Raw genomic sequence first — 113,955 nt, 5'->3', positions numbered from 1 at the left:
CTATTATGTCACCGGCGCGCTGACGGCTTCGGGGGGCTCGTGGAACGCGGCCATCGTTGCCGAATATGTCAAATGGGGCAAAGAAACCGTGACGGCGCACGGCATCGGCGCTTATATCGCCAAGGCAACGGAAGCCGGCGATTATCCGCGCATCGTGCTCGGCGTCGCCATGATGTCGATTTTCGTCATTTGTCTGAATCGCTTTTTCTGGCGTCCGCTCTCGCGCTTTGCCGAGCGGCGCCTGCAGCTTTCGTGAGGCCTCTTATGCTTGACGCGCGAAGCAAGCCCATCCTTGAAGTCAAGAACGTTAGCCAAAGCTATCGCACCGGCGCGGGCGAGGCCGGTGCGCAGGTTCTCGATAATGTCTCGATGAACCTGACCGAGGGCGAGATCGTCGGCCTGCTGGGACGTTCGGGTTCGGGAAAGTCGTCGCTTTTGCGCATCATTTCCGGACTTGCGCGCCCGACAGATGGCGAGGTCTTTTTCCGCGAGAAGCCCGTAACGGGGCCTTACGATTCCGTTTCGATGGTGTTCCAGAGCGCGGCATTGTTTCCGTGGCTCTCGATCCTCGCCAATGTGGAACTCGGTCTGCGCGCCAAGAAAGTACCGGAAGCCGAAGCACGGCCGCGCGCGTTGAAGGCGATCGACGTCATCGGCCTCGACGGCTTCGAATCCGCCTTTCCGAAAGAACTCTCCGGCGGTATGCGCCAGCGCGTCGGCTTCGCCCGCGCGCTCGTCGTCAACCCGACAATCCTCTTGATGGATGAGCCGTTCTCGGCGCTCGATGTCTTGACCGCCGAGACTTTGCGCACCGACTTGCTCGATCTCTGGGTCGAAGGTCGCATCCCCATCAAATCGATTTTGATGGTGACGCATAACATCGAGGAGGCGGTGCTGATGTGCAATCGCATCCTCGTGTTGTCGTCCAACCCCGGCCGCATCGCCGAAGAGATTCATGTCCATCTGCCCTACCCCCGCAATCGCCTTGCGCCGGAATTCCGCCAATTGGTCGATCGGATTTACGCGCTCATGACGCGGCGCCAGACAGCGGAGCCAACGACGCTCGGCCGCGACGGCACGTTCCCCGGCCTCGGTCTCGGCATGGCGCTGCCGGAAGTTTCGACCAACACCATGGCCGGTCTGATGGAGACGCTGGCCGCGCCGCCCTATAGCGGCCACGCCGACCTGCCGCCCCTCGCCGATTCTTTGCAGATGGCGATCGATGATCTCTTTCCCGTCGGCGAAACCTTGCAGCTCCTGCGCTTCGCCGAATTCGCCGAAGGCGACATCAAGCTGACGCCAGCGGGGGTGCGCTTCGCCGACTTGGATGTCGATGCGCGCAAGAAGCTCTTCGGCGATCATCTGCTCGCCTATGTGCCGCTGGCGACGCGCATCCGCAATGTGCTCGACGAGCGCCCGACACATTGGGCGCGGGCGGCGCGCTTTCTCGAAGAACTCGAAGATTACATGTCCGAGGAATATGCCGAGCGGACGTTGAAGAGCATCATCACCTGGGGCCGTTACGGCGAAATTTTCGCTTACGACGAGACCTCGGAAACCTTCTCGCTCGAAAACCCTGGCGAAACTACTTAAGCCCGAACCACAGCGTGGCAAACGTCAGGAACGAGCCGTAACCGACGCAATCGGTCACCGTCGTCACGAAGGCGCCGGACGATACGGCGGGATCGATCTTGAATCTGTGCAACGCCAGCGGGATCAGGATTCCGCCGAGCGCGCCGGCCAGCAGATTGGTCACCATCGCGAACGCGATGACGATGCCAAGTCCGGTGAGACCAAACCAGAATAAAGCGCCGATCCCCGTGATGATTCCAAACATCGCGCCGTTTAATCCGCCGACGATGACCTCGCGGACGATGACGCGCCAGGTGTTGAGTTTGGTCAGTTGCCGCGTCGCCAGCGCCCGCACGACGACGGTCATGGTCTGCGTCGCCGCATTGCCGCCCTGGCTTGCGACGATCGGCGCAAGAACCGCGAGCGCCACCATCTTTTGCAATTGATTTTGGAAGATGCCGAGCACCGACGAGGCGATGAAGGCGGTGATAAGATTGACGAAGAGCCAGAGGAATCGGCTTCTCGCCGTCCACCAGATCGAGTCCGATAATTCTTCCGATGCCGAAACGCCGCCGAGCGCCTTGATCTCTTCGTCGGCTTCTTCGCGGATGACGTCGACAATATCATCGATGGTGATGACGCCGACGAGCCTGTCGGCCTCATCAACAACGGCGGCGGATACAAGATTGTAGCGCTGAAACAGCCGCGCAACTTCTTCACGATCTTCATCGACGTTCACGCGCCGCCGATCCTGATCAAGGACATCACTTAGTTGCGCACGCGCGTTGACGCGCAATAATTGGTCGAGAAAAACGTTTCCGATCAGGTGATGACCTGGATCGACGACGAAGATTTCAAAGAATGCTTCAGGCAGATCTTCTTCGGGCGCATCACGCAGAAAATCGATCATCTGCCCCGCCGTCCAGAAGGGCGGCGCCGTCACCAGCGTCGTTTGCATCAGGCGACCGGCTGAATCTTCCGGATATTCGAGACTGCGTTGTAGTGCGACGCGCTCGACCGCCGGCATCGCTTGCAGGATTTCGCTCTGCTCCTGCGGCTCGAAATCTTCGAGCAGCACAAGCGCGTCGTCTGCCTCAAGTTCCGACATGCCTTCGGCGACGGTTTCTGTCGGCAGTTCTTCGAAAATCTGATCGCGGATGTTGGAGTCAAGTTCGGTCAGCGCCGCGAAATCGAAATCGCTGCCCATAAGCTCGATCAGCTTCGGCCGCGCCTCGCTGGGCAGATTTTCGATGAGCGTCGCGAGATCTGCCTCGTGCAACTCGCCTGCGAGACGGCGGACTTCGACCGGGTCTTCCGCCGCGACCGCATCGGCGACATCGGCAACGAATTCCGGCCGGATGACACCCTCGTCATTCTCGTCCGGCGCGATCTCCGCGAGATCGCCTCTTCCAGGCTCGTGATCGAAGTCGGTCATCTGCCAATCCTGACTCGCGCTCTATCGCCTGGCGGTTCATAAGGAGCCCGTTTCAGGAAGGCAAACCATGCTTTGCAAATTGGCGCGGCAATCCGGCGCCGCGGCCTTGATATTCGCTCTTGCCACCGTGAGCGCCACGGCGGCCGGCTGTGGACCCGACAAGCTTGGGACCGAGCGCACGCTGACGCTTTCGACCAATGGCGGCTTTGCGATCGGATTGCAGACCTATCCACGAACGCTCGCACTTGCCGATCACGAGGTCGTGCTGACATTCGACGATGGCCCCAGGCCGACGACAACGCCCCGCGTGCTCGATGCTTTGGCCAAGGAATGCGTCGAGGCAACGTTCTTCCTCATCGGCCGCAACGCGCAGGCCTATCCGGCGCTGGCGCGGCGCGAGGTCGCTGACGGCCATTCGATTGGCAATCATACGTTTTCGCATCCCGGCGGAACGCTGCGCTTGATGCGCGATGCCGCCGCCCGCGCCGATATCGACCACGGCTTCGCCGCCGATGAGCAGGCCGCATATGGCAGCGTCGGGGGTCAGATCAAATTCTTTCGCTTTCCGGGCTTTGCCGATACGCCAGCGCTCGTGAGCTGGCTTGAGAGCCGAAACATCGGCGTCTTCGGCTCCGATTTCTGGGCTTCGGACTGGCTTTTATTGACGCCGCAGGCCGAACTTGATCTTGTGCTGAAGCGGCTCGACCGCGCCAGGCGCGGCATTTTGCTGATGCACGATTCCCGCGCTTCGACGGCGGAAATGCTGCCGCAGCTTTTGCGCGCCTTGAAGCAGCGCGGCTACAAGATCGTGCATATCGCGCCCGGCCCCGACACGCCGGCGTTTCGCGCGGCGCCGCCCAGTTGGCGATCGGAGACCGAAGAGATTTTGGCGAAGATCATTCCAAGACTGGCCGGGCATAAAGTGCCCGGCACACACGAAGCGCAGACGCACACAACGCGCCTGCCGGAGCCTTAAAAGTCTAACGCCAAGCGGGATTGGCGTTGCCGCTGAACCGATGCAGGCGGCCGACAGAATCCCGCTCGGTCAAGGCGCCAAACACGAAGCCCAATGTCGCCCACATGATCGCCTGCATGGCAAGTGAATCGATGCGGAAGTGCCAGAGCACGACGGCCGGGAAATCGCTGGGGACTTCGTTGATCGGTGGCAAGAGCGCAGCGACGACAATCACGGCGACAATGTAGACGCCTGATGCGATCAACGCGGCCGTCCACGCCCCGTGTTTGGGTGCGAGGCGCTTGCGCAGGATCGCCGCGCCGACCATGGCCGCCACCGACAGGGCCATCATCGCAAAATAAAGCCCCGTGCGAATCCCGATCGTATCCGGGTGACCCACCGACGGCGGATTGGACGGGTATTTGAGATTCGGCACGATGTAGAGGCTGACAATGCCCGTCAGCCCCAGCAACGCCGCGACGGCGCGCGGACCGAGACCGCTGACGCGGCCGTAAGCAAACGCGAACACCAATGCGAACAGACCGCCGAACGCCGTGCAATAGGTCATGACGCCGGTGAGCAGGCCCCAACTCGCCTGCATCGGACGGCTGACAAGCTCCGGCTCTTCCATATCGTGAATGCCCTTGGCGAGATCGGCCTTCATCTTCGCCTCGTCCATCGCGCTTTCAAACGCGATGGCACGATCGACCTGTGGCTCGCCGAAAACCTTGGCGAACGTGAATACAAGAAGTCCCGCGAGGAAGCCGACAAGCATTCCCCGCACGAGAAGTGCGCTGACCATTGGAGACCCCTCTTAGTGGCAGGGGAAACCGAGAAGATGGCGGCTGTCGTGCACCCATTCGTGCACATACATGCCCTTGAAGATGGAGGTCGCCCCCTCTTCAGCGCCAACAAAATAGATGGCGAGCAGCATGAGTGCGCCGAAGATAAGCCACGGCAAAATCTCGCGAACCGGGATGGGCGCAGTCGTTGAACCGATTGTAATATCTGACATGATCACTCCCTGGGGATCCAGCGCCCCGATGAATGGATTGCTACGGCGAGGGTCTGACTTTCGATCACGGAAAATTCCGCTTTCGATTACAGTGGCGCGACCGTGCTGGACTTTCACCAGCTTCCACGTCCGTAGTCGCGCGGACGATAATGCGCTGAAGCCCGCTCTGTCAAACGGACAAGGGAAATGAGCTTGCGTCTCACATTCATTGCGCATGGCGCGACAAAGGCGACCCGTGCAGCGCTTTTTCCGTGCGATGAACCATTGGAGGCCGCAAGCGCAACAAAGGCGGCCGCACTCGCACCGCGCATAGGGCGCTCGGATGCTGCCTGGACAAGCCCCGCCCTGCGGGCCGTCCAGACAGCGGAGGCTTTAGGCCTCGCCGCCGAAGTCGATCCGTTGCTCGCGGATATCGATCTTGGAGATTGGGCTGGCAAATCCCTTGAGGAATTGGAAGCTGCCGATGCGGCTGGTCTCGCGCAATGGATAGAAGACCCGTCCGCCGCGCCACACGGCGGCGAATCTGTCACGCACTTGCTGACGAGAATTGCAAACTGGTTGGATAAAATCGGCGAAGGCGATGATCGAATCATCGCCGTGACCCACGCTTCTGTCATTCGCGCCGCCGCAATCGTCGCGCTCGACGCCAATCCAAAATCCTTTTGGCGAATCGATATCGCACCGCTCAGCTTTTCGCGTTTCCAGGCGCGTGGCGGCCGCTGGACAGTGCATAGCCTGAACGCCAGCGTTGACTGACTCTGATCAGCCTGACGCATCGCAGTATCGACATCCGCTTTGTGTGGCGGGGCACGCGCCGTCGGCCCTTCGCCTTGACCGCTACGACGATTGCTTCTCAAATCCCGCCGCCGGCAAGAACCGGAAAAAAGGGGAGAATGAAATGTCTGCTTTAGGACTCGTCGTTGAACTTGTCGCCGGCGCGATCGGCGGCAATGGTGTTGCCTCAGTCGCCAAGAACCTCAACTTGGGAACGCTGGGCAATTCGCTTGTCGGCGCCATCGGCGGCGCGGCCGGCACGTCCTTCCTCGGGATCATCATCCCGGCGCTGGAGAACGTCGGTCATGCGGATATCGGGACATTGGCGAGCCAAGCGGTCGGCGGCGGCGTCCTCGGCGCCGTGCTGACGGCGATCGTCGCGGCCATCCGCAACGCCAGTTCCGGTGCGCCCGCAGCCTAACCCTGCTTCAATCGATTTTTGTCTGAAAAATCAGGCCGAAAGCTAGTCGCCCATGCGGCCAAGAGGACGACGCAAAGTCCCGTGCAAGGTCCGATAGCGTTCTCGGGGTGTGCCAACTGCCTGTTGCACAGCCCGAGCGAAGCCTTATCCTGCTGCCCAGCGACCCGGCTCCTCGGCAAATTGCGGTCGAGAGTCTCTAATCGGCGACTCTTTGAGCCGTGATAATTTTGCGGCACCTATGGCCCAGCATCGCCCCACTCTGGGTTTTTGGCTGTTCACGGGTATCGCCGCGACAGCAGGCGTCGCATGCCTCTTGTTCGCGATAGACTCTTCAAGAGGCGACAAAGAAGCGGTCACGCAGAGCGATCCAGAGACACTTTGCGCTGAGAATTGGAAAATGTGTCGAGATAACGCCGATCTCGTCAACTATAGTTCAAAGGCTGACGATGCGAGGCATGCCTGCATTGCTGCCGTGAATGAGACCGGAAAATATGCCCACCCGAAATGGTGCAGTGGTTGGTTGTGCGAGGATTTCGCCAACTATGAAACAGGTACGAATGCACCGGATGACGGGTTGATCACTTTGATAGACGATCATGTCCAAATGCAAAATGGATTCGGTGCATGGGTCCGCTCTACCGCCTATTGCACGTACAACATCAGAACAGAGAAGATCGTCACCCTGAACATCGGCACAAATTAGCCGGTTTCAGGCTGGTCTCCCGCATTGCTTGGCGCAGGTTGAAGGAACGCGAGCGCCGCGCGTTTAGCGGAACTCGGCTGCTCCAAAGGGGAGATCGCAGCCATCACCGGCCATCCGGCCCCCAACCAGAATCAAAATTTACGCCCGCGGTGCGTGACGCAGGCTTATGGCAGCAAGTGCCATGGCCAAGCTCGCAGACACACTAAGCTCAATGAAAGAACCACGAACAAAAGTGTGCCGCGTAGCTTTTAGCTAAGACGAAGATGAAATAAATCGCTCTAAAATCAACGAGACTAAAATGAAATGGTGCGGCCAAGAGGACTCGAACCTCCACGGGTCTCCCCACTAGCACCTCAAGCTAGCGCGTCTACCAATTCCGCCATGGCCGCGGAAGGCCGGTGATCTAACAAACCCCCCCTGCTCTGACAAGGCTGGCGGGGACTTTTCCTGCCCTAGGGCGCTTGATTTTGCGTCGCCACGGCTCAAATTGCGCGAAAGACTTGTTTTATCTCCGTCGCGTGCGGAATTCGCGGCGCTTTCGAGCGACAAAGCATGAGCAGACCGCTTCCCCGTCAGGACATCGTCCGGAGTTTACGGAATCCCGTAAGCGGCCGGGTCGAATGGCGCGTGCTTGACGGGCTCACCAGCTACGACGATGCGCTGGCGATAATGGAAGGGCGTGTCGCGGCAATTGCGGCGGGAGAAGCCGCGGAGCAAGTGCTACTGCTCCAACATCCGCCGCTTTACACCGCGGGAACGTCGGCCGTCTCGTCAGCGGACGACCTGCTCCGCTTTCCGCTTCATAAAACCGGCCGTGGCGGCCAGATCACCTATCATGGGCCCGGTCAGCGGGTCGTCTATGTGATGCTCGATCTCGGCCGGCGCGGGCCGGATGTTCGTGCCTTCGTCGCCGCGCTGGAAGACTGGATCATCGCGGCGCTGGCGCATTTTGGCGTGCATGGGGCGCGGCGGGAGGATCGCGTTGGCGTCTGGGTTGCGCGCCCGGATAAGCCGCCCGGCGTAAATGGCGAACCCGCCGAAGACAAGATCGCCGCGATCGGCATCCGCGTGCGCCGCTGGGTGACCTTTCACGGCATCTCGTTGAATATCGCGCCGGAGCTTTCCCATTATGCCGCCATCACGCCCTGCGGCATTGCCGCCTCGCACCTCGGCCTCACCAGCCTGCGCGACCTCGGCGTGCCAGCGACACTGGCGGAGGTCGATGAAACTCTCCGCCGGACATTTGAAGCAACCTTCGGCGCCGCCCGCTGAATTTAGGCTGCTTTCAGCACTGAGGTTTCCTGCAACGCCTTGTCGAGCGCCGCCTGGCGCGCGTCGGGGCCGAGCTGGACGCCTTCGGCGACGATGAATTGCAGATTGGTGATGCCAACAAAAGAGAAGACCGAGCGCAGATAAGTCTCCACATGTTCAAGCGCGGCTGTCGGCTGGTCCGAACCGTAAAGATTGCCACGCGAAATAGCGATGATCACCCGCTTGCCGGGGATAAGGCCCTTCACGCCCTCGGGACCATAGCTGAAGGTCTTGCCCGGAACGATGACTCGGTCGATCCAAGCCTTGAGCTGGCTAGGGACGCCAAAATTATACATCGGCGCGCCGATCACGACGATATCGGCAGCCAGGAATTCGTCGAGAATAGCGTCGCTCGTCGCGCGGCCGGCGGCAAATTCCGGTGCGTCGCCGGCCAGGGCCGAAATCGGATGCGACGAGGGGAAATTGACTGGCGTGATATGATCCAGCGCGGCGCCGATGATATCGCGCTCGATGACCTGCAGGCCCGGATGCGTCTGGCGCAGGCGCTCGACGACAGCAGCAGTGATCACCCGGCTCACGGAATTCGGAGCGGTGATGCTCGAATCAATTTGTAGCAGTTTCATAGTCCACCTCGGTATTTGTTTGTAACCTGGACTAATTACGGTACTGCTGCTAAACCCCGCAAGGAGGCACATTTTTGGGTGTTGCAGACATGGACGTGACTATCGAACCGCCCGCCGTAGATCATTCCGACTGTCGCCGGGTGAGCCAGCTTCTCGCCCGCGTCGGCGATAAGTGGAGTGTGCTTATCATCATGACGCTTGCCGCGGGGCCGAAGCGCTTCAGCGAGATCAAGCGCAACGTCGATGCGATTTCTCAACGCATGCTGACACTGACCTTGCGCGGGCTCGAACGCGATGGCCTGGTAACCCGCAAGGTCTTTCCGACAATTCCGCCGAAAGTCGAATACAGGCTGAGTGAACTTGGCTGCTCGTTGTGCGAACCGGTGATGGCACTCGGCCAATGGGCGTTGGCGCATGTCGTGGAGATCGATGCGGCGCGCGAAAAATTCGACCGCGAGAGTGGCGCGATTTAAGGCCTATCTTGTCGGCAGCAGACGAAAGCCGCTGGGCGGCTCGCCCGAAGGCTCGTCTGGGTTTGGCTCATACACGCTGAGATCGGTCACGCGGGCATGATCCGGCCCGCGTCGACACGCGGCGACGAGAGAATCGACCGCGGACGTCGGGCCGGCAAAGAGCGCTTCGACATCGCCGTTCAGCCGATTACGAACCCAGCCTCTGACATCGAGACGTTTGGCTTCATGTTGAACAAAGGCGCGAAATCCGACGCCCTGCACGCGGCCTTGGACGCGAACGGCGACGATTTTTTCGATGCCGGTCATCTTTCGCAACTCATGAGTCAAAATGAGACAGAACACTTAACGCGCCACGCGTCTCATCGCATCCATTGTGCAATTTTACGGGCGTACTTGTGGATGCCGCCTCGTATCAACACACAATCTAGCCCGGAACAAACCGCCAATTCTTGATGATCAGTGATTCGTCGCTGGTATGTTCGTGCTTTCGCCAAGACTTTAACGGAAAGAGATGCGAGCGACCTGCGGTTCGAGTCGTCAGTATCAAACGTAAAGGCGAATATTTAGATGCGCGGATAAAATCTGCCGTGGTCTTCATGATTCAAAACGGGACAAAACACTTAACGCACCTGATATGCGATTGCATCCACAGCGCGATTTTACGAGCGGGCTTGTAGGCATCGCCTCGCTCCAGCACACGATCTAGTCCGGAACAAACCGCCAATTTTTGACAATCAATGATTCGTCGCTGATATGTTCGTGCTTTCGTCGAGATATTAACGGGAAAAGGGACATGTCTCGCTTTGTCGATCGCTTGGATGCTCTCGATCAGAGTCGCCAGCGTCGAAGGTAAATGCAGATTCATAGCTGCGCGGATCAAGTCCGCCTTCGCCCCTTATGATTCAAAACGGGACAGAACATTTAACGCACCGAGTTTTTGATCGCATACACAGTGCGATTTTACGAGCGGGCTTGTAGGCATCGCCTCGCTCCAGCACACGATCTAGTCTGGAACAAACCGCTAATTCCCGACGATCAGTGATTCGTCGCTTGTATGTTCGTGCTTTCGCCAAGACATTAACGTGGACGACGCTCGAATGAACTCGATACCGACTCTGAAACGCAAAACACCACCCAGCGGATAGCTGGATGGCGAACTCGCAACCCGAAGAATTGTTGTCGCGCGTCTAATCGCGTTGGCGCTTCTTGTAATCGGCGATGTAAAGCGCGGCGATCTGTTTGTCCGTGTCGTCTGCCGCGGCATTGGCCTTTTGATAAAGGTCGAAGATCCACTGATCTTTCTTGTCAGGCGTTGCCGATTGCTGCGCCAATGTCAGCCACATCAGGCCGAGACCGCGTTGCCGCGCGACGCCCTCGCGTCCCGTGAACAGCAATTGCCCGAGAAGCGCCTGCGCTTCGATATGGTTTTTCTCGGCTGCAAGATGCAGCCAACGCGCCGCCTGCCCGGCATCGCGCGTGACACCAACGCCATCGAGATACATGCGCGCGAGATTATATTGTGCATCGGCATTGCCGAAATTGGTCGCCGCATACTGGAACATCTCGAGCGCGCGCATCGGATCGGACATCACATGCGTGTTCGGAATTCCGTTCAGGCTATAGGCGCCGACGGCCACAAACGCGCTCGACACCACCGCGCGCTCGCGCAGCGAGGAATCGTCTTCGTCGTAATTTTCGACAATCTGCTCGAAATAATCGTAGGCCTTCTCGTCGTCCTGCGGGACGCCGTCGCCGTTGGCGTACATTTTCGCGAGCTTCCAGCGGGCAAGCGACTCGCCCCCGGCCGCGGCATATTTCAATGCTTCGAGTCCCGAGCGGGAATCGCCGGTTTTGAAATCCTCAAGCCCGGCTCGCAACGCAGCCTCGGGATCCTTGAAAATCTGCAGCGGCATCTTGTCGACGCTCGTCGAGGATTGCGGCGTGCCATCGAAAGCAACGGTCACCCGCGGCGCGGCGACCAACGTCGCGAAAAACGCCACAGCCGAGAGGGCGATGAGGCTCGGTCTAGCTATCTGCATAGCATTCAACCTCGCCCGCGCCGCCCGGCTGAGTCACGGCGCCATAACGCGCCGAACCGACCTGCTGCGCATATTTCCAAATCGCGCCGGAACCGTAGTTGGTTGACCGCGGCGTCCAGGATTTCTTGCGTTCCGCGAGTTCCTCGTCGGACAGTTTGACCTCGATCGTGTGATTGATTGCGTCGATGCGGATGATATCGCCATCGCGCAGAAGCGCGATCGGACCGCCGATGGCGGCTTCCGGCCCAACATGACCGATGCAGAATCCGCGCGTCGCGCCAGAGAAACGTCCGTCGGTGATCAGCGCGACTTTGTTGCCCATACCCTGCCCGTAGAGCGCGGCGGTCGTCGACAACATCTCACGCATACCCGGGCCGCCGCGTGGGCCTTCGTAGCGGATCACGAGCACGCAGCCCGGTTCGTAGCGGCGATTCTCGACCGCGTCGAAACATGCCTCTTCGCTGTCGAAGCAGAGAGCCGGACCTTCGAAAACGAGGTGGTCCTTCTCCATACCCGCGACCTTCACGATGGCGCCTTCCGGGGCCAGATTACCCTTCAGGCCAACGACACCGCCGGTCGGGCTCAACGGCTTATCGGCGGGATAGACGACGACCTGATCCGGATTCCATTTCACACTGGCGAGATTTTCCGCGATCGTGCGCCCGGTGACCGTCAGGCAGTCGCCGTGCATGTAGCCATGATCGAGCAAGGTCTTCATCAAAAGCGGAATGCCGCCGACCTCGAACATGTCCTTGGCGACATATTTGCCGCCCGGCTTCAGGTCGGCGATGTAAGGCGTGCGCTGGAAGACGTCCGCTACGTCGAACAGATCAAAATCGATACCGCACTCATGCGCGATCGCCGGAAGATGCAGCGCAGCATTGGTCGAACCGCCCGAGGCGGCGACGACGGCAGCGGCATTTTCCAACGCCTTGCGGGTGACGATGTCGCGCGGACGGATATTGCGGGCGACCAGATCCATCACCATTTCGCCGGCCATTGTGCAGAACCGGTCGCGGATTTCATAAGGCGCCGGCGCCCCCGCCGAATAAGGCAGCGCGAGGCCGATCGCCTCCGAGACGGTCGCCATCGTATTGGCGGTGAATTGCGCGCCGCACGCACCGGCGGATGGGCACGCAACCATCTCGAGTTCGTCGAGATCGGCACCCGATATCGCGCCGACGGAATATTTGCCGACGGCTTCGAAGAGATCCTGGACCGTTACCTGTTGACCGCGGAAATTGCCCGGCAGGATCGAGCCGCCGTAGATGAAAATCGACGGCACGTTGAGGCGCAGCATCGCCATCATCATGCCCGGCAAGGACTTGTCGCAACCGGCAAGGCCGACCAACGCATCGTAGCAATGCCCGCGCATGGTGAGTTCGACTGAATCGGCGATGACTTCGCGCGAAACGAGCGAAGCCTTCATGCCCTGATGGCCCATGGCGATGCCATCGGTGACGGTGATGGTGCAGAACTCGCGCGGCGTTCCGTTCGCGGCGGCAACGCCCTTCTTCACCGCCTGCGCCTGCCGCATCAGCGAAATGTTGCAAGGCGCGGCTTCATTCCAGCAGGAGGCGACGCCAACGAGCGGTTGATGAATTTGTTCGCGCGTCAGTCCCATGGCATAGAGGTAGGATCGGTGCGGTGCGCGCTCCGGCCCTTCCGTCACATGGCGGCTGGGAAGTTTCTGCTTATTGATAGCGCGCGCTTCCAACTCAGAATCCCGATAATTCGACTTGTGAACGACAGCCTTTCGACGACAGATTGATCGATGCCGTCTGGCGCCACGCGGAGCGCGCGGGCGATGACTCCCGGTTACGAACTTCGCTTAAAAACAAGTTCTGCAGATGTAATTCCGCACCCAACTTCGCGTCCTTCGAATGATTTCAACTAGCCGCCGGTTTATGGCTGAAAAGCGGCTATATTCTCCCTTGCATCGCATCTGAAGAAGATGCTTCCGAGCTGTTGCCCTAATGCAACGACTCTTGAAACGCAGCTAAGGGCCAACGCGCAAAACTGCGCGGGCCCCCAAATTCACGACTTATGGTAACCGAATGCCGGTTAGTCCGGCTTGCCCCGCCGGCCGCTCATCTCGCTGCCGTCCAGGAAACGGGCGAAGGCTGCGAGCGCAGTATCGGAGACATGGTGCTCAATACCCTCGGCATCAAGCTCCGCGCAGTGCTCTGGCACACCAACGGCGATGAGAAGATCGACAACGAGACGGTGGCGGTCCCGGACCTTCACGGCGAGTGCCAAACCTTCCGGCGTCAGGAACACGCCGCGGTAGAGTTTGGAGGTCGCAAGGCCTTCGCGTTTCAGCCTGGCGATGCTCTTGATGGCTGTGGCGTGCGACACGCCAAGGCGGCGGGCTATGTCCGTCGGACGTGCCTCGCCTTCGGACTTCAGAAGGTCGTCGATCAGCTCGACATAATCTTCGAGGATCGCCGTCGCCTGGGCGGAACGTGCCTTGCCGAACCGTTCCGCCTGATCGGCCTCCGACGGCAGGCGAATGCGCTCCTTCGATGCGGGAACTGACTTTTCAACCATCTCGAACCTTCATCGGCGACCGCCGGCGACTCTGCACTTTCCAGCCGCGTGGTTCAACGCGATTGCGATCTGAAGCTGGGGGTGTCTTTTGTCGTCGGGGCTATGCGGCAGTGGCAAGAAGACGGCCCTCGCTAACCGCCACCCGGATCAGTTTGGCGAATTATCCGCATGGCAGAGCTTCGGCATTGTCGGCGCATTGAACTTGTCGAGCTGGCCGCACGACGTGCAGCCGCTGACAAAGAGCGACAAAGCAACAATTGCGGCGAGCGCGAGAATGCGAATTGGCACCGTTATCCCCCCTAAATCACACGCCAAACTAGCATAAGCCCGATTTTTTTGCACCTGCGCGAGCATTGACCGATTTTGTAGAGTTAAATTGCATTTCCGAGACTGAATTGAACAAGTATTAACCCAGCTCGGATAGATTAAATTCAAATTGGTCTAGAGTTTTTGAAATGCACCGGAGTCTGCAATGCAGGAGCATAGAACTACCGAACGCGTCAGGAGCTTTCTGCGAGCCCAAATCGTTTTCAATAATCGCATGACGACGATCGAGTGCATTATCAAGAATTATTCGGCGGCGGGCGCAAAAATCGCGCTCAACGACACGCTCACCGTGCCGACCGAATTCGATGTCTATATCCCTGCCAAGCACCGCAATCATCATGCGCGACTCGTATGGCGCGATAAGGATTCAATTGGCGTGAACTTCGTCGAAGCTGGGGCCGCAGTCGCGACGAAGACGCCAGCGGACCGCCTGCGCGAGCTTGAATTGCAAAACGCCGAACTCAAGAGTCGCGTGCGTGAACTATCCAAGAGACTGGAAGACCTTGGCCAGGATCCGAATATCGCGGCCTGAGCTCCGTACGTTCATTCCATTTCCCGCACGCGCCCATCGTCCAGCGTAACTCTGCGCGTCATCTGCGCCGCCAGTGCCTGGCTGTGCGTTGCAACCAGCGTCGCCAAGCCGGTCGCCTGAACCAGCGTTTCGAGCGACGCGAAGACATGATCCGCCGTATGCGGGTCGAGGTTGCCCGTCGGCTCATCCGCGAGAAGGAGGCCCGGCGCGTTGGCGACGGCGCGCGCAATCGCGACCCGCTGCTGTTCACCACCCGATAATTCGGCCGGCCGGTGCTTCGCGCGCGCCGCGAGTCCAAGATAATCGAGAAGTTCGAGCGCGCGCACCTCCGCCTTACGCCGCGAGAGGCCGGCGATCATTTGCGGCAGCATGATATTCTCGATGGCCGAGAATTCCGGCAGGAGATGATGAAACTGGTAGACGAAGCCGATGGCGTTGCGGCGCAGCGCCGTGCGCGAATCGTCGGAAAGGCGGGTCGTCGCCACGCCGTTAATGAAGACTTCGCCACCGTCCGGGCGTTCGAGCAGACCAGCGATATGCAGAAGCGTGGATTTGCCGGTGCCGGACGGCGCGACCAGGGCCACGGACTGCCCGGGAAAGAGCGCAAAATCCGCGTCGGCCAGCACGGAAAGCGCCTCTTCGCCTTGCTTGTAGACGCGGGTGATGCCCTTGAGCTGAAGAACGGGTTCGCTCATGTCACTCGTAACGTAGGGCTTCGACAGGATCGAGCTTGGCCGCCCGCCAGGACGGGTAAAGCGTCGCCAAAATCGACAGGGCCAGCGTCATGCAGACCACGGTTGCGACATCGCGCGGATCGACCACCGAGGGCAGCCGCGACAGGAAATAAAGTTCCGCCGGGAAGAGATTGGCGTGAAGCACGTGGTTGAGAAATTGCCGGATCGGTTCGACGTTTTCGGCGACGAGGAGGCCGAGCAGAAATCCGGCAAGCGTCCCCACAATGCCGATCGACGCACCGGTGATCAGGAAGATGCGCATGATCGCGCCGCGCGTCGCGCCCATTGTGCGCAGGATCGCGACATCATGGCTTTTGTCCTTCACCAGCATGATGAGGCCGGAGATGATGTTGAGCGACGCAACAAGCACGATCAGGGTGAGGATGATGAACATCACGTTGCGCTCGACATTGAGCGCATCGAAAAAGGTCTTATTGCGCTCGCGCCAATCGGTTATGATGATTGGTCGCGTCACCGTCGTTTCAATCTTATCGCGGATCGCATCGATGTTCTCGGGATCGCGCAGGAAGAGTTCGACAACGCTGACCTGTTTGTCGAGATTGAAAAAGGCCTGCGCTTCCGGCAACGGCATATAGACGAAAATGCCGTCGAATTCGGCCATGCCGATCTCGAAGATCGCGACGATCTTATAGGCTTTGACGCGCGGCGCGACACCGAAGGGCGTTCGCGCGCCATTGGCCGTCATGATCTTGATCTTGTCGCCGACGCGAACATTGAGGCTTTCGGCAAGGCGCTGGCCGATGGCGACGCCATCGTTCGCATCGAATCCGTCTAATGTGCCGGCACGGATATTTCCCGAGACACCAGGCAGATGCTTGATGTCGGCTTCCTGAATGCCGCGAACCAGAATACCGCTGCCGTTTTGCGCGAAGTCGGACGCGCCGAAGGCGGCGCCCTCGACCATCGGAATTGCGAGATCGACGCCCGGCACTTTCTCAACCTGCTTGGCGACCTGATTGTAATCGGTCAGCGGCGCGTCCGCCGCCTGCAAGAAGATATGGCCGTTGATACCAACAATCTTGTTCAGCAGATCGCGATGAAAGCCGTTCATTACCGACATCACGACGATCAGGGTCGCAACGCCAAGCATGATGCCGAGAAAGGAAAATCCGGCGATGACGGATACGAAGCCGCTGGAGCGCCGCGCCCTCAAATAGCGCGTCGCAATCGTCCATTCAAACGGCGCAAACATAGCCATCAGGCGCTTATCCCTCGCGCGGTTCAGCCGGCAAACCGGGAAACGACAGCTTCGAGGGAAAGGTTTTCGCGGGCGCCGGTGCTGCGGGTTTTCAATTCGACCTGTCCCTCGGCAAGGCCTTTCGGCCCGATGATGATCTGATACGGCAAGCCGATGAGATCAAGGCGGGCAAACTTCCCCCCCGGCCGCTCGTCCGTATCGTCATAAAGCACGTCAATCCCGGCTTTTTGGAGGGCGTCGTAGATTTTTAGCGAGGCCGCGTCGGTTGCTGCGTCGCCGACCTTGAGATTGGCGATACCGACACGGAAGGGCGCCACCGATTCGGGCCAGATGATGCCCGCTTCGTCATGCCCCGCCTCGATCAGCGCGCCGACGAGACGCGAGACGCCGACGCCATAGGAGCCGCCGAGAACCGGACGCTCGACCCCGTCCGGCCCGGTGACGACAGCCTTCATCGGCCTCGAATATTTATCGCCGAAATAGAAAACCTGGCCGACTTCGATGCCGCGCTTCTGCAAGCGCTTGTCCGCCGGTGTCTCGCGCTCGAACCGCGCGTTGTCATGCACGTCGTCGGTCGCCGCATAGAGCGACGTCCATTGGTCGATGATGGGCGTGAGGTCTGAGTCATAATCGACGTCGGCCGGCGGGATCGGCAGGTCGAGCACATCGGAATTGATAAAGACGCCCGATTCGCCGGTGTCGGCGAGGATGATGAATTCGTGGCTCTGATCACCGCCGATGGGGCCTGTCTCGGCCCGCATCGGGATGGCCTTGAGGCCCATGCGGGCGAAGATGCGCAGATAGGTAACGAACATGCGCTGATAGGAGCGCCGTGCTGCCGCCTCGTCGATATCGAAGGAATAGGCGTCCTTCATCAGGAATTCACGCCCGCGCATGACGCCGAAGCGCGGCCGCTGCTCGTCGCGAAACTTCCATTGAATATGATAGAGGTTCTTCGGCAGGTCGCGATAGGAGCGGACAGAGGCGCGGAAGATTTCCGTGATCATGTCCTCGTTGGTCGGCCCGTAGAGCAATTCGCGCTCGTGCCGGTCCTTGATCCGCAACATCTCGGGGCCGTAGGCATCGTAACGGCCCGTCTCGCGCCAAAGGTCGGCGAGTTGCAGCGTCGGCATCAGCAGTTCGATCGCCCCGGCCCGGTCCATCTCCTCGCGGACAATCTTCGCCACCTTCTCCAGGACACGAAAGCCGAGCGGCAACCACGCGTAAATCCCCGCCGCCTCCTGCCGGATCATGCCGGCGCGCAGCATCAGCCGGTGCGAGACAATCTCGGCTTCTTTCGGATTTTCGCGGAGGATCGGCAGGAAATAGCGGGAAAGACGCATTCAGATTGCACTGCTAGGCTGGAGGGACTAGGTCGCGTTCATGATTTGGATCGATTCGATCCAAATCATGAACGCGACCGAATTCTAGACACTTAGAGCGGGATTCACGCGAAAAACCGGCATCCACCTTTTCGCATCCTGCTCTGACAGGCCGCAATAGCTTGCGGCGGCGGCTGAAACAATCCGAAAGGGGCGCAAAAGGCAATATGGCCGCGATCGAACCCGTCTCGGCTGAGGTCGCAGTAACTTCATCCAACACCGGCACGTATCAAGACAGTCAGCCACGATAGTCGGCGCCCCCGCGCGCATGGGACTGTGCGTCGTCGCGTAGAAGGAGAGCATCATGTCGGAACCGGAGCATCTCGACGTCTTGGTCCTCGGGAGTGGACAGGCAGGCAATTTGATGGCCTGGCACATGGCGCGATCGGGATACCGAACCGCTTTGGTTGAACGCCGGTGGATCGGCGGCTCCTGTCCCAACATCGCCTGCATGCCGAGCAAGAACGAGGTTTGGAGCGCTCGGGTCGCTCATCTCGTCCGTAACGCCGGACACTTCGGCACGCTCACGACGCCGGGCCAAATCGACATGGGCCAAGTCCGCCAGCGGAAACGCGACATGGTGAGCGGCGAGGTCGCCGGATTCTTGGAGGGTTTCAAATCGAGCGGCGCCGAACTCATCCGCGGGAGCGGCCGTTTTACTGGTCCTAAAATGCTTGAGGTGCAGCTCAACGACGGCGGCACACGCTTTCTGACGGCCGACAAAGTGTTTCTCAATATTGGCACGCACAGCGCCATGCCGGATGTTCCCGGCCTTGAGGCCGCGAAGCCCCTCACTCACATCGACATTCTCGAAATCGATTATGTGCCGCCACATTTGATTGTTCTTGGCGGCGGCTATGTCGGTCTTGAGTTCACACAGGCTTATCGGCGGTTCGGCAGCGCGGTGACGGTCATCGACGCCGGGCCTCAGATCATCAGCCGCGAGGACGCCGATAGCGCCGAAGCCATTGCTCGAATTCTCAGCGGCGAAGGCATCCGGATTTTAACTGGCGCTAAAATCCTCAAGGTCGAGGGATCGTCCGGCAAAGCTGTCACCCTCACGCTGCAAACAGGCGACGGTGAAGAGCGGATCGAAGCGAGCGATATCCTCGTCGCCACGGGCCGCGTCCCCAACACAGCCGGCATCGGTCTCGAGGACACAGGCGTGGCTTTGGACGAGCGCGGCTATATCCGCGTCAATGAACGATTGGAGACCAGTACGCCTGACGTTTGGGCGCTGGGCGAATGTGCTGGAAGCCCGCAATTCACGCATGTGTCGGTCGACGATTTTCGTATCGTCAAAGACAATCTGGCCGGCGGCACGCGCAGCACAAAAGATCGCCTCGTACCCTACTGTCTTTTCACCGATCCGCCGTTGGCGCATGTCGGACTAAGCGAACGCGACGCACAGCGTCAGGGCGTTTCCGTCCGCGTGGCCAAATTGCTGACGCACGCCGTGCTGCGTGCCCATACGACAGATGAGAAGCTTGGATTTCTGAAAGTCCTGATCGACGACAACGATCACATCGTCGGCTTCACGATGATCGGCGCAGAGGCCGGTGAAGTAATGGCCGCAGTGCAGACAGCGATGTTGGCTGGCCTGCCCTATCCCAAGCTGCGCGATGCCGTGATCGCACATCTGACGATGGCGGAAGGACTCGGCCCGCTACTAGGCAACGTGCCGGCAAAAGCGTCGGTGCCTGAGTTCGCCTAAATGGCGAGATGCGCGTGCGCGCCGTTGCCAGCCGCAACACCGGGCCGCAGCGCTGCTGAAAGCTGGAAGAAATTGGCGATCATCTGCGCAAGATGATCGACCGCCCCGCTGCGCACCGAGCCTCGCCGCAACACGAATTCGAAATCCGGCAGCGGTGGCAGCGCCGCCGCGCTCCCAATGGGTTTGAGCGCCTCCGGCAGGCTGCTTTCCGGAAAGATCGTGATCGCGAGGCCCGCGTCGAGCGCCGCAAGGATGCCGGCGATCCCCGAGCTTTGAACCGCGACCGTCCAGGGGCGTCCTACGCGATCGAGCCGATCGAGAACCACCTGCCGCCAGCGGCAATTTGCCGGGTAAAGCGCGAGCGGTGCCGGCTCGTCCGGATCGAGCTGCATGGTTTGACCGGCGGCCCAAATGCGCTTCTCGCGCGACAGCGCGATTCCGTCGCCCTCGCCAATCTCCCGGCTCAAAATTGCGAGATCGAGCTCGTCTGCTTCAAGCATGGCGGCGATATCGGGGCCAATGCCCAGTTCGACTTGCAACCGCAGCGCCGGATATTGCGCCGAAAACTCCCGGAGCAATGACGACAGCGTCTGCAGGTCGAAATATTCCGGCGCGCCGATGCGGATCAAGCCACCGGCATCCCCACCCAGGCGGCGCTCGGCCTCTTTATGCAGGGCGAGAATGCGCCGGGCGTAGGAGAGCAGAACCTCGCCCTGCTCTGTCGGACTGACGCCCTGCGGCTCACGCCGGAGCAATTGCGCGCCGACCCGCTCTTCGAGGCGCTTAACGTGCAGGCTGACCGCGGATTGGGTGAGGTTCACCACGCGCGCCGCCTTGGTGAAGCTGCCCGCGTCGCAGACGGCCGCGAAAGTCCGCAGAAGGATCGTGTCGTAAAGCATCGGCAGCTGCCGCTCCACCATGCCCATAAGCCGGGCTCATCGCGCGCATGACGCATCTTCGATATCCGCGCGGAGAGGCAAATGTATAGTTTCCCGCCTTGAGACGCCATTGACAGTGCGGGCGCTGATCAGGAGACGAAGAGCATGAAATTGCGCGGCAAAAGGCCGATTGCCCTGATTTTATTCGCAGTCCTGACCGCCGGGCCAGGACTTGCGCAGAGCGTGAAGCCCGAAGCTATACCGCCTGATCCGGAAGCCGAATCCCAGGCTGCGATGAAAGATAAAGTGCATGACCCGCGCGTTGAAAAATCGCAAAAGGGGGGCAACGATTGGGGCATGTGGGATATCGGGCGTCCGCATCCGATGCAGGGCAAAGGCGAATTTGGCGGCGCCGACGCAATCGGCGTCGCCGCGGGCAAACTCATTCCGACGGATTGTTCGCTCTATTGGAACGACCCCGACAGCCACAAAATTCTGTGCTTCTCGTCGCAGGCCTCGCTGGTCTATTTCCTTGATGCGCCGGGGATCAACAAAGCCCGCGCCGAAAAGCGCTGGCGCGAGATGGGCAAGAAGCCGGCGAGTTAGACCTGGGGACGCTGCCGCAAAGCACGCCCCAGCGCCATCAGCGGAAAACACTGACGATATAAATCGTAGCGCAGCATGAACGCGCGAGAGAGTTCCGGTCCCTGCATCAGCCGCTCGCGCAGCAAAGGTGAGTCGAGCTTGATCGTCTGGCCGACGCCGTAACCGGGAAAGCCGGTGCCGGTGTATTCCGGCTCGATCCAGGTTCCGTCCGTTTGATGTCGCATGAGGAAGAGGCAGCCGTTTTCGATGGCTGCGCGATCCTGCGGACGATCGACAGCCAAAAGCGCCATGAGTGCCCAGGCCGTCTGCGAGGCCGTCGGATTGCCGTGACCTGCCGCGGCGCGATCCATATAAGACGCGCAGCTTTCGCCCCAGCCGCCGTTTTCCTGCTGCCGGGCGACGATCCAGTCGCAGGCGCGCGCGATATAGGGTTGGTTCATGTCCTCGCCCATTGCGGCCAAGGCCGGAAGCACGGCGCCCGTCCCGTAAATATAATTGACGCCCCAACGTCCGAACCAGGCGCCGTCCGGCTCCTGCTCGCGCCTCAGATATTCCAGCGCGCTGACGATCGTCGGGTGGGAGCGCGGGAGGCCAAGCTTACCGAAGGCCTCAACGACATGCGCCGTGACATCGACGGACGGCGGATCGAGCGCCTCACCAAAGTCGCAGAAGGGAATTTTGGTCAGAATCTCTTTGTTGTTGTCCTTATCGAAGGCACCCCAGCCGCCACCCTCACTCTGCATACCGACCAGCCAGTCAATGCCGCGCTGGATCGCATCCTCGATGCCGCGCTCACGCCATTTCGGCTCGTTGCGGAATGGCGCCAGCGCGATCAGCGCGACCGCCGTATCGTCGACATCCGGGTAGAAATTGTTGGCGTATTCAAAGGCCCAGCCGCCGGGCTGGACATGCGGCAGCTTGATCGACCAATCGCCGGGGACGCGAACCTGCCGGTCGAGCACCCATTGCACTGCCTTCTCGACCGGTTCCGGATGCTCTTCCAGCATCCCGGCATCGTCGAAGGCCATGACGGTGAGAATCGTATCCCAGACGGGACTGTTAGTCGCTTGAATCCAGGTCGCCTCGCCGCGATCCACGCGCCACGCGGGTTCGTCGAGCGCCGCAAGGCTCCGGGCAATCACCGGATGATCGACGGCATAGCCTTCCGTATAGAGCGCCATAACGCTGTAGATCCACGGCGGCTGGATGCCGCCCCAGGCCCCGTCGGAATCCTGATGACGGATGACCCATTCTAGGACATGGCGGACGGCACCGTTACGCTGCAGATTCCAGCCCCGTTTGTGTCCGAAATTCTGCAGGACGTGCAACGCGTGCTCGGCGCCGCGGAAGAATTTGTCCCACGCTCCAGCGCCGGCCTTGGCGGGCAATTCGTAATCGAACTTGTCACGGCCCTCCGGGAACAGCGCGTCAAGCCGGTTTTCGGGTGCGAACGGACGGCTCGGCCGGCGCGCCGACAGAATCGACAGCGGCATCAACGTCGCCCGCGCCCATTGCGCGAAATTATAGATCGAGAACGTGAACCACTTGGGAAACCAGATAACCTCCGGCGGAATGTTCGGGGTCTTTTCCCACGGCCATTCGCCCATCAACGCGAGCCAATAGCGGGTAAACACCCGGGCGTTGCGCAGGCCACCCTTGCTGGCGATCCACGCCCGCGCCCGCTCAAGCGCCGGTTCGTCGTCACGATGACCCATCGAGCGCAGCGCGGCATAGGCCTCGACGGTGGTGTTGATGTCGCCGTTCGGGGCGCCGCGATAGATTTCCCAGGCGCCATCGGGACGCTGGGTTTCAAGGATCGCCTGGGCCAGACGCGGCCGCAACGGATGATTTTCGAGGCCCACGAACCAAAGCGCGAGGCACCATTGCGCCTCCATACAGGCGTTCGATTCGGCGCGGCCGACCCAATGCCCGTCCGGCTTCTGGTGCTCGACGAGCCAGTCGGCCGCAGCCCGGACGGCGGCCCGCAAGGCCGGCCCGTTATCCTCGCGGCTCGTATCGCCGAGGCTCTCGACCGCGAAACTCTTGGCTTGCTGCACGTTCATCTTTGAAAGGGATTCTCCCGCGAAGGCGAAGACCGACTGCAATATGTCATTTTGCTCTGCGGTGCAAAATTTTGCACCTCAACTCACATTTCAGAACTCTCAGTGATTTGATCGGGTTGAAGCCGGTTCGGGGGAGCGGCGCCCTATTCCACTGTCACGCTCTTTGCCAGATTGCGCGGCTGGTCGGCGTTTTTGCCCATGAAAACCCGCCGGGAATAGGCCAGCAATTGCAGCGGCGCGGCATATCGGCAGGACACCAATTTTAATTCGTCAGGCTTCAATAATAACCTTGAGTGCGTGCGTATCCGCGGCTTTCGAGAAAGTCTCATAAGCATCGAGGATATGGCCAAGCTTGAATCTGTGCGTAATCAACTTCTTCGGATCAAGCTTCCCTGCCACCACCGTCTTCAACAACATCGGCGTCGTCACCGTATCGACGAGCCGCGTCGTTATACTGATGTTCTGGGACCACAACCGTTCCAGATGAAGATCAACTTTAACGCCATGAACCCCGACATTGGCGATGGTGCCGCCTGGCGCGACGATATTTTCGCAGGTGATGAATGAAGCGGGCACGCCCACCGCTTCGATTGCCGCATCGACCCCACGGCCGCCGGTTATCTCCATCACGACGTCGGCGGCATTACATACATTCGCATTGATGGTCGCGGTTGCGCCGAATTGCCTCGCAACACCCAAGCGGTTGTCATCGAGGTCGATGACAATAATTTCGGCAGGGGAATAAAACTGCGCCGTGAGCAGTGCCGCGAGCCCGATCGGCCCGGCGCCGACAATCGCCACCGAACTTCCGGGCGCGATTTTTCCATTCAGGACACCACATTCGAATCCTGTTGGGAGAATATCGCTCAGCATCACCAAGGCTTCTTCGTCGATCCCTTCAGGCAAACGATAAAGACTGGTGTCGGCATGAGGAATGCGCACATATTCGGCCTGCGTTCCGTCGATCTCATTGCCAAGGATCCAACCACCCGTCGTGCAATGCGAATACATCCCGCGCCGGCAATATTCACAGCGGCCGCAGGCGGTGATGCAGGAAATCAAGACTCGATCACCGGGTTTGAATGTTGTTACACCGGCACCAACCTGCGTAATAACGCCCACGCCCTCATGGCCCAGAATTCGCCCCGGCGTACAGGTCGGCACATCGCCTTTGAGGATATGTAAATCCGTTCCGCAGATCGTCGTCTTGGCGACTTTCACAATCGCGTCCGTCGGCGAGTTGATCTCCGGCATCGGCCGCTCTTCCAGAGATTTACGCCCCGGTCCTTGATAGACGAGTGCCTTCCCCGGCTTTCTCCCTCGCGCGAAATATACATGGTGCAGTTTCGTCGGGAGCCGGGCACGCGCCTTGATTTGGGTCATATTCCCCAAACAGGGTCACAGACGGACTTGGATTCGTACGGCGCCTATTCCACCGTCACGCTCTTTGCCAGATTGCGCGGCTGGTCGGCGTCTTTGCCCATGAAAACCGCCGTGTGATAGGCGAGCAATTGCACCGGGATGGCATAGACGAGCGCGGAGAAATCCGGCGCCATTTTCGGCATGGCGATCACATCGGCCGGCACACCGAGTTCGTGCGCGGCCTCGGGCTCCGACACCAGAATGATGCGGCCGTTGCGCGCCGCGACCTCTTGCACATTGGAGAGCGTCTTCTCGAACACGCGGTCGCGCGGCGCGAGCACGATCACCGGCAGATCGGAATCAACGAGCGCAATCGGCCCATGCTTCAACTCACCCGCCGCATAGCCTTCAGCGTGGATGTAGGAAATTTCCTTGAGCTTCAGCGCGCCTTCCAGCGCCAGCGGATAGGACGTGCCGCGGCCGAGATAAAGCACATCGCGCGCCTTGCTGAGATCGCGCGCCAGCAGCTCGACTTGCGCCTCATGCTTCAAGGTTTCGGCGATGAGGCCGGGCACCGCCGTGAGTTCGGCGACGAGCCGCGCCTCCTCCTTCGCGTCGATGGTCCCGCGCGCCTTGGCGAAGGCGAGCACGAGACACGCCAGCAGCGCCAATTGGCACGTGAAAGCCTTCGTCGATGCGACACCGATCTCCGGCCCCGCCAGCGTCTGCGCCGCGACGTCGCTTTCGCGCGCCATGGTTGAGGTCGGGACGTTCACGACGCTGAGGATTTTCTGGCCCTGCGACTTGGCGTAGCGCAGGCTTGCGAGCGTATCCGCTGTTTCGCCCGATTGCGAGATAAGCAGCATCAGGCCGCCCTTCTGCATCGGCGCCTCGCGATAGCGAAATTCGGAGGCGACTTCGATCTCGACCGGCAGTCTGGCAATCCGCTCGAACCAATAGGATGCGACGAGGCCAGCCATATAGGCCGTGCCGCAGGCCGCAATCGTGAGCCGTGGCAGCGTCGCGGCATCGACCGGCAGTTCGAATGGCAGCGATACGGTGCCAGACGAAAGATCGAGGAAATGCGACAACGTGCGGCCGACGACTTCCGGCTGCTCATGGATTTCCTTGGCCATGAAGTGCCGATAATTGCCCTTATCGAACAGAAAGGCGGACGCCGGCGTGGTGATGCGCTTGCGCTCGACGGGCCGATTGGCGGCGTCAAAGAACTTGGCGCCCTGACGCGTCAGCACCGTGTAGTCGCCTTCTTCGAGATAGACGAGTTGATCAGTCAGCGGCGCGAGCGCGATGGCATCCGAGCCGAGATAGACCTCGCCCTCGCGTTCGCCCGTGCCGAAACCGACGGCAAGCGGGGCGCCCTCGCGCGCGCCGATCAGAAGATTGTCCTGGCCCTCGAACAGGAATGCGAGCGCGAACGCGCCTTTCAGCCGCGGCAGGCACTCGGCGACAGCCTCGATCGGCGAAAGGCCTTGCGCCAGAGATTCACCGACAAGATGCGCGACGACTTCGGTGTCTGTCTCGGATTCAAAAGCATGACCTTTGGCGCTCAGTTCCTCGCGCAGAGCCCGGAAATTCTCGATGATGCCGTTGTGGACGACAGCGACCTTGCCATTGCGATGCGGGTGGGCATTTTCCGGCGTCGGCTTGCCGTGCGTTGCCCAGCGGGTATGACCAATGCCGGCATGGCCGTGCAGCGGCTCCTTGGCGAGGAGGGCTTCGAGATTCTTGAGCTTACCCGCCGCGCGCCGGCGCGTCAGCTTGCCCTCCTCGAGGGTGGCGATTCCGGCGGAATCATAGCCGCGATATTCGAGCCGGCTCAAGGCTTCGACGATGGCTCCGGCGACAGGGCCGTGCCCGAGAATACCGACAATCCCACACATGGTTCAAACTTTCCGGCTCGCCCGCGTCGGGGAGTTTAAGTCTTCCGGTGCTTGGTGCGAAAATCTTTCGCCCAAGATGGTTTCTCGACCTGGCGAGACCGGGCCAGCGCCAGCGCATCCGGCGCGACATCGTCCGTGATGACCGATCCCGTCCCAATATAGGCGCCGTCGCCGATTTTCACCGGCGCCACCAGCGCCGAATTGACGCCAACGAAGACGCCCGCGCCGACTTCCGTGCGGAATTTGCCGAAGCCATCGTAATTGCAGGTGATGACGCCGGCGCCGATATTCGTCTTCGCGCCAATCGTCGCATCGCCGATATAAGCGAGATGATTGGCCTTGACGCCCGCGCCAAGCGTCGAAGCCTTCACCTCGACGAAATTACCGACATGCACGTCTTCGGCAAGTTTTGCTCCCGGCCGCAGCCGCGCGAAAGGCCCGATAATGCTGTTTGGCCCGATCTCGGCGCCCACCAAATGCGAGAACGCGCGGATCGTGACCCCGTCACCAACCTTGACCTCTCGTCCGAAGAAAACGTCCGGTTCGACGAGCACATCCTGGCCGAACTGCGTGTCATAGGACAGCGTGACGCGTGACGGGTCGATGAAAGTGACACCGCTTTGCATCGCCCTGATCTTGAGCCGGTTCTGGAAAACCTGCTCGGCCACGGAGAGCTGCGCACGGTCATTGATCCCCAGAACCTCGTCTTCCGGCGCTTCAACGGCGATAGCGCCATGCCCGCGCTGGCGCGCTGCCGCGACAATATCGGTCAGATAATATTCGCCCTGCGCATTGCTGCAATCGATCGACTCGAGCAACGACAGCGCCGTCGCACCAGCAATCGCCATAAGTCCGGCATTGCAGAAGGTAATCTCGGCTTCCTCCGCGCGCAGGTCGCGGTCTTCGCGGATTGCAACGAGCGTCTCGCTATCCTGAATCAGACGGCCATAGCCGCGCGGATTGCTCGCCCGGAAGCCGAGGACCGCCACCGCGCGACCCTCTTCAGTGAGAGCTCCGCGAAGGCGTGCAAAAGTTTCGGGCTGCACCAGCGGCGTATCCGCGAAGGCAACGAGAATATCATCATAGCCGTGGGCAATGGCGGGCTTTGCGGCAAGCACGGCATGCGCGGTGCCGAGCGCCGGCGATTGCACGAAAACCTCGATATCGGGCGCGAGACTTCTGGCCTCTTTGACGACGGAATCGTGCCCCGGCGCGACGACGAGCGCGACACGCTCCGCGCCAGCCGCCGCCACAGTCGTGAGCACATGGGCCAGCAAAGACCGGCCGGCAAGCTCGTGCAGCACCTTCGGCCGCGCCGAGCGCATCCGCTTCCCCTCGCCCGCCGCAAGGACGATCGCAAGGCAAGTCCGCTTTTGCGCGCTCATCGGCGCCCTCGCCGCAGGCTTGGCATGGTCTGCATATGTGCCAGCTCATCTCTTTCGAATCGGACGCGCTATACAGAGACTTTACGGCAAATCCAAATTGGCCGCGTTATATCCGAATTGCCGAAGCAGCGCGGGTTCACGGATTCTTGTAAACGTCCTTGATTCTGGGCCGCTTTCGATGGGTTCTAAATGACGTTGCGCGTCCTTGCGGCGGGGCTTCCCGACCGTGTAGTAAATCATTCATCGCCCCTGCTGAAAAAGGTCCGCTTTGTTCGCCGCACTCATCATCGTCTTTCGCGAAGTCGTTGAAGCCGGTCTCGTCGTCGGCGTCGTGCTGGCCGTCACGCAGAACGTGCCCGGACGGCTGCGCTATGTCTTCGGCGGTGTCGCCGCCGGCATCGCGGGGGCCGGCATCGTCGCTCTGTTCACTGGCCTGATCGCGGAGGCGCTGGCCGGCTCCGGCCAGGAAGTGCTCAACGCCTCGGTACTCGGCATCGCTGTCGTCATGCTGACCTGGCACAATGTCTGGATGGCGCGGCATGGCCGCGAGATGACGCAGGAACTGAGCGATTTCGGCCAGCAGGTTAGCCGTGGCTCGAAGTCTCTTCTTGCTCTCGCCATCGTCGTTGCCGTTGCGGTGTTGCGCGAGGGTTCGGAGATCGTGCTATTTCTGTATGGCGTGCTGGTCTCGGGCGGCACGACCGTATTAAATGTGTTTTTCGGCGGCGTGCTTGGGCTCATCGGCGGCGCGCTCGTCGCCTATCTCACTTTCCGCGGCCTGATCACCATTCCGATGCGCCACCTCTTCCGGGTGACGACATTACTCATCTCGTTCATCGCGGCGGGCATGGCGGCCCAGGCCATCGGCTTCCTCGACCAGGCGGACATCGTCACCACGCTCGACCGCACCGTCTGGGATACGTCGTGGCTACTGGCGGACGATTCCTGGGTGGGCCGCGTCGCCCATACATTGCTCGGCTACACCGATCAGCCCACTGAATTGCAGCTTATCGTTTATGTCACGGTGCTGGCGGTGATCTTCGTGCTCATGAAGGTTTTCGCCCCGCCACGCCGGCCAATTGCCCGATTGGCCGCGAATTAATCCTTTATTTCATGGATTTGTTATCTGTGACCATTTGCGGGCCTGTGCCGACTTGCAATCCGTTTGCATCCTGCCGATATCAGGGCTAAAGAGCGGCAAGGACCGACAGATTCGCTCTCAAGAGCGGTTCCGCATTTTACCCAGGCGCCAAATTTTGCCGCTCGGTCCCTCCGGAGGGCCGGAACGCGCCTTGGTCGTTAGCGCGATGCTCACATCTCAATACAAGCTGAGCAGTCGACGCTACTTTCAGGATTAATATGACTTTTAGAGAATTAGGTCTCAGCGAGAAGGTTCTGCAAGCCGTAGAAGCTTCCGGTTACACCACCCCGACACCCATCCAGGCCCAGGCCATCCCCGAAGCGCTTGCCGGGCGAGATATCCTCGGAATAGCCCAGACGGGCACAGGCAAGACCGCCGCTTTCGTTTTGCCGATGCTGTCGCGCCTCGAACAAGGCCGCGCCCGGGCGCGAATGCCACGCACGCTCATCCTCGAACCGACGCGCGAACTCGCCGCTCAGGTCGAAGAAAGTTTCGTGCGTTACGGCATCAACCATAAGCTCAATGTTGCCCTTCTTATCGGCGGCGTCTCCTTCGGCGACCAAGAAACGAAGATCATGCGCGGCGCCGACGTGCTGATCGCGACGCCCGGCCGGCTTCTCGATTTCGCCGAGCGCGGCAAGCTTCTGCTCACCGGCATTGAAGTCCTGGTGATCGACGAAGCGGACCGGATGCTCGACATGGGTTTCATTCCCGACATCGAGCGCATCTGCAAGCTGGTGCCCTTCACCCGGCAGACGCTTTTCTTCTCGGCAACCATGCCGACCGAAATCGTCCGCCTCACCGAGGCCTTTCTGCACAATCCGATCCGCATCGAAGTTGCCCGGGCGTCTTCCACCTCCGCCACCATCGCCCAGACAGTCGTCGCCTCCCTGCCCGGTCCGGCCAAGCGCGAGACCCTGCGGCGCCTCATTCGCTCTGCCGCGGATAATTTCAAGAACGCGATCATCTTCTGCAATCGCAAGCGCGATGTCGCGATCCTGCACAAATCGCTGGAGAAGCATGGCTTCCGCGCCGGCGCCTTGCATGGCGACATGGACCAGCGCGCGCGCATGGCCTCGCTCGAAGCTTTCAAGAATGGCGATGTCGATCTCATCGTCTGCTCTGACGTCGCGGCGCGCGGCCTCGACATCCCAGACGTGAGTCACGTCTTCAATTTCGATGTGCCCGTTCATGCCGAGGATTACGTCCACCGCATTGGCCGCACCGGCCGCGCCGGCAAACTCGGTATCGCGATTTCGATCGTCACCCGCGCCGATCAAAAGCATCTGGTCGAGATCGAAAAGGTCATCGGGCGCTCGATCGATTGGCAGGACGGCGCGACCTTCGACAAGCTCAACCCGGATGACGAGATCGAGGCGGAAGCTTCAACGCCGCAACGTCGTGGCGGCCGCCATGCGAGCGGCGGACGTTCGCACGGATCGCGCGAGCACGCGCCGCGTGAACGCGGCCCCCGCGAACATGGGACGCGGGAACATACGCCACGCGAACCTGCCGCGCGCGAGCCAGCAGCCCGGGAAATTGCCCCGCGCGAACATGCGCCGCGTCAGCATACCAACAAGCCACGCGAGGCGAACGTCGCTCCCAGGAGCAACGGCAATCCGCAGAGGGCGCCGGATCGCGGTCCGCGCCCCGAGCGCAATTATCGCGACAATGGACACGATGACCGCCCGGTCGTCGGCATGGGCGACCACGTCCCAAGCTTCCTGCTGCGGCCGGTGAAGTTAAAGCCGGCCGTTGTGGAAGAAGCTGAGTAGATCAGCCTTCGCGCGAGAGGCGGATACCGACCTCTCGTTCGATGAACCGGCACTTCCGCACCAAGCGGATTGCGCGAATTAAAGGTCTTGCATCATGGCAGTGGCGCCCGCTGCCGGAGCCCGTCGATCAGAAGGGCTACCATGCGCCGCGACTGCTTGGTTATTCCCCCTTTATCATCGGATGAACACAACCGTGCAATCGCCAGCAGCAAATCTACTGGCTCCACGTCGGATCTGATCTCGCCGGTCATGGCTGCAGCCTTAAGCAAACCGTCCAAGGCCGGCGCCAGGCGATCCATAAAATAGTTTGGCAATTGTTCGTAAGCCGGATCTCCGGAATGCAGAGCCGCAGAGAACCCGCGCTTCGTAGCAACAAAATCAATGAAGCGCTTTAACCAGCGATCAAGCGCTTCGCCGGGCGCGTGTTGTGCCGACATAACGGACGCCGCATTCGCACAAGCATCGACCTCGTTACGAAACACCGCTGCGATCAAGTCCGAACGCTGGGGAAAGTGGCGGTAGACCGTCCCGATTCCGACGCCAGCCTTCTCCGCAATCATTCGAACTGGCGCATCGACGCCCGAAATCGCGAATACATCCTTGGCCGCTTCGAGCAGGGCGACGAGGCTACGTCGTGCATCTGCACGCACGGGTCCCTCACCGCTGGATTCCACCATAGCGCACCCGCCATTCCAAATTTACGTTGCTAAACGGAACTACGTTCCGTATATAAACGGATCATTGTTCCGTTTTAAATAGCACGGAACGCTGGCGTTTTCTACTTGGAAGGATCGCGGCCATGCAATACCGCCCGCTTGGGAGAACAGGCATCAAGGTGAGCCCCTACTGCTTGGGAGCTATGATGTTTGGGAAGCTGGCTAACTCTGATCATGACGAGTGCATCCGCATCATTCACAAGGCTTTGGATTCCGGAATCAATTTCGTCGACACCGCCGATCGCTACAGCGCCGGGGAGTCCGAGGAAATCGTTGGCAAAGCTCTCAAAGGGCGACGCGATCACATCGTGCTCGCGACTAAGGTGCATGGCCCCATGGGCGATGATCCGAATATGCAGGGCAACTCGCGGCGCTGGATCACCCGGGCAGTCGAGGACTCACTTCGTCGCTTGCAGACGGATTACATCGACCTCTATCAGATTCACCGCCCAGCACCGGAAACCGATATCGAGGAAACCCTTTCGGTTCTCACGGACCTCATGCGGGCGGGCAAAGTGCGGGCGATAGGCAGCTCGACCTTTCCCGTATCCGAAATCGTCGAGGCCCAATGGGTGGCCGAGCGTCGTGGCCTGAACCGTTTCCGTGTGGAACAGCCGCCATACTCGATCCTGGATCGCGGCATTGAGCGCGACATGCTTCCCACCTGCCAACGCTATGGCATGGGCGTGATCGTTTGGAGCCCGCTCGCGAAGGGGATGCTCTCAGGTCGCTATCGCAAGGGACAACCGCTGCCGGATTCGCTGCGGGTCAAATACTTCCACAAGCAAATGACCGATGAGCGCAGTCTAGACGTCGTTGAGGAACTAATCCCGCTTGCCCAAGACGCGGGATTGTCGCTGATTCACATGGCCCTCGGTTTCGTCATGGCCCACTCGATCGTCACATCAGCCATCATTGGACCCCGCACCATGCAGCATCTCGACGACCTTCTCGCCGGTGCAGAGGTTCGGCTTGGCGACGACATCTTAGACCGTATTGATCAGATCGCCGCACCTGGTGTCGACATCGGCTTGAACGAAGCGAACTACACTCCGCCCGCTATGCTTAATCCCGGCTTGCGTCGCCGCCCGATGTCGGACCGCGCGGCTTCCTGACGATTAGCCGGCGTTGGCGCGGCGAGCCTCTTCGACCTGCGCTTCGCTCGCCGGGGTGATGGCAACCGATTCACCACAACCGCAGGCACCCGTCTGGTTCGGATTGTTGAAGGTGAAACCCGAGCCGAGCTTGTCGGCCTGGAAATCCATCTGGGTGCCGAAAAGGAACATCAGCGCCTTCGGGTCGATGATGATCTTCACGCCCTTGTCCTCGATGGCCTCGTCATAGGGACCGATCTCCCGAACATAATCGAGCGTGTAGGACATGCCGGCGCAGCCGCCGTTTTTGACGCCGACGCGCAGCCCCACGGCATCGTGGCCGGCCATCAGCGTGCGGACCCGATCCGCGGCAGACTCGGTCAATGTCATGATCGGAAACTTGGCTTTCGCCATCACTGATCTCCTCAGAGCCCCAATATAGGGTCCGCGCCGCTTCGCATCAATAAAAGTCCAGCGCGATCCGCGCCTGTGTCGACATCCGGCTTTGATCCCACGGCGGATCGAACACCATATTGACCTCAACCTCCGCAACGCCGCCGACTGTACCGACAGCATCCTGGACCGACTGGATCAATTCGCCGGCAACCGGACAGCCCGGCGCCGTGAGCGTCATGTCGATCAGCACCTTGCGGCTGTCGTCGACAAGGACGACGTAAATCAGCCCAAGTTCGTAGATGTCGCACGGGATTTCCGGGTCAAAGACCGTCTTCATCGCCGCGACCGCTTCTTCCGTGAAGCGGGCACGATCCTCCGGCGAGATGCCGGGCGCGAAGAACCATTGCGGCTCGTTCGGCGAGGCGTTCTCGACGGCTTCGGGCTGCAGCGCCGGCGCTTCCTTGATCAATTCCTCAGGCAAAGAGACCCTCCGCCTTTTGCAAAGCCTCGATGAATTTATCGACTTCTTCGAACGTATTATACATGGCGAAGGAGGCGCGGCATGTCGAGGTCACGCCGAAACGGGCCAGCAATGGCTGCGCGCAATGCGTCCCGGCCCTCACCGCGACGCCTTCGCGATCGATGATCGTCGCGACATCGTGCGGATGCGCGCCCTTGAGATTGAAGGCGAGGATGGCGCCCTTGTCCTTGGCGTTGCCGAAGATCCGCACGGAATTGAGCCGCGACATGCGCTCGTGCGCATAATGGCTCAGCGCATTCTCGTGCGCGTGGATCTTCGCCCGGCCCACGTCGCGCATGTAGTCGAGTGCTGCGCCAAGACCGACCGCCTGAATGATCGGCGGCGTGCCCGCCTCGAAGCGGTGCGGCGGCTCGTTATAGGTCACGTTGTCCAGCGTGACCTCATTGATCATCTCGCCGCCGCCGAGGAAGGGCGGCAGCTTTTCCAACCATTCCGCCTTGCCATAGAGAGCGCCGACGCCGGTCGGCCCATAAAGCTTGTGGCCCGTGATCGCATAGAAATCGACATCGAGATCGCGCACGTCGACATCGAGATGCACGGCGCCCTGCGAACCATCGACGAGTACGGGGATACCGCGCGCATGGGCGATCTTCACGATCTCCTTGATAGGCGTCACCGTGCCGAGCACGTTTGAAAGATGCGTGATCGCGACGATCTTGGTCTTGTCGGTCAGCGCCTTCTCGAACGCGTCGAGCGAGAAATTGCCGTCGTCATCGACATCGACCCATTTCAGCACCGCACCCTTGCGTTCGCGCAGGAAATGCCACGGCACGATATTGGCGTGATGCTCCATCGTGGTGAGGACGATCTCGTCGCCCTCGCTGATGAACCGCTGTCCAAACGACGAGGCGACAAGGTTGATCGCCTCGGTCGCCGATTTGGTGAAGATGATTTCGTCGATAGAGCCGGCATTGAGGAAGCTGCGCACGCTCTCGCGCGCGGCCTCGTAAGCCTCGGTCGCTGCATTGGCGAGATAATGTAGGCCGCGATGGACATTGGAATATTCGTTATAAGTCGCATAGACCATGCGATCGACAACCTGCCTCGGCTTTTGCGCCGAGGCGGCATTGTCGAGATAGACGAGCGTCTTGCCGTAAGGCTTTAGCTCGAGCGCCGGAAAGTCACGGCGGATCGCGGCGACATCGAGCGGGGCGGTCACATGTTCGTTCATGCCTGCGCCCTCCCGTCGAGCCAGGCCGTCACCTCACCGCGATAGGCGGTGACAAGACTTTCGTCGCCGATCTCATCAACGAGTTCGGCCGCAAAGGCTTCGAGCAATAGAGCCTCAGCCTCCTTCCGCGGCAGGCCGCGCGATTGCAGATAGAAAAGCTGATCCTCGCTCAGGCCACCGATGGTCGCGCCATGACCGCAGGCCACGTCATCAGCGAAGATTTCAAGCTCCGGCCGGCTGTTCATCGTCGCGTCGTCGCTGAGCAGCAGCGCCTTGGCGAGCATCCGGCCATCCGTCTTCTGGGCAATGCGATCAACGACGATCTTGCCCTGGAAGACGCCGGTCGCCTCATTGTCGAGAATGTAGCGGAAGTTCTGCCGACCCTCGCAGCCAGTCGCAACATGACGCACGAACAAAGTCGTATCGGCATGTTCGCGCCCACGCAGCAGCGACACGCCACGCAGCGAAGCCTTGGCATCGGCGCCCGCAAAGAGCTTATAAATCTGCCGGCGCACAAGACCCGCGCCGGTGATCAGTGCGAAACTGTCAAATTTGGCCTTCGCGCCGAGTTTCACCATAAAAGTTTCCAGCCGCAAACTGCCCGGCTCAGTACGTGTCAGCAACTGGCTGTGGGCGACGTCGGCGTTATCGCCAACCTCAAAGATCAGCGTATTGTTGGTCTGGCCGACGCGGCCGCCCTGCCCCAGGCTCATCTCGTTGAGCCTGAATTTTGCGCCGGCGCCGACGCGCACCAGTGAGCGCGAGAAACGCGCGCCGGGCTCTGGCGCGACGGTCGCATAGACGACATGAAGCGGCGCTTCGATCTGCGCGCCTGGCGCAACATCGATCACGAGTCCGTCCTGCATCAAAGCGGCATTGAGCGAGACCATCGCATCGTCCGCCTCGGCCCATGCGGCCGCGAGGCTTTCGATCAACGATGCATCACCCTGCGCGAGTGCGGTCGCGAGCGGCACAATATTCACGCCCGCGGGCAAAGCCGTCGAGAGTTCCGGCGCAAATACGCCATCGACCAGAACGAGACGGGGAGACGGCAAGCCTGCTGCGTCGGTGGCAAGCTTGGCAATCCGCGCAGGCGTCGGCGCCGCCACCAAAGGCAACGCCTTGCGCATCAGATTGCGCAGATCCGTGTAATGCCACGCCTCGATATCACGATTGGGTAGACCAGCGCGGGCAAAAGCCTCGAAGGCGTGCGCGCGCTGTTCGGCGACAATCGCGTTGCCCGGCAGCAGCGCCTTTGCGAGACCGAAGGCCTCGGCCAATGCGTTTTCGGCTGCAGTCGACGTGGGAATGATCTGAATGCTCATGGCCTCACACCAATTCCGCTTCGTAATCCTTGTAGCCGCTCTTTTCGAGTTCGAGCGCCAGTTCCTTGCCGCCGCTGCGAACGATCCGGCCGCCGGCCATCACATGCACTTTGTCCGGCACGATATATTCGAGCAGGCGCTGATAATGCGTGATGACAAGGAAGCTACGATCCTTGGCGCGCAAAGCGTTCACGCCATCCGCGACGATCCGCAACGCATCGATGTCGAGACCAGAATCGGTTTCGTCGAGGATCGCGAAATGCGGCTCGAGAAACGCCATCTGGAAAATATCCATGCGCTTCTTCTCGCCGCCCGAGAAGCCGACATTCACCGCGCGCTTCAACAGATCGGGCTTGATGTTCAGCTTCGCCGAGGCCGCGTTCACCCGCTTGATGAAATCGGGAATCGACAGCTCCGGCTCGCCGCGCTGCCTGCGGATGGCGTTCAACGTCGCCTTCAGGAAGGTCATCGTCGTAACGCCGGGAATCTCGACCGGATATTGAAAGGCGAGGAACACGCCCTTCGCCGCGCGCTCGTCCGGCGACAGGTCGAGAATGTTCTCACCATCGAGCAGCACTTCGCCCGACGTGACTTCATAATCAGGCTTGCCGGCGATGACATAAGAGAGCGTCGATTTGCCGGAGCCGTTCGGCCCCATGATCGCCGCCACCTCACCATTGGCAACGGTGAGGTTGAAGTCTTTCAAGATTTCGCGGTCACCGATCGACACGCTCAGATTTTTGACTTCCAACATCGCTTTAATCCTTGAAACAAAGGCGCGGGTCTAGCCAACGCTGCCTTCCAGAGAAACCGCGATCAGCTTTTGGGCCTCGACGGCGAATTCCATCGGCAATTGCTGCAGCACGTCGCGGACGAAGCCGTTGACGATCAACGCCGTCGCCTCCTCGCCGCTCAATCCACGCTGCATACAATAGAAGAGCTGATCCTCGGAGATTTTCGAGGTCGTCGCTTCATGCTCGAATTGCGCCGTGCGATTATGCGCCTCAATGTAAGGCACCGTATGAGCACCGCAATCGTTACCGATGAGGAGCGAGTCGCAATTGGTGAAATTGCGCGCGCCTGTCGCCTTGCGGTGGGCTGAGACCTGACCGCGATAGGTATTCTGCGACTTGCCCGCAGCGATACCTTTCGAGATGATCCGGCTCGTCGTGTTCTTGCCGAGATGGATCATCTTGGTGCCGGAATCGACCTGCTGATAGCCGTTCGAGATCGCGATCGAATAGAACTCGCCGCGTGAATTGTCGCCACGCAGGATGCACGACGGATATTTCCAGGTGATCGCCGAGCCGGTCTCGACCTGCGTCCAGGAGATCTTCGAATTCGCACCGCGGCAATCGCCGCGCTTGGTGACGAAATTATAGACGCCGCCCTTGCCCGAGGAATCGCCCGGATACCAGTTCTGTACGGTCGAATATTTGATCTCGGCATCTTCGAGCGCGATGAGTTCCACCACCGCGGCGTGAAGCTGGTTCTCGTCGCGCTTCGGCGCCGTGCAGCCTTCGAGATAGGAGACGTAAGAGCCCTTGTCGGCGATGATCAGCGTGCGCTCGAACTGGCCGGTGTTCTTCTCGTTGATGCGGAAATAGGTCGAGAGTTCCATCGGGCAGCGAACGCCCGGCGGAATGTAAACAAACGAACCATCCGAATAGACCGCCGAGTTCAGCGTCGCGAAAAAATTGTCGGTCGGCGGCACGACAGAGCCGAGGTATTTGCGCACGAGCTCGGGATGCGTCTGCACCGCTTCCGAGATCGAGCAGAAAATCACGCCGGCCTTGGCAAGCTCTTCCTTGAACGTCGTGACGACCGAAACGGAATCAAACACCGCATCGACAGCGACGCGGCTCGGCGCCTCGCCAGCGCCTTCGACGCCGGCAAGGATGGCCCGCTCGTTCAGCGGAATGCCGAGCTTCTCATAAATCTTCAGGAGTTCCGGATCGACCTCGTCAAGCGACTTCGGCCCCGAAGCCGTCTTCGGCGCGGCGTAATAATAGAGATCCTGATAATGGATCGGCTCATAGGCGACACGCGCCCAGCGTGGCTCCTGCATCGTCAGCCACCGCCGATAGGCTTCGAGCCGCCATTCGGTCAACCATTCCGGCTCGTTCTTCTTTGCCGAAATGAAGCGGACGATATCTTCGCTTAATCCCTTCGGCGCCTTGTCCGATTCAATATCGGAAAAGAAGCCATACTTATATTCGCTCACATCGATCGATTTGACACGATCGATCGTTTCCTGCACCGCAGCCATTCTTCTCTCCTCACCCGGCGGTTTCAAGGACCGCTGGTTCAGACTTCAATCTCTATGCGGCGGGTTTCACCCGCTTTGCCCGGATCGTCTCGACCGCCTTGCTGAAAGCGGTGCGAAACATATCGACATCGTCCTCCTCGGAACTCCAGCCAAAGCTCACCCGGATCGCCCCGTCCGCCAGTGCGGACGGCACATTCATCGCCTCAAGCACATGCGAGCGCTTGACCTTACCCGAAGAACAGGCGGACCCGGAGGAGACCGCCACGCCTTCCAGATCGAGCGCCATCAACAAAACCTCGGCGCTCAAACCCGGCACCGCAAAATTCGTCGTGTTCGGCAGCCTTTGTGTGGCCGCCCCGAAAAACACTGCGTCCGGCGCGATTGCCAGAACGTCGCATTCCAACCGGTCACGCAAACCCGCCAACCGCTCTATCTCATGCGGTCCGGCTTCAGTCACGCCTGCGACAGACGCGGCAAAACCCGCAATCGCTGCGACATTCTCGGTACCGGCGCGCAACCCGCGCTCCTGGCCGCCGCCGCGAACGATTATAGAACCAATATGATGACGATCCCTTGCAAAACAAAGGGCGCCCACCCCCTGCGGGCCGCCGATTTTATGCGCCGAAAGCACCAGAACGTCAGCGCCCAGCACGGCAAAGTCACAGGCGGACTTGCCCGCCGCCTGAACCGCGTCGCAGACGAGTGCTCCACCGACGGCATGGACGCGACCGGCAGCCTCAGCGACTTGCTGTAGCACACCTGTCTCGTTATTGGCGGCCTGTAATGCGAGGAGTACCCGGGCGCCGGCATGGCGCGCCAGCGCCGCATCGAGAGCATCAAGATCAAGCATGCCCTGCTGCGTCAGCGGCAGCTTTTCCACTTTCGCGGCCGGGAAACGGTGGCCCTGAAGGATGCAGGCGTGTTCGCCGGCCGAGATCAAAAGCACGTCGAATGGCGTTTTGTTGCCGTCAAGCTCAAGCTCTGGCGTCAGGACAAGGTTGGCCGCTTCAGTCGCGCCGGAGGTAAAATAGACGTTTTTCGGCTGCGTCTTGACGAAGTGAGCGACGGCCTCGCGCGCCGCTTCCAGCTTCGCCCGCGCGGCCCGGCCTTCGCGATGGACCGAAGAAGCATTGCCCGTCTGCGTCAGCGCGGCGAGCATCGCTTCGCGCGCAGCGGGGCGCAGCGCACTCGTGGCGTTGTGGTCGAGATAGGCGCGTCGCAGCGGCACCGTTCATTCCCTCTAACGCCGGGCGAATCAAAAAAGCACACCGCCAAGCCAAAATAATTGCAATTCGTACTGCTGGCCGTGTAGATGAAGCCCCTGATTTGCCGACAAAGCCGACGTGCTGGCGCTGCAAGGTGCCGAAACGGTTAGAACAGTTCTAACTCCAGATTATGTGGTCGGTGGCTCGTTCGTCAAGCAAACCCACGGAAAAGCTCAGATATGCAGGCGAGTTGCCGCACTTGGGCCTAGTCCACCAGAAGCTTTAGGAGACGGAATGCCCGAGGTTATTTTCAATGGCCCCGCCGGTCGTCTTGAGGGACGTTTTCATCCCTCGACGCAGCGCGGCGCGCCCATCGCGATCATTCTGCATCCCCACCCGCAGTTCGGCGGGACGATGAACAATCAGATCGTCTACAACCTCTATTACGCCTTCGCCGAGCGTGGCTTTTCGGTACTGCGGTTCAACTTCCGCGGCGTCGGCCGCAGCCAGGGTGCTTTCGATCACGGCCAGGGCGAGCTTTCCGACGCAGCCGCGGCGCTCGATTGGGCGCAGACGATCAATCCCGATGCGCGCGCCTGCTGGATTGCCGGCGTCTCCTTCGGCGCCTGGATCGGCATGCAGCTTCTGATGCGCCGGCCGGAGGTCGAGGGCTTCATCTCGGTCGCCCCGCCGGCAAACCGGTTCGATTTTTCCTTCCTTGCGCCCTGCCCGTCCTCAGGCCTGTTCGTTCATGGCGATCAGGATCGCGTCGCGCCGCTCAAGGAAGTTACCGGCCTCATCGAGAAGCTCAAAACACAGCGCGGCATCACGATCGAGCACGCGGTCATCCCCGGTGCCAATCATTTCTTCGAAAATTGCGTCGAGCCGTTGATCGAAGAAGTTTCGATCTATCTTGACCGACGCCTCGGCAATCCGCCGAAATTGCCGACGCCGACCCGGGCAGAGCCCGGCGACCGGCCGAGCTAGAGCATCGGACCGAAAACTGGACAGCGATTTTCGGACAAATCCAATGCGATCAAAAGATTAGATTTCGAAAATCACGATCAAGGTCGTGCCCTGCGGCGATGGCAAATGTTCGAGCTTGCCGCCGAGCTGTACGGCCATGGCCTGCATGACGAGGAACCCGCCCGTCTTTGCCGCCGCGGGGTCGAGTCCCTCTGGCAAGCCGCGGCCATTGTCTTGAACGATCAACTGACATTGATCGGCAGCGATCCGTTTCATCTCGACGGAAATGGTGCCGCCTTGATTTTCGCGAAATGCGTGTTTGAGCGCATTGCTGACGGCCTCGCCGATCAAGACAGATACGGCCATCAATTTTTCCGCGTCGGTGATATCGACATCATCAGAAACCGTACCGACGATTTCATGCGACGACACAACGGCTTCGTATTGCAGATCGGCGCATAGTAATTGCAGATATTGGCGGAAGCCCATGGCCGCAGCCGCGCGCTCACTGAGGCGGCGGCTGATACGGCTCATGTCGACGACCCTTTGACGCGCGTCGTCAAGCAAACTCGCCGCCGCCCAAGGATCCGTCTTCAGCTTCATTTTCTGCAAGGTCAGAAGGCTCGCCACGGCCTGCATGTTATTGGTCATCTGGTGGCGTAACGCTTTTATCCGACCGTCCGCTTCACGCAATTGCGTGGCAGCCACAGCATTTTGCTGCCGCAGCTCAACAATCGCGTTCCGGACAGCATCAAAAGTGAAGATGCAGATCGTCGTGACGATCGCGTAAGCCGCAAACGGCTCGGCGATCGCCCAATGGTGGACACCATCACCGCCCGGCCACGCGAAAAAGAAGACGCACAGACCTGAAAGAATCGCCGCAAGAGCGCCAGGCCCCGCGCCACCATAGAGCGCTGCAAGGCAAACGGCCGGGAAATAAAACAGCAACGGGAAAGGGTACAGCACTGTCCAGGATATATACTGGAGGCACCTGGCAACAACGACGGCCTCGAGGGCGACAAGATAAGTACGAACGGCCCAGAAACCCTTCTGGTCCGTACCAACAATAAGATCCAAAACTCGCATCTTGAGTCGCGCCCCGCCTGGCTGGCGCATAGACCTCGACGTGGCGAACGGTCATTTAACTTTGACATAATGCCCTGAACGAGAAGGGCTTGCGCCTCGCGCAATTTCGTCGCCTTGTATAAACGGCCCAAATACACCGGGCCGACGGGCGACATTATCTTTGATAACGAGTGACTAATGACGAGCGGCGGCCTGAGCCAAACTGCGATGACAACGGCGTGCGCGAATTGCCCTTTGCGGCCGTTGCCCGTTTTCGCCGGAAAGCTCATCGACGTGAGTGTGGTACAAACATTCAAAATTGGCGAACTCACCGTCGCGCCCGGCGCTTCTATATTGCTTGAACAAGCTCGCGCGAGCCATCTGTTCACCGTGCTGTCAGGCTGGGCCTTCCGCTACAAGACGCTGGAAGACGGGCGCCGGCAAATCATCAATTACGCGCTGCCCGGAGATTTTCTTGGCCTCCAGGCCGCGATGTCGGACATGATGGGCCATGGAATCGAGGCTCTGACGGATACGGTCCTCTGCGTTTTCCCGCGCGACAAACTTTGGGAATTTTTCGCCGCCGATACGCAGCTCGCCTACAACATGACATGGCTTGCAGCGAGCCAGGAGCGCTCGCTCGACGAACAGATTCTATCGCTCGGCCGCCGAAGCGCGATCGAACGCGTCGCCTACCTCTTGTGGTATCTTTTCGATAAGGCGCGTGAGCTGGGCATGACGAAACGCAACCGGCTCGTCATGCCCATGCGGCAGAGCCATCTTGCCGATACGCTTGGTCTTTCGGTCGTCCACACCAACAAGACATTGCAGAAGCTGCGCAAGGCGGGTTCGATCGAACTTGACGACCGAACCCTCCGGATTGTCGATGAGCAGGCGTTGAAGACATTGGCCCGCGTGGATGAAGTCCAGAATCCCCCGCGCCCGCTGATCTGAGCGCAGATCAGACTTCCGGCACCGGAATATCGAACGTGTTGAGCGTGATCGAGACGAGTGCATAGAGGCCGACAAGATACGAGAGTTCTGCCGCGCCATGCGGCGTAAAGATCTTCTGCGCCGTGTGGTAGGTCAGCTCCGGCAATGTGCCGCCATTGACGAGGGCGCTGGCGAAATCATAGGCGACCCCTTCCTCGCGAGTCAGATCGACCGGGCGTTGGCCGGCGACGATCGTCGAGATTTTCTCGTCTGAAAGCCCGCGCATCTCGCCAACGAGCACATGCGCATAGAGTTCGTAGGCCGATTTGAAATGCGCGCCGGTAACAAGAATGGCGACCTCACGGACATTGCGCGGCAGCACCGGCTTGTCGGCCAGAGCACGGACGAGGTCCCAGCTCGCCTTGCCGAATCCCGGCTCGGCAAGCCACGCCGTCCACGGCCCGATGAGCGCGCCATCTTCGCGAATGGCGGTGAAGCCCTTAAAATTCTTCTCGATACCTTCCTTCATGTCGTCGTAGAGCGGGCGTTGCTCGGCGCTCAGGTCGGCAGGCGGGATGGGCGTCAGGCGTGGCATGGCAGTCCCTCGCATCAGATCGTGGCCGGATATGGCCGAAGCCAATGTGGGCGCGGATCGTATTATTTGTGTGGCGGCGGTTCATGCCTCCCAGCCGAAAGGTGCCAATTCTGCGTGAACCACTACGCTATGAGAAGACGGCCGCCCTCGAGCGGCTGCGCCACGCCCGTGGTCGTCGGAAAGGTAATCGGCAGGTTCTTGAGCCGCCGCACGGCAAGATAGGCAAAGGCCTGCGCCTCCATTGCATCGGCTGACCAGCCGAGCCTGTCGGCGGTGACGAGGCCGCAGGGCAGAAGCTGCATCAACTGCCAACGCAACGTGAGGTTATGCACGCCGCCGCCGCTCAGCACGACAAGTTTGGGCTCTTTCGGCAAAAGGTCGATGCCGCGCACGATACTATGCGCGGTCAGCGCCGTCAGCGTTGCAACCGCATCCGGCAATGGCAAATTCGCGACGCGGCTGCTTGAGAAGGCATTGCGATCGAGCGACTTCGGCGGCGGCAGCGCAAAATACGGATGGGCCAACATTTCGGCCAAAGCGGTGAAATCGATCTTGCCCTCGGCGGCCGTTGTTCCGCCGATATCCATCTTCTCGCCGGCGCGCGAAAACATCATGTCGTCGATCAGCGCGTTGCCTGGCCCTGTATCGAAAGCGATCGGCGGCCCGTCGTCGACATAGGTGAGGTTGGCAACGCCGCCGACGTTGACCACGACGACCGCCTCATCGAACCCCGCCGCCTTGACGAGCGCGCTGTGGTAGATCGGCACTAGCGGCGCGCCCTGCCCGCCGGCTGCGACATCGGCAGCGCGGAAATCGAAGGCCACAGGCCGGCCCGTCTCACGCGCCAGCGCCGCCCCGTCGCCAATCTGCACGGTGAAATGCGCGTCCGGACGGTGAATCACGGTCTGGCCGTGAAACCCGATGACATCTATCGAAGCGGGATCAATGCTTTCCGCCGCGAGAAAATCGCGAACCGCTTCGGCGTGGCGCAGGGTGACGCGTGCCTCAGCTTCGCTCAGCACACCGGGACGCGCGGCGCGCGTGGCGGGATCGGCCGGCAAACCCTCCGCGGCCGCCAAAGCCGCCCGCAAGAGCGCGCGATCATCATCGCTATAGGCGAAGGAGCGGGCTGGTCCCGGCATCACGTCCGCAGCCCCATCAGTCGCGATCACCGCAACGTCGATCCCATCGAGCGAGGTGCCGCTCATCAGACCAAGCGCGCGGATCATTGTGTTCCCCCGAAACTTCATAAGACCCATTATGACAATCCACCGTAAAAAAAGCGATTGCTACGACGCGACCCTCAAAATACTTGCACCGGCCCGGCGATTCCCCAGTATCCAATGAATGAAGAAAGAACTGAGCCTCGTTTCCTTCGTCGGGCAGAAGGGCGGCGTCGGCAAGAGCAGCTTGGCGCGGCTTCTCAGCGTTGCGGCGGCGCGCGCCGGGCAGAAGGTTTTGCTCGCCGACTTCGACCTCGAGCAATTGACCTGCGTCGAATGGAATGCCACGCGGCTGCGCCGCAACGTCGAGCCCGAGCTCGATGTGCGCTCCTTCAAGAGCCTGAAAAAGCTGCGCAAGACCGAAGAGAATTTCGATCTCATTGTCGCTGACACCCGCGGCCTCGCCGACGACCTGACGAAGGAGGTTGCGGAGGAAAGCTCCGTCGTCTTCCTGCCCACCGGCACATCGGAGGACGACCTGCGTCCAACCCTGGGCCTCGCCCGCCGCCTGGCGCGCCAGGGCGCCGACGGCAAAATCGCGCTGATCCTGTCCAAAACCGGCCGTTCCGAGCGCCAGATCGCGCAGGCGCAGCAGAGAATCGAGACGGAGGGGTTTGCCCTTCTGCCGGCCGCCTGGGGCCTGCGCGACGGTCTTCAGTCGGAGTTCGATCACGGCGGCACCGGCCTCGAAGCCTCGAACCATTATTTGCGCGAGATCGCCGAGGGCACGAGCGCCGCCATGCTGACGCGGGTCTTCGGCTAGCGCGACGCTCTTGACCCGGCGGCAGCGCGGATTAGGGTCCGCGCGCTTTCTCAATTGCGCAGGGTTCCGTGTCCGAAGCTTTCCGTCCGACATCCGATTTTCTATCCGTTCTCTCCGAGCGCGGCTTTCTGCATCAGTGCTCCGATCTTGCCGGCCTCGACGAAAAGGCCAAAAGCGGCGATCTGGTCGCCTATATCGGCTTCGATTGCACCGCGGCCTCGCTACATGTCGGCTCGCTCGTCCAGATTATGATGCTGCGCTGGCTGCAGAAGACCGGCGGCAAACCGATCGCACTGATGGGTGGCGGCACGACGCGCGTCGGCGATCCTTCGGGCAAGGACGAAAGCCGCAAGCTTCTGACCGAAGAGACGATCGAAGCCAACAAGGCTGGCATTAAACAAGTTTTCGCTAAATTTCTGACCTTCGGCGCTGAGAAGCACGACGCCATCATGGCCGACAATGCCGACTGGCTGCTCGGCCTCAACTACGTGAATTTTCTTCGCGACGTGGGTCGCCACTTTTCCGTCAACCGTATGCTGGCGATGGACTCCGTCAAGTTGCGGCTCGAGCGCGAACACGAACTCTCGTTCCTCGAATTTAATTACATGTGCCTGCAGGCCTACGATTTCGTCGAATTGAATCGACGCCACAACGTGACGCTGCAAATGGGCGGCTCAGACCAATGGGGCAATATCGTCACCGGTATCGATCTCGGCCGGCGGCTCGGCACGCCGCAGCTCTACGCGCTGACATCGCCGCTGCTCGCCACTGCCTCCGGCGCCAAGATGGGCAAGACGGCGCAGGGCGCAGTGTGGCTCGATGCAAATATACTTTCGATCTACGATTATTGGCAATATTGGCGCAATTGCGAGGATGGTGACGTCGCGCGCTTCCTGAAACTGTTCACCGAATTGCCGCTGAGCGAAATTGCGCGGCTTGCCGCGTTGCGCGATGCCGACATCAACGAAGCGAAGAAAATTCTCGCGACGGAAGCGACGGCGATGGTGCATGGCCGTGCGCCAGCGGAACAGGCCGCCGAAACTGCGCGCCAGACCTTCGAAGACGGCCTTGCCGCCGCCAGTCTGCCGAGCGTCGATGTCGCCCGCGAAGAACTCGAAACCGGACTCGGCGTGCTGTCGGCTTTCGTCAAAGCCGGTCTTGTCGCCTCAACCGGCGAGGCGCGTCGGCAGGTCAAAGGTGGCGGGCTGAAAATCAACGATGCGACGGTGACTGACGAGCGCGCGACGCTCAATTCCGACGACTTGATCGACGGCGCCATCAAACTTTCGCTCGGCAAGAAGAAACATGTGTTGCTGAAGCCGGACGCATAAACACGCCGCCCGCGCTATCGGCCGTCTTCCTCGCCCGGCATCGGTGGCGTCGCTTCCGGCGACGGTTCAGCGGAATTGTCCGGGCTGCTCAAATCGATCGATCCAAAAATCTTGCGCAGGATTCCCGGCGCAATGGAGAACGGATTGATGTTCAGCGTCGGCTGACGCGGCGATCCGGTGATGTGATAATTGACCGCAAAGAGCCCTTCGTTCGTGCCGCCGGCGAAAAGACCGAAGAACGGAATTTTTGTGAAGAAATTGTTCACGTCATAGGCGGGCACGAAAGTGCCTTGCAGATCGACCCGGCCAGCGGCGAAATCGAGCCAACCATTCGCGGTGACACCAATTTGCGAGCCGTAGATGACACCGTCGCTGATATCGAGGCGGCTCTCGGCGCGCTGGAAGTTCACTTGTAGATGGCGAAATGGCACGGCATCCGGATCGAATTGCGGTGTACCGGCCTGTTCCGAATTCCGCGGTACGTTCTCAGTCACCAGTCGACGCAACGCCGGCTCGTCGGCGAGCACGAAATTGTTGACGACGAACGAGCCCGCCATCGCATCCTTGCCCAGTCGCATCGCAACATTGAGCGAACCGCCCTTCATATGTTTATAAAGATCGACAAACGCGAGCAGACCGCCGGCGTTATCGGTCGTCAGATCGAGCTGCGGCGACGGCGTACCGGCATGGTCGAGATGGCCTACGATCGTCGCGCGTCGGCCAAAACGGCCGGCAAGCGAGAATTGCTTGAGCGTCTGGCTGTCCTTGACGAGATGCAGGTCCACATTCGTCATCGCGACGTCATTGAAGCCGGTAAGCTTGTCCGCTTTCATCGCGACGTCGATATTGAGATCGGACGCGGTCTTCGCCAACACATGGGCGGCTGCCCGCGGCTTGGCCTTGTGCGGCGCAGCTTCCGCGCCGACGATCTCATCGGCATGCGACAACGTGAGTGTCTTCAAATATGGCCGGCCGTCAAAGGACGCGGCGCGGATGACGACCTTCACAGTGTCGCCGGTTTTCGAAAGATCGACGTGCGCATCGTCGCCGGGCGAGAGCCGAACCTGTGTCAGGTGCGCTGAAAATTGCGCGGGATCGTCGGGCGCGCCGATCTTGACGGCACCTTTGATCATCGCGCCGCCCGCATCGACGACGAGCGGATCAAGCGTCATCGTGTGATCATCCCCGACCGTGAGATCGAAGCTTGCTTTGCCGGGGCGGCCAGCCGCTTTGGTGATTCCAAGGCCGTCAATTTCAGCCTTCGCAAGATCGACATCGATCTGCGCCGTGAGCGGCCCCGTCGCGCCAAGCGGTGAGGTGATGTGCATACCGACTGGCCCGGAAAGGCCGGGCAGCATCGCGAGCCCCTGTTTGGCGCGCGCGGCATCGTCCATCGACATCGAGACGACGGCCTTGCCAATCGTCGCGCCAACCGGACGCGTGACGTCGATATCGGCCGTGCCCCCAAGGCAATGGCCTTTGCCCCAAGCGTGCAGACCGGCGTCGTTGACGGTGATCCTCAGCGTGGCGTCATTGAGATCCTGATTGCCCAAGAGCTTTTCAGCCGCGAATTGCGTCGCCGCCGCATCGACATTGAGCTTGAAGTCCTTCTTCGGATCTGATCCCGGCCCAAGCTTGAGATCGATCCCCAGCATGCCATCGATATTGCCTTTGAGTCGGCTGGGGTCGACGGGCAGCGAGACGAAGGGCTTCAGCGCGTCGAGTTTGAGCAATGCGCCCACCGCCTCGATATTGCCGGCGACACGGCCCGAAAACTGCGCCGGTGTCGGCCTGATCTCCGCATGCTGGATATGGAAACTGCCATTTGAAAGCGCGAGCGTTCCGGTCGAGCCCACCTGCATGGTGCCGGTCGACGCAGTGAATGTCGACGTACGCCCCGTGATATGAGCCGCACCCTCGACGTTCTCGAGCGGCGGCACGCCCTTGAGGAAAGTCAGCTTGCCGCGTGAAACCGTGAAATCGATTGCCAGGGCGGGATCTGGCGGCGGATATTGATGGCGCATGTGATCGATCATCGCGCCGTCGTAATTCATGCGCAGCGTGCCGTGTTCGATCGTGCCACCCTCGACATGCGCAAGGAACCATGAGCGGATATCTGCCGCCATGAACGATGGCCAGAGCCGCATAACGACCGTCGCTGGCGTCGGCGAGAGCGACGCTCCGAGGCTCATATGCGCGCCGTTCTTCCAATCGACCACACCGGCCATGGCGAAGCCATTATTTGGCCCGCTGAAGGCGAAACGATCGATATTGAAAACCTTGTCTTCGAGCGCGAGGCGGCCTTGGAAACCGATGTGATCGAAGTAGACTTTGTCCTCGCCGGGACGCTCGGCGCCGTAGATGCCGCGTCGCGAATTGGCGAAATTGACGAGCCACGCATCTCCCTCGCGAACCGGCGGCGTAACCGCGCCGTGCATCGCGAGATCTGTATCGCCGGTTTTCAGCCGCGCGCCATCGATGATGATCCTGCGTTGTGTGCCGTCCCAATGAAACGCCGCATCGATCGTATCGATCAACCTCGGCTCATCGTTTGGATCGTCGAAGCGCAGGTAGCCGGGATCGAAATGAACCTTGCCATCAACATCGGTCAATTGGCCTTTGGCGTCGAGCGCCACGGTCAGGTGGCTCGACACCGGCATGTCGAAATCCGCGCCGATGTCACGCGCACCGCTGACAAGCGAGAGTTCGTCGATGGTGATGTTCTTGAAATCGAAATCGAGTCTGCGATCTGAATTTGGCCGTCCCGCAGCGCGCGCCGAAATTGACCAGGGCCCATTCGGTCCCTGTGCAGAAAGATCGAAATTCGTACCGCCCCCGGCTTTCTCGAGGGAGAGGTGCAAACCGTCGTAATGTTTCGTCTCATTGTTCAGCTTGTCGTCGATGACAAACCGGCCCTCTGAGATCGCGACGCGATCGATCGCCGCGATCGGCCCGCTCGGGCGCGTCGCTGCATCGATGAGAAGACGCATCGCGGCGGCAATACGCTTCATGGCAAGCGAGCGTTGGCGCGCCATGCCCGGCGTTCCCGGCAAAACGGGAGCGCTGGGCACTGTGGCGGACACAGGCGGCGTCATCGCCGCGCCGAGCGAGCCGGATAGCGGTAGCATCTGCTGCGAGCCATTGGCGGCTGAAACAGCCAGCGATCCATCCGGCAAAAGGATAAGCCGTACCTCGATACCGAAGACTTCGAGACGCTTCGGCACCACCTTGCCATACAGCAGCGAGATGAGATCGACCGAAACTTCGGCGCGAGGCGCCGTGATGATCGTGGCGCCGCCGCGGCTGATCAGGGTCAGGTTTTCGATCGAAAGCGTCGGCCCGAGACCATGCGTTGTGACGGATACCGTGCCAAGTTTGACGGCGTAGGCCGGGCCGATCCTGGCATTCAGCGCATTGGCGATACGGGTGCCAAGGCCGCCGATCGCAATCGGCCCCTTCGCCTCGTAAATAACGAAAGAACCGACCGCGAGAACGACGATCAGCACCAGGCCCGTGATCGAGCCGACGAGACGCTGGGTGAGCCAGACCAGAAGCGTGAATTGCGGACGGAGCGGACTGCGCAGCAAGGCCGGCGGGCGCATATCGCGTTCGGCCGGGGGAAATTCCCCCGCCCGGCGCACGCCGCCGCCAATATCGTCGCTATGATCGACCAAACCGCGGTGGCCCTTTGGCAACAGGCTGAACTGGAAAGCCGATTCGTACTCGAATATACATGGCTTGTCGAAGACCGACATGGTCGCGACAGGGCCCGGCTCGCTCAAGCGTTTGCCGTTTAATGAGACGAAAGGAAGGCGGAGATGGGCAAGAAACTTGCCCTCGGCGATAAAGCCCCGGATTTCAAACTCCCGGACGATTCAGGCGGGATAAAAAGCCTGAAATCCTTCGCCGGCCAGAGCCTGGTGCTTTATTTCTACCCCAAGGACGATACGACCGGCTGCACCAAAGAAGCCATTGATTTCAATGGGCTGAAGGGCGCCTTCGCGACCGAAGGCGCGGCCATTGTCGGCGTTTCGCCGGATTCGACCGCCAATCACACCAAGTTCAAGACCAAGCACAAGCTTGATATCGAGCTGATCTCCGATGAATCCAAAGCCATGCTCGAAGCCTACGGCGTCTGGACGGAAAAGAGCCTTTATGGGCGCAAATATATGGGCGTCGAACGGACGACCTATCTGATCTCCCCGGACGGCAAAATCGCCAATATCTGGCACAAGGTCAAAGTCCCCGGCCACGCCGCTGCCGTTTTGGCTGCGGCGCAAGCGCTTGCGAAAAGCTGAGCGGCTTCAAGGAATATTAACCTTAACGATGTGTGCTCAAGGCCTCTTCTCGCTCTGGGTTGGGTTCGTTGATGCATCCCCGTCACCGTCAGGTCGGCCACAAACCGCACGGCAATCGATTCATTTTGACATTCGCCTACCATGCGCACGCGCGCACGCTGGCGATTCCGCGGTTTGCCGCGTTTCTGATCTTTGTCCTGGTGCCGATCGCGGCCGTGATCTATCTTGGCGCCACCTGCTATTTCATTTTTCACGACGACGTGCTGGCGCGGCTGATGCAACGCCAAGCCGACATGCAATACGCCTATGAAGATCGCATTGCGGCGCTGCGGCGCGATGTGGGTAACGCCCAACGCCGCGCCGATGCCGCAGCCGCCGACTTTGCTTCGCGGCTTGTCGCATTGTCGCAGAGACAGGATCAGGTTGAGACTCGCACGGCGCTGATCGCCGTCTTCGCCGACCACGAGAAGCAGATGCAATTGCCTGCCGGAACAGGCGACACGGCACCCGACGAGGTCAATCCCGCGCCGACGTCCGCGCTGTCCTCACCTTCCGCAGCGGCAGCGCCCGTCGTCGCGCCGGAACCGGACGACGGCAAGCCGCATCCGGTGGATTTCGATCTGAGGCTGCGCGATCATCCTCATCCGGTGCCCCTGCCTTTCAGTACAGGCAATGCGTCGCCGGATGACGGCAGCACGCCAATCTCCTCGGATAGCCAGGCGCATGCGCTTGCCGCGCGTTATATCCATTCCGATGCCGTTGATCTCGCCTTGCTGAATGATTTGGCGGCGCGGCCAGCACAATTGAATCATGACGTGCGCGCAACGCTCGCGACGCTCGGCCTGTCAGCAAGTCGCTTTCATATCAGGGCGGCGAAACTTTCGGTGGACACAGGCGTCGGCGGCCCTTTCGTGCCGCTGCCGGTTATGACCGACGGCTCGCGTTTCGCCGATGAGGCGGCCCAATTACAAAATGCCCTCGCAACGGCGGAAGATCTCAAATCCGTCCTGCCGCGTATTCCGCTCAACGCACCACTGCCCGGCGATCTAGAAGTGACATCACCGTTTGGCCCGCGCATCGATCCCTTCCTCGGTCGCCCGGCCCTGCACACCGGCGTCGATCTGCGCGGCGCCTATGGCGACGCCGTCCGCGCCACCGCGCCGGGGCACGTGACGTTTGCGGGCTCTATGGGCGGTTATGGCAATCTCGTCGAAGTTGACAATGGCAACGGCCTTGCGACGCGTTATGCGCATCTGTCGAGTATCGACGTGACGCAAGGTGAGGCCGTCTCGACCGGTTCGATCGTCGGTCATATTGGCGATACTGGCCGTGCCACAGGCCCGCACCTTCATTACGAGGTTCGCATCGACGGCCAACCCGTCGATCCCGAGCGTTTTCTCCGCGCCGGCGCCACGCTTCCGACCGCGTTGAAATTCTAGCGCCGCTAAAAACGGACAGTCGCGCTGCGTCTAATACCAGCGGCCCGAGGGGATGACTCGGGTGGGGATTCCCAAGGGTGCGAAATTCTGATTCGATCGGCGACGGTGGAATTGGAGGCGTGTGATGGCTGGGATTGCAGTGACTCGTCTGGATTTGTCAGCGTCTGAGCTGCGGCAGGCGTCAGCGCGATCGAAGAACGCGGCGGCCGCACGGCGGATGGCTGGCGCTGGCGCTGGTGATGGAAGGGGCGGATCGAACGACAGCAGCGCGCAATTGTGGGATGGATCGGCAGACGCTGCGCGATTGGGTTCATCGGTATAATTCGGACGGACTTGCCGGCCTGGAAAACAAGATCCCGCCGGGCCGCTCATCGAGGCTGACGGCTGAGCAGAAGCAAGGCTTGATCGCGTTGGTGGAGGCGGGTCCGCAGGCCGGCAAAGACAAAGTCGTGCGGTGGCGGCGCGCTGATTTGCGGGATCGGCTTAAGCAGGATTTCGGGCTCGTCTTGCACGAACGCACGGTTGGAAAGCTTCTCGACGCACTTGGCTATCGCCGGCTTTCGGTACGTCCATTCAACCCCAAGGCGGACCCGGCCGCGCAGGAGGTTTTTAAAAAGAGTTCGCAGCCAATGTAGCCGCGGCTTTACCCGAACACGCGCGCGGTAAGCCGATCGAGATCTGGATGCAGGACGAAGCGCGGGTCGGACAACAAGGCACACTGACGCGGGTCTGGGCAAAGCGCGGCAGCCGTCCGCCTGCACCACGCGATCAGCGCAGGATCTGGGCCTATATCCTGGGTGCGGCGTGTCCGGCGAAGCGAGAGGCGGTGGGCGCGGTGCTGCCCTTTCTCAACGCTCGGTCTGTCTCGGTCCACCTCGATCTTATTGGTCGCAAAGTTGCGGACGACGCCCACGCGGTCCTGGTTCTCGACGGGGCCGGATTTCACATCGCAAAAGATTTGAATGTTCCGGCAAATATGACGCTGATGAAGCTTCCAGCCTATTCGCCCGAATTGAACCCGATTGAAAATGTCTGGGAATATCTGCGCGGCAACAAGCTTTCGAATACGGTGTACGAAACCTACGACGAGATCGTATCTACGTGCTGCGACGCCTGAACCTTCTTTGCCAACGATCCCGAACGGGTGGCCTCGATAACCACCCGGTCATGGGCAACGGTCAAAACCTAGGGCCGTTGGTATAAGAATAAGCTCCGTCCCTACATTACAGACTCAACCGACCCTGCTCTCGGCTCGGGAACTCCTCCTATTTGCTTCGGGAACTCCTGAACCTATCAGCGATTGGATAGGCGGAAATAAAACAGGAGGAACAACATGAGATATCTCGTTATTGCAGCGGCTCTGTCGCTTGTTTCGCCCGGCGTCGGCTTCGCGCAGACCAGCGCGCCGAGCACCAACCCAAGCGCGCATTCGCAGCCGGCAACGTCGCCAAATCAGCCGGCCGGCTCCGGCATGATGGAACAAGGTCAGGGTAAGCCATGTTCAACCCAGGCGAGCGGCACCAGCGACCGGAACGGCGGCAACGAAAAGGCCGCATCATCGTCCGGCGGTAGCGACAGCAATCCGAACGGTAAGGTCTCGTCCGGGGCTTGCTGATAAAGCCGAAAATTGATCACGATTATGTTAGAGGACGGCGCGGGCATTACTGGGAGGTAAGAGCAGATATTCTTGCAAATCTGCGTTGACAGAAGGCGATTCTTATACAACTTATGCGTGTGTCGCTTCTGCTTACGCTTCCGGAGTCCATATGGTCAGCCAAAAACCTTCGCGTACGCGACGGCTAAGTGACTGTTTGAAAAGACAACTTTGAGTTGTATTTACAAATTATTGCTCGCAATGAGCGTTGCTTGCGGACCTTAAGCTAGAACGCGTAAAGTTGGAGCAACACTAATATTCCAAAGGCTCCGGTGATAAGCGTTATTGCGATGGCCGAGATAGGAAACCACGGGATAGAGGAGATTCCTTGGCCTTCACTTTCGGCCGCTTCAAAAATTTCGGATTGGGCGAATTTACTTTTTATAGGAAGTTTAGTCATTGGGGTCGTTTCGACGATCATGATAGTTTGGATGGCGGGAGTTAAGGAACGCCACTGGGATATTGCTCGCAAGCAAGCAGATTTAGAAATCGCGGGACTGCAGACCGAAATTGCGCACGCCAACGCCCGAGCCTTGGAAGCCAAGCTGGCATTGGAAAAATACAAAGCGTGGCGATCTCTCGATCATGAAGCACAAACGAGGATAAGCAACCTTTTGAAACCCTTTGCGGGTGTTTCGTTTGACTTTTCCGCATCTCCAACCGCAGAGCCACAAGCTTTAATGATGCAAATTGCCTCTGCATTAGAAAATGCGGGTTGGGTTTGGCAAACGAATAAAAAGGCCGGAGGAATTGCGCTTACAACTCCGGGTAAACCAAATTCTGCGATCAACACAGGCTTTGTCGGTTTGGCGGCAGAAATAGACGTATCTAAAACCGACGCTTGGGAGCCCGCTTTAGTAGCGCTAATCCAAGCGTTCGCCGCCGAAGGATTAGCGCTAAGAGGCAATATTGCAAATGACGGATCGGCGACGCCTGACGCGATCCACATATATGTCGGCGTTAAGCAGTAGGGCGACTCCTCGATTCATTGAGAGCATTGCGCCTGCTTGCGCTGAGCCTCGATTTTGTCCATGCCAAAAGTGATAATGTAGCCAAAGTAACGCTGCTTATTGGTGAGAACGACGAGTTCTTTTTCTTCAACACCCCGGGCTCGACATTCCTCGTTTTCGGCTATGAGATCGATTAGCCGTCGTTCGGTCGGTTCATCCATCTCAATTTCAAGCCGCGCTTCTTTAACCTTGCAGAGGTTCTCTAGGGTAGCGGGAGTATCTTCGATTTTGGCCGCTAGAGCAGTGAATCTTCGACATAGGCCATCATGCACCAATGCCTTCTTGTCGAAACCGAACACCAAGTCCAGTGTGGACGATATCGCGACGATTGCGGTCAGCGCCAATGCGACGCGCGGCGCCCAAGCGAGCACCGCCACGAAACCACTCGTCCCACTTATCGCAGTTGCGGCGGTCGAATAATCATGCGCGGCTTGATAGAACGCACGCATTTTGGCGTGATACCGCCGCGATTTATTTATCGCGAACGACGCGTCGTAGAAACCGTCGTCATCCCAACTCATTTGCCCTTCGGGCGTGGTGGCTTCTGCCAATCCGTAACACTCTGCTCTTTTGGTTTCTGAATAGAATGGTCATGAACCATTCCGCCTTCGCGATGGCGAGGTTTATCATTGCTGTCCTTTCGGACGAGCGGTTCCTTGGAGGGCTGTTGCGGCGGCTTGCCCGACTGATCTTTTTGGTCTTTTGACATAATTCACCCTGAGCTTGAGCGGGCGGCTATTGTGTCCAAGCTTTCAATGTCGAGTCAATTGGCATAGAGCCGTATCGGCGAGTTCCCACAAAGTAATAAGCTGCGTATTATTTACAACTAGCCAGAAGCCAACCACTTGGCTGGCACACCTTCCCACTGATTGAATTCTCTGGGCGCGAGCCTGTTAAGCATCAGACGGATCGCGGCTAGTCGGATCATGAAGCGGCTGTGCTGGGTCAGCCGCTCGTAGTCTATGGTCAGCCGCCGGTAGTCGTAGATCCACGAGAACGTGCGCTCGACCACCCAGCGTTGCGACACCGGGATGAACTTCTTGAACCGCTGCGCCAAGTTCTTCGCGGTTATCACCTTCGCCTGAAATTCCTTCTTCACCCAGTCGCTGAAATTCCGTGCGATGTAGGAGCCGTCAGCGTAGAGCTTCTTCAAAGTGCGGCCTTTAAAGAGTCGCTTGACGTGGCGCAGCACGCGCCGACCGCCGTTCAAGTCGTGGACGTTGGCTGCCGTTACCGAGATTGCGACCGGCAGGCCGAGCGAGTCCACCACCAGGTGGCGCTTACGTCCCTTGACCCGCTTGCCGCCGTCATAGCCGCGCTCGCCGCCCATCTTGCCGGTCTTCACGCTTTGGCTGTCGAGCACCAGAGTGCTCGGGTAGCGGCTGCGACCTTCGGCCTTGCGAACCGCGAAATAGAGCTTGCGCTGAATCTTGCGCAGTACGCCCTTGCGACCCCAATCGACAAAATAGCCGTAGACCGTCCGCCAGTGCGGAAACTCGGACGGCAAAAGCCGCCAGTGGCAGCCTGTCTTCACGACATACATCACCGCATCGACGACGCGCCGAACGCTAGTCGTGCGCGGGCGACCGCCCTCCTTGGCGACAGGAATCAGCGGCTCGATCAAGAGCCACTGGTCGTCAGTGATGTCGGTATCGTATCCCAAATTGCTGCCAAATCAGAACAAAACAGAAACATATCAGCCTATTCTGCCTAGCATAAGCATCGCTGAAAGTCAACAGTCTAGCTCCAGTTACTCCTTATATATCAATAACTTGGAGCTTGGCTATTGCTTTTTAGCGCCGATCAGCTATAGTACTTATCGGCGTGTGATAGCGCTTGAAAAAACCGAGGTCGCCCTTGTCGGGTGGCCTGCTCAATACAACACCCGGCTTTGCCAGGAGTGAGCGCTCGCGCTCACTCTGATGGGGAACAAGCAGGGCGTGTTTACCTCGGTTTCCACGCTATCACCCGCCCGGCGCCAGGAGCGCCGGAACGCGGTCGCTCGTGATAGAGCGGAAAAGCTGGGGGATAACATGACGTTGGTCAAAGCCCATTTCAGGAAGGTCAAAACGAAGACCAGCACAAAAACCAAGATTGTTCAGCCTCACCCTTCTAGAAAGAACACAACTCCGAAGAAGCCGCCGAAGCGAAAGAAGTGAGGACCGAACATGGTCCGTCTCTTCCTCACCGCCGCCACCATGTGGTTCGTTTTTCTGATCGGCGGAATGATCGCCGAGCACCAGAGCTTTCAAGAATCGCTCAAACCCGCAACTGTAATCGCGCTGCTGATCCTGTGCGTTCCCTTCCTTCCAAGGATGTAGCGATGTGGCGCGTCGCCTACCGAAATCAGTACGAAAATTCCAATGATCCCTGGCCGAGGTCTTTCCTCGGCTGGGGAATTTGGCTCGTCTTCTTCATGCCAGGATCAATCGCTCTCTGGCTCAACTATTACTATCCGAGACGTGGACAAGTCTGGACGAGCGGCCGACAAGCCCAAAACAAAATCGTCACCGTGCTCGCCACGCTCGGCATCTACTTTTCCATCACGATTATGCTGCTGTTCTTCGTGGCCATGGGGCAGAGCAACCATCCAACGGGGATTCCCAAATGACGACGCCTATCATCATCAAGGGTACCAAGCCCAAGAAGGGCGAGCGCATGACTGACGGCACGGGCTGGCGGCTTGTCGCAACGAAAGGCAAGAAGCGCGTGTTCGTCGGCACGCTCTTGGCGACCGTCAACAAGGAGAAGACCCGCCTCGCGATTTTCAGCGTGCCAAAGTAGCTATTTGTACTTGAGCTTCACTATGGCCGTTTGACGAATGCCTCCTAGATAGAATCTGCCGGTGGTTGAGCACCGGCAGATTCTTACTCAAACAATGGAGGATATCATCCCCACACATGACTTGATGACCCGTTTCCTGTTGGAGATGTACTGCCCTAGCAGGCTGCTGAAAAACCCTCTTCCTTTGCGGGGCTGATCGTGATTCCATTTCGTTGGGAGACAGCAGCATGCGCGGCAGTGACGAAGGTTCGGGACAGCTTTTCAGTTATGTTGATCTGGAGGCGCGGGTGCGCCGTGATCATCCGTTGCGAGTGATCCGCGCGATCGCCAACGAGGCGCTCGGAGCCCTGGCGGCGGATTTCGCGGCGCTCTATTCGAAGGTCGGCCGTCCGTCGATCCCGCCGGAACGGCTGCTGCGGGCGATGCTGTTGCAGGCTTTCTATTCAGTTCGCTCGGAACGCCAGTTGATGGAGCGATTGGATACCGACTTGCTGTTTCGTTGGTTTGTCGGGCTCGCCATTGACGATCCGGTGTGGGATGCGACGGTGTTTTCCAAGAACCGCGATCGTCTGCTCGATGGGGCGATCGCCGCGAAGTTCCTCGCCGCCGTGCTGGCCCAGCCGCGCGTCAAAAGGCTGATCTCGTCGGATCATTTCTCCGTCGATGGCACGCTGATCGAGGCTTGGGCCTCGATGAAAAGCTTCAAGCCGAAGGACGATTCAGGGGATCAGCCGCCGTCAGGTCCTGGCCGCAACGCCGAGGCGGATTTCAAGGGTGAGAAGCGCTCGAACGAGACACATGCCTCGACCACTGACCCCGAGGCCCGACTTTATCGCAAGGGGCCGGGCATGGAAGCAAAACTCGCTTTCCTCGGCCACGCCTTGATGGAGAACCGTTGCGGCCTCATCGTCGATGCCTGTCTCACGCCCGCCAACGGCCATGGCGAACGCATCGCGGCGCTGGCCATGATCGAGCCGCGCGCCGATCGGCCAAAAGCCATCACGCTCGGCGCCGACAAGGGTTATGACGCGGCCGATTTCGTCAATGAACTGCGAACCATGAATGTGCGTCCGCACATCGCGCAAAATATCAGCGGCCGGCGTTCAACCATCGACCGGCGAACAACGCGCCATCAGGCCTATTCGGCGAGCCAGCGCATTCGTAAACGGATCGAGGAGGCCTTTGGTTGGATGAAGACCATCGCCGGGCAGCGCAAGACAAAGTTTCGCGGCGTCGATCGCGTGGGCTGGGCCTTCGCCTTCGCCGCCGCAGCCTACAACCTCGTCAGACTACCGAAATTGATTGAGGAGATGACACCATGATGCCACCTAAGGCCCCGCTCGTCACGGCAGCGTCCTACGCGCCATCGCCCAGGCCATTTTCCGAAATGCGTCAGCAAGCCTGGCCGCGCCTGAAGCACGACAATTTTCAGCAGCCTGCTAGGGCCATCAAGGTTTTCCAACAGGCCGTTCGCCGCCCCTTGCTTGACGCCATCTATTTCAAGATGGCCGAGACAAAGGACAAAAAGTAATTCAACGAGGGAGGCACGCGGGAGCGTGACCTCCCCTTCGTCACTTGTGGAACAGAACAAAGAGCAATCGCTAGGAGGTTAATCGGCTACTAAAGTAGCATCTCGCCTACAAAGGAACTCATTCATGGCTAGATCGACCGAAACACCTCGCAAGTACCTCTTTACCCTCAGATACCTGCGATTCAGCGCCACGATGCCTCCGCGCATAATCGGCGACCATCGGATCGTGGCCGAGCGCGAAGACGCTGCCAAGTCTGAGGCTATTCGGCTCGCGCCTCTGAACGAGAAATCCAACGGCTTCCGCCTCATGCGCGGTATGCACCAGATAATGGAGTGCAGATTGCCGGAAGCGGAAGCCTGCTGACATTCGCGCCATGAGAGTCATTTTCTAATAGACAACTGGACGTTGTCTTTTCAAACAGTCTCTAAAATCGGCTGCATCCGACGGACGCAAAAAAAACGCCCGCGCCGACTCTTCAAGATGTCTCCCAGCAGCATGCCGCGCATGTCGCCGAATATATCGCCAACATGTCGGCTGAACTTGCGAAAATGGCTGGTGACGCACAGCTTAGTACACTCAACTATTTTCTGGATATCGCGCGCGCCGAGGCAGAATCGCAAATTTATAAATTTAATTCGCCGCCAAACTGATGAGGTCGCCGCCGGTGCGTGTCAGGCGCCCCGATAGTTCGAGCTCCATCAGGATCGCGCGCGTTTCCCGCATCGATAAATTCGCGACGCGCGCCAATTCGTCGATGGACACTGGCGCGGGACCGAGCAGAGCGACCAAGCGCGCCTGCGTACTATCGTCCTGATGCGTTTGACGTATGCGATGATCTGCATCGGCCTCGTCAATAAAGCTATTTGGCGGTCGCGGCACATCGGGCAGATCGAGTTCGTCCCATAAAGGCTCGTCCTCCAAAGGACGGCCCGGATTCTCCGATAAAAAATGAGTGCGCACGGGATCGGGCAATCTGCCGCGCCAGGCCTTCAACCACGTCATCCGCGCAAGTGCAGAGCGTTGCGCCATTGCGGATGAGATCATTGGTGCCCTCGGCACGCGGATCGAGCGGCGAACCTGGCACCGCGAAAATTTCGCGGCCCTGCTCTGCCGCGAAACGCGCGGTAATAAGCGACCCCGACCGGTGCGCCGCCTCGACAATGACGACGCCGTTTGCGAGCCCGGAGATGATTCGGTTACGGCGCGGAAAATCGCGGCCACGCGCCTCCCATCCAAAAGGCATCTCACTGACCGCCGCGCCATTACCAAGCAAAGATTCAAGAATGGGCGCGTGATTAGCCGGATAGATTCGATCAAGCCCACCGGCGAGAACGGCGATGGTGCCGCTCTCGCGGCTTATCTGGTGCGCGCGAATGTCGATGCCGCGCGCGAGACCCGAGACGATAACAAAGCCGGCATCCGCTAGGCCACGCGTGAGCCGCTCGGCAAAGGCAAGACCCGCGGCGGAGGCATTGCGCGAGCCGACGATGGCGACAGCCGGCCGCTGGAAAACGGGCAGATGTCCGCGCACGGCGATGAGTGGCGGCGCTGCATCGATATTGGCGAGATGCGACGAATATTCCGCTTCGCCCATCGCAACGAATCGCGCGCCTGATCGTGCGGCCGCGTCGAATTCGCGTTCGATGTTTTCGACCGAGGCGATTTTGGCCAGCCGGCCGCGCGGCATCAGCCGCGGAAGGGCCGCAAGCGCCGCGCTGGCACCGCCATAGCGACGAAGCAGTGCCCAGAAGGTTCGCGGCCCGATATTTTCACTGTGCCACAGTCGCAGCCAATCGAAGCGCTGCGTGTCAGATAATTTGGTGGCGCCAGCGCTCATGCCTTATCGCCAAAAGGCTTCGACCCGCCAATCTTGGATTCGGTGCCTGCGGCAAGCCGCGCGATATTGGCGCGATGCATGTACCAGAGCAGCAACGTCAGGAACACATAGAGGATGGCAACATCGCGCCGCCCATCGATCAATAGCGCGATCGGCGTTGCCGCGCTGGCCGTGAGCGCAGCGGCAGAAGAATAGCGTGTCGCCGCAGCGACCGCGAGCCAGAGCGCAACAAAGACCAAAGCAACGTGCCAGTCGAGGCCAAAAAGGCAACCGAGGAACGTCGCGACGCCCTTGCCGCCGCGAAAACCGAGCCAGACCGGGAAGACATGGCCGAGAAAAGCTCCGGCCGCGGCGAAGAGCGGCGGCAGACCGGGCGCAAAAGCGCCGACAATCAAGACCGCGGCGAGCCCTTTCAGCGCATCGAGCAACAGCGTCGCCGCAGCGAGATCCTTGCGCCCGGTGCGTAGCACATTCGTTGCACCGATATTGCCGGAGCCGAGGCTGCGCAAATCTGCGGTCCCGGCGAGGCGCGTCAGCAAAAGTCCGAATGGAATTGTGCCGCAGAAATAGCCGAAGATCAGCGCAACGACAGAATTCAACACGGCGATCCCACCCCGAAAACGTGCGCGTCAAACTAGCCGGACAGCACCAGCGCGGCAACCGGCGCCCGCACTAGATATGCTCGACATTGAGAATTCCGGGAATTGCCTTCAAAGTCGATGCGACCTGTGCGTTCGACGGATATTTTCCGGGGAGCTTTATTTCGACCTCACCCGAATCCGTCACCAGCATCAGCGAGACTTCGCCATCACCTCGGCCGTTGAGACCACGCGCGATCGATGGCAGCGGCGCAATATCGCGCAGAAATATCCGCAGACCTTTCTGGTGACGGCTGGCGGCCTGATCCAGAGGTTCGACCGAAACGATACGCGCGCGCACGTCCTCGCCCTCGACATTGGCTTGCAGCGCGACCAGGACGGCGGCACCTTTCTCCAGCAATTCGCGATATTGATTGAGCCCCTCCTGAAACAGGATGGCTTCATATTGGCCGGATTGATCCGACAATTGCACGATACCCATTTTGTTGCCGGATTTTGTGCGCCGCTCCTGCCGATCGAGCACGACGGCGGCAAGGCGGTCCGCCGCCGAAGCGCCCAGCTTCACGGAGCGGGCGAAATCGCTCCAGCGGCGCACGCGCAGCCGCGCCAGCACGGAATCATAAGCATCGAGCGGATGGCCGGATAGAAAGAAGCCGACGGATTCGAATTCGCGCCGCAACCGCTCGGCCAACGACCAGCCTTCGACCTTGACGCCTGCGAGCGGATCGGGACGCAAAGCGTCAAAGAGACCGGATTGACCGGCGGCGCGTTCGTCCTCGCGGCGATGCGCCAACGCCAAAATCGGTTCGATCGCGCCGGCGACCCGCGCCCGGTCGGCAAAGAGCGTATCGAAGGCGCCGGCCGCAACAAGGCACTCCAACATACGTTTGTTCAGATCGCGCGCCGAAATCCGCTCGGCGAAATCGGCAAGATCAGCAAAAGGCCGCGCGACGCGCGACGCGACGAGAGCCGCGGCCTGGCCGTCGCCGACGCCTTTGATTGCGGACAGCGCATAGAGGATCGAAAGGCTGTCACCCGCATTCGCCGCGACTTCGAAATCGACACCAGAGCGATTGACCGATGGCGGCTCGATCTTGATGCCGATGCGGCGCGCCTCATTGCTGAATTCCGCCAGCTTGTCGGTCGAGCCCTTATCCAACGTCATCGACGCGGCAAGAAATTCGACCGGATGATTGGCTTTGAAATAGGCCGTCTGATAGGCGAGCAAGGCATAGGCCGCCGCATGGCTCTTGTTGAAGCCGTAGTCAGCAAATTTCGCGAGCAGATCGAAGATTTCGTTGGCTTGTTGTTTGCCAAGACCGCGCTCGATCGCACCGCCGACGAAGCGGCTGCGCTGCGCGTCCATCTCCGACTTGATCTTTTTGCCCATCGCGCGGCGCAGAAGATCGGCTTCGCCCAGCGAATAGCCCGACAGGATCTGCGCGATCTGCATCACCTGCTCTTGGTAGATGATGACGCCAAACGTCTCCTTCAGGACCGGCTCGATCTTTGGATGAATGTAATTTGCCGGTTCGTCGCCGAGCTTCACCGCACAATAGGTCGGGATATTGGCCATCGGGCCTGGACGATAGAGCGCGACAAGCGCGATCAGATCCTCGAAACGGTCGGCGCGCATTTCGACCAGCGCCTTGCGCATGCCGGCGCTTTCAACCTGGAACACACCGATTGTTTCGCCGCGCCGTAACATCTCGTAGGTCGGGGCGTCATCGAGCGGAATTTCAGCGAGGTCGATGGCAATGCCGCGCTGCGCCAACAGCCGCACTGTCTTGTCGAGGACGGTGAGCGTCTTGAGGCCGAGAAAGTCGAACTTCACGAGCCCCGCCGGCTCGACCCATTTCATGTTGAACTGCGTCGCCGGCATATCGGACTTGGGGTCGCGATAGAGAGGCACGAGTTCTTCAAGCGGCCTGTCGCCGATGACGATGCCGGCGGCATGAGTTGAGGCATTGGAATAAAGACCTTCCAGCGTCTCGGCGATTTTAAGCATCCGCGCGACACGCGGCTCAGCCTCGGCGGCTTCGCGCAGGCGCGGCTCGGATTCGATGGCCTGTTTCAGACTGACCGGCGCAGCAGGGTTTTGCGGCACGAGCTTGGCGAGCTTGTCCACCTGACCCAGCGGCATTTCCAGAACCCGGCCGACATTGCGCATGACGCCGCGCGCCAGGAACGAGCCGAATGTGATGATCTGCGCGACCCGGTCGGAACCATAGCGATCGCGCACGTAGCGGATAACTTCGTCGCGCCGGTCCTGACAGAAATCGATGTCGAAATCCGGCATCGACACGCGCTCAGGATTGAGAAAGCGCTCGAACAGAAGACCGAAGCGCAACGGATCAAGATCGGTGATGGTAAGTGCATAAGCGACAAGCGAGCCGGCGCCGGACCCGCGTCCCGGCCCGACCGGAATGCCATTCTGCTTGGCGTATTTGATGAAGTCCGCAACGATCAGGAAATAGCCCGGAAACCGCATCTTGATGATGACATCGAGTTCGAACGCGAGTCGCGCACGATAATCAGCTTCGCTGAGGCCGGGCGTCGTTCCGTGTTTGGCGAGCCGCGCTTCTAGCCCCGCCTCCGCTTGATGAACGAGTTCCGCGGCTTCGTCCTCGCCATCGCCTGCCGCATTGGAGAAGCGCGGCAGAATCGGCTTGCGGGTCAAGGGACGATAGGCACAGCGCAGCGCAGCCTCGACGCTGTTCGTCAAAGCTTCCGGCAAATCGGCAAAAGCGAGAGCCATTTCCGCCCGCGTCTTGAAACGATGCTCCGGCGAAAGTTGCCGGCGCTCCGGCGCGCCGATGACGGTGCCCTCGGCGATACAGAGCAACGCGTCATGCGCCTCATAATCACCGACGCCGGCAAAATACGGCTCATTGCTCGCGATGAGCGGCAGAGAATGGCGGTAGGCCAGATCGATCAGTTGCGGCTCGGCTTCGCGTTCGGGCGCCAAACCGTGGCGCTGCAATTCGACGTAAAGCCGGCCGCCGAAACACGCCTGCAGAACGTCGAGCCGATGCTCGGCGGCTTCGGGACGCCCAAACGCGAAGCAGCGGTCGAGGGTGCCATCAGGGCCGCCAGTCAAGGCAAGCAGGCCCGCTGTTCGCGCCGCGAGCATTGCCACAGGCAAATGCGGTAGATCACCAGGCTCAGGGTGCAGCCATGCCTGCGAGCCCAGATGCATCAGATTACGGTAGCCCGTCTCGTCCTGTGCCAGGAGGACGATCTCGGCTCGGCCGGCGGCGGTTTCGCCCCCGCGCGATGCGAGCCGGGCCCCGTCGCCGAAATCCAGCGTCAGTTCTATGCCAATGATCGGCTGGACGCCCTCCTTGGCGAGTTTTTCGGAGAATTCCAGCGCACCAAAAAGATTGTTGCTGTCAGTGATCGCCAGCGCTGGCATAGCGTCGGCAATGGCGAGCTTGGCCAATCTGGCAATCGAAAGCGCCCCTTCGCGCAGGGAGAAGGCGCTATGGACGTGAAGGTGCACAAAGCCGACGGTTGCGGCGACGGACGCAAATCCCGGAGCCGGGCTCACAAGTCCCGGCTGGCCCAACCCGCCCGCACCATCAGCGAAAGAAACGTCCAAAATTCGCCTCCGGCCTTAAAATGCGGCTCGTTCGAGCCCGCCAATATCGCAGTTTAGTCGGGGACGATCCAATCCGCGCGTGCCAATGGCGTCTCTCAACAATTTTTCAGGCAGCGCCGACGCTTCGCGCGACAATTGCGATCAGGACGACCAGACAACTCAGGGATACAAGTTCGGCGGCATCTGAGAGAAAAGCAAACATACGCAAACTCCAGGAACGCTTTATGTTCGCTTAATATTCACTTTTTGTTCTTACGTCAAGGGGGGGGGATAAAAAGCCGTCCTCGGGGGTCTATCGATAAAGTTGTACTATCATTGGCTTATATGAAGCACACGTTTTGTTCTTGTTCTATCCCTTTGTTAATTATGGGGAAATCACGAAACCTTTAAGGAACTTTTCAGAAAATGTCATATCTAAATGAGATAGGGTTGGGTCCTGGGTTTGAGAGCCCGCGACGCGCTGCTTGAGCCGGCCAAGTCCATCAGCGCAAAATCTGGCTCAGGAAAAGCTTCGTGCGCTGATGCTGCGGCGCCGTAAAGAACGCGTCCGGCCGGTTGATCTCGACGATCTCACCTGCGGCCATGAAGATCACCCGGTCTGCGACCTGCCGGGCAAATCCCATTTCGTGCGTCACGCAGAGCATAGTCATCTGATCCTCGGCGGTGAGCGTCATGATCAGATCGAGCACGTCCTTGACCGCTTCCGGATCGAGCGCCGAGGTGGGCTCGTCGAACAGCATGATCTTCGGGCTCATGCATAGCGCGCGCGCGATCGCCACGCGCTGCTGCTCGCCGCCTGAGAGCTGGGCCGGATATTTGTCGGCATGATCCGCCATTTTCACCCGAGCAAGATAGCGACGCGCGAGGTCTCCCGCATCGCGGCGTTTCATTTTACGAACCTGGATCGGTGCGAGCGTGCAGTTTTCCAGAACGGTGAGGTGCGAGAAAAGATTGAAGTGCTGAAACACCATGCCGACGTCGCGCCGCACGGCCGCCAGAGAATTGCGATTGAGCGCCATGCCATCGACGGCAAGTGAACCCTGCTGAAACTCCTCCAGCCCGTTGACGCAACGGATGAGCGTTGATTTGCCAGACCCCGACGGTCCGCAGACGACGATGCGCTCGCCCTCCGCCACGCTGAGATCGATATCGCGCAAGACGTGAAATTGGCCGTACCATTTGTTGAGATGCGCGATCTCGACGGCCAGCGGACGCGTGTCGGTCATTCTAATCCTCAAACCGTCGCGCGGTGGTCGTCGCCAAACCGCCGCTCGAGACTTTGCGCATAACGCGACATGCCGAAGCAGCAGATGAAATAGACGAGCGCGGCGAATGTATAAGCTGTGGTGGTGATGGTCGGGCCCGACCAGTTCGGATCGAGCCGCGCCGAATCCACCGTGCGCAGAAAATCGAAAATGCCGACGGTGGCGACGAGCGTGGTATCCTTAAAAAGGCCGATGAAGGTGTTGGCGATTGCCGGAAGTGTCAGCCGCAGGACCTGCGGCAGCACGACGAGCCGCTGGATCGACCAAAAGCGCAGACCCAGCGCCTCGCCCGCCTCGCTCTGCTCCTTCGGCAACGCCTGCAGGCCGCCGCGGATCACTTCGGCCATATAGGCAGAGGCGAAGAGCGCCACGCCAACGAGCGGGCGTACTAGCCTGTTCGGCTCCACGCCCTCCGGCAAAAACAGCGGCAGCATCGTATCGGCCATGAACAACACGGCGATCATCGGCACGCCGCGCATGAATTCGATGAACGCCGTGCTGGCAATTCGCACCGCCGGCAGGCGCGAGCGACGGCCAAGAGCCAGCAAAATGCCGAGCGGCAGCGAAACGACAATGCCGAAGGTCGCGACGACGAGGGTGACAAGCATCCCGCCCCCGAGGTCGCTGCTGACCTGCCGGAGCCCGAGCATCGGGGCGCCATAGAGAAACATGAAAGCGACGATCGGATAGGCCGCGAACCCCAGCCACATGCCGAGACGCCGCGCCGGTGCACGCGGGCTAAGCAGCCACACCGCGAGAATGGCGCCAATTGCGAAGACGAGATTGACCCGCCAACGCTGGTCGAGCGGGTACGATCCGTAAATGAAATAGGGCAGCTTCTCGCGGATGAAGACCCAGCAGGCGCCATCCGCGGTGCGGCACGCCGCGGCGTCGCCGTGCCAGACTGCATCGAAAATGAAATAGCGCAAAAGGTCCGGAACGAGCCAGACAATCAGAACAATCACGAGGGCCGTCAGCGCCACAGATGCGGGCGAGCCGAAAAGATTGCGCACGAACGGCACAATTGACGACACGGCTTTCGGCGGTGGCGGCGATAGGGGCGCCGGCGCGCTGCGAACGAAGGTCGCCACCATCAGCGCGCCACTCCGAGGATGCGCCGGTTATAGAGGTTCATCGCCAGCGAGCCGACGAGCGAAACAAAAAGATAGACCGCCATCGTCACTGCGATGACCGGCACCGCGGCACCCGTCTGATTAAGCACAGTTCCAGTGAAAATCTGCACGAGATCGGGATAGCCGATGAACACCGCCAGCGACGAATTCTTGAACAGGTTCAGATATTGGCTCGTCAGCGGCGGTATAATGAGGCGCAGCGCTTGCGGCACGACAACGAATTTGCGTGTCTGGGCCGCGTTAAGGCCAAGCGCTCTGGCGGCTTCGCCCTGCCCCTTCGGCACCCCGGCGATGCCGGCCCGCACAATCTCGGCAATGAAGGCAGCAGTGTAAAGAATCAGCGACAGAGTCAGCGCGACGAATTCCGGCGATAGTTTCGTCCCGCCGCTGAAATTGAATCCATGAAAGACCGGTATCGAAATGCCAAGCGGCGAAAAGGTCGGCCAAGGGACAAACAGGCCGCGATTATTGAGAAATATATGTCCGGGCAACGCGATCGAGGCGCGCGGCACCGGCAGCGCCTTCAACACCGCATTATACCAGAAGAGAATTTGCAGCAGCAGCGGCACGTTGCGCAAAGCCTCGACATAGATGGCGGCGCATTTCGCGACAACAAAATTGGGCGACAGTCGCGCCGCACCGATCGCAAAGCCCAGCAGGCTCGCGCACACAATGCCGACTGCCGCGACCAGCAGCGTATTGAGCAGGCCAACGAAAAACGCGCGGCCGTATGTCGAGGTAAAGGAATAGGGAATCAGACGCTGATCGATGTCGAAACCTGCGCGCTGCGACCAGAACCCGAAATCGTAAGGGATGTGATGTGCGCGCATATGCGCCAGCGCCGTGGCTGCGCCTTCATAGACCACGAACGCGAGCACAAGAACGAAAGCGATCTGGATGAGCGCGCTCCGCGTCGGCGCGAAGCCGCCTTCTGACCTGCTCAACATATCGCTACGCGAAATCAGCGTACCGGCGGCGCATATTGAATGCCGCCATGCGTCCAGAGCGAATTGATGCCGCGTTTGATTCCGAGCTTCGACTCGGCGCCGAGGTTGCGGTCGAAGGATTCACCGTAATTGCCCACCGCCTTGATGAAACGATAGGCCCAATCTTTCGTCAGCCCGAGGGATTCGCCGAAATTGCCTTCAACGCCCAGCAACCGCCGGGCTGTCGGATCGTCGGAATTCATCTTGTCGTCGACATTCTTGGACGTGATTCCGGCTTCCTCTGCGTCGAGCATCGCGAAATTCACCCATTTGACGATGTTGAACCATTGATCGTCGCCTTGCCGCACGGCGGGACTGAACGGCTCCTTGGAAATGATCTCCGGCAGGATGATATTCTGTTCGGGATTGGCGACCTTCAGCCGTTCGATATAGAGCGCCGAGGAATCGGTGGTGAACGCGTCGCATCGCCCGGTATCATAGGCTTTTAATGCCTCGTCGGACGTCGCGAATGTCACCGATTCAAATTGCATCTGATGAGAGTGGAAGAAATCGGCGAGGTTCAATTCGCTTGTCGTGCCCTGCTGCACACAAATCGAGGCGCCGGACAGTTCGAGCGCTGACGAGATATTGAGCTTGTTGTGAATCATGAAGCCCTGGCCGTCGTAATAATTGATGCCGGTGAAAAGAAGTCCCTGCCCCGCTTCGCGCGAAACGGTCCAAGTCGTGTTATGCGCCAACACATCGACCTCGCCGGATTGCACGGCGGTGAAACGATCCTTGGCGGTCAATGAAATAAATTTGACCTTGTTCGGATCGTTGAAGATCGCCGCGGCGATAGCGCGGCAAAAATCGACATCGAGACCGGTCCAATTGCCGCTCGAATCCGGCAGGCCGAATCCGGCAAGGCCCGGATTTGAACCGCAATTGAGATAGCCGCGCTGCTTGACCTGATCGAGCGTCCCGGCCGACGCCACCGAGCAGAAAAGCGCCGCCGCGCCGAGAGAAAGAATGCCGAGTGACAGGCAGGAGAATATTTTACGCAATGTGATCGTGCTCATTTCGGCTCCTGGCTGGGGACGCGGCCGCGGGCGCGCGACTATCAGAACTTTCCGGCGGCCCGGTCAAGCGGCGCGACAAATTGTCAAAACGGCCACGTTGGCGCGAATCTGCGATTTGACGTAAGCCATGGTCCGTAATGTCGGCGTCGATCTGGCGTGTCTTGCTGGCGAGTCCTGCCGGCATCCGGGACATGGCGATCCTTTAATTCTAGGACGAGGGCGATGTCGAAGATGGATGAGCGGCGGCCGTTAAAAGACCGCACCAAACTGGTGCATGCCGGGCGCCACCCTTCAGAGCAGCACGGCTTCATCAATACGCCGATCTATCGTGGCTCGACCGTTCTCTTTCCCACCTATGCGGATCTCGTCACCCGCAACGCCAAATATACTTATGGTACCCATGGATCGCCGACGACCGACGCGCTTGAAACGGCCTGGACGGAAATTACGGGTGCCGCCGGCACGGTGCTCGCGCCCTCGGGTCTCTCCGCCGTCGCGCTTGCAATCCTCACGGCGGTCAAGGCCGGCGACCATATTCTCGTCAGCGATTCCGTTTATCAGCCGACGCGCAATTTCTGCGATCGCTTTCTAAAGCGGATGGGCGTCGAAACAACATTCTACGATCCGTGGCTCGGCGCGAATATCGAGACGCTCGTGAAGCCGAACACGAGTGCGATCTTTCTTGAAACGCCGGGCTCGCAGACTTTTGAAATCCAGGACGTGCCGGCCATCGCCGCCGTCGCAGCGGCAAAAGGCCTCTGCACTATTCTCGATAATACCTGGGCGACGCCGCTGTTTTTCCCGCCGCATCGCTTCGGCATCGATCTCGCGATTGAAGCTGGCACCAAATATCTCTCCGGCCACGCTGACCTTCTGCTCGGACTCGTATCGGTGAACGAGCGCTGGTTGAAGCGCCTTCGTGCCAGCTTCGATTTCTTCGCCAATTGTCCGGGCCCGGAGGATGTCTTTCTCGCATTGCGAGGCCTGCGCACGCTGGAATTGCGCCTTCGCGAAGCTGAACGTCAGGGGCTCAATCTTGCCACATGGCTGGCTGCACGACCGGAAGTCGAACGGGTGTTGCATCCGGCCCTGCCGGATTGTCCGGGCCATGAAATATGGAAACGGGATTTCAAAGGGTCTTCAGGACTGTTCTCCGTATTTCTTAATCCCGTTTCTCAGCCGGCGCTTGCGGCCTTCTTCGACGGGCTTAAACTGTTCGGGATGGGCTATTCGTGGGGCGGCTACGAAAGTCTCGTGATTCCGTTCGATTGCAGCAGCTATCGCACAGCGACGAAATTCAATCCGCCGGGACCGGCCCTGCGCTTCTCGATCGGGCTGGAAGACCCGGAGGATCTGAAGGCCGATCTTGCCGCGGGGTTTGAACGCCTCAACGCCATCGGGTGACAAATCGCGCGGAGGGCGCTGGCGTTGGTTCTGCCATCGTGCTTTAAATCAACAGCTTACAAAGCCCGCGACGCTTTCTGAAGTGTCACTCGCGGCTGGGGTGTATCCGTTTGTCCGACGCGTCTCACGGCCACGACGATCCTGTTCCGCTGCATGGGCTCGAAGGCTCGGATGTTCTGCGCCTGGCGCTCCTGAGCCTGGCCGCGATTATCGCCGTGGCTTTGGCCATCGGGCTTTTCATGGACGCCGGGCGCCAACTTGAGCCGCGCCCGATTCAATCACCCATCGCAGCGGCCGCGCCTGCCGCGCCCGCCGCTCCCGCATCCGTGACGTCGGACGAACCACTTCGGCAGGCGCGCGAATCCGTCGAACGGGAGATCGCCGCAAAGGCCCCGGAATATGCGGTCTTCTTTGACCGGCTGCATGGGGCACTGCCTGCGGAATACGACACAATCGTCAACGGCTTCGCCAGAGAAGCACTCGATGGCAAGGATTTGAGCATCGATGCGCTGCTGTCGCAGGCGGTGCGTGATCTGCGCGTGTCGAATGGCATTCTCGCGGCAAAGGCGGACGGCCCCGCACTCTCGCATATTTTCGACATCCAATTGCGGATGATGCAGGCGCTGGCGGGCACCGACCCGAAACTCTGTGTCGATTTTCTCTACGGTGGCGCGAGCCAAGCGTTCTTCGCCTTTTCTGCCGCGCATCGGCCGCTCGTTGCCGATATGGCCATCGCTGGGCTGGAAGCAATCGGCAGCGGCCGCGCCAATCAGATCGATCGCGACGCGCCGACCGATACCGACTTCAACCAGCTTTCAAGCGCAATGAAATCGCAGGGCGTCAACGATGCGGAAGTCGCCGCCATCCTCGACGGCAAGACGCCGAACCCACCGATTCCCGATGCGCGCATGTGCACAGTCGGCCAGATTTATCTGAAGACTCTCGCCGCTCTGCCGGAGCAATCGCGTCTGCGCATCTATGCGCTCGCCGTGTCGCTGATGGCGCGGTCGTAAAGCGTCCGGCCCGAAGCTCGCTTCATATGACAGCCCAAGAATAGAAAACATCCCGGCTGCACCACCTGAGTTATATGCTATCAAGTACAGGCAAGTAGTCAGTCATGGGGAGTGACCGATGCCAAACGTCTATATTGAGCCGCGCCCGAAGGGCCACAAGGAAGGACACCACATCGAAGATTATGTGGTCGAAGATCATACCGACCACGTGCTGCATACGACCAAGACCCAGCACGAAGCGATCGAGTGGGCCAAGGCGCAGGGCCATCATCCGCTCGTTGCGCGCGTTCGCCACGAGAACGATAAGAAATCGCCAGGCCATTGGCGCTCCGCGTAGCGATCGTTGTCGGCGCGGATGGGAGCATCATCCGCGCTGTTTTTTGGTTATAACGCTATTCGACTAGGGACTTCCCGGTACAGGGCAACTCGTATCGCCTTCTTTGCAGTCGAGATAAGCTTTAAGCGCGGCGGTTCGCTGTTTGGTCGCCCCATCGAGGCACATCGCGTATATCATCGGATAGACGCTACCACCCTCGACGCCCGAGGATGAGAATTTGCATTCCGCGTCACGCAACGTCAGCCAGGCGCGCTGTGCGGCGGTGAGGAGGGCCTTTGCGTCCGCGCGATCTTTTAAGCGTTGAAGAATCTGTTTGTAGACCGCATTTAGTTCAGCGTCGGATTTCTTAAATGACTGGCCCGCACATTCGTCCATCGTTCGCTGATCGGCTGCATTATTACAGTCGTCCGCTCGAACCGGCGCGCATGAAAGTGCAAGAAACGCCAACAGAAGATAGGCTCGCACGCTCATCATCCCCCCTAGTGCCAATCGAGGCGCTACGCCTTCTTCTCCCAGCCGCCGCGTTCGTTCTGCTGCCAATAGGTGATCGGAACACCCTGCTCTTTCAGAATCTTCCATTGTGCGCGGGCGGCGCCAACCTGGTCTGAATCGTTGCCATCGAACAAAAGGATCGCACGCTCGTAAGCGGCATCGGCGGCAAGATGCGCGGCGGCATCGGCGGCATCGATGAACAGCCGCAAACGCGCCCCGTTCGGATTTTCAGCAGCACAGGTCAGATAGACGGGCTGCATATCGGAATCACCATCGCGCGCGCGGCCATGTGCCAGAAAACTCGCATCGGCATAGGTCCAGAGAACCTCATCAATGATGTCGAGCCGTTCCTCGCTCGATGCCTGAACCACCGTGCGCCAGCCGTTGGCGAGCGCACGTTCGAGCAAGGCCGGCAACGCCTGTTCAAGTCGCTGGCTTTGCAGATGATAGAACCAGACTTCCATCAGTCTTTCTGCGAATGCGCGCGGCCTTCGTAATAGTCGCTGACAAGACGTTCGAGCAGCCGCACGCCGAACCCCGAACCCCAGCTCTGGTTGATGTCGTTCGCCGGTGCGTTCATGCCGGTGCCGGCAATGTCGAGATGCGCCCAGGGCGTGCCGTTGACAAAACGCTGGATAAATTGCGCGGCGGTGATCGAGCCGCCGTGACGGCCGCCAGTGTTTTTCATATCGGCGAATTTGGAGTCGATAAGTTTGTCGTAGGAAGGCCCTAGTGGCAGGCGCCAAAGCTTCTCGCCGGTTTCCTTGCCCGCTTCAGTCAATCGCTCGCTCAACGTGTCGTCGTTCGAGAAGAGACCCGCATATTCGTTGCCGAGCGCGACCATTACGGCACCGGTGAGCGTGGCGAGATCGACCATGAACAGCGGCTTGTACTTGTCCTGCACGTACCAAAGAACGTCGGCGAGCACGAGGCGGCCTTCCGCATCGGTGTTGATCACTTCGATCGTCTGGCCGGATAGCGATTTGACGATGTCGCCGGGGCGCTGCGCATCCGGCCCTGGCATGTTCTCGACGATGCCGATGGCGCCGATCGCATCAACCTTCGCTTTGCGCGAAGCAAGCGCGTGCATGAGGCCGACGACGCAGGCAGCGCCAGCCATGTCGCCCTTCATGTCCTCCATGCCGGCGGCGCCCTTGATGGAAATGCCACCGGTATCGAAGGTCACGCCCTTGCCGACGAAGGCGATGGGCTTCGACTTGCCGTCTTTACCTTTGTCGCCGCGCCAGCGCATGATGACGACACGGCTTTCACGTCCCGAGCCCTGGCCGACGCCCAGCAGCGCGCCCATGCCGATTTTGGTCATCGCGGCTTTATCGAGAATGTCGACTTCGACGCCGAGCTTTTCGAGTTCCTTCGCGCGCTTGGCGAATTCCTCGGGGTAGAGAATGTTGGCGGGCTCGTTGACGAGGCTCCGGGCGATGATCACGCCTTCCGCAACCGCAGTACGCCCCTTGGCCTCGCGCTTGGCCGCGGCGGGATCTTCAACGGCAATGGCGAGCGCGACCGGCTCCGTGGATTCGTCATCCTTCTTCTTGGTCTTGTAGAGATCGAATTTGTAATTGCGCAGCGTGGCGCCTTCGGCGAATTCGGCCGCCGCGACCGCGGCATCCTGCGAATTGTGCGGAAGATCGAACACGATGGTCGCATTCGGCGCGTCGCCGATCTTGCCGAGGACGTATCCACCGAGGCCGAGAAAATCCCGCGGCTTGGCCTTGGTCGCGTCTTTGCCCTTGGCTTTCTTGACATCCTCGCTCGCGCCGACGCCGATGACCAGCAACCGGTCAGCCGCCAGGCCGGCAGGCGCCAGAATGTCGAGAGCCGAGGCGTTCTTGCCCTTGAATTTCGCGGCGCCCGCAGCCTTTTTGACCAGCGCCTCACCATCGCTGCCGAGGAGCGCGCCGGTGAGCTTGCCCAAGTTCAAATCTTCGCCAGCGAAGATGACCAGCGTCGCCACGCCTTTGGCTTTTCCGTTCGCTTTCGCCGCACCTGCGGCTGGTACGGCGGTGAGCGGAACAAATTCGATTTTGGCGGCGTGCGACATAGGCTCGTTATCCCCTTGGTATCTTTTGGCGGCTTTGGAAGATCGCGCGATAAAACAGATGCTTAGACGCTTTTCCTGAGCCGGGCGGCATGATGAAGCCTTGCTATGATCGCAAGCCCTAGCACCGGTTGACGTTTCCTCGCCAGTTTTTTCGCGGAAAGTACGGTACGGATGGCCGTGGCCGCGGCGCAACGGGCGCTCGCCATCGACCGTGGACCGCCCTGAAAAAGCCCCGAGCGGCTTGCACCAATGACGCCGACTAGGTAGCCAAATTGGAATAGGATTTCAGGGACCTATTCGCGATTCCGATGGGCCGGGAGGGTCGGCTTGCGCGAAACAGATTCCAACAGCCCGACGGAGAGACGTTCACGCAAAGGTATGGCCACCCGGCCGCGTGTCTGACGTATGTCACTTTAGCAGCCCTCGGATCTGCCTGGATGACAACGTTTTTTCTTCATCGGAACCGCCCGCGTATGTTGTTCGTCGCCAGATTGACCAGCTCTGCAAAAACAAAAGCTGGGCGTATTCATGCGCCGGCACGACCGCGACGCTTATTCTGCTCCCCCGCATTAACGCGCCGGACCGAGTCATGAGCCTGCTCATCTCGACACTCGGGCGTTACCTCACCTGGCGGTTTTTCAAGACGATTGCAGCCGTCTTCCTGGCGATCGTCGGGACGATCTATGTTTTCGACTTCGTCGAACTGCTGCGCCGTGCCAATTCGATACAAGGCGTGACCTCGGGCTATATCGCCTATCTCACCCTGCTCCGCACCCCGGCGGTCGCCGAGCAAATTTTGCCATTCTGCGTCTTGTTCGGGACGATGGCGGCCTTTATCGATCTCACCCGAAAGCTGGAACTGATTGTCGCCCGCTCGGCCGGTGTGTCGGTGTGGCAATTCCTGCTGCCGCCTGTCGCCATCGCCGTGCTCATCGGAGTTTTCTCGGTTATCGCCTTCAATCCGCTATCGGCGCTCATGAAACAGCGCGCCGACGTCATCGAAGCACAGCTTTTCGGCCGCGCCGGTACGGTTCAGGGCGACGGCACGCTCTGGATTCGCCAGAGCGGCATCGACGGCGAGGCGATTTTGCGCGCCCAAAGCGCACTTGAGAGCGGCACGAGGCTGCAATCGGTGATCGCTTATGTCTATGAGCCGGACGGCACGTTCGAGGAGCGGGTACAAGCCGCGAGCGCGACACTTCAGCCGGGCGTCTGGAAGTTACAGAACGCCGAGATTTCGGCGCCGGGACAAGACCCGCGCAAGGTCGGCGTTTATCTTCTGGCGACCGATGTCTCGTCGGGCGATCTCGAGGCGACGTTCTTGACGCCCGACTCGGTGCCCTTCTGGGCGCTGCCACGGATGCGCAACGAAAGCGCCCAGGCCGGACTCGATCCAGCCGGCTTGGACCTGCAATTTCAAACGCTTCTGGCGCGTCCGCTGATGCTCGTCGCGATGGTCCTGATCGCTGGGGCTTTTTCATTAAGATTTTTCAGATTTGGTGGTATCTCGAAGATGGTCGGAGGCGGTATTGCCGCGGGCTTCGTGCTCTATCTCGCGACCAAAGTGGTGTCCGATTTCGGCGAAGCCGGCATCTTGAGCGCGTCTGTTGCCGCATGGTCACCGGCGGGTGGTCGGCAGCATGCTCGGGGGCTTGGCTCTCCTCAATCAGGAGGATGGTTGATGGGGCGGCGTATTTGCCCCACTAACTTTGCCCCGGCCCAGCCGCGAGGGCGCGTGACGACGCGGCACCGGCTCCCGGGCACACGCGCGCTTCTGCTCGCCCTTTTTGCGCTCATTTCCGCGTGTCTCGGCTTCAATCCGCCGACCCCAGCCGCGGCACAAGCTGCCGCGAGCGGCGCCGCCCAAGCGCAGAAACAACCCGATAAAATGTTCGTCGAAGCGGATCAGCTTGTCTACGACAAGGACAAGAACACAGTGTCCGCCGTCGGCAACGCCCGGATCTATTATCAGGGGCGCACACTCGAAGCCGACAAAGTTATCTACGATCGCAATTCCGGCCGCGTCTATGCGACGGGCCACGCCAAGATGATCAACAAAGACGGCAACATCATCTACGGCGACGTCATCAACATGACGAAGGACTTCCGCGACGGCTTCGTCGAAAGTCTGCGCTCGACGACGACGGCTAAGACCTACTTCAGCGCGCCGCATGCCGAGATCACCCAGGGTGCCATCTCGGTTTACAACAAGGGCACCTACACGGCCTGCGCCGCCTGCGCCGACAATCCCTTGAAGCCGCCGTTGTGGCGCGTGCGTGCCAAGCGCATCGTCCACAACAATGACGAGCATATGGTCTATTACACCGACGCTTGGCTTGAATTCCTGGGCCTGCCCCTCGCCTACATCCCGGTGTTCTCGTCGCCCGATCCGACCGTCACGCGCAAGTCCGGCATCCTGATGCCGCAATCCATCAGCAGTTCGGTGCTTGGCTTTGGCGTGCAAGTGCCGGTCTTCTGGGCGATGGCGCCGAATTACGACCTGACTTGGACACCGACCTATTTCGCCAACGAAGGCTTTTATAACGACTTCGAATGGCGGCATCGGTTGGCGAACGGAAACTATTTTATCCGCGCAAACGGCATCTTCCAGACGAATCCCGATCTGTTTCCGGAATCACCCTATGGCGCAGGAGGCCACACGTTCCGCGGCTCTCTCCAAAGCCGCGGCGAATTTCTAATCGATCCATTCTGGAAATACGGCTGGGACGTCACGGCCCTCAGCGACAAATGGTATTTGTGGGACTATGCCTTCGCTGGCGAGGGCGCCTCATATTACGAGAGCGAGGCCGTCTCGCAGGCCTATCTGACGGGTCAGGGCAAGGACACCTATTTCGACCTGCGCGGTTTCCATTTCGAAGGGCTCGACGCGCGCGATATCCAGAGATCGCAGCCAGACGCGATCGTGCTCGATTACAACCGACTCTTTGCACTTGATCCGGCAAAGACCCACAACATCGGCGGCGAAGTTCAAGCGGACTTCAATTTCACAACCCTGAATCAGCAAATCGCCAACTATTCTCCTGTTGGGGGCCCGGGTTTCGATCCGCAGACGCAATTATTTGAACCTGCGACGGGACTCTACGAATTCTGCCAAAACTACAAACCCGGCACACAGGTCGGCGATTGTCTTCTGCGCGGCATTGGGGGCCAGCAGACTCGCGCGACGGCCGACGTTTCCTGGCAGCGCAAATTCGTCGACCCGATCGGCGAAGTGTGGACGCCCTTCGCCTTTGCCCGGGTGAACGGCGAGTGGCTTGACCTCAACACCAGCAATGGTTTCACTACCAGCATTCCGGGCGGCAACAGTTTCACCTTCTTGAATTCCAACCAGACAAGCCTCATCGGTGACGCTGGCGGTGCCCAGGGCTATGTCATGCCCGGCGTCGGTCTCGAATATCGCTATCCAATCCTCGTCAACACGCAGTTTGGCTCCCTCGTCGCCGAACCGATCGGCCAGATCATTGTGCGGCCAAACAATTTGGTCGGCTCCAATTCGCTCGTGAATATGGACGCACAGAGCCTGGTGTTCGATGAGACCAATCTGTTCGCGTGGGACAAATATTCCGGCTATGACCAGTTCGAGACCGGCACGCGCGCGAATTACGGTGGCCAGGCAACGTTCAACCTGAAGAACGGCGGCTATGTCAATTTCATCGCCGGTCAGTCCTATCAGGTGGCTGGCCCCAACGGATTTGATCAGCCGAGCGCCGTGAACAACGGACTCGCGTCCGGCCTTCAGAACAGGGCGTCGGATTATGTCAGCGCGCTCACCGTCGCGCCGATTCCTTTCCTGAACTTCACCGCGAAGGGAATGTTCAATACGCAGACCTTTGAGCCGGACCGTCTCGATATTGCCTCGGACTTCAACCTGGGTGCCTGGACGGGCGGCGTCGATTTCGCCAATTATCAGGCGCAACCGATCCTCGGCTATTACGTGCCGCGCGAAGGCCTGAGCTTGAATTCACGTTACCAGCTCACGCCGCATTATTTCATCCAGGGCAACGTGACCTTCGACATGAGCCGGCAATTTTATCCGACCAGTTTGACCGGGAACATTAACCAGGGTCCTTGGACGGTCGCTTCGGAAGGGCTCGGCGCTGGCTACACCGATGAGTGTACGACACTGCTTTTGAATTACAGCGATATCTACCAGGACATCGGGACGGGGAGCTTAGTCCATAATCAGATTTTCATGGTACAGCTTCAGCTGCGCACGCTGGGCGATGCAAAGTATAGCTCCACGACTTATGCCAATGGCGCGCAACCGCTTGATGGGGTCAGATAATTGCCGTTTTGCGTTGCTCAAATCATGATTCGTAAAATCACTTTGCCGCGGAACCAGAGGCCAGGGAGTAAGGCCCCGATGTCTACTTGCATCAGCTCGAATGGGGCTTTTTTGAAGATTTTGGCAAGTTGGGGCGCGACGGCGGTGATCGCCGCCGGTTGCTTTTTTTACGCGCCCCATGCGCATGCGCAGGCCATCATCGCGACCGTGAACGGCGCGCCGATCACAAACTGGGACGTGACCGAGCGTGAAAAGCTGTTGCGCGCGATGCGTATGCCGGCCTCATACGACGACGCCCTCAACTCCATGATCGACGATCAGTTGAAGCTCGGCGAAACCGATAAATTCAAGATCAAAGCGACAGACAGCGAGATCGGCCAACAGATCGGCCTCGAGGCTAGTTTGATGAATATGGCGCCGGCTGCGCTTATGGGCGCCATTCAGCGCGCCGGTGTTTCGACACAGCACATCAAGGATCACTTCTCCGCCGACTTCGAATTCAATCTCATGGTGCAGGCCTATAACAAAGGCGTTGACGCCAGTGAGAGCGCCATCCGCGCCGAAATGGCCAAGGATGGCGGCAAGTCTGCGGTGGGAATCGATTACAAATTGCACCAGGTGATATTCACCCTGCATGGCGGCAACATCTTCGCGGAAACGCAACAGAAAATCCAAGCTGCCAACGCGTTGCGAGAGCGCTTCACGAGCTGTTCCGAAGGTTTGCCGCTGGCGCGCAATATGGATGACGTTGCCGTCAAGGATGAGATCATTCGCAACTCCTTGCAGATCAGCGATCAGCTCAAAGACATATTGGATAAGACCCCCATCGGCCACCTCACGTCGCCCGAGCGCACGTCGGATGGCGTCGAAATGATCGCCGTCTGCAGCAAGGGCGTCTCGAACGACGATACCGCCGTGCGCAAAGCGATTTCCGAACGCCTGCTCAGCGCCGAGATGCGCTCGGATGCCGCGCGGCGGCTGGCGGAGTTGCGATCCTACGCCGTCATCGTCAAGCATTGATGGGCTCACGCCCCATCGCGCTCACCCGCGGCGATCCATCAGGCATCGGCCCGGAACTCGCGTTGAAGGCTTGGGCGGCAATCCACGCCGATCCCGGAGCGCCGGCCTTTTTCGTCATTGCCGACCCCGATCATCTTGCGGGCCTTGCCCGGCGTTTGCACCTCAATGTCCCGGTTAAGGCAACGACACCGCACGAAGCGCCGGCGGTATTTACACACGCACTGCCGGTCGTTGGTCCTGCGCGCCCTGTGAAGGGTGCTTTGGGCTCGCCTGATCTGGTCGATGCGCCGGGGACGATCGAATCGATCGAAGCCGGCATTAAATTCGTCCATGACGGCATCGCCGATGCCGTCGTGACCAATCCGATCGCCAAGGAAGTTTTGCAGCGTGCCGGATTCGCGCATCCGGGGCATACGGAATTCCTCGGCGAATTGGCCACCCGTTTCTATGGCCTTGAAGCGCGCCCCGTGATGCTGCTCTGGTCGCCCTGGGTCGCCGTGGTGCCCGCGACAATCCATGTGCCGCTCGCAAACGTGCCGAAGCTTGTCACGCGCGAACTGCTGATCGAGACGGCAAAGATCGTCGACACTGACTTCAAACGCCGTTTTGGCGTCGTCGCGCCGCGTCTCGCTTTCGCCGGGCTTAACCCGCATGCTGGCGAAGCGGGCCACATTGGCCATGAGGAGATCGACATCATCGCTCCGGCGATTGCCGAATTGCGCGAAGCCGGGATCGACGCCAAAGGACCCTACCCCCGCCGACAACCTTGTTCCATGCCGCGGCACGCGAGAAATACGACGTCGCCATCTGCATGTACCACGATCAGGCACTGATCCCGATCAAGACACTCGCCTTCGACAGCGCCGTCAACGTGACGCTTGGCCTGCCCTTCGTGCGCACGTCGCCGGATCATGGGACTGCGTTCGATATCGCCACCGAAGGCAAAGCCGATCCGACGAGTCTCATTGCCGCTCTGCGGCTCGCGGCGGAACTCGCAAAGTCGCAGGCGTGAAAGATTCTCTCCCGCCATTGCGAGAGGTGGTCGCCGCGCATGGCCTCGACGCAAAGAAAAATCTCGGCCAGAATTTTCTTTTCGATCTCAACCTCACGGCGCGTATCGCCCGCGCCGCCGGGCCGCTCGCGGCTGCAACGATTATCGAGATCGGCCCCGGCCCGGGCGGTCTCACCCGGGCGCTTCTTGCGGAAGGTGCCAAACGCGTCATTGCGATTGAGCGCGACGCGCGCTGCCTCCCGGCCCTGGCGGAGATCGCGGCCCATTATCCTGGCCGCCTCGATGTGATCGAAGGCGATGCATTGGAAACCGATGTCGCGACTCTCGTTGGCGAGGCGCGTCCGGCGCGGATTTGCGCCAATCTTCCTTACAATATCGCGACCGCGCTTTTGACCCGCTGGCTTGAAACGCCTCATTGGCCGCCGGTCTTCGACCGTTTCGTGCTGATGTTCCAGAAGGAAGTCGCACAGCGTATCGTCGCGACGCCGCGCGAACGTGCCGATTACGGCCGTCTCGCGATCCTCGCCAATTGGCGTTGCGCGACGCGGATTCTGTTCGACGTCCCGGCCGCGGCCTTCACGCCGGCGCCAAAGGTCACATCCGCAATCGTCGAGCTTGTGCCGCGCGCGGCGCCATTAGCTTGCGATGGCAAATTGCTCAGCGCAGTCACGCAGGCTGCATTCGGCCAGCGTCGTAAGATGCTGCGGCAAAGTCTGAAAGGTCTTGGCGTCGATCCAATCGATCTGCTTGAGCGCGCCGGGATCCAGCCAACGAAACGTGCCGAGGAGATCGACGTCGCGGGATTTGTCGCGCTGGCAAATGTGTTGCAGGAGACGCGCGGCGCTGCGACGTGACGCTTACTTTTCGCCGAGGAGCTTTTCGACGAAAGCCTCGAGCCCCGGCTGCTGCCGGCTCGCCTTGCGCCGTTCCGCCGTCAGAATCGCCACGAGATCCTCGAAGGTCTTTTGCAGATCGTCGTTGATCAGCACGTAATCATAAAGCGTCCAGCGGCTGATTTCGTTCTCGGCATTGGCGAGCCGCCCAGCGATGGCTTCGTCTGTATCTTCGGCGCGCCGCTCCAGTCGCGCCTTCAACTCGCGCATCGACGGCGGCAGGATGAAGATGGTGACGACATCCTCGCCTGCCTTGGCTTTGACCTGTTGCGTGCCCTGATAATCAATATCGAAAAGCACGTCGCGGCCTTGCGCCAAAGTGCGCTCGACGGTCTCGCGCGGCGTGCCATAGCAATTGCCCGTGGACTTCGGCCCATTCCAGCAATTCTCCCTCGTCGCGGAGCTGTTCGAAGCGCTTACGCGTGATGAACGTATAATGGATGCCGTCGACCTCGCTCGAACGGCGCGGCCGCGTCGTCACCGAAATCGACAGCGTAAGATCGAGCTCTTTCTTTTGCAGCAGCATGCGCGTGAGGCTGGTCTTTCCGGCGCCGGAGGGCGACGAGAGGATCAGCATGAGACCACGCCGCTTCAGGCTATTGTCTTGATGCGCTGCAATGGCCACGAGATTCTCTATTCGATATTTTGGATCTGCTCGCGGAATTGCTCGATCTCGACGCGCAATTCAAGTCCGATCGCCGTCAAGCTCGCATCATTCGACTTGGCGCACAGGGTATTTCGCCTCACGGGCGAGTTCCTGAGCCAGAAAATCGAGCCGCCGTCCGACCGGGCCGCCCTTCGCCAGAAGTTCGGCGCAAGCGGCGATATGGGCTTCGAGCCGATCGAGTTCTTCCCGCACGTCGGCCTTGGCCGCGAGCAGCAAGGCCTCCTGATAGAGCCGATTCTCGTCAAGCTTGCTTTGTCCGGTGATGAGCGCAATCGAATCCGCCAGCCGCGCACGCACTGCCTCGGGTTTTGCGCGCCGGACAATCTTCCGCTGCTTGCCGGAGCAGTGTGAGCCGGCTGAGCCGTTGGCTGAGAATTTGGCTTAGGGCAGCGCCTTCTGTGCCACGCATGGCGAGGAGAGCGGCAAGCCCCTCGGAAAGCCCCGCCAGCGCCGCGCTGCGAACCTTGCGCCAGGTCCGTCTCCTCGTCACCTGTATCGCGGATTTCGACAACGCCACGCCACGCCGAGCAAACCGTCGATCGACGCCGACGCAGCGCGGCGCTGTGCTCAATATGCGAGACAGCCTCGACCAGCCGCCGCAAAAGCGGTTCGTTGAGATGAACCTCGGGCATTGCGGCCTCGCGCTGCGCCGATAGCGTCGCGTAGCAGGTGCCGCGGGTGAGCTTGCCCGACAGCAGGGCGCGCGCTTCGATCTCGATGGCATCGAAGCCCGGCGGCAGCCGCAAGCGCAAGTCGAGGCCCTTGGCATTGACCGACTTCAATTCCCACGCCCAGCGAAAATTCGCGGTGGCGCTGGAGACCCGCGCGAAGCCGGTCATGCTGGCGATAGTCAATGGAGCTCGTTTTCTCTGAGGTTACGGCTGCTTGAGTTGCGAAGCCGACGGCACCGTCTTGGCATAATTCAAATCGTAGGTCGTATTGCGCAAAGGATCGAGCGGCGTGCCCTCGGAGGCATCGATAATGTGCGGATGGGCCGGCGGTTGGCGTCCGTTCGGTGCTGGCCCGACCGCCGCATCGGCGAAGGCTTGCGGATCGGCCGGCGCAACGGAGGCGGAACTATCGACCGGCCCATCGAGCAGTTTTTTCGCGCTCGCCGGTTGATCCATTCCACGCACGGTAATGCCGAGATCATCGAGGCTCGGGCCGTAGCCCGGCGCCGGCTTTTCGGCAGCCTGCGTCGAAACGGCGTCGGCGACGACGGGATCGGCGGCCGTCGTCGCGGCAGCCGCTTCGTGCGGCAAGGCCGGCGCAACCTGCGCGATCGCCGCGGCGGTCGCGCCCATGCCGAGACTCGACGCATAGGAACTCACGCCGCTCTGGTCCGCCGCGCTGAACGACGTCGGCAACGCGCCATAGACAGACGAGTCATTATCACTGCGCTGGCCATGATCAGGCGGCACATATTTATCGACATCCGAGTCCGACCCGGCTTTGTCTTTCGCGTCTTTCCGAATCTGCCGCCAGCGCGCGACGTTGCGGTTGTGCTCATCGAGCGAAGCGGCGAACACATGGCCGCCTGTGCCATCGGCGACGAAATAAAGATCGCTCGTGCGCGATGGATTGGCGACGGCTTCAAGCGCGGCACGACCAGGATTGGCAATCGGCCCTGGCGGCAGGCCTTCGATCACATAAGTGTTGTAGGGCGATGCTTGCTCGACATCCGCATGGGTCAGCGGCCGGCCGAGCGAGCCGCGGCCTGCCATGATCCCGTAAACGATCGTCGGATCGGATTGCAGCCGCATATGTTTGTGGAGACGGTTGAGGAAGACAGAAGCGACATGCGGCCGCTCATCAGCCTTGCCGGTTTCCTTTTCGACGATCGAGGCGAGTGTCACCATTTCATACGGCGACGTCAGCAGCAGATCCGGCGAACGATTCGCCCAGATTTCGGCGACGAGTTTTCTGTCGTCCTCCTGCATCAGCCGGATCAGATCGGCCCGCGGCATACCGCGCGCAATTTTGTAGGTCTCCGGCAGAAGACTGCCTTCCGGCGGGATTTCGCGAATATCGCCCATCAGGAGATCGTTCGCGCGCAGCTTGTCGACGACTTGCTGGCTGGTCAGCCCTTCCGGAATCGTCACCGGGTGGAGGATCTGGCGGCCGGACACCAGCGTATCCATTACCTCGCGCATGCTGGCGTTGTGATGGATGAGATATTCGCCCGCCTTCACCTTCGACCGGTCGCCCTCAACGACGAGCGCGATGTTGAAGAGCAGCGGACCGTCGATCATCCCCTCTTCCTGAAGCTGGGCGACGATATCGGCGACGTCCGTGCCCGGCTGGATATAGAGGACCTTATCGGTGGGCAGCGGGCCCGGCTGCTGCAAGCGATGCGCGCCCCAGACGACGCCAAACAATGCGCCGAAAGCGACAAGAAGGAGAAAGGACAGGAAGCCGGACATGGCCGACAATGTTGGCCGGCGTTTGTGCGGGGACGGCGGCGGCGGCGGCGTCTCCGGCTGTAGCGCCTCGTTCGGACTTTGGAGCTTCGGACGGCGGCCGAAGAACCGCGCCGGCGGTTCCCCGTCGTCGGCCCCCTGGCGCGTCAATGCGCCTCCGTCATTTTGCGGCGAGCCTGCCATCGAACCTTATCCATGTGCTGGGCGCATCAGTCTTACACGAAATACGGCCACAGCGGCAAACAACCCGCGCCGGAGAGCGCCCCACCAAACTGGGACAATTCCAGCTATTTGCGGAGGAAATTTGGCTTGGACTTTACGCGACCGCCTTCAGGATCAAGCTGGCATTGGTGCCGCCGAAGCCGAAGGAGTTCGAGAGCGCGAATTCCACCTCACGCTTGCGCGCCTTATGCGGCACGAGGTCAATCGACGTTGTCACCGAAGGATTGTCGAGGTTGAGGGTCGGCGGCACGATCTGATCGCGGATCGCCAAAGTGCAGAAAATCGCCTCGACCGCACCCGCCGCGCCAAGCAGATGTCCGATCGCCGATTTGGTCGATGACATCGATAAAGAACTCATCCCCTGGCTGTTGCCGAGGAGCTTATGGACGGCCGTAAGCTCCGCCTCGTCGCCCAGAGGCGTCGAAGTGCCGTGGGCGTTGATATAATCGATATCCTGCGCGGTGATGCCGGCGCGCTTCACGGCCCCGCGCATCGAGCGGAGCGCGCCGTCGCCGGTCGGATCGGGCGCGGTGATGTGATAGGCGTCGCCGGAAAGACCGTAACCGACGACTTCGGCATAGATTTTCGCGCCGCGCGCCTTCGCGCCCTCATAAGATTCGAGCACGACGCAGCCGGCGCCGTCCCCCATGACGAAACCGTCGCGATCCCTGTCATAGGGCCGCGACGCCTGCTTCGGCCTGTCATTGAAATTGGTCGAAAGCGCCTTGCAGGCGGAAAAGCCGGCGATACCGATGCGGTTAATCGCCGATTCGGCCCCGCCCGCCACCATGACATCGGCGTCTTCGAGCGCGATCATTCGCGCCGCATCGCCAATCGCGTGCGCGCCGGTCGAACAGGCGGTGACGACGGCATGGTTCGGCCCTTTCAGGCCGTGCATGATCGAGACATAGCCGCTGACGAGATTGATCAGGCGGCCAGAAATAAAGAACGGCGAGACGCGCCGCGGGCCTTTTTCGTGCAGCGTGATTGCCGTCTCCGCGATGCCGCCGAGACCGCCAATACCGGAGCCGATGAGAACGCCGGTCCGCTCGCGCTCTTCTTCGGTCTGGGGTTTCCAGCCTGCGTCGGCCAAAGCCTGGGTGGCCGCCGCAACACCATAGATGATGTAATCGTCGACCTTGCGCTGGTCCTTCGGATCCATCCATTGATCTGGATTGAAGGTCGCGTTGCTGCCATCGCCACGCGGCACCTGCATGGCGATCTTGCAGGGCAGATCGGAGGTTTCGAAGCCCTGAATCAGGCGGGCACCGCTCTGTGCGCCGATCAGGCGCTCCCACGATGCTTCAACGCCGTTGGCCAACGGCGAGACCATTCCAAGACCAGTTATTACCACTCTGCGCATCGCAGATCGTCCACTCCTCCGGGCGCTCTGCCCGCGTGGTTTCTATTCCACCGCCGTGCCAGATTGGCAAATCGCAATCGGCACGGGGAAAATTGGGGAAAATGCCGCCGGAACCATCATATCGCGCGGCGGCGCCGCTCAGATCAGCTTGCAGCCGTTGCCTTGTCGAGGAAGCGAACCGCATCGCCGACGGTGACAATGGATTCAGCCGCATCATCCGGAATTTCGACGCCGAATTCTTCTTCGAAAGCCATCACGAGTTCAACGGTATCGAGCGAGTCCGCCCCCAGATCCTCAATGAAATTCGCGTCGTCGGTGACCTTGTCGGCGTCCACGCCGAGATGTTCGATGACAATCTTTTTCACGCGCTCGGCAACATCGCTCATTCGTTTAACCCTTCGTCCTTAATCTTTAAGTGGGTGCCAGCCGTTATCAAAAATACATCTTAAATCAAGCCCCCCGAAGGCTGACGCCCTCATTGCCTGATCACGTTTCTCGAAAACTGCGGCAGATTTCCTAAGCTTTTTTCCGGTCCCACAGAAAGATGAGAGGACCGTCCGTAAGCAGATATTCGGTTGGTAACATACTTCATTCGTATTGGCGAGGGCCGGACCCTGGCCGCCGCGAACCGACATAACAACCTCAAATCATTGCCATTCCACCGTTTACGTGGAGCGTTTCCCCGGTCACATACGCAGCCTCCGAACTCGCCAGATAAACGACTGCACCGGCAATTTCCGCCGCCGAGCCGAGCCGGCCTGTCGGCACCGTCGAAAGAATGGCCGACTTCTGCGCATCGGTCAGAACATCGGTCATCGGGCTTTCGATGAAACCCGGCGCAACGCAATTCACTGTCACACCGCGCGCGGCCACTTCGCGGGCAAGGCTCTTCGACAGGCCGATCATTCCGGCTTTCGAGGCGGCATAATTGGCCTGCCCCGAATTGCCGGTGACGCCGACGACCGAGGTAATACTGATGATGCGGCCGCAACGGCGCTTCAGCATCGGCTTCAAAGCCGCGCGCGCGAGCCGGAACGTCGCGGTTAAATTCACCGCCAGCACGTTGTCCCAATCGGCATCTTTCATACGCATCATGAGTCCGTCGCGCGTCAGGCCAGCATTATTGACGAGCACATCGATACCACCCATCGCCGCTTCCGCTTCGGGCACCAATTGCTCGACGGCGGCTGGATCGGCGAGGTTGCATGGCACGACGTAAACGCGCTCCTTCAATTCGGCCGCCAAAGTCTGGAGCGCCTCTTCGCGGGTGCCGGTGAGCGTGACCGTCGCACCCTGATGGTGCAAGGCGCGCGCGATGGCGGAGCCAAGACCGCCGCTGGCGCCGGTGACGAGGGCCATACGGCCGGAAAGGTCAAACATGAGCGGCCCTCAGACTTTCATACGCAAGAAGACGGAAACGCGGCGATCTCGTCGGGTGTGCCGACCGCGAAACCCTGCGCGTCGGCGACAATCCGTTTCAAAAGGCCGGTGAGAACTTTGCCCGAGCCAAGCTCGATGAACGTATCGACACCATGCGCGGCCATATAGGCGACGCTCTCGCGCCAGCGCACCGTGCCCGTGACCTGCGCCACGAGACGCTGGCGAATGTCTTCGGGGTCCTCGATGGCCGCCGCGAGCACATTGGCAACGAGCGGCACCTTCGGCCGCCTGATCTCAACCTCGGCCAGCGCCACAGCCATTGCGTCGGCAGCAGGCTGCATCAAAGGACAATGGAAGGGCGCTGATACGGCAAGAGGGACGGCGCGGCGTACGCCCTTGCCCTTAGCAATTTCGATTGCCGCATCGACGGCGACTTTAGTGCCGGAAATAACGACCTGGCCACCGCCATTGTCATTTGCCACAGCACAGACTTCGCCGGTTTGTTCCGCCGCGGCTTTCGCCACCTCAATCGCCCCGTCGAGATCGAGACCGATCAGAGCCGCCATCGCGCCAACGCCAACCGGAACGGCCTGCTGCATGGCCTCGCCACGCCGCCGCAGCAATCGCGCGGCATCAGGAATCGAAAACGAACCGGCGGCCGCGAGCGCAGAATATTCGCCAAGCGAATGGCCGGCGACAAACGCCGCATCGCGGCCAAGATCGAGTTCCGCTTCCGCCTCAAGCACGCGTAAAACCGCGAGGCTCGTGGCCATCAGCGCGGGTTGCGCGTTCGCGGTCAAAGTCAGTTCGGCCTCCGGCCCTTCGAACATCAATGCCGAGAGCTTTTGATGCAGGGCCTCATCGACTTCCGCAAAAACCTGCCGTGCCGGCGCATAAGCTTCGGCGAGCGCTTTGCCCATGCCGACGGCCTGCGAACCCTGACCCGGAAATACAAATGCTTTCGCCATACGCGCGCTTCCGCTCTATTACTCTGGCTGTTCTCGGCGCTGCCGACTGACACCGGTTAACGGGCAAGTCAAGTTTCTGGTGACGGCGCGGCGCCCGGTGGAATTTCTATTGCCTCCGCGATGCAGCACGCCATGATGCCGAATCTGCGATCGATCATAGGCGGAGCGAACCTCAATATGGACATTCCAGGCAAAGCCTGTGGCACCTGCAGTATGTGCTGTAAAATACTTGAGATCGAAGAATTGACGAAGCCGGCGGGCCCTTATTGCCCGAATTGCAAGCTCGGCGACGGCTGCGGCATCTATCATTCGCGTCCAGATGTTTGCCGCGACTATGAGTGCCTGTGGAAGACCGATCGCACCCTTAGCCCGCAGCTGCGTCCGGATCGCAGCGGCACGATCCTCATGGAGGATGCGGATTCCGAACAATATCAGGCTGTTTGCGACCCCGATAAACCTCTCGCCTGGCGCAACAATCCGCTGATCTTCAAACATCTCGTCGCCGTCGCCAAGTCCGGACGCACCGTCGTCGCCAAGGCGGGCGTGAAGGCCTGGCGGATTCGCGCCAGTGGCGAATGGGGGCCGAGCGCTTAAGCACGAGCATGGCTGCACGCTCGCGGATTGCACCTTCGTACGACCTCGACTTCATGATGCATTCATTTACGGGATGAAATTGTCCGCCTCCCAATCAGTGGCAAACGAAAGCCATTCAGTGAGGAGGGTTTAATGAAAAAAATTTCCATGCTCGTGCTTTGTGCTGCCCTCGCCGGCTTTGGCGCGTCGCCGGTTCTCGCGCAAAGCGCCGGCACGTCGTCGTCGACGGCGGCGAAACCGGCACATACCGCTAAATCGCTCGAATGCTCGAAAGAGGCTGACGCCAAGGGCCTGCACGGCAAGGCGCGCAAGAAATTCCGCTCGGCCTGCAAGCACGGCAAATAATTCTGCCGGGCGGCGGCTCCGCGCCGCCGCCTATCGGCGCATCGTGCTATCGACGATCACTTCGCCGAAGGCATGTACGGTAACGGCTGGGCCGATATCCGGCTTGAATTTCCGCGGCGTCGAGGCGGGACTCTGATTTTCCGACCGGATCACCCTGGCGAGCCCATTGGCTGGCGGCGCGAGCGATGCGTCATAAGATTTCAAGCCGGACAGACCGTAGCCATTGCCGCTCTGCGCCAAAGCCGGAGCGGCGGCCGCACTTGCGCCGAGATAAGCGCCGAAAGCCAATCTGAGGATTTTGCCGGTCGCACAAAGCATGCGCCAACATAGCAACCCGCTGGAGGGCCGCCTATAGAATCGGCATCGCCCCGGGCGCAAGATTTCTTGATTTCGCCGCCGTTCTGCGTATAAAGCCCCCTTCCCGCGGGCATATGGCTCGCGGACAGCGGTCTCGGCCGGGGGCTGAACGGAAGGCGTGTCGCGCCTCATCCCAGAAAGTTGCAAGACTTTTTGGACCAGATGATGCGGAAACGATACGCAGAATTTCTCGAAAATTCGTCTTCCAGTGTCTCCGCCTTCGTTCGTTCGAGCCTTTCCGGGGCTCGAAGGGCTCTGCGCCGGCCGCGCAACAGAAAGGCAAGATCATGGCTCTTTACGAGCATGTATTTCTTGCTCGTCAGGATGCTTCCGCCCAGCAGGTGGAAGCTTTGACCGAGCAATTCAAAGGCGTCATCGAGGCGCACGGCGGCAAGATCGAGAAGACCGAATATTGGGGCGTCAAATCCGTCGCCTATCGGATCAAGAAGAACCGCAAAGCGCATTTCACGCTGCTGAACATTGAGGCGCCGGCCGCCGCTCTGACCGAGGTCGAGCGCCAGGAAAGCCTCAACGAAGACGTGCTGCGCTTCCTGACCGTCCGCGTCGACGAACTTGAGGCCGGCCCGTCGGCCATGCTGCGCAAGCGCGACGACGACGATCGTGGTGACCGCGGCGATCGCGGCCGTGGTCCTCGCCCGGATCGTGGCGATCGTGGTGATAGAGGCCCGCGCCGTCCGCGCGACGAGGCCGGTGTGGACGAAGGAGCTTTTTGATGGCAACGACCGCAGCATCACCGGCCCGGCGCCCCTTCTTCCGCCGTCGCAAGACCTGCCCGTTCTCCGGCCCCAATGCGCCGAAGATCGACTACAAGGATACGCGGCTCCTTTCGCGCTATATTTCCGAGCGCGGCAAGATCGTGCCTTCGCGCATCACGGCGGTTTCCGCCAAGAAGCAGCGCGAGCTGGCGAAGGCGATCAAGCGGTCCCGGTTCCTTGGGCTTCTGCCTTACGTGATCCGGTAATTCTTTCGTTTTGACGTGTTTTCTTCTTGCGAACCGGGTAACCACTTCGCTCGAAAACACTTCAATATTCGACGCATAAAGCCGCCGGCACAGCCCGGCGGCTCGGCTGGGAGAACTCTCCCTAACCGCGAAGGCGGGACAGCTCGGCGATGGTCAACAAGCAAAAACAAAAGCAAGCATCCGATGTTCGCGGTGCGGTCGCCTTCGGCAGCGGCCTCGCCGCGACGCTGCTTTTGCTCGCGGCCTTCCAGGGCTCCGTGCCCGCTTTGCTGCTCGCCTATCTCTCGCCACTGCCGCTGATGATCGCGACGATCGGCTTCGGCCATGTCACCGGCCTTGGCGCGGTGCTCGCCGGCTTTATCACGCTCGTCGCTTTGCTCGTCGCCGCCAATCCTCAGGATGTGAGCGTCGCCACGTTCGCGGGAGCCGGCGTCAATGGCATCCTCTTTCTTATTTGCGAGGGGCTGCCGTCGTGGTGGCTGGCGCGGGTCGCGAGCGTCTCGCGCAGCATGCCGATCCTGCCGTTTCTGCCGGAACCGCCGCCCGATACGGTCGAGGAAGGTTCGCGGCTGAGCCTGGTCATCGTGACCGCGGCGGCCTTCGCATTTCTTGTCGTCGGTGGAACGCTCGCCACGATGGTCCTCGGACACGAGGATTTCGCCGCCTTGGTCGACAAAGTGGCTGCAAATATCCGCCCGGTCTTGAAACAGGAAGCCGGCGCGGATTTGCTGCATGCCAACGCGATCGATAGTTTCGCCCGTTTCCTCGCGACGGCGCTCCCGGCCATCGCCGCCAGCGTGATCTTCGTGATCTATCTGGTCAATCTCTGGCTCGCCGGGCGCGTTGCGCAAATCTCGCAACGTCTGCAAGTCCCGTGGCCGAATGTCGCCCGCGAATTTCGCGTCCCGCGCCTGCTCGCGCTCGTATTCGTCGCCGCGGCCGGGCTGATCTTTGCCGGCGGTGCAATCGGCCTCGTCGCCAGCCTCGCAGCGAGCGTGCTTGGCGTTGCCTTTGCGCTGCAGGGCCTCGCCGTCATCCATGTGGTGACGCTCGGCCTGCGGCTGCGCAACAATCTGCTCTTTCTCGTCTACCTGTTTGTGGTGCCGCTCATGCCGTGGTCTTTGGCACCCTTCACCCTGCTTGGCCTGCTCGAGGCCGGCTTTTCGCTGCGCGACCGGAAAGATTCGGTCGCCATTTCCCCCAAGATGAACTGAAGGAATTTTCTTATGGACGTTATCCTGCTGCAACGTGTCGCCAAATTAGGCCAGATGGGCGAAACGGTTCGCGTGAAGAATGGCTATGCGCGCAATTTCCTTTTGCCGACCGGCAAGGCGCTGCGCGCCACGGAAGCGAACAAGAAGCGCTTCCAGGATCAAAAGGCCGATCTCGAAGCCCGCAACCTGCACGAAAAGGGCGAGGCGAGCTCCGTCGCCGAGAAGCTCAACGGCCAGAGCTTCATCATCGTCCGCCAGGCGGGCGAGACAGGCCAGCTTTACGGTTCGGTCTCCGCCCGCGACGTTGCCGATGCGGTCAGCGCTGGTGGCTTCAAGGTCTCGCGTGAGCAGATCGAACTCGTCGCGCCGATGAAGACGCTTGGCCTGCATACGGTCCCCGTCCATCTGCATCCGGAAGTCGAGGCGAAGGTCACGATCAACGTCGCCCGTTCGCCGGAAGAGGCAGAGCGCCAAGCCAAGGGCGAAGCGATCAACGTCGTCGAGGAAACCACGATCCAGGATCTCGGCCTCGAAGTCGGCGCGGCCTTGGCCGAAGCTGGCGGCGACGAAGACTAAGCCGCACTCACGGCGTTGCCCGCGTCATGCCATTGCCCGGCACTCGGGTCTGCCTTCGGCAGCCCGAGCACACTCTTGTGCCGGGCATCCACGCCCTGCAGAACTTATAAATTCTACGTGGATGGCCGGGACAAGCCCGGCCATGATGGCGCTCTTGCAAATCCGTGCGACGGATCAATGGGATCGGAAAGTCCAGCGCCGTGCAGGCCACGACCGTAGAATCTTTTCGTTTTGTGGATTGCGGGACGCGCCCCTCGGCTGGTTGAATTTGATTCCAATCTGAGCGGAGCGCGTGCCAAAAAGGCGGCTTCCGAATTTCTCGCGACAGTGATTCGCTAAGATAATCATGGCCGCCAATTCATCGACTGCTCTCGCCACCACCCAAAGCAATGATCCCGCCTATCGGGTGCCGCCGCATAATATCGAGGCGGAACAGGCGCTGCTCGGCGCGATCCTCGTCAACAACGACGCTTTCGACCGTGTCTCGGATTTCCTGAAACCCCAGGATTTCGCTGAAGAGCTTCACCGCCGCATTTTCGATATCGCATCGCAATTGATCCGCGCGGGAAAACTCGCGACGCCGATCACGCTGAAAACTTTTCTGGGCGAACACGATCTCGGTGGCGTCAGCATTGCGCAATATCTCGCCCGTCTCGCGGCCGAGGCGACGACGATCATCAACGCTGCCGATTACGGCCGCACGGTCCATGATCTCGCGGTGCGGCGCGATCTGATCATCATCGGCGAAGACATCGTCAACAGCGCTTTCGATGCGCCAATCAACGCGGCGCCGCGCGATCATATCGAAGAGGCGGAGCGCAAGCTCTATGCAATCGCCGAACAAGGCCGTTACGATGGCGGTTTCCAGCGGTTTTCCGACACGCTCGCGATCGCCGTCGATATGGCGGCAAAAGCCTGGGAACGCGACGGAAAGCTTTCGGGCCTCGGCACGGGTTTCTACGAACTCGACAACAAACTTGGTGGTTTACAGGCGTCCGATCTTGTCATCATCGCCGGCCGACCCGGCATGGGCAAAACCGCCTTCGCGACAACATCGGCTTCAATATCGCCAAAGCCTATCAGTTCACCACGCGGCCGGACGGGTCGCACGAAACGACCAATGGCGGCATCGTCGGTTTCTTCTCGCTCGAAATGTCGGCCGAGCAATTGGCGACACGTATCATTGCCGAACAATCGGCCGTGCCCTCGTACAAGATCCGCCGCGGCGACATCACTGAATCAGAGTTTCACCGCGTCGCGCAGGCCCGCGCGCGATATGCAGAGCGTGCCTTTCTACATCGACCAGACCGGCGGCATTTCGATCGCGCAATTGACCGCCCGCGCGCGGCGGCTCAAGCGCCAGCGGGGGCTCGATCTTCTGATTGTCGAATATCTCAATTGCTGTCGGGCTCGAAAGTCGCGCAGCGGACAGCCGCGTTCAGGAATTGACCGATATCACCACGACCCTCAAGGCGCTCGCCAAGGATTGAACGTCCCGATCGTGGCGCTTTCACAGCTCTCGCGTCAGGTCGAATCGCGTGACGACAAGCGCCGCAACTTTCCGATCTACGTGAATCCGGCTCAATCGAGCAGGACGCTGACGTGGTGATGTTCGTCTATCGCGAAGAATATTATCTCAAGAACAAACAGCCGCGCGAAGGCACGGAAGAATTCCTGACCTGGCAGACGGCGATGGAGAGCGCCTTCGGCCGGGCTGAAGTCATCATCGGCAAACAGCGTCACGGCCCGACCGGCACGATCGAACTCGCCTTCGAGGCGGAGATGACGCGTTTCGGCAATCTGGCGCATGAAGAGGATTTGCCGGCGCGCATTTAGCGGGCCCCTCATTGCGAGGAGTGATGCGACGAAGCAATCCAGTTCTTATGTTGGTTTTCTGGATTGCTTCGCTTCGCTCGCAATGACCGCGAGGGCCCGTACTGGGAGAATAAGTGGCCAAGACTTCGCACCTCTTTCGTCTGTCAAAGCTGCGGCGCCGTCGCGCCGCGCTGGCAGGGCCGCTGTGATTCGTGCGGCGCCTGGAATTCGATGATCGAGGAATCGCCGAAACGCCGGAGCGCCGCCGGCGCTGACCGGCGGCAAGGGCCGTGTCTTCGCTCTGTCCGACCTTGGCGGTGCCAGTGAGCCAGCGCCCCCGCGTCGTCCACCGGCATCGGCGAATTCGACCGCGTGACTGGCGGCGGCTTCGTGCCCGGCTCGGTGCTTCTGCTCGGCGGCGAGCCCGGCATCGGCAAATCGACACTCCTGATCCAGGTTTGCGGAGCGCTCGCCACGCAGGGGTTGGGCGTCGTCTATATTTCGGGCGAAGAGGCGATCGATCAGGTGCGGTTGCGTGCCGATCGCCTGGGCCACGCGCAGGCGCCGGTTGGCTTCGCCGCAGAGACCAAAGTCGAGGACATCGTTGCGACGCTCCGGCAAAGACGGCCGCCAGCCCTCCTTGTCATCGATTCGATCCAGACCATGTGGACCGACGTGGTCGATTCAGTGCCGGGCACGGTGACACAGGTGCGCGGCGCGGCGCAGGCGCTGATTCGCTATGCCAAGACGACCGGCACCGCCGTGATTCTCGTCGGCCATGTCACCAAAGATGGCCAGATCGCCGGCCCGCGCGTCGTCGAGCACATGGTCGATGCCGTGATCTCGTTTGAAGGCGAAGGCGGCCGCGATTTTCGCATTCCTGCGCGCGCTCAAAAAACCGGTTCGGCGCTGCGCATGAAATCGGCGTGTTCGAGATGACCGGGCGCGGCCTCGCCGAAGTGGTCAATCCTTCGGCGCTGTTTTTTGTCGGGTCACGCCGAGGCGACACCGGGCACCGCCGTTTTCGCCGGGCTCGAAGGAACGCGCCCGCTGCTCACCGAAATCCAGGCGCTTGTTGCGCCCTCACCGCTCGGGATGCCGCGCCGCGCCGTCGTCGGCTGGGATCAGAATCGGCTCGCCATGATCCATCGCGGTGCTCGAAGCGCGCGCGGGATTACGGCTCGGCCAGCATGACGTTTATTCTCAATGTCGCGGGGGGGCTGCGTATCAACGAACCCGCCGCCGACCTCGCCGCCGCCGCGGCATTGGTCTCATCGCTGACTGGACAAAGCCTGCCGCCGCATTTGCGTCTTCTTCGGCGAGATTGGTCCTGTCTGGCGCGATTCGCCCCGTGGCTCATGCTGCAACACGGCTCAAGGAGGCGGCCAAGCTTGGCTTTACGCAAGCCATTGTGCCGCCTTCGCAGGACGGCGCGGCCGTCGACACGACAATGCTGTTGAAAAAACTGCAGCGAAGTCGCCGATCTCGTTGCTTTTATCGCTGCGCCCAAAACACAACAGGCACGGCGCAAGGAGCCAACCGCAGGGTGACGCGAGACTTACGCTTCGCTATATAGCGGCCCCAGTCGGACATGAGGCCATAATGCTCCCCTATTCTCGATCTCGGCGTGATCGCCATCGTCCTGATCTCGGCGGTCCTCGCCATGGTCCGCGGCTTCACGCGCGAAGTGCTGGCAATCGCTTCCTGGGGCGCAGCAGCAGTGGCGGCAATCTACTTTCATCCGCTCGTGCTGCCCTTCGTGAAGCCGTACATCAGCAAAGATACCATTGCGCTGGCTGTCGCGGCCGCGATTGTCTTTTCGCCACGCTGATCATCGTCTCGATCATCACCGTCAAAATTTCCGACGCCATCCTCGATTCGAAAGTCGGCCCACTCGACCGTTCGCTGGGCTTTGTCTTCGGCGCGCTGCGCGGGCTTTTGCTCTGCGTCATCGCTTTGCCTTCTTCAACTGGCTTGTGCCGGAAAAGACGCAGCCCGTATGGGTCAAGGACGCCAAGTTGAAGCCGCTCCTGCAATCCACCGGCGAAGAGCTGATGGCGATTGCTGCCGGATGATCCCGAAGGTCTCCTGAACAAATTGAAGAAAGCCAAGCCCACGAGCGAAGAGGCGGCACCCGACAGCGATACGTCGCCTGCGCCGGGCGCCACGCCGACGCCCGGTTCGCCCGCCCAGCCGCCGCATGTCGCCGCGCCTGCGACAACCTTCGCCCGGTACATCTGCGCCCGCACCGGCGCCGCAGAATAAGGATTGAGCGTAAGGACGCGTTAGAGCTTGTTTCGTAAGGAAATTTCGACTTAAGCCGTGCTCGGTACGATGTGAAACCCTTGACGATATTTTGGGTTTAACCCGGCATCGGGCGTTTAAAATCATTGGTAATTGCAGCGCCGCATACTATGTGATTGCCGTGACAATTCAGTGAATCGTCGACGACGACGTCACGCTGCCAAGCGAACCGTGAGACAGGTCCATGGATGTGGCGACTGAAGTTCGGCCGAGGCAATCGAGGCCGGGGTCCGATTACTTTCCTCCTCTCGACCTTGAAGCCGACCGGCTGCGCGAAGAATGCGGCGTTTCTCGGCATCTTCGGGCACCCCTCGGCGGCGGCGATCACAGCGCTAGGCCTCCATGCCCTGCAACATCGCGGACAGGAAGCGGCGGGCATCGTCAGCTTCGACGGCCACAGATTCAATTCGGAGCGCCGGCTCGGCCTCGTCGGAGAACATTTCTCCAAGGCATCCACGATCGAACGCCTCCCCGGCCTGCGCGCTGTCGGCCATGTGCGTTACTCGACCACCGGCGAGACCATTCTCCGCAATGTCCAGCCGCTGTTTTCCGAGATCAGCTCCGGTGGCTTCGCTGTCGCTCATAACGGCAATCTGACCAACGGCCTGACGCTGCGCCGCAATCTCGTCAACGATGGCGCGATCTTTCAATCGACCTCCGATACCGAAGTCATTCTGCATCTCGTCGCGCGCAGCCGCCGTCCCCGCCTGATCGAACGGTTCATTGAGGCGCTGCGCCAGATCGAAGGCGCCTATTCTCTGGTCTGCCTGTCGAACAAGAAGCTGATCGGGGCTTGTGATCCGCTCGGCATCCGCCCGCTCGTTCTGGGCGAGCTCGACGGTTGTTATATCCTCGCCTCCGAAACCTGTGCGCTCGATACGATCGGGGCGCGTTTCATCCGCGACATCGAGAACGGCGAAATCGTCGTGATCTCGGAGAGCGGGATCGAAAGCCTCCATCCCTTCCCCAAACGGCCGGCGCGGCCGTGTATCTTCGAATATATCTATTTCGCCCGCCCCGACTCGGTCGTCCACGGCCGCTCGGTCTACGAAGTGCGTAAGGCGATGGGCAAACAGCTTGCGCGAGAAACGGCGATCGACGCGGATGTCATTGTGCCGGTGCCGGATTCCGGCGTGCCCGCGGCGCTCGGCTTCTCGCAAGAATCCGGCATTCCGTTCGAACTCGGTATTATTCGTAATCATTACATCGGCCGCACCTTCATTCAGCCGACCCAATCCATCCGCGAACTCGGCGTACGTCTCAAACACAGCGCCAACCGCGCCGCAGTCGCCGGCAAGCGGATCATCCTCATTGATGATTCGATCGTGCGTGGCACGACCTCGGTGAAGATCGTCCAGATGATGCGCGAGGCGGGCGCGCGCGAAGTTCACTTCCGCATTTCCTCGCCGCCCATCACCCATCCGGATTATTACGGCATCGATACGCCCGAGCGCGACAAGCTGCTCGCCGCGACGCATTCGCTCGATGAGATGCGCGATTATATCGGCTGCGACTCGCTCGCCTTTCTGTCGGTCGACGGGCTTTACCGGGCGATGGGCGAACCGGCGCGTGACGCGGCGCGGCCGCAATTCACCGATCATTGCTTCACGGGCGATTATCCCACCAATCTCACCGACGTCGCTGGCGAGACGAAATCGCAGCTCTCGCTCCTCGCGGAAGTCGGCTAACCGCAATCATCTAGAGATCCAACATGGCTGAGCAGAGTCCTCGGGCGCAGCCATTCTCCGGTCGCGTGGCGCTTGTCACCGGTGCCTCGCGCGGCATTGGCCATGCGCTCGCTCTCGAACTCGCCCGCGCCGGTGCGCATGTCATCGCCCTCGCCCGTACCCAGGGCGCTCTGGAAGAGCTTGACGATGCGATTCGTGCTGCGGGCAGCGAGGCGACACTCGTCCCCTGTGACCTGACGGATTTCGACGCGCTCGACCGTCTCGGCGCGGCCATTCACGAGCGATGGAAAAAGCTCGACATCTTCGTCGGCAACGCAGGCGAACTCGGCGCCGTCACGCCGCTTTCGCATATCGATCCGCAAGATTGGGACAAAGTCATCGCCGTCAACGTCACCGCGAACTGGCGGTTGATCCGCGCGCTCGATATGCCGCTGCGGGCGGCCGAGACAGGACGGGTTCTGTTCATCACGTCCGGCATAGCGCACCGCGCCGACTACCGGCCCTATTGGGGTGGCTATGCCGTTTCCAAAGCTGCGCTCGATGCTTTGGCGCGGACCTATGCTGCAGAGACCGAGACAACCTCCAACGTAAAAGTCATGCTGGCCAATCCGGGGCCGCTACGTACGCGGATGCGCGCCAAGGCCATGCCAGGCGAAGACCCGTTGACGCTCAAGACGCCCGAGGATCTGGCGCCAAAGCTTTTGCAATTCCTGCTGCCGTCATCGGTACAAACCGGCAAACTGTACGACTTCCCGAGCGATGAAATTCTCAGCTTCGCGGGTCCGCAACCGATGTCGGTGTAATACGCATTGGTGACGATGCGAGCGTCTTTTTCTTCAGCTTCTTTGTCGCGACTTTCTTCGCCACGACCTTTTTCGGCACGGCTTGAAAATGCCGGACCTTCGCCTTCGTGACGGTTTCATTATGCGCACCGCCGTCTTCGAGCTCGTCTTGCAACTGCTGCAACTGCGCCGCATCGCGTAATGCCGGACGCTTCGCCTCCTTTTCGGAGGTCGGCGTATATTCGAGCGTCGCCTCGGGCGGCCGCGCCGCCTTCACGAAGGGGGCCATCGGCGGCGGAGTCACCCAGAACTTGTTATGCAGAATGACGTCGAGCGGCGTGCCGCCGCCATAAGGCTGTGGCGTCTTTTTCGCGGGGGGGTGAGACGAAGCCGCAGGCTGAGACGAATCGGCTTGCTGCGCTTGCGCTGAAGCAAGGGTCAACAGCCCTGATAGAGCTATTCCCAAACCTATTTGAAATGCCGTCCGGGAAGTCCACATCTCTCTACATGTCCGGCTTAATGCGCGGTTGTCCCGCAGCCCCGCGACCCCTATTCCCTAAGGAGGGAATAAAGCCCTATCATGGCGCGGTGGTTGAGTGGTTAAGGAAACAGCAACGGCCAAGCGGCGAAGGGCACGCAGCCCCAGCCAGAAGCGCGCCCCGGGGGCGGGGCGGCCCCGCTCGGCTGCCGGGAGGAAAGCGTCCGTGAACGAGGCTGTGTTGCCGCCGGAATTGACCAAGCCTGTAGCCGCGCCCGACCGGACAGTTCTGCCGCAGGTCGAACCGTCCATCGCCGACGCCCCGAAGATCGATTTCGCCCGGCTGTCGAAAAATCTTGCCACGCTCATCGAACAGGGTGGCCAGGCGCTGTCTGTCATGTTGCGGCCGCAGGCCGATCGGTCGGTGAGCGGCTTTTCCGAAAGCGTCGTCGATGCGGTTCAGGCCTTCGGCCGCATCGCCGAATATTGGCTCTCGGACATCGAGCGCACGAACGCGGCGCGCGCCGAGCTTGCCGAGCATTTTCTTTCGCTATGGGAGCAGACGTTCCGCCGCATGTCCGGCGAAATTGTGCGACCTGTCGTTCCGGTCGCGCCGGGCGATAAGCGCTTTGCCGCACCGCAATGGCAGGAAAGTCCGCTGTTTGATTTCCTGCGTCAGGCCCACGCCATCGCAACACAATGGGTCGAGGATCTCGTCGCGCGCACTGAGACCGACCCGATGACGAAGCTCAAGGCGCAATTCTATCTGCGGCAATTGGCAAGCGCCTTATCGCCGTCGAATTTCGTCGCGACCAATCCGGAGCTACTGCACGAAACGCTCGCGTCGAGCGGCGACAATCTTGCGCGCGGCATCGCCAATCTCGCCGCCGATATCAAGGCTGGCAATGGTTCGCTGCGCATCAGGCAAAGCGATTCCTCGAAATTCGTGCTCGGCGTCAACATGGCGGCAACTCCGGGCAAGGTGATCATCCGCAACGATCTGATGGAATTGATCCAGTACACGCCGACGACGGAGACGGTGTTCAAACGGCCGCTGCTGATCGTCCCGCCGTGGATCAACAAATACTACATCCTCGATCTCAACCCGGACAAAAGCTTCGTTCGCTATGCCGTCGAGCAGGGCCACACGGTCTTTTTGATCTCCTGGGTCAATCCCGACGCACGCCATCGCGACAAGGATTTCGAGGCCTATATCGACGAGAGCATCATGACGGTGCTCGACGTCATCGCCGAAGTTACGGGTGAATCCGAAGTCAATGCGCTCGGCTATTGTGTCGGGGGCACCCTACTCTCGATCGCGCTCGCTTATATGGCGCGCAAGAACGACCGCCGCATCGCAAGCGCGACATTCTTCACGACACAAACCGATTTTGCCGACGCCGGCGACCTCCGCGTCTTCATCGATGAAGCCCAGATCAGCGCCCTCGAAGAAAGCATGGCCGAGAAAGGCTATCTCGACGGCGCCAAGATGGCGAACGTCTTCAACATGCTGCGGCCGAACGATCTGATCTGGTCTTTCGTCGTCAACAATTACATCCGCGGCCAATCGCCGATGGCATTCGATCTCCTGACGTGGAATTCCGATGCGACACGGATGACGGCGGCCTGCCATTCGTTCTATCTGCGCAATTGCTACCTCGAAAATAAATTGAGCCGCGGGCGGCTGAACATCCGCGGCGAGGCCGTGCATTTGCCCGATATCAAGATTCCGACCTACAGCCTCGCGACGCGCGAGGATCATATCGCACCCGCAAGTTCAGTCTTCACCGGCATGCGCATGTTTGGCGGCGATGTGCGCTTCGTCGTCGCCGGCTCCGGCCATATCGCCGGCGTCATCAACCCCGTCACCAAGCCGAAATATCAATATTGGACGGGCGGCGCGCTGAACGGCACGTACGAGGATTGGCTGAAGGCGGCCAAAGAACATCCCGGAAGCTGGTGGCCGGATTGGGCCGAATGGATCGCCGCGCAAGCTCCGAAAAAGGTGGCGGCGCGCGAACCCGGCGGCGATGCGCTTATGCCGCTCTGCGATGCGCCCGGCACTTATGTGCGCGCGAAAGCGTAGTCAGCGCCGCGCCGGATATCCCAGCGCGGCGTCACTTGTTAGGCTTTCAAGAAAGCCAACAGATCGGCGTTGATCGTCGGCGCTTCCGTCGTCGGCATGCCATGCGGATAATTCTTGTAGGTTTTCAAAGTGCCGTTCTTCAGCAGTTTCGCGGATAATGGACCTGCATCAGCGTAAGGGACGATCTGATCGTCTTCGCTGTGCATCACCAGCACCGGCACATTGATCTCCTTTAAGTCCTCGGTGAAATCGGTCTGCGAAAAGGCGACGATGCCATCGTAGTGCGCTTTCGCGCCGCCCATCATGCCCTGACGCCACCAGTTTGCGATGGTCGCTTCCGACGATTTCGCGCCAGGCCGGTTGTAGCCGTAGAACGGCCCTTCCGGCAGATCGCGATAGAACTTCGAGCGATTGGCGGCGAGCTGCGCTTGCAAATCATCGAAGACCGCTTTCGGCAAGCCGCCGGGGTTGGTGTCCGTTTTCACCATCAACGGTGGCACCGCGCTGATCAGCGCTGCCTTGACGGCGCGCCCTTCGCCGTGGCGCGCAAGATAATGCACCACCTCGCCGCCGCCGGTCGAATGGCCGACGTGAATGGCATCATGCAGATCGAGATGTTCAACCACGGCCGCAAGGTCGTCGGCATAATGATCCATGTCATGACCATCACTCGTTTGCGTCGAGCGCCCATGGCCACGACGGTCATGCGCAATGACGCGATAACCGTGATTGAGGAAGAACAGCATCTGCGCGTCCCAATCATCGGCCGATAACGGCCAGCCATGGCTGAACACGATCGGTTGGCCCTTGCCCCAGTCCTTGTAGAAGATGTGGACGCCGTCCTTGGTCTTGACCGTACTCATGCGCTGTACTCCAGGTTCGCCGGGTACCGCCCGGCTTCCGCGGGCGACTATCGCGCGGGTTTATGTCGTTTTCTATCAGCTTTGCCCGCTCCAGCACGCGGCGCACGGCTCTCGACGGCCAGCCCATGGCGGTCTATGGAACAATCTCACGGAACAATTGGGGGGAAGTGGAATGAAACTCGTACGTTACGGACAACCCGGCAAGGAAAAGCCCGGACTCCTCGACGAGGATGGCAAGATCCGTGACGTCAGCACCATCGTGCCGGATTTCACCGGCGAATATCTCGGCGACAAATTCCTTCAGAAACTCGCCCGCACGCGGCTGTCGCGCTTGCCGCTTGTTCGTGGCCGCCCCCGCCTCGGCGCACCCGTCGCCCGACCCATCAATTACATCGGCATCGGTCTCAACTACGGCGACCACGCTGCGGAAGCCGGCTTACCGATCCCGAAAGAGCCGATCGTCTTCTTCAAAGCAGCCAATTCGATCAGCGGCCCACATGATCCGATCATCGAGCCAAAAGGTAGCGAGAAACTCGATTGGGAAGTTGAACTCGCGATCGTCATTGGCGCACGCGCGCATTACATCAGCGAGCGTGCCGCGTTCGATCACGTGGCCGGCTATTGCCTCGCCAATGACGTGTCCGAACGCAGCTTTCAGATCGATCGCGGCGGCAGCCAATGGGGCAAAGGCAAAGGCGCGCCGAGCTTCGGGCCTCTCGGTCCCTGGCTCGCGACTCGCGACGAGGTTCCCAATCCGCAGCGCATCAATTTGTGGCTCGACGTCAACGGCGAGCGGCGGCAGACGGGCAGCACGAAGACGATGATCTTCAACGTCCGCAAGCTTGTGTCGTACCTCTCGCACTTCATGGTGCTGGAGCCCGGCGACGTGATCGTCACCGGCACGCCGCCCGGCGTTGGGATGGGCATGAAGCCGCCGGTCTGGCTCAAGCCCGGCGATATCGTGACACTCGGCGGCGAGGGCCTTGGCGAACAACGGGCGGAGGTCATCGCCTGGCGGCGCGGGCTGTAGTCGTCATTGCGAGCGGAGCGAAGCAATCCAGAGAAAAGACTGGATTGCTTCGCCGCTTTCGCTCCTCGCAATGACGGCTAACTTCGCTCGTACGTGCCGACCAGAACGCCGCGCGCCAGCAACGTATCGGCGATGCCGCTCAGCACGAGATCGAGCTTGGGCTGTGGCGGCAGAACGAGGCTGCGGCTCAAGGCAAAGAGCTGGAACACATAGCGGTGCGCGCCGTGGCCGAGGACCGGCCGCGGCCCTGCATAGCCGGTGCGGCCGAAGCTGCCCTGCACGAAGGCAAGCGGCGGCCCGGCCGTCGCGGCAAGCGCGCCCTCAGCCAATCCTGTCCAGCCGACCGGAATACCGGTCACGGCAACATGCGTCACTGGACGCGGCAGCGGCGCATCGGGGTCTTGCATAATGAGGACGAGTTCGCGTGTCGCGGCAGGCAGATCGGCCCAGCCGAGGGGCGGCGAAAGATTGTCGCCGACGCCCTGCCCCGCATAACGCTTCGGCATGGCGCTGCCTTCGACAAACGCCGAACTTGTCAGCGAAATACTGACTGGCGTCGTGGTGAAGCGATGATCGTTGAGGGCCAGATATTTTTCGTTGGCGCGTACACCGCGCAGCAATTTCCCGATGGCACGCTCAAACTTTGGATTCATGGGGCGTCTCCGCGAACCCGGTGTGTTCGGCGACGAACCGCGCCAGCCGCGGCCCGATCAACAGCACAATAACAAAGCGCGCGGTCTGAAGAGCCATCACAAACGGGACATCGACCTTGGTCGAAGCGGCAATGATCGCGACGGAATCGGCACCACCCGGACTTGTCGCGAGATAGGCCGTCAGCATGTCGACATGCGCCACTTTCGCCAGAACGACACCGAACAGAGCGCAGATGACGATCAACGCGACGATGGACAAAAGGATGCGCGGCAGAACACGCGCGGCGTAAACGAGAATGGGCCGCGTGAAACGTAGGCCAATGCTCCAGCCAACCACGGCATAGCTCATGGCAAGCAGCCACGGCGGTAGCTGAATCGTGACGATGCCCGCGCCGTTAAGCCAAGCGCCGAGCGCCAGCGGCAAAAGCAGCGAGCCGGCGGGAATGCGCAGTTTCGGCGCGATCAGCGCGCCGCCGAAAGCAAGTAGCAGCGTCTCGGCAAAAGATTTCGGGTCGAGATGCGGAAACCATTCGATCGGCGCGACCGGGCCGCCGCCATGCGCCCAGATCGCCGCGACGAGCGAGGCCGTCATCGCGACGCAGACCACACGCAGATATTGCATCAGCGCGACAAGGCGGATGTCGGCGCCATAGGCCTCGGCCATAAGGGCCATCACCGTCGCCGCGCCCGGGAACGAGCCCCACAAAGCGGTCGAGCCGGGCAAGACGCGCCGCCATGCCAACAGCCAGCCGAGCGCCGCGCTGGCGGCGATCACGGCAAAAACGGCGACGAAAAACAATAGCCAGTCGGAGCGAATTTCCGTCAGGATCGACGGTTTCAGCACCCGTGCGACCATGGCGCCGACGGTGCCCTGCGCGAGAATGAAAGCGACGCCCGGCACCTTGATCTCGGCCGCCTGTGCGGCGGCGAAAATGGCCGCGACCATCGCACCGAGCAGCAGCGCCGCCGGAAGATGTACGCGCTCCAAAATCGCGATGACCAGGAATGTGATGAGGATGAGGACAAGCCATTGAAGAACGCGGGGCTTGCCCGCGAGAGTGAGCGTGCGGGCGAGTCCGTCGGGTGCATTTTCGTGGGTCATGTGCGGAGATAACATATATGAAGATAAGCTGTAAAGTTTAGCTTCATATATTTAGCCATAGGCTTGAGAGTGTCGTGACATGGACACTTGCGCCGACAAGCGCCGGGACGCATCTGCGCGGAACGGGTCGGCTTCCGACCCGATCAGGAACAGGCTTATCAGGGCGCCAAATTCGGCTGGCAGAAGTTCTTCGCGAACCTGGAGCACGTTTTGGCGAACGGAGATTGAAGACCTTCGAGGCATGCTGCGACAAAGGTGACAGAAGCTAAGCTTATGCCTACCATTGAGGTATGTTTGAATCCCTCCGTGCCCACGGCTTCCAGGTCGAATGCCATTCTCACGCCGAAGCAATTCTTCGCGTCGATTTTCCTGAGGTTGCCAACCAACTTCAAACTATCCTGCTGGGTTCAACGATACCGATTGAGGAAATTATTGGGTCTGGCGGCGGCGAAACCAAAGGAACACAACGACTACGCCGAGCTCTCCATGAACACGGATGGCGCAAACACAAATTTGAGGTGCGGCGGACAATCGACGGCGTAGCCCGTGAATCGATTTCGCACGAGGTAGATCATATCGCCAGATTTGCCGCTGGTTTGCTGTCTCTCGAGATCGAATGGAACAACAAAGACCCGTTCTTCGACCGAGACCTTGAGAACTACAAGCGGCTTCACGCTGACGGTGCAATTTCACTAGGCATTCTCATCACGCGCGGCGTTTCTCTTCAAGACGAAATGCGTTCAATGGTTCTTCGGTTTGCTACCGAAAAGAACATCAACGGAATTGCTGACCTCGAACAAATCGGCCTAAACCCGACCATTCGCCAGCGTAAGGATTATGCTCGTCGCCAGCACGGAGAAACCACTTTTGCACAGGCATGGGCCGCATCGTTCGTGCAAGACAAATTCGGGGCAGCCACGACGCATTGGCGCAAATTGGAAGATCGCGTTCGCCGCGGCGTTGGAAATCCATGTCCGCTGCTCTTGATAGGGTTGCCGGCTAGCCTTGTGACCTTTGGCGAACCCCAGGCTGTCGTCGAACGCTTAATCGAAGAAGGCGAACCATCAGTCGATTAGTTCTCTACTTGCTTGGGAATGATGCCTGTAGGTCTTCCAGGTCGGCCGGTAGCCGTCATCGGCCTGGTTTCCCCAGACAGTCCACCCACTGCGAACGCCACGCCCAAATAGCTCCATGTACGGACCAGGCGAACAGGATTCGATTAGGTCGTACTGCTCATCTGGTTTACGGGAATGCTCGCGCTTGCGGGTCTGAATCATGTTGACCTGACTGCGACCAGGCGCAAGCGTCCTGGCATTTTTGCCGCGCACGCCAAACAGCAGAAGCTCAGTCACGTTACGGAAATAAAATCCGACGCCGCGCCCGTCGGAACCTCCATCCTTGCGCACTTTATGCCAAACTACATTCGATTTATAAGTGAAGCCCCAAGCGCTGAGGACGGCAAGACCGTCAGGCAGCAACGCATTGGGAACCCAAAGGTACAGGTGGGACGTACCGTCGGCTATGCCAGCGACGGGAAGCGCCGTGATCTCGGCGAGTGTCATCGTGCCGTAGCGGTTGAGACGCTTATGTCCCGGAGCAACTTTGCCCGTCGAGTTCTGAAAACGCCACGGCGGGTCAGCCATGATCGTCTTAAAGCGCTTACCATTCGTAAGCGCGAGAAGTTCGGATGAAGGATCAGGCGGCTCGATTTTGGCTAACACGAATCGCCTCCTTTGCGTCCTTCAGTCTGCATCGGGACATCTGGACACTCAACCCTAACCCGCGCCCCTGCGATTGGCACCCTATTCCTTAGGGAAGTCCACGCCCTATTCGCTCAACCCCAACATCAATTGCAGGTTCTGGATCGCGGCGCCTGACGCGCCCTTGCCGAGATTGTCGAACTTGGCGACGAGCACGGCCTGCCGCCGCGCCGGATTGGCGAAGACGCGCAATTCGAGATCGTTGGTGTCGTTGAGCGATTCAGGCTCAAGCCGCGTCTCGCCGTCCGGCCGCAGCACACGGATATTGGCTGTGTCGACATAATGCGAGGCGAGCGCCGCGTGAAGCTCCATGGCGTCCGGCTTCTCCGGTAGATCGTCGAGAAACAGCGGGATCGAAACCAGCATCCCCTGCGCAAAACTGCCGACGCTCGGCACGAAGATCGGCCGCCGCGTCAGCCCGCCATAGGCCATGATCTCCGGCACATGCTTGTGCTCGAGTTCGAGCGCATAAAGTTCGAAATGCGGCGCGCGGCCTGACTCGAAATCGGCGATCATCGACTTGCCGCCGCCGGAATAGCCGGAGACAGACGTGATGGTGATCGGGAAATCTGCCGGAAGCAGGCCGGTATCGACGAGCGGGCGCAGCAGCGCGATCGCGCCGGTCGCATGGCAGCCGGGATTGGCGACACGCTGCGCGGCCCTGATCTTATCGCTCTGTCCTGATTCAAGTTCGGGAAAGCCATAGACCCAGCCCGGCGCGACGCGATGTGCCGTCGAAGCGTCAAGCACGCGCGGCGCGGCATTGCCGAGCGTAGAGATAAGCGCAACGCTTTCCTCTGCCGCCTCGTTCGGCAGGCAGAGAATGGCCAGATCGACCGTGCGCAGAATATCGGCCTTGGCCGCGGGGTTCTTGCGCTCCGCCGCGGGCAGTTCCGCAAGCTCGATTTCCGGCATGGATTCGAGACGGGCCTGGATACCCAGGCCCGTTGTACCGGATTGACCGTCGATAAAGACGCGTGCGTTCATGGCCGCAGCCCCGAAATCATTCCTCAGACAGTTTCATGCGGCCACATGGCAACCGCATGAAGCCGTAAGATAATCAGCGTTTCGAGAACTGGAAGCTGCGACGGGCTTTCTTCTTGCCGTATTTCTTGCGCTCGACGACGCGGGAGTCGCGTGTCAGGAAGCCTTCATGCTTCAGCACCGGGCGCAGATCGGGCTCGTAATGGGTCAGCGCCTTGGCGAGGCCGTGGCGCACGGCACCCGCCTGCCCGGAGAGACCGCCGCCGGCGACGCTCACCGTAATGTCATACTGCCCATTCCGCTTGGCGATGCCGAGCGGCTGCTGCAGGATCATCCGCAACACGGGACGGGCGAAATAGACTTCGAGCGCGCGGTCGTTGACGACCACCTTGCCGGAGCCGGGCTTGATCCAGACGCGGGCGACCGCATCCTTGCGCTTGCCGGTGGCATAGGCGCGGCCCTGCTTGTCGAGCTTCTGCACGTAAACCGGCGCGGCGGGCTGCGCCTCAACATTCGCTGCGGCCAGATCTTGCAGCGAGGAAAGGGTTTCCGCCATCTTCAGGCGCTCCTTGCATTCTTGCGATTGAGGCTGGCGACGTCGAGCGTCACCGGACTTTGTGCGACATGCGGATGATCTGCGCCCTTATAGACGCGCAGATTACCGAGCTGCTTGCGGCCGAGCGGCCCGCGCGGCAGCATGCGTTCGACGGCCTTCTCGATGACGCGCTCCGGAAAGCGGCCCTCGAGGATGAACCGGGCCGTGCGCTCTTTGATGCCGCCCTGAAAACCGGAATAATGGTAATAGACCTTGTCGTCATACTTGCGGCCGGTGAAGACCACCTTGTCCGCATTGATGACGATGATGTTGTCGCCGTCGTCGATATGCGGCGTGAAGCTCGCTTTATGCTTGCCGCGCAGCCGAAGCGCGATGATCGAGGCGAGCCGGCCGACGACGAGGCCCTTGGCGTCGATCAAAATCCAGTTTTTCTGGACATCGGCCGTCTTGGTCGAATGGGTGTTGCCGAACATAATAAACTCGTGTGATTGGGCTTGCGCCGAAGCCGGTGCTTCTACGTGGGTAAGCGCGGTTCGTCAATGCGAATAAGCCCAAAAGACACGAAAAAACAGCTTATTCCCTCATGCGGTATTATGGCACCACAATGGCATCTTCACTGACCTCCTTGCCCCGGGACGAGACAATCCGCGATATCCTGCAAAACGTGCGGACGATCGCTCTCGTCGGCCTCTCGGCCAATCCGGCGCGGGATTCGAACGGCGTGTTCGGCTTTCTGCTGGGCCAAGGCTATCGCGCCGTCGGCGTCAATCCGGGTCTTGTCGGGCAGACCATCCACGGTGCGCCGGTCTATGCGCGGCTGGCGGACGTGCCCTTCGCGATCGACATGATCGATATTTTCCGCAATTCGGAGGCGACTGGTGGCGTCGCGGACGAGGCTTTGGCGCTCACGCCGCCGCCGAAAGTTATCTGGATGCAGCTTGGCATCATCAACGAGGCTGCCGCCGAGAAGGCGCGCGCGCGTGGCGTCGACGTCGTAATGGATCGCTGTCCCAAGATCGAGATCGCGCGGCTCGGGATTTAAGGTCTGGCCAGCGCGTTGGTTTTGCCTGCCTCCAGCGCCTGCAAATAGCGCACGGCCCCCAGCAGGACGAGCATGGCGAAGGCTTGATGCACCAGCCCCGCCCAGAGCGGCACGACGAGCAGGAGGGTCACGATACCCAGAATCGCCTGAAGGCCGACGAGCATTGCAAAATGCGTGGCGCGCCGGGCTGCACGGCTGGCCGGAATCGCCCGCCATGCGGCGAAAGCCTGGACGATGGCGAGCGCGAATAGCGTGTAGGCCACCACGCGATGTTGGAATTGCACCGTCGCGATATTGTCGACGAAATTGCGCCACCAGGGCTCAAGCGTCATCAGGACGTTCGGCACGAAGTGCCCGTCCATCAGCGGCCAGGTGTTGTAGGCACGCCCGGCACGCAGACCGGCGACAAGGCCGCCGAGAAAAATCTGCAGAAGGGTCACCACAACCATAATGCTCGCGAAACTGCGCTGCCACGGCTCGGAGCGAATGGCGCTTTTCGGCGACAGCGAAGAAGCAACCCAGACCGTCGCGGCGAAAAGGATCGACGCCAGAAGCAGATGAGCGGCGAGGCGCTCCTGCGCCACCTCGATCCGGTTGACGAGGCCGGACGCGACCATCCACCAGCCGACGAAGCCCTGAAGACCGCCAAGCACCAGCAACCCGACGAGTTTAAACTTCAAGTCGCGTGTGAGGGCGCCGCGCAACCAGAAGAAAATCAACGGCAATGCCACGACGAAGCCAATCGCGCGGCCAAGCAGCCGGTGGCTCCATTCCCAGAAGAAAATGAATTTGAAGCCATTTAAATCAAGATCTGCATGAATCGCCTTATATTGCGGAATTTGCTTGAATTTATCGAATTCAGCGACCCAGGCATCGTAGCTCAACGGCGGGATCACGCCGGAGATCGGATGCCATTCGGTGATGGAAAGGCCCGATTCCGTCATCCGGGTCGCGCCACCGACCACGACCATCGCGAAGATCAGGGCTGCGACGATCCAAAGCCAGATCTGCACGGCGCGACGATAAGACGGGACAGCCCCCGCCTGAGCCGAATGGAGGGACATCGAAACGCTTTGGGTCATTTTCTATCCAGATCGGGCGCGCTATACTTTGACGGAGCGGTCGCCACGCGGAGGTCTCGGGTGCGCAAAAGCCAACGCAAGTTCTTGGGCAGCGTCCTAATGCTCGCCTTCGTGCTTGTCTATGTGCTAATTGCCATGGTGCTGGCGCAGGCGCCGGCGATCCGGCGCGCTCCGGCGCTCATGCAGTTCTTTTCCTATGCAATCCTGGGTATGGCCTGGGTGCTGCCGCTGATGCCGCTGATCAAATGGATGGAGCGGGATTAAGCGACCAGCCTTCCCTTGTTCCACAGCGCGAACGGTACGCCCGACAGCAGAATCTCGACGTAATCGAGCGATTGCCAGGTGCCGTTGATCGAGAGCCGCGGCAGCGCCGTGCGGCGATTATCGTGGGCGGGGAAGATCATGCCTGGCCGCGTCGTTACCGCGCTTTTAAAACCAAGTTCGGCGGCGGCTTCAAACTCACGCACCCCGGCAGCCACTGGATTGCCGACCGGATAGGCGAGATGCTCGGCCTCTTTGCCGATATGCGCCTCGATCTGCGTGCGGCTGTCACCGAGTTCGCGGCGCATGTCCGTTTCCGTCAATTTGCCGAGCCGCGGGTGCGTGAGCGTGTGAACGCCAATCGTACAAAGCTCGTGTTTGGCGAGCGTCTCGATACCTGCCCAATCGAGACAAAGCTCTTCCGGGATTGAAAGCGGATCGAGACCGGCCTGTCGCGCGAGATCGACGATCACGGCAAGCAAGTCTTCTTCCGATCCGTCGGTCAACGCTTGGTAGAGCGTCGCAAATGCCGCGTTCTTTTCGGCTGCATTTGTCGCCGGAAGGTCGAAGAGGCGCTCGCCGATCGCAATCCGAACACGCGACAGACGTGCGATGGATTCTTCAAGCTCGACCCACCAGAGGCGCGCGGTGCGCTCGATAAAGCCTGTCGTGACATACATCGTGAAGGGCGCGGCATGCTTTTCGAGGATCGGCAAGGCAATGTCGCGCGTATCCTTGTAACCATCGTCGAACGTAAGGACAGCAAACTTCTGTCCAGAACTTTCTGCAATCATGGTTAACGCCGTATCGATGTCGACGATCATGAAGCCAAGAGCCTTTACGCGCGAGATGACAGCGTCGAGGAAATCGGGTGTTATTTCAAGGAGAAGATTGGGAGCAAAATCCCGTGGCTGGGAAGGGCGCACGCGATGAAACATCAGGATTGCGCCGGCGCCGCCGGTGAACGGGACCGCGAGCCGATGCAGTCCGGTCCGTCGGAAAAAGCCAAAGCCTGAAGATATTATTTGCCTTTTCGAGATGAACACATGACCCTCCGGAAAACACTATATATTATAGCAAGATGTCGTTGACCTTTGGTTGCTAACGTTTTCGCTTCTGCTCGTGGGTCGGGACAGCGTAATTGTCGAGCGTAATAGATTTCTATCCATCCACCGCCGCGCGGCGCCTTCGCCTTGTCGAAGGTGTGACCGGCCGGGTTTTCGCCAAGGTCGAAGTGCATCGCGCGCTTGATGCCGTCGAAGCCGATTGGGCCGAGCTCGAAGTTCTGGCCTCGGCTTCGATCTATCAGACCCGCGCGTTTGTCGTGCCATGGCTCGAAACTTTGGGTGCCGCGCGAAAAATAGCGCCGCTCTTCGTCACTGCCAAAGATTCCTTCGGCCGTACGATCGCCCTGCTCTGCCTCGGCGTGCGGTCATATGGCTGGTTCCGCGTGGCAAGCTTTCTCGGCGGCCGTGAATCGAATTTCAATTTCGGCTTGTTCCGCCCCGGCTCGCATTTCAGCCCTGCCGATTTGCGCGCGCTTTTGCGCGAGGCGGCCAAGGTGGCCGGCAAGCATGCGCCCGACGTCTTCGTTCTCAAGAACCAGCCTTATGAATGGAACAATGCGCAAAACCCATTTGCGTTTCTGCCGCATCGTCCAAGCCCCAGCGCCGCTTATGCGACCGAGCTAGGCTCTGACGCGGCTGCATTCTTGAAGTCGAAGCTCTCAAAAGATACGCAAAAGAAGCTGCGCAAGAAGGAAGCGCGCCTCGCGGAAATGGGCCCGGTCGAACTGATCACCGGCGAAGATCCCGAGAACGCGCGTCTCATCCTCGATGCATTCTTCTTCGAGAAAATTCGCCGCTGCGAAGAAAAAGCGATCACATCCGATTTCGCCGCGCCGTCGATGCGCAGCTTTTTCGAGAGTCTCTGCCGTCACGAAAACACTTCGGCAAATCGCTGGCTCGAACTCTATGGCCTGGCGCTCGGCGGCCGTATCATCGCGACCTACATCGGCGCCGCGCATGGCGGCCACTTCAGCGCAATGGTCAATTCATTCGACAGCGATCCCGAGATTGCCAAGTCGAGTCCCGGCGATCTGCTTCTGATGAAACTCATTGCCGCGCAATGCACGGATGATCGTACCAGTTTCGATCTCGGCATCGGCGAAGCGCGTTACAAGATGACCTATTGCGATATCAAAGTGCCGCTGTTCGATATCGTCATGCCGCTCGGTGCCAA

General features: G+C 60.2%; 107 protein-coding genes, 1 tRNA gene, 9 pseudogenes and 1 riboswitch (2 of these 118 running past the window's edge). Of the genes and pseudogenes, 54 read left to right on the top strand and 63 right to left on the bottom strand.

The annotated features are described in order from the left end of the window. Together WDN02_RS14250 and WDN02_RS14245 are read left to right on the top strand one after the other, a co-directional pair. Positions 1-256, top strand: the 3' end of a protein-coding gene (locus tag WDN02_RS14250) for an ABC transporter permease subunit (RefSeq protein ID WP_337294949.1). It extends 1,478 nt beyond the left edge of the window; 256 of the gene's 1,734 nt are visible here — the last part of the coding sequence; its start codon lies off the left edge, out of view; its stop codon occupies positions 254-256. 8 nt (positions 257-264) lie between these two features. Beyond that, positions 265-1,593 (top strand): nitrate/sulfonate/bicarbonate ABC transporter ATP-binding protein, encoded by a 1,329-nt coding sequence (locus WDN02_RS14245; protein WP_337294122.1) that lies wholly within the window; start codon positions 265-267, stop codon positions 1,591-1,593. On the opposite strand, the gene mgtE is transcribed toward WDN02_RS14245, so the two are convergent. Beyond that, a complete protein-coding gene (gene mgtE / locus WDN02_RS14240; RefSeq protein WP_337294121.1) occupies positions 1,586-3,007 on the bottom strand; it encodes a magnesium transporter in 1,422 nt (473 codons plus the stop codon). The genes WDN02_RS14245 and mgtE overlap by 8 nt on opposite strands. A gap of 67 nt (positions 3,008-3,074) precedes the next feature. On the opposite strand from mgtE, the gene WDN02_RS14235 reads away from it, so the two are divergent. Then, positions 3,075-3,983 (top strand): polysaccharide deacetylase family protein, encoded by a 909-nt coding sequence (locus tag WDN02_RS14235; protein WP_337294120.1) that lies wholly within the window; start codon positions 3,075-3,077, stop codon positions 3,981-3,983. 4 nt (positions 3,984-3,987) lie between these two features. Here the strand turns inward: WDN02_RS14235 and WDN02_RS14230 are convergent, their stop codons facing one another. Both WDN02_RS14230 and WDN02_RS14225 read right to left on the bottom strand, forming a co-directional pair. Then, on the bottom strand, positions 3,988-4,764 hold the full coding sequence (locus WDN02_RS14230) for a CbtA family protein (protein WP_337294119.1): 777 nt from the start codon (positions 4,762-4,764) through the stop codon (positions 3,988-3,990). 12 nt (positions 4,765-4,776) lie between these two features. After that, positions 4,777-4,977, bottom strand: coding sequence for a CbtB-domain containing protein (locus WDN02_RS14225; RefSeq protein ID WP_337294118.1), 201 nt, complete (start codon positions 4,975-4,977; stop codon positions 4,777-4,779). 26 nt (positions 4,978-5,003) lie between these two features. Further along, a riboswitch (cobalamin riboswitch) is annotated at positions 5,004-5,141 on the bottom strand. Between the two features lie 22 nt (positions 5,142-5,163). On the opposite strand from WDN02_RS14225, the gene WDN02_RS14220 reads away from it, so the two are divergent. The 3 genes from WDN02_RS14220 (at position 5,164) to WDN02_RS14210 (ending at position 6,875) form a co-directional block, all read left to right on the top strand. Next, a complete protein-coding gene (locus WDN02_RS14220; RefSeq protein WP_337294117.1) occupies positions 5,164-5,733 on the top strand; it encodes a histidine phosphatase family protein in 570 nt (189 codons plus the stop codon). A 142-nt stretch (positions 5,734-5,875) separates the two neighbouring features. After that, positions 5,876-6,172 carry a hypothetical protein gene (locus WDN02_RS14215; RefSeq protein WP_337294116.1) on the top strand — a complete coding sequence of 99 codons (297 nt, stop codon included), beginning with the start codon at positions 5,876-5,878 and terminating at the stop codon, positions 6,170-6,172. 211 nt (positions 6,173-6,383) lie between these two features. Then, the gene (locus WDN02_RS14210; RefSeq protein ID WP_337294115.1) at positions 6,384-6,875 is read left to right on the top strand and encodes a hypothetical protein; all 492 of its coding nucleotides are present in this window, start codon (positions 6,384-6,386) and stop codon (positions 6,873-6,875) included. Between the two features lie 304 nt (positions 6,876-7,179). Here WDN02_RS14210 and WDN02_RS14205 read toward each other — a convergent pair. After that, positions 7,180-7,264, bottom strand: a tRNA-Leu gene (locus tag WDN02_RS14205). A 163-nt stretch (positions 7,265-7,427) separates the two neighbouring features. On the opposite strand from WDN02_RS14205, the gene lipB reads away from it, so the two are divergent. Beyond that, positions 7,428-8,147: a lipoyl(octanoyl) transferase LipB gene (gene lipB / locus WDN02_RS14200; protein WP_337294114.1), complete on the top strand. Its 720-nt coding sequence runs from the start codon at positions 7,428-7,430 to the stop codon at positions 8,145-8,147. A 2-nt stretch (positions 8,148-8,149) separates the two neighbouring features. Here lipB and WDN02_RS14195 read toward each other — a convergent pair whose 3' ends face one another. Continuing rightward, positions 8,150-8,770 (bottom strand): NAD(P)H-dependent oxidoreductase, encoded by a 621-nt coding sequence (locus tag WDN02_RS14195; RefSeq protein ID WP_337294113.1) that lies wholly within the window; start codon positions 8,768-8,770, stop codon positions 8,150-8,152. Positions 8,771-8,859: 89 nt separating this feature from the next. Here WDN02_RS14195 and WDN02_RS14190 point away from each other — a divergent pair, with 89 nt between their 5' ends. Further along, on the top strand, positions 8,860-9,243 hold the full coding sequence (locus tag WDN02_RS14190; protein ID WP_337294948.1) for a helix-turn-helix domain-containing protein: 384 nt from the start codon (positions 8,860-8,862) through the stop codon (positions 9,241-9,243). 3 nt (positions 9,244-9,246) lie between these two features. On the opposite strand, the gene WDN02_RS14185 is transcribed toward WDN02_RS14190, so the two are convergent. From WDN02_RS14185 to WDN02_RS14165, 5 genes are all read right to left on the bottom strand, one after another. After that, positions 9,247-9,549 (bottom strand): acylphosphatase, encoded by a 303-nt coding sequence (locus tag WDN02_RS14185; protein WP_337294112.1) that lies wholly within the window; start codon positions 9,547-9,549, stop codon positions 9,247-9,249. Between the two features lie 881 nt (positions 9,550-10,430). Next, a complete protein-coding gene (locus WDN02_RS14180; protein WP_337294111.1) occupies positions 10,431-11,282 on the bottom strand; it encodes a tetratricopeptide repeat protein in 852 nt (283 codons plus the stop codon). Beyond that, on the bottom strand, positions 11,269-12,999 hold the full coding sequence (gene ilvD, locus WDN02_RS14175; protein WP_337294110.1) for a dihydroxy-acid dehydratase: 1,731 nt from the start codon (positions 12,997-12,999) through the stop codon (positions 11,269-11,271). The genes WDN02_RS14180 and ilvD overlap by 14 nt, the downstream gene beginning before the upstream one ends. 347 nt (positions 13,000-13,346) lie before the next feature. Continuing rightward, positions 13,347-13,832 carry a manganese-binding transcriptional regulator MntR gene (gene mntR / locus WDN02_RS14170; RefSeq protein ID WP_337294109.1) on the bottom strand — a complete coding sequence of 162 codons (486 nt, stop codon included), beginning with the start codon at positions 13,830-13,832 and terminating at the stop codon, positions 13,347-13,349. Between the two features lie 147 nt (positions 13,833-13,979). Then, complete coding sequence (locus WDN02_RS14165) at positions 13,980-14,120, bottom strand: hypothetical protein (RefSeq protein ID WP_337294108.1); 141 nt, start codon at positions 14,118-14,120, stop codon at positions 13,980-13,982. A gap of 184 nt (positions 14,121-14,304) precedes the next feature. On the opposite strand from WDN02_RS14165, the gene WDN02_RS14160 reads away from it, so the two are divergent. After that, positions 14,305-14,691 (top strand): PilZ domain-containing protein, encoded by a 387-nt coding sequence (locus WDN02_RS14160; protein WP_337294107.1) that lies wholly within the window; start codon positions 14,305-14,307, stop codon positions 14,689-14,691. An 11-nt stretch (positions 14,692-14,702) separates the two neighbouring features. Here WDN02_RS14160 and WDN02_RS14155 read toward each other — a convergent pair whose 3' ends face one another. Genes WDN02_RS14155 through WDN02_RS14145 form a run of 3 tightly spaced genes read right to left on the bottom strand, consistent with a single transcriptional unit; the run spans position 14,703 to position 17,987 of the window. Beyond that, the gene (locus tag WDN02_RS14155; RefSeq protein WP_337294106.1) at positions 14,703-15,386 is read right to left on the bottom strand and encodes an ABC transporter ATP-binding protein; all 684 of its coding nucleotides are present in this window, start codon (positions 15,384-15,386) and stop codon (positions 14,703-14,705) included. A gap of 1 nt (position 15,387) precedes the next feature. After that, the gene (locus WDN02_RS14150; RefSeq protein ID WP_337294105.1) at positions 15,388-16,644 is read right to left on the bottom strand and encodes a lipoprotein-releasing ABC transporter permease subunit; all 1,257 of its coding nucleotides are present in this window, start codon (positions 16,642-16,644) and stop codon (positions 15,388-15,390) included. Between the two features lie 23 nt (positions 16,645-16,667). Next, entirely contained in the window at positions 16,668-17,987 is a 1,320-nt protein-coding gene (locus tag WDN02_RS14145; RefSeq protein WP_337294104.1) for a proline--tRNA ligase, read from the bottom strand. 343 nt (positions 17,988-18,330) lie between these two features. Here WDN02_RS14145 and WDN02_RS14140 point away from each other — a divergent pair, with 343 nt between their 5' ends. Then, entirely contained in the window at positions 18,331-19,740 is a 1,410-nt protein-coding gene (locus WDN02_RS14140) for an FAD-dependent oxidoreductase (protein WP_337294103.1), read from the top strand. On the opposite strand, the gene WDN02_RS14135 is transcribed toward WDN02_RS14140, so the two are convergent. Next, positions 19,737-20,660, bottom strand: coding sequence for a LysR substrate-binding domain-containing protein (locus WDN02_RS14135; RefSeq protein WP_337294102.1), 924 nt, complete (start codon positions 20,658-20,660; stop codon positions 19,737-19,739). The genes WDN02_RS14140 and WDN02_RS14135 overlap by 4 nt on opposite strands. A 123-nt stretch (positions 20,661-20,783) precedes the next feature. On the opposite strand from WDN02_RS14135, the gene WDN02_RS14130 reads away from it, so the two are divergent. Continuing rightward, the gene (locus WDN02_RS14130) at positions 20,784-21,224 is read left to right on the top strand and encodes a hypothetical protein (RefSeq protein WP_337294101.1); all 441 of its coding nucleotides are present in this window, start codon (positions 20,784-20,786) and stop codon (positions 21,222-21,224) included. On the opposite strand, the gene shc is transcribed toward WDN02_RS14130, so the two are convergent. The 4 genes from shc to glmU form a co-directional block, all read right to left on the bottom strand. Further along, positions 21,221-23,287: a squalene--hopene cyclase gene (gene shc / locus WDN02_RS14125; RefSeq protein ID WP_337294100.1), complete on the bottom strand. Its 2,067-nt coding sequence runs from the start codon at positions 23,285-23,287 to the stop codon at positions 21,221-21,223. The genes WDN02_RS14130 and shc overlap by 4 nt on opposite strands. Before the next feature lie 270 nt (positions 23,288-23,557). Continuing rightward, entirely contained in the window at positions 23,558-24,541 is a 984-nt protein-coding gene (locus WDN02_RS14120) for a zinc-dependent alcohol dehydrogenase family protein (RefSeq protein ID WP_337294099.1), read from the bottom strand. Between the two features lie 173 nt (positions 24,542-24,714). Further along, positions 24,715-26,550 carry a glutamine--fructose-6-phosphate transaminase (isomerizing) gene (glmS, locus tag WDN02_RS14115; protein WP_337294098.1) on the bottom strand — a complete coding sequence of 612 codons (1,836 nt, stop codon included), beginning with the start codon at positions 26,548-26,550 and terminating at the stop codon, positions 24,715-24,717. A 35-nt stretch (positions 26,551-26,585) separates the two neighbouring features. Beyond that, complete coding sequence (glmU, locus tag WDN02_RS14110; RefSeq protein WP_337294097.1) at positions 26,586-27,935, bottom strand: bifunctional UDP-N-acetylglucosamine diphosphorylase/glucosamine-1-phosphate N-acetyltransferase GlmU; 1,350 nt, start codon at positions 27,933-27,935, stop codon at positions 26,586-26,588. A gap of 268 nt (positions 27,936-28,203) precedes the next feature. On the opposite strand from glmU, the gene WDN02_RS14105 reads away from it, so the two are divergent. Both WDN02_RS14105 and WDN02_RS14100 read left to right on the top strand, forming a co-directional pair. Continuing rightward, positions 28,204-29,037, top strand: a complete 834-nt coding sequence (locus WDN02_RS14105) for an FTR1 family protein (RefSeq protein ID WP_337294096.1) — start codon at positions 28,204-28,206, stop codon at positions 29,035-29,037. 257 nt (positions 29,038-29,294) lie between these two features. Beyond that, entirely contained in the window at positions 29,295-30,851 is a 1,557-nt protein-coding gene (locus WDN02_RS14100; RefSeq protein ID WP_337294095.1) for a DEAD/DEAH box helicase, read from the top strand. Between the two features lie 92 nt (positions 30,852-30,943). Here WDN02_RS14100 and WDN02_RS14095 read toward each other — a convergent pair whose 3' ends face one another. Then, positions 30,944-31,528 carry a TetR/AcrR family transcriptional regulator gene (locus WDN02_RS14095; RefSeq protein ID WP_337294094.1) on the bottom strand — a complete coding sequence of 195 codons (585 nt, stop codon included), beginning with the start codon at positions 31,526-31,528 and terminating at the stop codon, positions 30,944-30,946. 122 nt (positions 31,529-31,650) lie between these two features. Between WDN02_RS14095 and WDN02_RS14090 the strand changes: the two genes are divergently transcribed. Further along, positions 31,651-32,682, top strand: coding sequence for an aldo/keto reductase (locus WDN02_RS14090; protein WP_337294093.1), 1,032 nt, complete (start codon positions 31,651-31,653; stop codon positions 32,680-32,682). 3 nt (positions 32,683-32,685) lie between these two features. Here the strand turns inward: WDN02_RS14090 and WDN02_RS14085 are convergent, their stop codons facing one another. From WDN02_RS14085 to WDN02_RS14055, 7 genes are read right to left on the bottom strand one after another with little or no spacing between them, the layout of a single operon-like run. Next, positions 32,686-33,075: an iron-sulfur cluster assembly accessory protein gene (locus tag WDN02_RS14085; RefSeq protein ID WP_337294092.1), complete on the bottom strand. Its 390-nt coding sequence runs from the start codon at positions 33,073-33,075 to the stop codon at positions 32,686-32,688. 46 nt (positions 33,076-33,121) lie between these two features. Then, on the bottom strand, positions 33,122-33,538 hold the full coding sequence (locus tag WDN02_RS14080; protein ID WP_337294091.1) for an iron-sulfur cluster assembly protein: 417 nt from the start codon (positions 33,536-33,538) through the stop codon (positions 33,122-33,124). Beyond that, positions 33,531-34,769 (bottom strand): cysteine desulfurase, encoded by a 1,239-nt coding sequence (locus tag WDN02_RS14075; protein ID WP_337294090.1) that lies wholly within the window; start codon positions 34,767-34,769, stop codon positions 33,531-33,533. Before WDN02_RS14075 ends, WDN02_RS14080 begins: the two co-directional genes overlap by 8 nt. Next, a complete protein-coding gene (sufD, locus tag WDN02_RS14070; protein ID WP_337294089.1) occupies positions 34,766-36,094 on the bottom strand; it encodes a Fe-S cluster assembly protein SufD in 1,329 nt (442 codons plus the stop codon). Before sufD ends, WDN02_RS14075 begins: the two co-directional genes overlap by 4 nt. 4 nt (positions 36,095-36,098) lie before the next feature. Continuing rightward, positions 36,099-36,848 carry a Fe-S cluster assembly ATPase SufC gene (gene sufC, locus WDN02_RS14065; RefSeq protein WP_337294088.1) on the bottom strand — a complete coding sequence of 250 codons (750 nt, stop codon included), beginning with the start codon at positions 36,846-36,848 and terminating at the stop codon, positions 36,099-36,101. Positions 36,849-36,878: 30 nt separating this feature from the next. After that, positions 36,879-38,363 carry a Fe-S cluster assembly protein SufB gene (gene sufB / locus WDN02_RS14060; RefSeq protein WP_337294087.1) on the bottom strand — a complete coding sequence of 495 codons (1,485 nt, stop codon included), beginning with the start codon at positions 38,361-38,363 and terminating at the stop codon, positions 36,879-36,881. A 52-nt stretch (positions 38,364-38,415) separates the two neighbouring features. Further along, entirely contained in the window at positions 38,416-39,591 is a 1,176-nt protein-coding gene (locus tag WDN02_RS14055) for a cysteine desulfurase family protein (protein ID WP_337294086.1), read from the bottom strand. Positions 39,592-39,862: 271 nt separating this feature from the next. On the opposite strand from WDN02_RS14055, the gene WDN02_RS14050 reads away from it, so the two are divergent. Then, on the top strand, positions 39,863-40,555 hold the full coding sequence (locus WDN02_RS14050) for an alpha/beta hydrolase (protein WP_297295769.1): 693 nt from the start codon (positions 39,863-39,865) through the stop codon (positions 40,553-40,555). A gap of 57 nt (positions 40,556-40,612) precedes the next feature. On the opposite strand, the gene WDN02_RS14045 is transcribed toward WDN02_RS14050, so the two are convergent. Further along, positions 40,613-41,611, bottom strand: coding sequence for a sensor histidine kinase (locus tag WDN02_RS14045; RefSeq protein ID WP_337294085.1), 999 nt, complete (start codon positions 41,609-41,611; stop codon positions 40,613-40,615). A 243-nt stretch (positions 41,612-41,854) separates the two neighbouring features. Between WDN02_RS14045 and WDN02_RS14040 the strand changes: the two genes are divergently transcribed. Continuing rightward, on the top strand, positions 41,855-42,553 hold the full coding sequence (locus tag WDN02_RS14040) for a Crp/Fnr family transcriptional regulator (protein ID WP_337294084.1): 699 nt from the start codon (positions 41,855-41,857) through the stop codon (positions 42,551-42,553). Positions 42,554-42,560: 7 nt separating this feature from the next. Here WDN02_RS14040 and WDN02_RS14035 read toward each other — a convergent pair whose 3' ends face one another. Both WDN02_RS14035 and WDN02_RS14030 read right to left on the bottom strand, forming a co-directional pair. Beyond that, positions 42,561-43,127, bottom strand: coding sequence for a carboxymuconolactone decarboxylase family protein (locus WDN02_RS14035; protein ID WP_337294083.1), 567 nt, complete (start codon positions 43,125-43,127; stop codon positions 42,561-42,563). 122 nt (positions 43,128-43,249) lie between these two features. Next, complete coding sequence (locus tag WDN02_RS14030) at positions 43,250-44,356, bottom strand: anhydro-N-acetylmuramic acid kinase (protein ID WP_337294082.1); 1,107 nt, start codon at positions 44,354-44,356, stop codon at positions 43,250-43,252. A gap of 118 nt (positions 44,357-44,474) precedes the next feature. Between WDN02_RS14030 and WDN02_RS14025 the strand changes: the two genes are divergently transcribed. Continuing rightward, complete coding sequence (locus tag WDN02_RS14025) at positions 44,475-45,113, top strand: ParA family protein (RefSeq protein ID WP_337294081.1); 639 nt, start codon at positions 44,475-44,477, stop codon at positions 45,111-45,113. A gap of 68 nt (positions 45,114-45,181) precedes the next feature. Continuing rightward, positions 45,182-46,444, top strand: coding sequence for a tyrosine--tRNA ligase (gene tyrS / locus WDN02_RS14020; protein ID WP_337294080.1), 1,263 nt, complete (start codon positions 45,182-45,184; stop codon positions 46,442-46,444). A 14-nt stretch (positions 46,445-46,458) separates the two neighbouring features. Here the strand turns inward: tyrS and WDN02_RS14015 are convergent, their stop codons facing one another. Next, a complete protein-coding gene (locus WDN02_RS14015; protein WP_337294079.1) occupies positions 46,459-50,226 on the bottom strand; it encodes a DUF3971 domain-containing protein in 3,768 nt (1,255 codons plus the stop codon). A 36-nt stretch (positions 50,227-50,262) separates the two neighbouring features. Here WDN02_RS14015 and WDN02_RS14010 point away from each other — a divergent pair, with 36 nt between their 5' ends. The 5 genes and pseudogenes from WDN02_RS14010 (at position 50,263) to WDN02_RS13990 (ending at position 54,806) form a co-directional block, all read left to right on the top strand. After that, positions 50,263-50,742 carry a peroxiredoxin gene (locus WDN02_RS14010; protein WP_337294078.1) on the top strand — a complete coding sequence of 160 codons (480 nt, stop codon included), beginning with the start codon at positions 50,263-50,265 and terminating at the stop codon, positions 50,740-50,742. 71 nt (positions 50,743-50,813) lie between these two features. Further along, positions 50,814-52,181 carry a M23 family metallopeptidase gene (locus WDN02_RS14005; RefSeq protein WP_337294077.1) on the top strand — a complete coding sequence of 456 codons (1,368 nt, stop codon included), beginning with the start codon at positions 50,814-50,816 and terminating at the stop codon, positions 52,179-52,181. A gap of 124 nt (positions 52,182-52,305) precedes the next feature. Then, a pseudogene (locus WDN02_RS14000) lies at positions 52,306-53,370 on the top strand (IS630 family transposase). Positions 53,371-53,514: 144 nt separating this feature from the next. Beyond that, the gene (locus WDN02_RS13995; protein WP_337294076.1) at positions 53,515-53,796 is read left to right on the top strand and encodes a hypothetical protein; all 282 of its coding nucleotides are present in this window, start codon (positions 53,515-53,517) and stop codon (positions 53,794-53,796) included. Between the two features lie 329 nt (positions 53,797-54,125). Then, complete coding sequence (locus WDN02_RS13990; RefSeq protein ID WP_337294075.1) at positions 54,126-54,806, top strand: hypothetical protein; 681 nt, start codon at positions 54,126-54,128, stop codon at positions 54,804-54,806. Positions 54,807-54,820: 14 nt separating this feature from the next. On the opposite strand, the gene WDN02_RS13985 is transcribed toward WDN02_RS13990, so the two are convergent. Both WDN02_RS13985 and WDN02_RS13980 read right to left on the bottom strand, forming a co-directional pair. Beyond that, positions 54,821-55,396, bottom strand: coding sequence for a hypothetical protein (locus WDN02_RS13985; RefSeq protein WP_337294074.1), 576 nt, complete (start codon positions 55,394-55,396; stop codon positions 54,821-54,823). Between the two features lie 275 nt (positions 55,397-55,671). Then, positions 55,672-56,508, bottom strand: a complete 837-nt coding sequence (locus WDN02_RS13980; protein ID WP_337294073.1) for an IS5 family transposase — start codon at positions 56,506-56,508, stop codon at positions 55,672-55,674. Between the two features lie 505 nt (positions 56,509-57,013). On the opposite strand from WDN02_RS13980, the gene WDN02_RS13975 reads away from it, so the two are divergent. The 5 genes from WDN02_RS13975 to WDN02_RS13955 all read left to right on the top strand — a co-directional run bounded on the left by WDN02_RS13975 (position 57,014) and on the right by WDN02_RS13955 (position 59,160). Then, the gene (locus WDN02_RS13975) at positions 57,014-57,166 is read left to right on the top strand and encodes a hypothetical protein (RefSeq protein ID WP_337294072.1); all 153 of its coding nucleotides are present in this window, start codon (positions 57,014-57,016) and stop codon (positions 57,164-57,166) included. 2 nt (positions 57,167-57,168) lie between these two features. Continuing rightward, positions 57,169-57,456, top strand: a complete 288-nt coding sequence (locus tag WDN02_RS13970; protein ID WP_337294071.1) for a hypothetical protein — start codon at positions 57,169-57,171, stop codon at positions 57,454-57,456. Beyond that, positions 57,453-57,629 (top strand): hypothetical protein, encoded by a 177-nt coding sequence (locus tag WDN02_RS13965; RefSeq protein ID WP_337294070.1) that lies wholly within the window; start codon positions 57,453-57,455, stop codon positions 57,627-57,629. Before WDN02_RS13970 ends, WDN02_RS13965 begins: the two co-directional genes overlap by 4 nt. A 227-nt stretch (positions 57,630-57,856) precedes the next feature. Next, positions 57,857-58,951 (top strand): IS5 family transposase, encoded by a 1,095-nt coding sequence (locus WDN02_RS13960; protein WP_337293870.1) that lies wholly within the window; start codon positions 57,857-57,859, stop codon positions 58,949-58,951. Continuing rightward, complete coding sequence (locus WDN02_RS13955; RefSeq protein ID WP_337294069.1) at positions 58,948-59,160, top strand: hypothetical protein; 213 nt, start codon at positions 58,948-58,950, stop codon at positions 59,158-59,160. Before WDN02_RS13960 ends, WDN02_RS13955 begins: the two co-directional genes overlap by 4 nt. Before the next feature lie 631 nt (positions 59,161-59,791). Here WDN02_RS13955 and WDN02_RS13950 read toward each other — a convergent pair. The 8 genes from WDN02_RS13950 to WDN02_RS13915 form a co-directional block, all read right to left on the bottom strand. Further along, entirely contained in the window at positions 59,792-59,950 is a 159-nt protein-coding gene (locus tag WDN02_RS13950) for a hypothetical protein (RefSeq protein ID WP_337294068.1), read from the bottom strand. A gap of 70 nt (positions 59,951-60,020) precedes the next feature. Beyond that, a complete protein-coding gene (dprA, locus tag WDN02_RS13945; RefSeq protein ID WP_337294067.1) occupies positions 60,021-60,998 on the bottom strand; it encodes a DNA-processing protein DprA in 978 nt (325 codons plus the stop codon). Further along, on the bottom strand, positions 60,995-61,597 hold the full coding sequence (gene plsY, locus WDN02_RS13940; protein WP_337294066.1) for a glycerol-3-phosphate 1-O-acyltransferase PlsY: 603 nt from the start codon (positions 61,595-61,597) through the stop codon (positions 60,995-60,997). The genes dprA and plsY overlap by 4 nt, the downstream gene beginning before the upstream one ends. A gap of 73 nt (positions 61,598-61,670) precedes the next feature. Then, positions 61,671-65,147, bottom strand: coding sequence for a DNA polymerase III subunit alpha (gene dnaE / locus WDN02_RS13935; RefSeq protein WP_337294947.1), 3,477 nt, complete (start codon positions 65,145-65,147; stop codon positions 61,671-61,673). 533 nt (positions 65,148-65,680) lie between these two features. After that, positions 65,681-66,424 carry an amino acid ABC transporter ATP-binding protein gene (locus tag WDN02_RS13930; RefSeq protein WP_337294065.1) on the bottom strand — a complete coding sequence of 248 codons (744 nt, stop codon included), beginning with the start codon at positions 66,422-66,424 and terminating at the stop codon, positions 65,681-65,683. Positions 66,425-66,432: 8 nt separating this feature from the next. Further along, entirely contained in the window at positions 66,433-67,557 is a 1,125-nt protein-coding gene (locus tag WDN02_RS13925) for an amino acid ABC transporter permease (protein ID WP_337294064.1), read from the bottom strand. Then, on the bottom strand, positions 67,557-68,543 hold the full coding sequence (locus WDN02_RS13920; RefSeq protein WP_337294063.1) for an ABC transporter permease subunit: 987 nt from the start codon (positions 68,541-68,543) through the stop codon (positions 67,557-67,559). The genes WDN02_RS13925 and WDN02_RS13920 overlap by 1 nt, the downstream gene beginning before the upstream one ends. A gap of 14 nt (positions 68,544-68,557) precedes the next feature. Beyond that, positions 68,558-69,601, bottom strand: a complete 1,044-nt coding sequence (locus tag WDN02_RS13915; RefSeq protein ID WP_337294062.1) for an amino acid ABC transporter substrate-binding protein — start codon at positions 69,599-69,601, stop codon at positions 68,558-68,560. Positions 69,602-69,823: 222 nt separating this feature from the next. Here WDN02_RS13915 and metC point away from each other — a divergent pair, with 222 nt between their 5' ends. From metC to WDN02_RS13900, 3 genes are all read left to right on the top strand, one after another. Further along, entirely contained in the window at positions 69,824-71,005 is a 1,182-nt protein-coding gene (metC, locus tag WDN02_RS13910) for a cystathionine beta-lyase (protein ID WP_337294061.1), read from the top strand. Positions 71,006-71,115: 110 nt separating this feature from the next. Further along, a complete protein-coding gene (locus tag WDN02_RS13905; protein WP_337294060.1) occupies positions 71,116-72,018 on the top strand; it encodes a hypothetical protein in 903 nt (300 codons plus the stop codon). 118 nt (positions 72,019-72,136) lie between these two features. Beyond that, positions 72,137-72,355, top strand: coding sequence for a hypothetical protein (locus tag WDN02_RS13900; protein WP_337294059.1), 219 nt, complete (start codon positions 72,137-72,139; stop codon positions 72,353-72,355). Between the two features lie 63 nt (positions 72,356-72,418). Here the strand turns inward: WDN02_RS13900 and WDN02_RS13895 are convergent, their stop codons facing one another. Genes WDN02_RS13895 through WDN02_RS13885 form a run of 3 tightly spaced genes read right to left on the bottom strand, consistent with a single transcriptional unit; the run spans position 72,419 to position 74,909 of the window. Further along, a complete protein-coding gene (locus WDN02_RS13895) occupies positions 72,419-72,829 on the bottom strand; it encodes a lysozyme inhibitor LprI family protein (RefSeq protein ID WP_337294058.1) in 411 nt (136 codons plus the stop codon). A gap of 23 nt (positions 72,830-72,852) precedes the next feature. Continuing rightward, positions 72,853-73,311, bottom strand: a complete 459-nt coding sequence (locus WDN02_RS13890) for a DNA polymerase III subunit chi (protein ID WP_337294057.1) — start codon at positions 73,309-73,311, stop codon at positions 72,853-72,855. Further along, the gene (locus WDN02_RS13885; protein ID WP_337294056.1) at positions 73,311-74,909 is read right to left on the bottom strand and encodes a leucyl aminopeptidase; all 1,599 of its coding nucleotides are present in this window, start codon (positions 74,907-74,909) and stop codon (positions 73,311-73,313) included. Before WDN02_RS13885 ends, WDN02_RS13890 begins: the two co-directional genes overlap by 1 nt. 589 nt (positions 74,910-75,498) lie before the next feature. On the opposite strand from WDN02_RS13885, the gene lptG reads away from it, so the two are divergent. The 4 genes and pseudogenes from lptG to rsmA all read left to right on the top strand — a co-directional run bounded on the left by lptG (position 75,499) and on the right by rsmA (position 82,101). Then, positions 75,499-79,215 carry an LPS export ABC transporter permease LptG gene (gene lptG, locus WDN02_RS13880; RefSeq protein WP_337294055.1) on the top strand — a complete coding sequence of 1,239 codons (3,717 nt, stop codon included), beginning with the start codon at positions 75,499-75,501 and terminating at the stop codon, positions 79,213-79,215. 111 nt (positions 79,216-79,326) lie between these two features. Further along, positions 79,327-80,235 carry a hypothetical protein gene (locus tag WDN02_RS13875; RefSeq protein WP_337294054.1) on the top strand — a complete coding sequence of 303 codons (909 nt, stop codon included), beginning with the start codon at positions 79,327-79,329 and terminating at the stop codon, positions 80,233-80,235. Further along, positions 80,232-81,247, top strand: a pseudogene (gene pdxA / locus WDN02_RS13870) (4-hydroxythreonine-4-phosphate dehydrogenase PdxA). The gene WDN02_RS13875 and the pseudogene pdxA overlap by 4 nt, the downstream one beginning before the upstream one ends. Then, complete coding sequence (rsmA, locus tag WDN02_RS13865; protein ID WP_337294053.1) at positions 81,244-82,101, top strand: 16S rRNA (adenine(1518)-N(6)/adenine(1519)-N(6))-dimethyltransferase RsmA; 858 nt, start codon at positions 81,244-81,246, stop codon at positions 82,099-82,101. Before pdxA ends, rsmA begins: the two are co-directional and overlap by 4 nt. Positions 82,102-82,104: 3 nt before the next feature. Here the strand turns inward: rsmA and gmk are convergent. From gmk to WDN02_RS13850, 3 genes and pseudogenes are all read right to left on the bottom strand, one after another. Next, positions 82,105-82,765: pseudogene (gene gmk, locus WDN02_RS13860) on the bottom strand (guanylate kinase). 8 nt (positions 82,766-82,773) lie between these two features. Next, positions 82,774-82,887: a DUF1732 domain-containing protein gene (locus WDN02_RS13855; protein ID WP_337294946.1), complete on the bottom strand. Its 114-nt coding sequence runs from the start codon at positions 82,885-82,887 to the stop codon at positions 82,774-82,776. After that, the gene (locus tag WDN02_RS13850) at positions 82,853-83,104 is read right to left on the bottom strand and encodes a DUF1732 domain-containing protein (protein WP_337294052.1); all 252 of its coding nucleotides are present in this window, start codon (positions 83,102-83,104) and stop codon (positions 82,853-82,855) included. Before WDN02_RS13850 ends, WDN02_RS13855 begins: the two co-directional genes overlap by 35 nt. 110 nt (positions 83,105-83,214) lie before the next feature. Between WDN02_RS13850 and WDN02_RS13845 the strand changes: the two genes are divergently transcribed. Further along, a complete protein-coding gene (locus WDN02_RS13845) occupies positions 83,215-83,463 on the top strand; it encodes a hypothetical protein (RefSeq protein WP_337294051.1) in 249 nt (82 codons plus the stop codon). On the opposite strand, the pseudogene WDN02_RS13840 reads toward WDN02_RS13845, so the two are convergent. The 6 genes and pseudogenes from WDN02_RS13840 to fabD form a co-directional block, all read right to left on the bottom strand. Beyond that, positions 83,344-83,646: pseudogene (locus WDN02_RS13840) on the bottom strand (YicC/YloC family endoribonuclease); the annotation flags it as partial. The gene WDN02_RS13845 and the pseudogene WDN02_RS13840 overlap by 120 nt on opposite strands. A 36-nt stretch (positions 83,647-83,682) precedes the next feature. Further along, entirely contained in the window at positions 83,683-85,377 is a 1,695-nt protein-coding gene (gene mltG / locus WDN02_RS13835; RefSeq protein WP_337294050.1) for an endolytic transglycosylase MltG, read from the bottom strand. A gap of 166 nt (positions 85,378-85,543) precedes the next feature. After that, on the bottom strand, positions 85,544-86,812 hold the full coding sequence (fabF, locus tag WDN02_RS13830; RefSeq protein WP_337294049.1) for a beta-ketoacyl-ACP synthase II: 1,269 nt from the start codon (positions 86,810-86,812) through the stop codon (positions 85,544-85,546). Between the two features lie 143 nt (positions 86,813-86,955). Continuing rightward, on the bottom strand, positions 86,956-87,198 hold the full coding sequence (locus tag WDN02_RS13825; protein ID WP_115837552.1) for an acyl carrier protein: 243 nt from the start codon (positions 87,196-87,198) through the stop codon (positions 86,956-86,958). A 256-nt stretch (positions 87,199-87,454) separates the two neighbouring features. Then, positions 87,455-88,192: a 3-oxoacyl-[acyl-carrier-protein] reductase gene (gene fabG, locus WDN02_RS13820; protein ID WP_337294048.1), complete on the bottom strand. Its 738-nt coding sequence runs from the start codon at positions 88,190-88,192 to the stop codon at positions 87,455-87,457. A 17-nt stretch (positions 88,193-88,209) separates the two neighbouring features. Then, complete coding sequence (gene fabD, locus WDN02_RS13815; protein ID WP_337294047.1) at positions 88,210-89,160, bottom strand: ACP S-malonyltransferase; 951 nt, start codon at positions 89,158-89,160, stop codon at positions 88,210-88,212. A 243-nt stretch (positions 89,161-89,403) separates the two neighbouring features. On the opposite strand from fabD, the gene WDN02_RS13810 reads away from it, so the two are divergent. Continuing rightward, the gene (locus tag WDN02_RS13810) at positions 89,404-89,754 is read left to right on the top strand and encodes a hypothetical protein (RefSeq protein WP_337294046.1); all 351 of its coding nucleotides are present in this window, start codon (positions 89,404-89,406) and stop codon (positions 89,752-89,754) included. Between the two features lie 147 nt (positions 89,755-89,901). Then, complete coding sequence (locus WDN02_RS13805) at positions 89,902-90,099, top strand: PsiF family protein (protein WP_337294945.1); 198 nt, start codon at positions 89,902-89,904, stop codon at positions 90,097-90,099. A gap of 30 nt (positions 90,100-90,129) precedes the next feature. Here WDN02_RS13805 and WDN02_RS13800 read toward each other — a convergent pair whose 3' ends face one another. Further along, positions 90,130-90,417: a hypothetical protein gene (locus WDN02_RS13800; RefSeq protein ID WP_337294045.1), complete on the bottom strand. Its 288-nt coding sequence runs from the start codon at positions 90,415-90,417 to the stop codon at positions 90,130-90,132. 326 nt (positions 90,418-90,743) lie between these two features. Between WDN02_RS13800 and rpsF the strand changes: the two genes are divergently transcribed. From rpsF to WDN02_RS13755, 9 genes and pseudogenes are all read left to right on the top strand, one after another. Next, the gene (rpsF, locus tag WDN02_RS13795) at positions 90,744-91,190 is read left to right on the top strand and encodes a 30S ribosomal protein S6 (RefSeq protein ID WP_337294044.1); all 447 of its coding nucleotides are present in this window, start codon (positions 90,744-90,746) and stop codon (positions 91,188-91,190) included. After that, the gene (rpsR, locus tag WDN02_RS13790; RefSeq protein ID WP_337294043.1) at positions 91,190-91,438 is read left to right on the top strand and encodes a 30S ribosomal protein S18; all 249 of its coding nucleotides are present in this window, start codon (positions 91,190-91,192) and stop codon (positions 91,436-91,438) included. The genes rpsF and rpsR overlap by 1 nt, the downstream gene beginning before the upstream one ends. A 149-nt stretch (positions 91,439-91,587) precedes the next feature. Continuing rightward, a complete protein-coding gene (locus WDN02_RS13785; RefSeq protein ID WP_337294042.1) occupies positions 91,588-92,652 on the top strand; it encodes a DUF2232 domain-containing protein in 1,065 nt (354 codons plus the stop codon). 12 nt (positions 92,653-92,664) lie between these two features. Continuing rightward, the gene (gene rplI, locus WDN02_RS13780) at positions 92,665-93,228 is read left to right on the top strand and encodes a 50S ribosomal protein L9 (protein ID WP_337294041.1); all 564 of its coding nucleotides are present in this window, start codon (positions 92,665-92,667) and stop codon (positions 93,226-93,228) included. 346 nt (positions 93,229-93,574) lie between these two features. Further along, positions 93,575-95,064 (top strand): annotated as a pseudogene (locus WDN02_RS13775) (replicative DNA helicase). Positions 95,065-95,127: 63 nt separating this feature from the next. Next, positions 95,128-96,593 (top strand): annotated as a pseudogene (radA, locus tag WDN02_RS13770) (DNA repair protein RadA). A gap of 113 nt (positions 96,594-96,706) precedes the next feature. Next, a pseudogene (locus WDN02_RS13765) lies at positions 96,707-97,308 on the top strand (CvpA family protein). 229 nt (positions 97,309-97,537) lie between these two features. Next, positions 97,538-99,035 (top strand): annotated as a pseudogene (gene purF, locus WDN02_RS13760) (amidophosphoribosyltransferase). Between the two features lie 23 nt (positions 99,036-99,058). After that, positions 99,059-99,838, top strand: coding sequence for an SDR family NAD(P)-dependent oxidoreductase (locus WDN02_RS13755; protein WP_337294040.1), 780 nt, complete (start codon positions 99,059-99,061; stop codon positions 99,836-99,838). Here WDN02_RS13755 and WDN02_RS13750 read toward each other — a convergent pair. Then, entirely contained in the window at positions 99,804-100,259 is a 456-nt protein-coding gene (locus tag WDN02_RS13750; protein WP_337294039.1) for a hypothetical protein, read from the bottom strand. The genes WDN02_RS13755 and WDN02_RS13750 overlap by 35 nt on opposite strands. A gap of 262 nt (positions 100,260-100,521) precedes the next feature. On the opposite strand from WDN02_RS13750, the gene phaC reads away from it, so the two are divergent. After that, entirely contained in the window at positions 100,522-102,381 is a 1,860-nt protein-coding gene (gene phaC / locus WDN02_RS13745) for a class I poly(R)-hydroxyalkanoic acid synthase (RefSeq protein WP_337294038.1), read from the top strand. A gap of 38 nt (positions 102,382-102,419) precedes the next feature. On the opposite strand, the gene WDN02_RS13740 is transcribed toward phaC, so the two are convergent. Then, the gene (locus WDN02_RS13740; protein WP_337294037.1) at positions 102,420-103,244 is read right to left on the bottom strand and encodes an alpha/beta hydrolase; all 825 of its coding nucleotides are present in this window, start codon (positions 103,242-103,244) and stop codon (positions 102,420-102,422) included. 172 nt (positions 103,245-103,416) lie between these two features. On the opposite strand from WDN02_RS13740, the gene WDN02_RS13735 reads away from it, so the two are divergent. Next, positions 103,417-104,274 (top strand): fumarylacetoacetate hydrolase family protein, encoded by an 858-nt coding sequence (locus WDN02_RS13735; protein WP_337294036.1) that lies wholly within the window; start codon positions 103,417-103,419, stop codon positions 104,272-104,274. Positions 104,275-104,351: 77 nt separating this feature from the next. Here WDN02_RS13735 and WDN02_RS13730 read toward each other — a convergent pair whose 3' ends face one another. Together WDN02_RS13730 and WDN02_RS13725 are read right to left on the bottom strand one after the other, a co-directional pair. Continuing rightward, on the bottom strand, positions 104,352-104,927 hold the full coding sequence (locus WDN02_RS13730; protein WP_337294035.1) for a YbhB/YbcL family Raf kinase inhibitor-like protein: 576 nt from the start codon (positions 104,925-104,927) through the stop codon (positions 104,352-104,354). Next, the gene (locus WDN02_RS13725) at positions 104,911-106,029 is read right to left on the bottom strand and encodes an AbrB family transcriptional regulator (protein ID WP_337294034.1); all 1,119 of its coding nucleotides are present in this window, start codon (positions 106,027-106,029) and stop codon (positions 104,911-104,913) included. Before WDN02_RS13725 ends, WDN02_RS13730 begins: the two co-directional genes overlap by 17 nt. A 62-nt stretch (positions 106,030-106,091) precedes the next feature. Here WDN02_RS13725 and WDN02_RS13720 point away from each other — a divergent pair. Both WDN02_RS13720 and WDN02_RS13715 read left to right on the top strand, forming a co-directional pair. Continuing rightward, positions 106,092-106,257 (top strand): annotated as a pseudogene (locus WDN02_RS13720) (SRPBCC domain-containing protein); the annotation flags it as partial. Positions 106,258-106,319: 62 nt separating this feature from the next. Next, positions 106,320-107,105 carry a BglII/BstYI family type II restriction endonuclease gene (locus tag WDN02_RS13715; RefSeq protein WP_337294033.1) on the top strand — a complete coding sequence of 262 codons (786 nt, stop codon included), beginning with the start codon at positions 106,320-106,322 and terminating at the stop codon, positions 107,103-107,105. On the opposite strand, the gene WDN02_RS13710 is transcribed toward WDN02_RS13715, so the two are convergent. The 4 genes from WDN02_RS13710 to rplM all read right to left on the bottom strand — a co-directional run bounded on the left by WDN02_RS13710 (position 107,094) and on the right by rplM (position 109,802). After that, positions 107,094-107,750 carry an MT-A70 family methyltransferase gene (locus WDN02_RS13710; RefSeq protein WP_337294032.1) on the bottom strand — a complete coding sequence of 219 codons (657 nt, stop codon included), beginning with the start codon at positions 107,748-107,750 and terminating at the stop codon, positions 107,094-107,096. The two genes, WDN02_RS13715 and WDN02_RS13710, sit on opposite strands and share 12 nt — an antisense overlap. 105 nt (positions 107,751-107,855) lie before the next feature. Continuing rightward, positions 107,856-108,776 carry an N-acetyl-gamma-glutamyl-phosphate reductase gene (argC, locus tag WDN02_RS13705; RefSeq protein ID WP_337294031.1) on the bottom strand — a complete coding sequence of 307 codons (921 nt, stop codon included), beginning with the start codon at positions 108,774-108,776 and terminating at the stop codon, positions 107,856-107,858. 73 nt (positions 108,777-108,849) lie between these two features. Then, on the bottom strand, positions 108,850-109,329 hold the full coding sequence (gene rpsI, locus WDN02_RS13700) for a 30S ribosomal protein S9 (RefSeq protein ID WP_337294030.1): 480 nt from the start codon (positions 109,327-109,329) through the stop codon (positions 108,850-108,852). Between the two features lie 2 nt (positions 109,330-109,331). After that, a complete protein-coding gene (rplM, locus tag WDN02_RS13695; protein ID WP_337294029.1) occupies positions 109,332-109,802 on the bottom strand; it encodes a 50S ribosomal protein L13 in 471 nt (156 codons plus the stop codon). A gap of 131 nt (positions 109,803-109,933) precedes the next feature. On the opposite strand from rplM, the gene WDN02_RS13690 reads away from it, so the two are divergent. Next, entirely contained in the window at positions 109,934-110,371 is a 438-nt protein-coding gene (locus tag WDN02_RS13690; RefSeq protein WP_337294028.1) for a CoA-binding protein, read from the top strand. Here WDN02_RS13690 and WDN02_RS13685 read toward each other — a convergent pair. Beyond that, complete coding sequence (locus tag WDN02_RS13685) at positions 110,368-111,453, bottom strand: COX15/CtaA family protein (RefSeq protein WP_337294027.1); 1,086 nt, start codon at positions 111,451-111,453, stop codon at positions 110,368-110,370. The genes WDN02_RS13690 and WDN02_RS13685 overlap by 4 nt on opposite strands. 60 nt (positions 111,454-111,513) lie before the next feature. Here WDN02_RS13685 and WDN02_RS13680 point away from each other — a divergent pair, with 60 nt between their 5' ends. Beyond that, entirely contained in the window at positions 111,514-111,717 is a 204-nt protein-coding gene (locus WDN02_RS13680; protein WP_337294026.1) for a DUF2842 domain-containing protein, read from the top strand. On the opposite strand, the gene WDN02_RS13675 is transcribed toward WDN02_RS13680, so the two are convergent. After that, positions 111,714-112,760 (bottom strand): polysaccharide deacetylase family protein, encoded by a 1,047-nt coding sequence (locus WDN02_RS13675; RefSeq protein WP_337294025.1) that lies wholly within the window; start codon positions 112,758-112,760, stop codon positions 111,714-111,716. The two genes, WDN02_RS13680 and WDN02_RS13675, sit on opposite strands and share 4 nt — an antisense overlap. 95 nt (positions 112,761-112,855) lie before the next feature. Between WDN02_RS13675 and WDN02_RS13670 the strand changes: the two genes are divergently transcribed. Beyond that, positions 112,856-113,955, top strand: partial view of a GNAT family N-acetyltransferase gene (locus tag WDN02_RS13670; RefSeq protein ID WP_337294024.1) — the 5' portion only. It continues 172 nt past the right edge of the window; 1,100 of the gene's 1,272 nt are visible here — the first part of the coding sequence; the start codon lies at positions 112,856-112,858; the stop codon falls past the right edge of the window.

The sequence above is a fragment of the Methylovirgula sp. genome, from assembly GCF_037200945.1.
Classification (GTDB): Bacteria; Pseudomonadota; Alphaproteobacteria; order Rhizobiales; family Beijerinckiaceae; genus Methylovirgula.
Note: the sequence above shows the minus strand (reverse complement) of the source record. Positions and strands in the feature narration are given on the sequence as shown.

Excerpts from the sequence above, each read along its gene's own strand:
- WDN02_RS14245 (WP_337294122.1), top strand. The coding sequence starts at position 265 with ATGCTTGACGCGCGAAGCAAGCCCATCCTTGAAGTCAAGAACGTTAGC.
- mgtE (WP_337294121.1), bottom strand. The coding sequence starts at position 3,007 with ATGACCGACTTCGATCACGAGCCTGGAAGAGGCGATCTCGCGGAGATC.
- WDN02_RS14235 (WP_337294120.1), top strand. The coding sequence starts at position 3,075 with ATGCTTTGCAAATTGGCGCGGCAATCCGGCGCCGCGGCCTTGATATTC.
- WDN02_RS14230 (WP_337294119.1), bottom strand. The coding sequence starts at position 4,764 with ATGGTCAGCGCACTTCTCGTGCGGGGAATGCTTGTCGGCTTCCTCGCG.
- WDN02_RS14225 (WP_337294118.1), bottom strand. The coding sequence starts at position 4,977 with ATGTCAGATATTACAATCGGTTCAACGACTGCGCCCATCCCGGTTCGC.
- WDN02_RS14220 (WP_337294117.1), top strand. The coding sequence starts at position 5,164 with ATGAGCTTGCGTCTCACATTCATTGCGCATGGCGCGACAAAGGCGACC.
- WDN02_RS14215 (WP_337294116.1), top strand. The coding sequence starts at position 5,876 with ATGTCTGCTTTAGGACTCGTCGTTGAACTTGTCGCCGGCGCGATCGGC.
- lipB (WP_337294114.1), top strand. The coding sequence starts at position 7,428 with ATGAGCAGACCGCTTCCCCGTCAGGACATCGTCCGGAGTTTACGGAAT.
- WDN02_RS14195 (WP_337294113.1), bottom strand. The coding sequence starts at position 8,770 with ATGAAACTGCTACAAATTGATTCGAGCATCACCGCTCCGAATTCCGTG.
- WDN02_RS14190 (WP_337294948.1), top strand. The coding sequence starts at position 8,860 with ATGGACGTGACTATCGAACCGCCCGCCGTAGATCATTCCGACTGTCGC.
- WDN02_RS14185 (WP_337294112.1), bottom strand. The coding sequence starts at position 9,549 with ATGACCGGCATCGAAAAAATCGTCGCCGTTCGCGTCCAAGGCCGCGTG.
- WDN02_RS14180 (WP_337294111.1), bottom strand. The coding sequence starts at position 11,282 with ATGCAGATAGCTAGACCGAGCCTCATCGCCCTCTCGGCTGTGGCGTTT.
- mntR (WP_337294109.1), bottom strand. The coding sequence starts at position 13,832 with ATGGTTGAAAAGTCAGTTCCCGCATCGAAGGAGCGCATTCGCCTGCCG.
- WDN02_RS14160 (WP_337294107.1), top strand. The coding sequence starts at position 14,305 with ATGCAGGAGCATAGAACTACCGAACGCGTCAGGAGCTTTCTGCGAGCC.
- WDN02_RS14155 (WP_337294106.1), bottom strand. The coding sequence starts at position 15,386 with ATGAGCGAACCCGTTCTTCAGCTCAAGGGCATCACCCGCGTCTACAAG.
- WDN02_RS14150 (WP_337294105.1), bottom strand. The coding sequence starts at position 16,644 with ATGGCTATGTTTGCGCCGTTTGAATGGACGATTGCGACGCGCTATTTG.
- WDN02_RS14145 (WP_337294104.1), bottom strand. The coding sequence starts at position 17,987 with ATGCGTCTTTCCCGCTATTTCCTGCCGATCCTCCGCGAAAATCCGAAA.
- WDN02_RS14140 (WP_337294103.1), top strand. The coding sequence starts at position 18,331 with ATGTCGGAACCGGAGCATCTCGACGTCTTGGTCCTCGGGAGTGGACAG.
- WDN02_RS14135 (WP_337294102.1), bottom strand. The coding sequence starts at position 20,660 with ATGGTGGAGCGGCAGCTGCCGATGCTTTACGACACGATCCTTCTGCGG.
- WDN02_RS14130 (WP_337294101.1), top strand. The coding sequence starts at position 20,784 with ATGAAATTGCGCGGCAAAAGGCCGATTGCCCTGATTTTATTCGCAGTC.
- shc (WP_337294100.1), bottom strand. The coding sequence starts at position 23,287 with ATGAACGTGCAGCAAGCCAAGAGTTTCGCGGTCGAGAGCCTCGGCGAT.
- WDN02_RS14120 (WP_337294099.1), bottom strand. The coding sequence starts at position 24,541 with ATGCCGGAGATCAACTCGCCGACGGACGCGATTGTGAAAGTCGCCAAG.
- glmS (WP_337294098.1), bottom strand. The coding sequence starts at position 26,550 with ATGTGTGGGATTGTCGGTATTCTCGGGCACGGCCCTGTCGCCGGAGCC.
- glmU (WP_337294097.1), bottom strand. The coding sequence starts at position 27,935 with ATGAGCGCGCAAAAGCGGACTTGCCTTGCGATCGTCCTTGCGGCGGGC.
- WDN02_RS14100 (WP_337294095.1), top strand. The coding sequence starts at position 29,295 with ATGACTTTTAGAGAATTAGGTCTCAGCGAGAAGGTTCTGCAAGCCGTA.
- WDN02_RS14095 (WP_337294094.1), bottom strand. The coding sequence starts at position 31,528 with ATGGTGGAATCCAGCGGTGAGGGACCCGTGCGTGCAGATGCACGACGT.
- WDN02_RS14090 (WP_337294093.1), top strand. The coding sequence starts at position 31,651 with ATGCAATACCGCCCGCTTGGGAGAACAGGCATCAAGGTGAGCCCCTAC.
- WDN02_RS14085 (WP_337294092.1), bottom strand. The coding sequence starts at position 33,075 with ATGGCGAAAGCCAAGTTTCCGATCATGACATTGACCGAGTCTGCCGCG.
- WDN02_RS14075 (WP_337294090.1), bottom strand. The coding sequence starts at position 34,769 with ATGAACGAACATGTGACCGCCCCGCTCGATGTCGCCGCGATCCGCCGT.
- sufD (WP_337294089.1), bottom strand. The coding sequence starts at position 36,094 with ATGAGCATTCAGATCATTCCCACGTCGACTGCAGCCGAAAACGCATTG.
- sufC (WP_337294088.1), bottom strand. The coding sequence starts at position 36,848 with ATGTTGGAAGTCAAAAATCTGAGCGTGTCGATCGGTGACCGCGAAATC.
- sufB (WP_337294087.1), bottom strand. The coding sequence starts at position 38,363 with ATGGCTGCGGTGCAGGAAACGATCGATCGTGTCAAATCGATCGATGTG.
- WDN02_RS14050 (WP_297295769.1), top strand. The coding sequence starts at position 39,863 with ATGCCCGAGGTTATTTTCAATGGCCCCGCCGGTCGTCTTGAGGGACGT.
- WDN02_RS14035 (WP_337294083.1), bottom strand. The coding sequence starts at position 43,127 with ATGCCACGCCTGACGCCCATCCCGCCTGCCGACCTGAGCGCCGAGCAA.
- WDN02_RS14030 (WP_337294082.1), bottom strand. The coding sequence starts at position 44,356 with ATGATCCGCGCGCTTGGTCTGATGAGCGGCACCTCGCTCGATGGGATC.
- WDN02_RS14025 (WP_337294081.1), top strand. The coding sequence starts at position 44,475 with ATGAAGAAAGAACTGAGCCTCGTTTCCTTCGTCGGGCAGAAGGGCGGC.
- WDN02_RS14010 (WP_337294078.1), top strand. The coding sequence starts at position 50,263 with ATGGGCAAGAAACTTGCCCTCGGCGATAAAGCCCCGGATTTCAAACTC.
- WDN02_RS14005 (WP_337294077.1), top strand. The coding sequence starts at position 50,814 with ATGCATCCCCGTCACCGTCAGGTCGGCCACAAACCGCACGGCAATCGA.
- WDN02_RS13995 (WP_337294076.1), top strand. The coding sequence starts at position 53,515 with ATGAGATATCTCGTTATTGCAGCGGCTCTGTCGCTTGTTTCGCCCGGC.
- WDN02_RS13990 (WP_337294075.1), top strand. The coding sequence starts at position 54,126 with ATGGCCGAGATAGGAAACCACGGGATAGAGGAGATTCCTTGGCCTTCA.
- WDN02_RS13975 (WP_337294072.1), top strand. The coding sequence starts at position 57,014 with ATGGTCCGTCTCTTCCTCACCGCCGCCACCATGTGGTTCGTTTTTCTG.
- WDN02_RS13970 (WP_337294071.1), top strand. The coding sequence starts at position 57,169 with ATGTGGCGCGTCGCCTACCGAAATCAGTACGAAAATTCCAATGATCCC.
- WDN02_RS13965 (WP_337294070.1), top strand. The coding sequence starts at position 57,453 with ATGACGACGCCTATCATCATCAAGGGTACCAAGCCCAAGAAGGGCGAG.
- WDN02_RS13960 (WP_337293870.1), top strand. The coding sequence starts at position 57,857 with ATGCGCGGCAGTGACGAAGGTTCGGGACAGCTTTTCAGTTATGTTGAT.
- WDN02_RS13955 (WP_337294069.1), top strand. The coding sequence starts at position 58,948 with ATGATGCCACCTAAGGCCCCGCTCGTCACGGCAGCGTCCTACGCGCCA.
- dprA (WP_337294067.1), bottom strand. The coding sequence starts at position 60,998 with ATGAGCGCTGGCGCCACCAAATTATCTGACACGCAGCGCTTCGATTGG.
- WDN02_RS13930 (WP_337294065.1), bottom strand. The coding sequence starts at position 66,424 with ATGACCGACACGCGTCCGCTGGCCGTCGAGATCGCGCATCTCAACAAA.
- WDN02_RS13925 (WP_337294064.1), bottom strand. The coding sequence starts at position 67,557 with ATGGTGGCGACCTTCGTTCGCAGCGCGCCGGCGCCCCTATCGCCGCCA.
- WDN02_RS13920 (WP_337294063.1), bottom strand. The coding sequence starts at position 68,543 with ATGTTGAGCAGGTCAGAAGGCGGCTTCGCGCCGACGCGGAGCGCGCTC.
- WDN02_RS13915 (WP_337294062.1), bottom strand. The coding sequence starts at position 69,601 with ATGAGCACGATCACATTGCGTAAAATATTCTCCTGCCTGTCACTCGGC.
- metC (WP_337294061.1), top strand. The coding sequence starts at position 69,824 with ATGTCGAAGATGGATGAGCGGCGGCCGTTAAAAGACCGCACCAAACTG.
- WDN02_RS13900 (WP_337294059.1), top strand. The coding sequence starts at position 72,137 with ATGCCAAACGTCTATATTGAGCCGCGCCCGAAGGGCCACAAGGAAGGA.
- WDN02_RS13895 (WP_337294058.1), bottom strand. The coding sequence starts at position 72,829 with ATGATGAGCGTGCGAGCCTATCTTCTGTTGGCGTTTCTTGCACTTTCA.
- WDN02_RS13890 (WP_337294057.1), bottom strand. The coding sequence starts at position 73,311 with ATGGAAGTCTGGTTCTATCATCTGCAAAGCCAGCGACTTGAACAGGCG.
- WDN02_RS13885 (WP_337294056.1), bottom strand. The coding sequence starts at position 74,909 with ATGTCGCACGCCGCCAAAATCGAATTTGTTCCGCTCACCGCCGTACCA.
- lptG (WP_337294055.1), top strand. The coding sequence starts at position 75,499 with ATGAGCCTGCTCATCTCGACACTCGGGCGTTACCTCACCTGGCGGTTT.
- WDN02_RS13845 (WP_337294051.1), top strand. The coding sequence starts at position 83,215 with ATGGCGAGGAGAGCGGCAAGCCCCTCGGAAAGCCCCGCCAGCGCCGCG.
- fabF (WP_337294049.1), bottom strand. The coding sequence starts at position 86,812 with ATGCGCAGAGTGGTAATAACTGGTCTTGGAATGGTCTCGCCGTTGGCC.
- WDN02_RS13825 (WP_115837552.1), bottom strand. The coding sequence starts at position 87,198 with ATGAGCGATGTTGCCGAGCGCGTGAAAAAGATTGTCATCGAACATCTC.
- fabG (WP_337294048.1), bottom strand. The coding sequence starts at position 88,192 with ATGTTTGACCTTTCCGGCCGTATGGCCCTCGTCACCGGCGCCAGCGGC.
- fabD (WP_337294047.1), bottom strand. The coding sequence starts at position 89,160 with ATGGCGAAAGCATTTGTATTTCCGGGTCAGGGTTCGCAGGCCGTCGGC.
- WDN02_RS13805 (WP_337294945.1), top strand. The coding sequence starts at position 89,902 with ATGCTCGTGCTTTGTGCTGCCCTCGCCGGCTTTGGCGCGTCGCCGGTT.
- WDN02_RS13800 (WP_337294045.1), bottom strand. The coding sequence starts at position 90,417 with ATGCTTTGTGCGACCGGCAAAATCCTCAGATTGGCTTTCGGCGCTTAT.
- rpsF (WP_337294044.1), top strand. The coding sequence starts at position 90,744 with ATGGCTCTTTACGAGCATGTATTTCTTGCTCGTCAGGATGCTTCCGCC.
- rpsR (WP_337294043.1), top strand. The coding sequence starts at position 91,190 with ATGGCAACGACCGCAGCATCACCGGCCCGGCGCCCCTTCTTCCGCCGT.
- WDN02_RS13785 (WP_337294042.1), top strand. The coding sequence starts at position 91,588 with ATGGTCAACAAGCAAAAACAAAAGCAAGCATCCGATGTTCGCGGTGCG.
- rplI (WP_337294041.1), top strand. The coding sequence starts at position 92,665 with ATGGACGTTATCCTGCTGCAACGTGTCGCCAAATTAGGCCAGATGGGC.
- WDN02_RS13755 (WP_337294040.1), top strand. The coding sequence starts at position 99,059 with ATGGCTGAGCAGAGTCCTCGGGCGCAGCCATTCTCCGGTCGCGTGGCG.
- WDN02_RS13740 (WP_337294037.1), bottom strand. The coding sequence starts at position 103,244 with ATGAGTACGGTCAAGACCAAGGACGGCGTCCACATCTTCTACAAGGAC.
- WDN02_RS13735 (WP_337294036.1), top strand. The coding sequence starts at position 103,417 with ATGAAACTCGTACGTTACGGACAACCCGGCAAGGAAAAGCCCGGACTC.
- WDN02_RS13730 (WP_337294035.1), bottom strand. The coding sequence starts at position 104,927 with ATGAATCCAAAGTTTGAGCGTGCCATCGGGAAATTGCTGCGCGGTGTA.
- WDN02_RS13725 (WP_337294034.1), bottom strand. The coding sequence starts at position 106,029 with ATGACCCACGAAAATGCACCCGACGGACTCGCCCGCACGCTCACTCTC.
- WDN02_RS13715 (WP_337294033.1), top strand. The coding sequence starts at position 106,320 with ATGTTTGAATCCCTCCGTGCCCACGGCTTCCAGGTCGAATGCCATTCT.
- argC (WP_337294031.1), bottom strand. The coding sequence starts at position 108,776 with ATGAACGCACGCGTCTTTATCGACGGTCAATCCGGTACAACGGGCCTG.
- rpsI (WP_337294030.1), bottom strand. The coding sequence starts at position 109,329 with ATGGCGGAAACCCTTTCCTCGCTGCAAGATCTGGCCGCAGCGAATGTT.
- rplM (WP_337294029.1), bottom strand. The coding sequence starts at position 109,802 with ATGTTCGGCAACACCCATTCGACCAAGACGGCCGATGTCCAGAAAAAC.
- WDN02_RS13690 (WP_337294028.1), top strand. The coding sequence starts at position 109,934 with ATGGCATCTTCACTGACCTCCTTGCCCCGGGACGAGACAATCCGCGAT.
- WDN02_RS13685 (WP_337294027.1), bottom strand. The coding sequence starts at position 111,453 with ATGACCCAAAGCGTTTCGATGTCCCTCCATTCGGCTCAGGCGGGGGCT.